This window comes from Bradyrhizobium cytisi (assembly GCF_008123515.1).
Lineage (GTDB): Bacteria > Pseudomonadota > Alphaproteobacteria > Rhizobiales > Xanthobacteraceae > Bradyrhizobium > Bradyrhizobium cytisi.
Genome location: NZ_VSSR01000025.1, coordinates 1 through 114,808, shown reverse-complemented (window position 1 = coordinate 114,808; position 114,808 = coordinate 1). Strand labels below are relative to the sequence as shown.

The following is a 114,808-nucleotide window of genomic DNA, read 5'->3' as shown; positions in this document are numbered from 1 at the left end:
AAGGCGACCAGGTCCGCATCTGGGTCGCGCGCGAGGACAAGTCGGTCGAGCTCCGCCAGATCAAGACCGGCCTCATCAACGGCAACCTCGTCGAGGTGACCAGCAACCTGAAGCCCGGCGAACAGATCGTCGTCAAAGGCAGCCTGTTCATCGACCGCGCGGCGTCCGGTAGCTGATCGACGAGCCCCAAGAAACTGCGAAAAACCTGAATGGACCGTCTCGTCGCCCTAGCCGTCAACCGGCGCTTCCTGATGGTCGGCATGTTTGTCGCCGTGCTCATCGGCGGCCTGATTGCGTTCAATCAGCTCAACATCGAGGCCTATCCCGATCCGACCCCGCCGATGGTCGACATCGTCACGCAGAGCCCGGGCCTGTCGGCGGAAGAGATCGAGCGCTACATCACGATCCCGATCGAGACCCAGGTCGCGGGCCTGAAGAACCTCACGACCATCCGCACCATCTCGCTCTACGGCCTTTCCGACGTCAAGCTGCAGTTCTCCTTCGCCTACACCTATGACGAGGCGTTGCAGCAGGTCTTGAACCGCCTGGCGCAGCTCGCGCCGCTGCCGGGCAACGTGCAGCCGCAGATCTCGCCGCTGAGCCCGATCGGCGAAATCTTCCGCTATCGGCTGGTCGGCCCGCCGAACTACAGCGTGCTCGACCTCAAGACCATTCAGGACTGGATCCTCCAGCGTCGCTTCCGCGCCGTGCCCGGCGTGATCGACGTCACCGGGTGGGGCGGCAAGAGCAAGACCTATGAGCTCCAGGTCGACAACAACAAGCTGGTCGCCAACGGCCTGACGCTGCCGCAGCTGCTCCAGGCGGTCAGCAATTCGAACGTCAATGTCGGCGGCAACACCGTCAATATCGGCCAGCAATCGGCCGTGGTCCGCGGCGTCGGCCTGATCCGCTCCATCGACGACCTCGCCAACACCATGATCGCCCAGACCAACGGCAATCCGGTGCTGGTGAAGGACGTCGCCACCGTCACCGTCGGCCAGAAGCCGCGTCTCGGCATCGCCGGCATCGACGATTCCGACGATATCGTGCAGGGCATCGTGCTGATGCGCCGCGGCGAGCAGAGCTCGCCAACCATCAAGCGGGTCCACCAGCTCGTTCAAACCATCAACGAGTCCAGTATCCTGCCGCCCGGCGTCCGCATCGAGCGCATCTATGACCGCGGCGACCTGATCGAGCTCACCACCCACACCGTGCTGCACAACATGGTGGTCGGCATCCTCCTGATCGTGCTGTTGCAGTGGATCTTCCTCGGCGATCTGCGAAGTGCGCTGATCGTCGGCGCCACGATTCCGTTCGCCTTGTTCTTCGCCGTGATCATCCTGGTGCTGCGCGGGGAATCGGCCAACCTGCTGTCGGTCGGTGCCATCGATTTCGGCCTGATCGTGGATGCCACCGTCATCATGGTGGAGGCGATCTTCCGCCGCCTGACGCAGACCACGCCGCCGGCGGAATCCGAGCAGATGTCGCCCGACACGCTGTTCGGCATGAAGAGCCACGCCATCCTCAGCGCCGCGGCCGACGTCTCGCGCTCGATCTTCTTTGCCGCTGCGATCATCATCGCGGCCTTCCTGCCGCTGTTCACGCTGTCAGGCGTCGAGGGCAACATATTCGGGCCGATGGCGCGCACCTATGCCTACGCGCTCGCCGGCGGCCTGCTGGCGACCTTCACCGTGACGCCTGCGCTGTCCGCGATCATCCTGCCGGCGCATGTCGAGGAAACCGAGACCAGGGTGATGCAGATCCTGCACCGGATCTACATGCCGGTTTTGAATTGGGCCGTCGCCAACCGCAGCATCATGCTCGGCGCCTCGGTCGGCCTCGTGCTGATGACGGTTGCGCTCGGCCGGCTGCTCGGCCTCGAATTCCTGCCCAAGCTCGAAGAGGGCAACCTCTGGATCCGCGCCACGCTGCCGCCGACCATCTCGCTGCAGGAAGGCAACTCCTACGTCAACGAGATGCGCAAGCTGATCCGCGCCCGGCCCGAGGTCGAATCCGTGGTGTCGCAGCACGGCCGTCCCGACGACGGCACCGACGCCGCGGGCTTCTTCAACGCCGAGTTCTTCGCGCCGCTGAAGCCTGTAGACCAGTGGCCCGGCACGCATGACAAGGAAGAGCTGACCGCGCAGCTGCTCAAGCAGCTCGACGACCGCTTCCCCGGCGTCGAGTTCAACTTCTCGCAATATCTCCAGGACAACGTCTCGGAAGCCGTTTCCGGCGTGAAGGGCGAGAACTCGATCAAGCTGTTCGGCAGCGATCTCCAGGCGCTGACCGACACCGCCAACAAGATCAAGTCGGTGCTGGCGACCGTGCAGGGCGTCACCGACCTCGCGGTCTTCACCTCGCTCGGGCAGCCGACCGTGCAGATCGACATCGACCGCGCCAAGGCCGCGCGCTACGGGCTCGCCCCCGGCGACATCAACGCTACCATCAAGGTCGCGATCGGCGGCGACACCGCGGGCGATATCTACGAGCCGGGCTCCGACCGTCACTTCCCGATCATCGTTCGCCTTGCGCCGGAGTACCGCCGCAGCGCCGAGGCGATCCAGAACATACGGATCGGCGCGCCCGGGCCGAACGGCTCCGTGACACAAATCCCTTTGAGCGAGGTCGCCAACATCAGCCTCGTCTCCGGCGCCGCCTACATCTATCGCGAGCAGCAGGAGCGCTATCTGCCGATCAAGTTCTCGGTGCGCGAGCGCGACCTTGGCAGCGCCATCCGCGAGGCGCAGCAGAAGATCGCTGACCAGGTTCAGCTGCCGCCTGCCTCGCACATGGAATGGGTCGGCGAGTTCGGCAATCTCCAGGACGCGATCCGGCGGCTGTCGATCGTGGTGCCGATCTCGCTGGCGCTGATCGGCATCCTGCTCTGGTTCAATTTCGGCTCGATGACCGATACCTTGCTCGCCATGAGCGTGATCCCGATGGCGATCTTCGGCGGCGTGCTCGGTCTGCTGATCACCGGCACCGCCTTCAGCGTCTCGGCGGCGATCGGGTTCATCGCCCTGTTCGGCATCGCGGTGATGGATGGCATCATTATCCTCTCGCAGTTCAACCAATTGATCGATGAAGGCATGGACCGCGTCAGCGCAGTGATCCGCACCGGCGAGCTCCAGCTCCGCCCGGTGTTGATGACCTGCGTGGTCGCCGGCGTCGGCCTGCTACCGGCTGCGCTGTCGGCGGGCATCGGCTCGCAGGTGCAGAAGCCGCTCGCGGTCGTGGTCGTCACCGGCATGATGCTGGCACCGGTCGTGATCCTGGTGACGCTGCCGGTGCTGATCTCCTTCTTCTCCCGTCGCGCGCGCTGACGCGCGAGCTAGCCCAACGCGCGCTGCGCGATCCGCAGCAGCATCGAGGTCCCGAGCCCGAGCAGCATCAGGCTGGCGAACCGGCTGCTCAATGACAGCATCCGCGGCGTCAGCCGCGAGCGCGCGGTTGCGACGATCGTGCTGAGGATCATCCACCAGACCGCCGAGCCGACGAAGACGCCCGCGATTAGCGGTGCGGCTGCGGCCTGCGTGGAGAATGCGTGCAACGCCGCGAGAAACAGGATGACCGTCAATGGATTGGTCAGCCCGAGCGCGATGGCGCTGAGATAGGCGCGAGCGAGATGCACTCTGTCGATCTCACCGGCGTCCTGGAGCACGATGGAGCACCGGTGCGTGCGGAGCGCGAACCACAGCAGCGTGAGTGCCGAGACGATGCCGAAGACAACAGCATTCGCCTCGACCCAGGGCTGTGCAAGCGCGCCTAATCCCAAAACTGCGAAGGCGCTGTAGGTGAGATGCACAGTCGCCGCGCCGAAGCCGGTGGCGAGGCCTGTGGCGATGCCCGACTCCAATGTGCGCTGAATGCACAGCATGCCCATTGGCCCGATGGGGGCGGCGACGGTGAAACCAATTCCGATGCCGGACAAAAGCGCGGCAAGATAATGCGATAAAAGCATGCACCCGCACGAACAAATGAAATCAGTGCGTGTGCGTACCCGGATGCGAGGGTCCGTGCCTCAACCGAAAGGGTGAAAAGCGAAAGGAACCACGAACACGTTCGTGTGAGTCCAATCTCGTTGCACTCGTGCGACAGAGTTTCGCCACTCGACATGGAGCTGCGTCGCACTTCATTGAACCTAATTGCGCGTGTCGCGACTCAGAATCCGTACAGCCGCGCCGGATTGTCGACCAGGATCTTCCTGCGCACATCCGCATCCGGTGCCCATACCGGAAGCTGGTTGAGCAGGCGGCCGTCGTCGATCTGGTGGAACGGTGCGAGGTCGCTAGTCTTGCGGCCCTCGACTTGTGCCGAATCCGGATGTGGCCAGTCGGTGCCCCAGACGATGCGGTCCGGGTTTGCGGCGATCAGTGCGTGCGCATAGGGCATCATGTCCTGATAGTCGGGCGCGAGGTTCGACGAGCGATAGGCGCCCGAAATCTTCACGTACGCCTTGCCCGATGTGACGAGTGCGACGAGGTCCGCAAATCCGGGCTGCTCCAGTCCGAGCGAGGCCTCGAGGCCGCCGAAGTGGTCGAACACCGCGGGCACCGGTGAGGCCAGCACGAGATCCCTGATCGCCGAGATCATCGCCAGCGTGGTGTAGAGCTGCACGTGCCAGCCGCGCGCTTTCATGCGCTCGATGGCGGCGGTGAGGCGGGTGCGGCCGACATCGGGATTGTTGACGCCGTCGGTGGCAAGATTGATGCGGATGCCGCGAAAGCCGTTCGCATGCATCGTGTCGAGCTGAGCTTCCGTGGTCTTGTCGTCGATCACGGCCACCCCGCGTGCGGTCGCGCCGCGCGCCTTGATTCCGAACAGGCTGGAGGAATTGTCGGTGCCGTAGACGCTCGGCGTGACGATCACGACGCGCTCGATATGGAGCGCCTTGTGCAGCGCTGCCATTTCTTCCGGGCTTGCTGGCCCTGGCGTATAGACGCGCCCGGCAAAGAAAGGAAACTTTTCGACATCGCCGTGGATATGGGTGTGACAATCGCAGGCATGCGCCGGCACTTCGAAGTTGATCGGCGTCGCGGGTTGCGCTGCGCGCGCGTACTTTTTGTCGGTCATGGCTGCTCCGGCGGCGAGGAAGGCGCTCGGAACGATATCACATCAGCCGGGCAGTCGAGCCACGTCGGCGCATAGCTGCTCGACCAGCTCCGCAATCGGCCGCGCACCGTCGACGCGGACCACAGGGGAGGTTAGACGCGCGAGCCACGCCTCATCTTTTGCGAGGTTGCGGCCGAAGCGCGCAACTGTGGCCAGCAGGTCGATGGGCGGTTTTGAGGTCATGGCTGCGAGTCCAACGACGTCCGATGCTATCACCTCTCTCGACAGGAAGTGATTAGGCTACGCCTACGTCGACGGGTTTCGCAACGGCGCTACAAATCCACACATTGCGAGGATGACATTGTGCCCCTGTTTTGCCCGACGCGTCAAATAAAATTCGTAAAATCAGCAATCCTCGCGCGCGACTTCATCGGCTACTGTGCATGGGTTGTTTTCGACATTTTTATAGGTGGCCGCCAAAGCGGCAGGCCGAAGCCGGCCACCGCCAGGATGCCCAGCGCGGTGCTCACCCGGAAAATGGATTACTGCCCTGACGGCGTGCGCAGTCCTTGCCAGGCGTCGCGGACCTGGTGGTAGTGCATCTCGGGCAGATAGTCGGGCGTGTTCAGGCTCAGCGTCTTGACGTCGAGATGGCCGACGGCGCTGAGCAGGGTATAGGACGCGATGACGCGGTCGCGCAGCGCACCGATCAGGCGGGCTCTGGCCTGGATCAGGTCGGCCTGCGAGTTCAGCACATCGACCGTGGTGCGCTGTCCGCCGGCGGCCTCGCGCTGCACGCCCTGGAGGGCGACGGTTGCGGCCTTCACCTCGGACTCCGAGGCCGAGACCGCGATCTTGGCGCCTTCATTGGTGACCCAGGCGCTGACGGCCGCCGTGCGCGCCTGGTTGCGCATCTGGTCGAGCACGAGCCGGCTCTGTGCCGTCACTTCCTTGGCCTGCCGGGTCTGCGAGGCCGCCTGGCCGCCGTCATAGATCGGGGCGGTGACGTTGGCGACGATCGAGGCCTGGTCGGTGGCGAAGGTGCCGAGCGTCGGGTCGCTGTCGCGGCTGCGGCTGACGCTGCCCTGCAGGCTGGCGCTCGGCAGCAGCGCGCCTTCGGCGACGCGGATATTGGTCGAGGCGACGTCGACGTCGAAGCCCGCGGCCATCACCGCCGGATGCTCGCGGATCGCCATCGCGATCGAATCCTCGCGGCTCTTCGGCAGATAGCGATCGACCACCTCGGCGGGGCGAAGCGCCGAAGGCGCATTGCCGATCACCTGGGAATAGGTCGCCTGGCTCACCGCGAGTGCGACCTCGGCGGCATTGAGATCGGCAAGGCCGCGATTGAGGCGCGCCTCGGCCTGGGCGCTGTCGGTCGGGGTGACGTCGCCGGCATTGAGGCGGCGCTGGGTGATGGAGAGCGTCTCGCGCAGGAAGGCGACGTTGGAGCGTTGCGCCTCGACCAGCGACTGGTTCGCCAACACGTTGGTGTAGGCGGTGACGGCGTCGAGCAGCACGCCCTGGCCGACATTGCGCAGCGCCTCGCGGCCGGACTGCACCTGAAGTTCCGCGACCCGCACGCTGTTGGCGGTGCGGAAGCCGTTGAACAGGGTCTGCGACACCGTGACCCCGATGGTCCAGGGTTTTAGCGTCGCGGTCTGGATGGTGTTGTCCGGAAGCAGGTTGCGTACGGCCTGCAGGCCGGCGCTGAGGCTCGCCACGATCTGCGGCCGATAGCCTGCCAGCGCCTGCGGCACGTTTTCGTCGGTGGCGCGCTGCCGTGCGCGCTCGGCGTTGAGTTGCGGATTGGTCTGGTAGGCCTTGACCAGCGCCTCCGGCAGGGCCTCCGCGCAGGCCGCGGCGGGCAGGGCGCAACAGAGCGCCACCGTGGTCCACGTCGCGAGGACAGGACCCACGCCCGATCGACGCCGCGTCATCACGCGACCAGCTCTGGCGGTACGCCCAATCATGTAATCCCGCAAAATCCTGGCTGTCCGCCCCCGCCGACGGCGGCTCTCTTAACTGTTTACCCAGCGCCGGTCTCGCAGGCAAACTGCCGCGGAGGAAACCCCCATGAAATCCGTGCTTGTTGCAGGTGCGTCACACAGCGATTCCGGCTCGAATGCGCTATAGGGGACTGGCGGCGCCTGCCAATTCCGTCGGGCGCCTTTGCAATGTGGTCCGGACCCACGGATGATGCCGAAATTCTTCTCCGATCCCGATGCGCTTGCAGAGGAGATCATTCGCGACGTCGGAATCGATCTGGTGGTCGGTCTGCCGCTCGGCCTCGGCAAGGCCAATCACGTCGTCAACGCACTCTACGCGCGGGCCAGTGCCGATCCTTACATCAAGCTGACATTGCTCTCGGCGCTGACACTGGAAAAGCCGAAGCCGCAGGCCCTGATCGAACGCCGGTTCATCACGCCCGTGATCGACCGCCTGTTCGGATTGTATCCCGATCTGGCCTATGCCGAGGCGCTGCGCGAAAATCGGCTGCCGCCCAACATCAACGTGGTCGAATTCTTCTTTCTTGCTGGACGCTGGCTGCACGTGCCGGCGGCGCAGCAGAATTACATCTCGGCCAACTACACCCATGCGGCGAGCTATCTGCTCGCGCGCGGGATGAACGTGGTGACACAGCTGGTGGCCAAGCGCGTCGTCGACGGCGTGCCGCGCTACAGCCTGTCCTGTAACACCGATACGACGCTGGATGTGCTGCGTGAGCGCCGCGCCGGACGTGCGTCGTTCAAGCTGATCGCGCAGGTGAATTCCGAGCTGCCGTTCATGCCGGGCCCTGGCGATCTTCCAGCCGACGAGTTCAGCGCCGTGCTGGACAGCACGGCTACCGATTTTCCCCTGTTTGCGCCGCCGTCGGAGCCGATCTCCGATACCAAATACGCCATCGGACTGAACGCGGCATCCCTCGTGCGCGACGGCGGTACGCTTCAGATCGGCATCGGGCAGATCGGCGATGCGCTCGCGCAAGGCCTGATCCTGCGCCATCGCAATAGCGTAGCGTTTCATGAGGTCGTCGCGCGGCTGTCTCCGGCGCGACCAGCCGTTGCGCAGGAAGCCGGCGCCTTCGAGGCCGGCCTCTACGGTGTCAGCGAGATGGTGACCGAGGCGTTCATCGGCCTGATCGACGCCGGCATTCTCAAGCGCGCCGTCGAAGGCGTGGTGCTGCACGGCGCTTTCTTTCTCGGTCCGAAATCCTTCTATCGCGCGTTGCGCGAAATGCCGCCGGACCAGATCGCGAGCATCCAGATGATGCCGGTGTCGTTCACGAACGAGCTCTATGGCGAGGAGGATCGGAAGCGCCGTGAACGCGTCGATGCACGCTTCATCAACAACACGATGATGGCGACGCTGCTGGGCGCGGCCGTATCCGACGGCCTCGACGACGGCCAGGTCGTGAGCGGCGTCGGCGGGCAATACAACTTCGTGGCGCAGGCCTTCGCGCTTCACGGTGCGCGATCGGTGCTGACGCTTGAAGCGACGCGGCAAGCGGGCCGTACGCTGAAATCCAACATTCTCTGGCGCTACGGACACGAGACGATTCCGCGCCACCTGCGCGATGTTTTCGTCACCGAATACGGCGTTGCCGATCTCAAGGGAAAGTCGGACGCCGACGTGATCGCGGCCATGCTCGAGATCGCTGACTCGCGCTTCCAGGACGAGCTGGCGCGGGTTGCAAAGGACGCCGGCAAACTGCCGCGGGGCTACGAGATTCCGGCGGCTCACCGCGAAAACCATCCCGAGCGGATCGCGGCTGCGCTCAAGCATGCGCGAGACGCCGGGCTCTTGCCGTCGTTCCCGTTCGGCTGCGATTTCACCGAGGTGGAGCAGCGCCTCATTCCGGCGCTGGAGATTCTCCAGGGCGCGCAACATTCATCGCGCGCGCTGGCAGGCCTGGTGTGGCAGGGATTGATGCGAAAGCCGGATACGGCCGACGAGGCGTGTCTCGGACGCCTCGGCCTCGATCAACCAAAGACGTGGGCCGAGCGCTTCTATCGCGCGCTCGTCAGCGCGGCCCTCGCACAGAGCCGCGCCACGTAGATCCTACCGGTTCTTGTTCACCGGCGTGCGCTTCTCGATGAACGCCGCCATACCCTCGGAGCGGTCTTCGAGCGCGAAGGTCGAGTGGAACAGATTCCGCTCGACGCTCATGCCTTCGGCGAGCGTGGTCTCGAAGGCGCGATTGACTGCTTCCTTGGCCATTGTGACGGCAGGGCGTGACATCGCGGCGATCTTCTCCGCCGCCGCCATGGTCTCGTCCATCAGCTTGTCGGCCGGCACGATGCGGCTGACGAGGCCGCTGCGTTCGGCTTCCGCCGCATCCATCATGCGGCCGGTGAGGCAGAGATCCATTGCCTTGGACTTGCCGATCGCGCGGGTGAGGCGCTGGGTGCCGCCGATGCCGGGGATGGTGCCGAGCGTGATCTCGGGCTGGCCGAATTTGGCAGTGTCGGCGGCGATGATGAAGTCGCACATCATGGCGAGCTCGCAGCCGCCGCCGAGCGCATAGCCGGCGACCGCTGCAATGGTCGGCTTGCGGCAGCGCGCGATGCGGTCGCCGCCGATCGCGGCGAAATCTTCGGAGAACATGTCGATGAAGCCCTTCGGCTGCATCTCCTTGATGTCGGCGCCGGCGGCGAAGGCCTTCTCGCTGCCGGTCACGACGATGCAGCCGATGGCGTCATCGGCTTCGAGATCGTCGACGGCGGCGGCAATCTCGCGAAAGACGCCGAAGGAGAGCGCGTTGAGCAACTTCGGCCGGTTCAGCTTGATGATGCCGACCGCGCCTTTGCTTTCGACGATGATGTGTTCGAACGTGCTCATGCTCCACCCACGCTTTTGATTGGGCGGGCAATGTGCCTGCTGGCGCGGATGCCTTCAAGGGGGCCAAAAGCCGCCGGGACGCGCGGGTAGCGCGCGCCCCGAAATGAGCCGTTAGGCCAAGACTTGGGCCAAGACCTAGGCCAAGAATTGGGCCAAGACCTAGGCCATGAACATGCGCGCGGCGGAGGCCAGCGTCAGCAGCGTGCCGACGCCGATGAAGATCTTCCCGATCAGGGAGCTCTGGTCCCAGGCCGAGCTCGGCTGGCTGCTTGCCATCACCGGCGCCGGGCGCGGCTGCGCGTCGGTTGCGGCGACCACGGCCTTCTGCACGGGCGGATTGTCCTGTTGCAGGGCGCGATCGAGGTCGTTGAGCTGGTCGGGCGCGACCACCTGGTTTTCGGCGCCCGGAGCGGCGGGACTGTCGGCCGCGGCCTGCACATTGTCATTGGCGCGGCCCGTCATCGCCGAGGCTGCGGCCGCGGGCGGCGTGTCGGCGGCGAGCTGCGCGTTCGCATTGGCGACTTCCGGGGGCATCTGGCTCGACGCCGGAACGTCGGTGCTGGCCTCTTTGCCAGCCTTGGCCTCGTCGGCCTGCGGCGTGGCATCCGCCTTGTCAGTCTTGTCGTCGGATTTCTGCGCCGTCTTGCTGTCGGTGTGGCGCGACGAATGGCGTCGCTGCTTACCCGGCTTGTCCGCTTCGGCCTGTTTGCTTGCGCCGTCCGGCTTCGTGCTCGCAGAGCTCGGCGCGGCCTGCACCGAAGCTCCAAACAGCAGCAATAGTCCGGCCAGAACGACCAATGCCGCGCGTCCGCTGGCTTTCATCATGTTGACGATCTCCCCAATTCGCCCGTCCCGGGGCGAACAGAGACCCCGGCCCATGACGACAGCGGGGCAAAAAATGGGAATCTTCGGGCCACACGGGGCAAAACCGGGGCAAACCGGTGGGGTACAGAGGCGGCCGGGTGCGGCAGAGACCGATCGGTGTTATGAGCCCCTGACAGAGTTTCTGCGGCTGCCTTGTGGTCGGGGCCCAGCGTCGATCACGACTTCGTGATCACGCAGGTCCCGACGTAACAAATTGAAAGAGCGGCCGAATTGCAATGGTGAGGGCGCGCGTGCGCGGACGTGAGGACGAGTGGACCGGCCTGATGCGGTCGGCCATGGCAGGGGATGATGCGGCATATCATCGCCTGTTGAGGGCGGTCACCCCGGTGCTGCGCGCTGCCGCGAGGCGCGGCCTGGCAAGGGCCGGGCAGCCTCCCGATCAGGCCGAGGATATCGTGCAGGAGATTTTGTTGGCGGTGCATCTGAAGCGGCACACCTGGGACAGCGAAGCGCCTTTCGCTCCCTGGCTGTTCGCGATCGGCCGCAACAAGCTGATCGATGCGCTCAGGCGCCGCGGCCGCCGCGTCTTCGTCAATATCGACGATTTCGCCGAGACGCTGCCCGGGGAGACGCCGCAGGAGACGGCCTCGGCAGGCGAGGTGACGGCGCAGCTCAACACCCTGCCGCAGCGCCAACGCGACGTGTTGCAGTCGATCGCGGTCGACAGCACCTCGATCAAGGATACGGCGGCGAAATTCTCGATGAGCGAAGGTGCCGTGCGGGTCGCACTGCATCGGGGGCTTTCGGCCCTGACTGCCAAACTACGGGACCACTAGTCATGGATACCGATCAACTCATTCGTAGCCTTGCGGCCGATAACACCCATCGCGCCCCGCGTGTCGGCGCGATGCTGACCATGGCACTTCTCGTGGCGGCGCCTTTGTCCATCCTGATCTTCGCGACGTTTCTCGGCGTGCGGCCGGACGTGATGAGCGCCATGCACAACCCGTTCTTCGACATGAAGTTCGCAGTCACGCTGTCGCTCGCGATTCCCGCGATCATCATCAGCCTGCATCTGTCGCGGCCCGAAGCCCTGATGCGCGGCTGGGGCTGGCTCCTGCTGCTCCCCGTCGGGCTGCTTGCAGTCGCGATTGGCAGCGAGGCGATGATGGCGCCGGCCATGCCGATGACGATGCGGCTCGTCGGCAAGAACTCGCGGTGGTGCATGCTGGCGATTCCCGCGATGTCGCTGCCGCTGCTCGCGGGCGCCCTGTTTGGTCTGCGCCACGGCGCGCCGTCGCGGCCGGCGTTGGCCGGTGCGCTTGCTGGCCTGCTGTCGGCCGGGCTCGCCGCCACGCTCTACGCCTCGCACTGCACCGACGACTCGCCGCTGTTCGTCGCGACCTGGTACACGATCGCGACGGCGGTCGTGACCGCGATCGGCGCGGCGGTTGGCTCCAAAGTGCTGCGCTACTAGGCAGCGTGGTTACTCTAAATTGTCTTCGGCCTGTGACCGTTCATCTCGACCGCTGCATCCTTGATTGGAGTTGACTGATATCCTAATACCGTTACGGGCGGGCGCGACACAGGTGCAGACTGGTGAGGACGATCATTGCCGACGATCACGCCATCATGCGGGAAGGCCTGAAACAGCTTCTGTCGACCGTGGACGAGCTTACTGTCAGTGGTGAAGCGGCGGACGCTGAAGCGGTTCATCGGCTGCTGAACGAAAACTCCGCCGATCTTCTCATCCTCGATCTCGGCATGCCGGGTGTGAGCGGATTTCAGTTCATAGCCCAACTGAGAACGGCATGGCCGGAGCTGCGGGTTCTGGTCCTCACCGCCAATGTCGAGCCACGTTCCGTTCGGGCAGCCTTTTCCGCGGGCGCCAATGGCTATTTGACCAAGGGCGGCGATCCATCCGAACTCATCGCTGCGATCGCGGCCATCAGAACAGGCAGCGCCTATGTGGCGGAGGAGGTTCGCTTTGCGGTGAACCAGCATGACGGCCCGAACGAAACCCCGGAGCCCACGGCAGCGATCATATCTCCGGTTACGTTGACGAGGCGTGAGCGGCAAATCCTCGGAATGATCCCTCATGGCGTCACCAATCGCGACATCGCCAGCCGTCTCGGCATCAGCCCGCTGACTGCCAGGAAACATCGCGAGAATCTTATGCGGAAGCTCGATCTGCACAGTGGTGCCGAATTGACAGCCTACGCGGTTCGTCTCGGCCTTCCAGCGGGTTAGCGCAACGGCAACTCGCAAACGAAGCCGCCGCACCTGCCGGCGCGCGGAGAGGTTTCGATGCAAGAGGACAAGATACGCGGGGCGCTCGTCGAGCTCTTGTATCGCAATTCCTATGGCGTGGTGGTCGCCAACATCCTGATCTCCCTGGCGGCAGCATATGTCCTGAGGAGTTCGCCCGCTAAGCGGCCGGCGTTGGGCTCGTCGCACCCCGCTGCATGCGGTGAAAGCGCAGCACCTGCTGCGCCGTCGAGCTGCGCAGGGCCTCGTAGGTATCGCGCAGCGTCAGTATGTCGGTCTGCGAGCCGCCGGACAGCTTTTCGCGCATGGCGATGATCGCGCGCACGCTCGACCATTGCATTCCGGCGACCTTGGCGAGGATCATCACGCCCTCGGTCCGGCTCTCGATCATCATGTTCTCGACGGTCTCCACTGCAACGCCGGCGAGCGCTGCGAGCCCCGCATTGGTCTCATCGAACTTGCCCTGTTCGGCGAAGGTCGTGACCTGGAATTCGTTGAGACGGCCGTCGTCGTGGAGTGACTTCACCAGCGCGCGTGCCATCTCGGTCTGCCGGCTCATGGCGGCGGCGCGGATCCGCTGCGCGGCTTCCTGGACCACGCTCGACACTTCGTCGGCGAGCTCCGGATGGGCCGCCTCCAGCTTCCTGCGCACGCTCAGGGAGGCCTTGGCGATCAGCTTCAGATAGTGATGGCGCGGCAGGTCGGGCCGCAGGCCGATGCAGGCGGCGAGGTCATCGTCGCGCGCGGCGCGGGTGACGAGGTCGGTGAGGCTGCCCTCGGAGAGCTGCGCGCCCGGATTGCTGACGGTCGACTGCACCACGTCTTCGTTGCCGCGCGCCACCAGCACGTCGGTCAGCGCCTCCGACAGCACCCGCCGCAGCGAGATCGCCTTGAGATGGGCCTGGCTCTTGCTGCGCGCGATCTCGATCAGGGTGGTCTCGTCCAGCCGCTCTGACTTCGTCAGTACGGGACCGGCGACCTCGATCACCTCATCGAGTGCGAGCGTACGTATGATTTTGGGCGGTGCGGCCGGGATCGGCGCGAGGCGGTCGGCGAGCAGCGCTTTCGCCGAGGTCTCGATCTGTTCGATCAGGCACTGGAAGACGTCGTCGAAGACGCGGACATGGTCGTCGGAATAATCCACCGCGTTGTTGATGAAGAGGTCGGTGACCCGGCGCAGCGTCTCGACCCGGCGCGCGACGGTGCCGTGCGAGAGTGCGGACTGCAATTCGTCGAGCAGGTTTTCGGATGATTTGGCGGTTTTGGTTCTCATGGCCCTGTCCTGGAGCGATTGGTCCGGCGGCGTCTTCTCACGCTCCGGCAAATGGATTGGTCAGCTCGTTGCAATGCGGTTGCGGCCTTGTGCCTTGGCGGAATAGAGCGCGCTGTCGGCGCGCGCGAGAAACGTGTCGGCAGTATCGTTGTTGCGTAGCGTCACGACGCCGGCGGAAATGGTCACGCTCATGCCGGGCGAGAATGCGCTCCAGTCGAGATCGGCGATGATGCCGCGCAGCCGCTCGAGCATGCGCGATGCGGCCTCGTTTGCGGTGCCGGGCAGCAGCAGCAGGAATTCCTCGCCGCCATAGCGGCCGAAACGGTCGTCGGGCCGGATGTTGGCGAAGATGGTGATGGCGAAGGTGCGCAGCACCTCGTCGCCGACGGGATGGCCGTAGGCGTCGTTGATGCGCTTGAACCAATCGAGGTCGATCAGTGCGATGGCGCAAGGTGCGGCCGCCTGCCGCGACTTTTCCATCTCGGCGTCGAGAAGTCGCATGATGCAGCGGCGGTTGTAGGAGCCGGTCAGCTCGTCGAGCTCGGCGAGCTCCTCGATGCGCCGATAAGCAGCTTTCAGCTCGATGCTGCGCCGGTACAGGATCTTGCGCAGCGTGGCGCCGAACAGGCCGAGGAAGGCGCACTGGCCGATCACCAGCATGAAGCACAGCATCGAGGCGGTCCGCTGCAACCGTGTCGCCACCGGCATGCCGATCGGCAGGTCCGAGCCGAGGAACACGGCCGCAAGCGCCGCGGAGGCGAGGGCCCAGGTCAGCATCGCCTGGGCCGAGGTCATGCGCAGCGTGCCGAATGCGAAGATCAGGAACAGCACGCTGATGAAGGCGATCCCGATCGTCGGCGCCGACACCAGGAATATGAATTGCAGCGCCATATGCGCCGAGATCTGGAACACCGTGAGATAATGGTCGGCGTGCTTGTCGCCGACGCCGGCCTCCGACATCACGACGAAGATGCCGATGATCAAGAGGCCGCCGACCCAGAACAGCGACGGAACGTTCATGTGGACGGTGCCGTCATAGGCGTAGAGCAACAGGACAAGGCCGCCGAGCGAATAGCTCGCGACCTGGCCGATATACATCTGCCGGCGCTGCCGGATCCGCCGCGCCAACATCTCCGGTGCGGCTGCTTCGGGTGCGAGGACGAGATCCGCGACCTCTGCGGCATTCCTCTCCGGAAAGGACGTCGCGGCCGTGCTCATGGTCCCGCCAATGGTGGATGTCAGCCGAAAAAATCTACGTGGCAAGCCTTTAGGTTTGGTATCCTTTTGCACCGAATCCGGGGAACGCGGCGCGGGTGAAGGGTTCGTGCCGCGTGGAATTTTGCAGCCGGTTAGGCATCGCAGGCGATATCGCGGACCAAAGCCGGCCCCGTGCGACATAAGGTGCACAGGGCCGTGTTATGGACGGGGCTCGGCCGGGCCGCATGGCCGGCTCACGGCAAGTCCGCAAGAGAGTGTTTCCGTATTATGTTACCGTTCTGGAGAGAAGCGGCCGACCGCCACGGGTGGGACAAGGAAATTGCGCTTATGTGGGGTAGATCACACAGATCCCCGTATCAGTGCGGTAGCCTGAAGAATTTTACCCCTCTCGTCGAACCGTCCCCTGCATCGACCCGACAAACCTTGCGAGACGGCCTTTGAGCGTGACACAGGCGGCTACGGACGAGGTCCTCATCGCCAGGATCGCCCAAGGTGACCGGCTCGCCATGCAGGTGCTGTACGGGCGGCACCATGTCAGGGTTTACAGGTTCGGGCTCAGGCTCGTGCGGGACGAGCAGACGGCGGAAGACCTCATCAGCGAGGTATTTCTCGACGTCTGGCGTCAAGCCGGCAAGTTCGAGGGCCGATCCGCCGTTTCCACCTGGCTGCTGGCAATCACCCGATTCAAGGCCCTGTCTGCGCTTCGGCGCCGAAAGGATTTTGAGCTGGACGACGAGGCCGCCAATGCAATCGAGGATTCGTCCGACAATCCAGAGACGGCGGTTCAGAAGAAGAACACCAGTGAAGCGTTGCGGGAGTGCCTGACGGGCCTCTCGCCGGACCATCGGGAAATCGTCGATCTCGTCTACTACCACGAGAAGTCCGTGGAAGAGGTGGCTGAGATCGTCGGGATCCCGGAGAACACTGTGAAGACGCGCTTGTTCTATGCGCGCAAGAAACTGGCCGAACTGCTGAAGGCAGCCGGCATTGAGCGAGGCTGGCCATGATGGCGTTGAGCAAGAAGATGCTGGAGCAAGAGCCCAGTGAAATTGAATTGCTGCTGCCGTGGCACGCTGCTGGCACGCTGAACGCGCGCGATGCCCGCCGCGTCGAGGAAGCGCTCGCCAGCGATCCTGCGCTCGCCAGGCAGTATGCGGCGATCCGTGGCGAATACGAAGAGACGATTCATTTGAACGAGAGCCTTGGCGCTCCGTCGGCGCGCGCGATGCAGAAGCTGTTCGCCGCGATTGACGCCGAGCCGGCGCGGGCGACCCGTTCGCTGCCGTTGTCGGCGCGCATTGCCACCTTCTTCGCCAGCCTGTCGCCGCGCGCGCTGGCCTGGTCGGCGAGCCTTGGCGCCATTGCGCTGCTGCTCCAGGCCGGCATCATCGGCGCCGTGCTGATGAAGACCCAGACCTCGACCTTCCAGACCGCATCGCTCTCGACCGGCGCACCGATCACGCGCGAGCTCGGGGCGGCAGCACCTTCGCGGGCGCTGGTGCGCTTCACGCCCGAGGCGCGCGTCGCCGACATCACCGCGCTGCTCGACAGCTACCAGGCCTCGATCATCGGCGATGCCAGGGGCGGCATGTTCCGTCTGCAGTTCGACAAGGCGATGAGCCAGGACGAGCTCACTGCGCTGCTCGGCAGGATGCAGCGCGAGAAGTTCGTCAACCTCGCCGTGGCGGCGCCTTAACCGCGCCGCTGCACCAATGACGCGCAAGTCCGAGAGTCAGTTGCGAGCCGGGGCCTACGCTTCGTCTGCCGGAGCCGCACTCCTGCTCGCCGCCTGCCTCGGCATCGAGGGGACGCACGCCCAGGCGATCATGCGCACGCCGGCCATCAGTGTTCCCTCGCGGACGCCGACGATCTCTCCGGGTGTCGCGGCCAGGGTGATGAGCGTCGACCGCGGTCCTCGGGTCACCCCCGCCATCCCGCATATCTCCACGGCACGGATCGGCTTGACGCCGGTGCTGCCCTATGCGCGCTACTCGCCGAACCTCTACCCGGCCTGCACGGCAGCCTATCGCGACGCCGACGGCGAGTGCCTGGCACAGCCGAACGGAGGCGGCGACGGCTCCGGCAAATCGGCCAGGAAGAGTGCCGGCAAGGGGCGGGGCAATAATACGCCGGTCGCCGTAAATCTGCGCAGCTTCGCCAACGAGTTCGTGGCCGAGATCGACAGTGCGTTGTCGCTGACCGAGGCCGATGAGCTCGCGCGGCGCCACGGCTTGACGCGCGTCTCTTCGGAAAGCTTTCCGCTGATCGGGGCCGCGGTCGGCCTGTTCCGCATCGCCGACGGCCGGCCGTATGAGACGGTGCGGCGCGAATTTGCCGCCGACGGCAGCGTGCGTTCGCTCCAGCCGAACTTCCGTTACGTGCTCCAGGACCAGAAGTCGGCGGTGCCGACCGAGGGCGATCCGGCGCAATATGCGCTGTCGAAGCTGCGCCTGCCGCAAGCCCATACGCTGGCGCACGGTGCCAATGTCACGGTCGCCGTGATCGATTCCGGCATCGATGCCAGGCACCCCGAACTCGCCAACTCCATCGCCGACAATTTCGACGCGCTCGGCAGCAGCGAAGGCCCCCATATCCACGGCACCGGCATTGCGGGGGCCATCGTGGCCCATGCGAAGCTGATGGGCAGCGCGCCGGAAGCGCGCATCATCGCCATTCGCGCCTTCGGCGGCACCAACGGCAGCGCCGAGAGCTCGTCCTACATCGTCCTGCGCTCGCTCAATTACGCAGCCGAGCACGGCGCCCAGATCGTCAATATGAGCTTTGCCGGTCCGAAGGACGCCGTGATCGAGCGTGCGATCGCGGCAACTGCCGCGCGTGGCCTGGTGCTGATCGCGGCCGCCGGCAACGCCGGCGCCAAATCGCCGCCGCTTTATCCCGCCGCCAATCCCAACGTGATCGCGGTCAGTGCGACCGACCAGCAGGACAAGCTGTTCACCGCGTCCAACCGCGGCAATTACATCGCGCTGGCGGCGCCGGGCGTCGACATCTTCCTGCCGGCGCCGGATGGCAAATACCAGATGACGTCGGGCACCTCGTTCTCGGCGGCCTATGTCTCCGGCGTCGCGGCGTTGCTGCTCGAGCGCAACTATGCCCTGAAGCCGGAAGCGTTGCGCATGACGCTGGCGAAGACCGCGCGTGATCTCGGTTCACCCGGGCGTGACGATCTCTTCGGCGACGGTGAGCCCGATGCGTTTGCCGCGGTCATGGCCGTTCCGGCCGGCAGCACGACGCCGGTCGCGGCTGCGTCCGGTACAACTAAACGTGAAGATGCCGAGAAGCGCCGTGACGACCCCGGCATACGCGCGATCGAGCAGCCCTCGCTGTCGAGCGCGGGCGATAAATCCACGGTTTCTCAGGTGGATAGGCCGGCGGCGCGATAGCACCTGCGACGACATTGCGCGTCGGCCAAAGGTTAAAAGATCGAACCCCGCTTTGAACGTTCAGCCGGCTGCCACGACCAATTTATGTGGGAGCGGTCATCCCTCCCCATCAGTCATATCAGGCGCGAGCGCCCATCCACCCCAAGCGCCCATATGGCTTGACCCGTCCGGTTGTCCCCCCGGACGGGTCTTCTCTTTTTGGAGCGTCCGATTTCTTGAAGCGTGATGCGAAATCAGCTTGCGATTGAGCCCGCGGGCACAATCGTCGTGACGACTCCGCAGCGGCACGTGGCAAGTCCGCTATGCTTGCGCGGAGCTTGACTCGAAAAGCCCTGAAAACTCCGCACGACTACGGAATTTCGTGACGACAGTCGTGTCGTTGCTGGACAAGTCAAAACTTTTCCACAAAATATTCATGTCGCTCTTAAATTGATTCGTGTGCGTTGCGTCGCGTCCGTATCTTCTCCTGACGGGCTGATTTATGACTCATCGCCACAGCGCGGCTGGAAGCCGCGAGCTTGCAGCACGCTGGTGCGCTCTCGCCGAACAGCGGCTGGAACATCTCTCCGAAATGTTCGAGACCGGACGCTGGCGCCGCTATCACTCCGAACTAGCATTCCTCGAAAACATCCAGGAAGCCAAGCGCGCGGTCCAGACCTGGCGCGCCCTTGCGAATGGCGGGGACGTCGCCGCGGCGGCCGCGAGCGTGACCTCCGCATTCGGCTGGTCACCCGCGACCATGCCGCGCGTGTTTCCGCGCGAGCAGGCCCAGACCTTGCAGCTCCAGACCTTGCAGCCCAAGGCCTTGCAGCCCAAGGCAGTGCACATCGCGCCCGAGACCGCCGTTCCGGTCAGGCTCGAGCCCGAGCTGGACGTGCTCGCCGAAATCGTCGAGGCACCGATCGCACCGGCCGCCCCAGCTGCACCGGTCGCCCCGACGGCGCCGGCCGCTCCGCCTGCGCCGGTCGTTCGGATGGCGCCAGCCGCGCCGGTGGCGTCGATCGCCTCGTTTCTGCAGACCTTCTCGCCACCCGCCGCCGAAATCGTCGCGGCCCCCGAGCGCGTGGTCGAATTCACCTTCAGCCTCGACGGCATCCAGGCGAAGTACCCGCTGCTGCGGAATACGTTCTAGGGGCGTCCCGTCTACTGCCGCACCGCATTGCCGCCGACCACCACCTGCGCAAAGCGTTGGGCGCCGTCCGCCGACAGGTCCGCCGTCACGGCCCGCGCATGATCGAGGCCGACCACGGCGCCGCGCGGGGTTTCCGAGATCATGTTGTTGTTGACGAGCGCGGTGCCCGCACCCGGCACCACGGAGACGCCGACGCCGGCCAGCGCCTTGCGGATCACGTTGCCCGCGATCACGACGTCACGCAGATATTTGCCCCAGCCGGCGACGATGCCGTAGGACGGCGCGTTCTCGATCACATTGCCTGTCACCGAGGCGTCGGCCTCGATATAGATGCCGACGCCGGCATCGTCGTCGGGCGCGGTCCCGATCGGCCGCTTCGGGATCAGGTTGCGGATGATGTTGCCCTGAACCACCGCGATGCGGCCACCTTCGTTGAAATTGCAGACGGAGACGCCGACGGCGGCGCCATCCACAATGTTGTTGGCGATCATCGCGGCCTCGAATGCGAACTCGGAATAAAGCGCGACCTCGCGCACGTCGCTGACGCTGTTGCCTGATATGTGGATGTTGGAGGCCGAGTTGCCGCGCACGGCGGAGTAGTCGCAGTTCCTGATGCGATTGCCGCGCACGATCACGTTGCCGGCGCGGAAGGCGTTGATGGCGTTGCCGTACTGACCGGAGCCGCCGGGGCCGGCCTTGATGTCCTCGATGCGGTTGTCCGCGACCAGCGTGCCGTCGTCACCGATGGCGGTGCGCAGGATCTCGATGCCGTTGTCGTTGGCACCGACAATGGTGTTGCGGGACACGCTGAGGCCCCTGGCGTCGAACGAGACCACTGCCGTCACGGCGATGTTGGTGAAGATATTGCCGGAGATGTCGCCGGACACCTGCTCGAGCCAGATGCCGCTGCCGCCGGAACCGGTGATCTCGCAATCGGCGATGCGGACGTCGCGGCCACCGAGGACGTGGATCAGGCCGCGCCGCGTCGGCAGCGGAATGCCGCTGCCGTCGAAGGTGAGGCCGGTCAGCCCGATCGAGTCCGATCCGTCGCTCTGGATCGCTGAGGCCCCGCCGGTGAAGATAAGCTTTGTCGCGCCGCGCACGCCGATCAGTTGCGCGCCATTCGGCAGCCGCAGCAGTCCGGTTCGGTAAATTCCGGGCGGCAGCGCCAGCGGCATCTGTGCGCGCGAGGCTTCGTCGATCGCGCGCTGGAGCGCGCGGGTCTGATCCTCGCTGCTGCCGGGCCGCACGCCGTATTGGGTCGCATCGCGGCCGAGCGTGGACGTCAGCGGCGCCGCGCGCGCGGCGTCAACAGGCATGGCGAGCGCACCGGCGATGCCGGCGGTCGATGCTCCAATGAGATGACGGCGATTGAGGTCCATGACGCGTCCTTCGGCGGACGCGGGAGGTGTCCGCGGAGATTAGGTAGCGCAGGGCGGGCGGGGCGGTGAGGATTGTTTGCGGTAGGGTTAAATGTTTACGCAACGGGCGGTGCGGTAGGGCGGGCAAAGCGTAGCGTGCCCACCATTGTCGCCGCGCATATCGTTGCATGGTGGGCACAGCGCAAGGGCGCCTTTGTCCACCCTACGAAACGCGTGCCTTCCTTGCGAGCTGCACCATCTCCATCAGCATCGCTTCCCCGGCATCCACCAATTCGTCCAGCGTAATCCGCGGCGCGCCCTTGCGCCGCATCGCGCCGCTGCGCGCAAGCAGGGGAATGTGGATGAACGCCGCGAGCCCCGGCCCGCCGCCCCTGACGTTCTCGATCGCGCGCCAGCTCAGATAATTGCAGAGATAGGCCCCCGCGTCGCGCGAGGGCCGCGCATCGATGCCGGTGAGGCGTGCGGCGCGCAAGAGCCTTGCCGTGTGCGGGCCGAACGTCATGGCGTCCGCATCACCGGCGATGCCGCGCTTGCTCGAGCGGGTGTTGGCGGCATCGGGCCACAGCATGGTGACGGCGTTGCGCGCGCGGCTCTCGATCCGCAGATACGGCGTGCGGGCAGCGAGGCCGAACATCAGCAGCGCATCCGGCTTCACTTTCGCGAGCACCTCGGGCAATTGCCGGTCGACCGCAGCATAGGTCACCGGAAAGATGTGGCGCGATAGCTCGACATCATCGAACGCGGGACGGCGCAGTTGCGCCAGCCGCGCCACCAGCGGCTGGGTCGGATTATGCGGCGCACCGGGAAAGGGCCCGAAGCCGGTGACGAGAACGCGGAGCTTATCGGACAATGGATATGATCCTCTCGATCCTGTCGGGGACGCTGGCATCCAGTAAACACCGGGACCAGCCGTCTTCCAAGCTCGCGGGTCGTCAGATCTCCGATGCGGCATCGTGCCTGTGGCGCTCGCGGTAGGTCCGCGTCTTTTCCCGGTTGCCACACAAGTTGGATTGGCACCAGCGCCGCGTGCCGGGCTTCGAGCGATCGAAAAACACCCGCTGGCACTCGTCGGCGGCGCACATCTTCAGCCGATCGAGCGTGCCGGCCGAGGCCGCGTCGTACAATTCGGCGACGATCGCCGACAGGCCCGCTTGCGCATCGCTCATCGCCGGCCTGAGTGCAAAACCATCCTTGCCGATGACGGCGACACGCAGTGCAAACGGCTCCATCGCGGCGTTGAGGGGGGCGGTGACGGCTGGCTTGCGATCGCGCTCCACCGGCTCGCATTTGAGGTAGTCGCGGATCGCGGCGCGCAGCCGCAAGGCCGCCTCGAAGGTCTTCTGCGATGGCGCAGCGGTACGTTCCATCAGCCCGTGCTCGCGCATCCACTCGCCGAGGGCGGTGAGATTTTGCAGCTCGTCCGCCTGCCGATGCTGAACACCGTGATGGGTGAAGTGCCGCAGATCCAGCGTGTTGGCGAAATCGTAGAGATTCGCCAATGCGTCGGGGACTTGGAACTTGCGCGATTCTTTCGACATCGAACACCATTTAATCGCTTTTGCTGGTTGACTCAAGACGCCAGTATTTCTATTTTACTGGTGTCCAACGAGAGAACGGAGTTTCATCATGTTGCACGTCAACCATCCCCCGATCTCGACCGAGGAAGCCTCCTACCGGAAATACGTCGAGGTGCTGGATACCCAGATGGCCTATGTCGATGTCGGCGCGGGCGATCCCATCGTGTTCCTGCACGGCGTTCCGACGCCGTCCTATCTCTGGCGGAACATCATTCCCCATCTCTTGCCCTATGGCCGCTGCCTTGCGCCCGACCTCGTCGGCATGGGCAATTCGGGCGCGGCGCCGAACGGCTCCTATCGCTTCGTCGATCACCAACGCTATCTCGACGCCTGGTTCGATGCGCTGGGCCTGACCGAGAATGTCATCCTCGTCGTGCACGACTGGGGCGCCGCGCTCGGCTTTCACTGGGCCCATCGCCACCCGGAGAGGGTCAAGGCGATCGTTTACATGGAAGGCATCGTCCGGCCGTTCCGCTCCTGGGACGAATGGCCCGACGCGACGCGCGCCTTCTTCCAGGGCCAACGGAGTCCGCAAGGGGAGGACCTGATCCTGCAGAAGAACCTGTTCATCGAATATCTGCTGCCGCTGCGCCACATCGCGCCGGAGGCGCTGGAGGTCTATCGCCGCTATTTCCGCAATCCCGGTCCGAGCCGCCAGCCGATGCTGACCTGGACGCGCGAATTGCCGATTGAGGGCGAGCCTGCCGATGTGGTCGCGATCGTCGAGACCTATGCGGATTGGATGTCGAAGAACCGGATCCCGAAACTGTTCATCGATGCCGAGCCGGCGGGCTTCCTGATCGGGGCACAGCGCGAGTTCTGCAGGGCCTGGCCCAATCAGGAGACCGTCCTGGTGAAGGGATCGCACTTCCTGCAGGAGGAGGCGCCTCAGGAGGTCGGCGAGGCGACCGCGCGCTTCGTCTCGAAGGTACTGGCCGGCCAGATCAGTTAGGCAATCGCGAGATTGCGTTGGGTCGCGAGCGCGGACTTCGCCTCATCCCTCCCGCGCTGGGGAGCGGTGAGGCGGCCTCAATGCAGCAGCTTCATGATCTCCTCGGCGGCGAGCGCCGGCGTGAGGTGGCCGTCGGCGACCTCGGATTCGATCTTCTTCACCCTCGCGCGGACGGCCGCCTCGCTGCGCAGCCGCGCCAGCATGCGCTGCTCGAGCATCGACCACATCCACTTCACCTGCTGCTCGCGGCGGCGTGCGCCGAACTCGCCGGACGTGTTCATCGCCTTGCGGTGATCCAAAACCTTCTGCCAGAGATCGGCGATGCCGGTGCCGGCCAGCGCCGAATAGGTGACGACCGGCGGATGCCAATGCGCGGACCTCGGCGCCAGGATGTGCAGCGCGCTGCGATAGTCGGCCGCGGTGATATTGGCGCGCTTGAGATTGTCGCCGTCGGCCTTGTTGATCGCGATCATGTCGGCGAGCTCGACGAGGCCCTTCTTGATGCCTTGCAGCTCGTCACCGCCGCCCGGCAGCATCAGCGCGAGGAAGAAATCGGTCATGTCGCAGACCGCGGTCTCGGACTGTCCGATGCCGACGGTCTCGACCAGCACGACGTCGAAACCGGCCGCCTCGCACAGCAGCATCGCCTCGCGCGTCTTGGCCGCGACGCCGCCGAGTGTGCCTGACGACGGCGAGGGGCGGATGAAGGCATCGTCGGAGGCCGCGAGCCGTGCCATCCGCGTCTTGTCGCCGAGGATCGAGCCGCCGCTGCGTGCCGAGGACGGATCGACCGCGAGCACCGCGACCTTGTTGTCCTGTTCGATCAGATAGGTCCCGAGCGCATCGATGGTGGTGGATTTGCCGACGCCGGGCGAGCCGGTAATGCCGACGCGAACCGCCTTGCCGGTATCGGGCAGGAGCATCTGCACCAGCTCGCGCGCCTGCGCCTGATGATCGCCACGCCGGCTCTCGACCAGCGTGATGGCCCGCGCCAGCGCCGCGCGATGGCCGGTGCGGAGCTCGCGGGCGAGGGCGGTGATGTTGATGGTCTTGCCATTGGTCATCATGGTCTTCGCATCCAGCCGCTAACGGCCCGACATGCGAATGTGTCTTTCAGCGCAAGATTTCATTGGTGGAAGGTGGATTTGAACGATGTCCCAAACGATCTCGGCCTTCGTCATGTGATAGGCATGACGAAGCAGATTTCCGAAGTCGATCATCTTGCGCCAGTCGATATGTGGCTCGGCCCGCTTAAGATCGTCGGGGATGAATCTCGACGCTTCGCAGATGATTTCGAGAAGACGTTCGATCGCCAGCCGGGTCGTTTTCTCGGCGACAAATTGATCGAAGGTAAAGCCCCTCACGGCATTTTCGATGTCAGTGATGGCTTCCAGAATATCCCGCAGCCGGTCTTCCACGGTCGGCGGCATTCAGAATACCTCGATCAGGTCATCCGCGATCCGCTCTGCCATACGCGGTTTCAGCAAATCTCGCATCGATATTTGCACCTGAAGTCCCAGATGTTCCTCAATCAAGTGGAGGGCTTTGAAATGGTCAAACCGCGGCGATTCCTCGCGCGACGTCGTCTCGATCAAAATATCCAGATCGCTATCGGGCCGTGCGTCGCCGCGCGCACGGGATCCAAACAGGTACAGGCGCGTAATGCCGGAAGCCCTCAAGGCGGGTGCAAGCTCCTTCAGCTTCTCAATGAGCGTCTGGGTTGAAATGTCTACGACATCAGTCATGGCCAAATATTAGCACAGGGTCGTCAACCAGCCCAGCGCCGTCGGAGCCCGTTAGGCGCTCCGGCGGGCAGGCAAGGCTCGGCTTAAAGAATGGTGCCGCGATTTCTGCGTTCGGCACGAAATCTCATGGCGCTTTCGCAAAACCGGCCGCTTTCATCGCCTGGCCCATCTGGCTATTCGCCTGGTCCATGAAGGTCTCGAACTGACCGGCATCGCACCAGACGGTGCCAAAACCGCGTCCGGTCATGAAGTCCTTGAAGGCGGGGGAATCGTACACCTTCTTCAAGGCCGCGGTCAGCGTGGTGGCGATATTTGGAGGCAAGCCCTTGGGGCCGCCGATCCCGCGCCATGAGCTGGTGGAATAATCGACGCCGAGCGTCTCCTTCAGCGTCGGGACGTCGGGGAAGATCGGATTGCGCGCGTGCGCCATGATCGCAAGGCTCCGGGCCTGGCCGGCCTCGATGGTGGCGCGCGCTTCGGGCACCGAGCAGGTGGTGAGATCGAGGCTGCCCGCGACCAGATCCTGCATGGCCGGTGCTGCGCCATTCGACGCTGACCAGGCGACCTGATTGGCCGGCAATCCCATCGCCTGCATCCAGCCGACAAGGGCGAGATGCCAGATGCCGCCTTGTCCGGTGCCTGAAGCCTTGAACCGTCCCGGAGGCGCCAGCTTGATGGCGTCCATGAGCTCCTTCACCGTCTTGTATGGCGAGGACGTCGATACCTGGACGCCAGGCGGATCTTCGTTCACCAGCGCCAGCGGCGTAAAATTCCATGGCGTCAGCTGCGTCAGGGCTTGCCAATGCAACATCGCGATTTCCACGGTCAGCGTGCCGATCGTGTAGCCGTCCGGCGCTGCGGCTGCGATCTCGGCATGGCCGACGGCGCCGGATCCGCCGATGCGGTTGACGACGTTGAACGGCTGGCCGAGCTCCTTCTCCAGCAGCGTCGCGACGATGCGCGCGGTCGCATCCGTGCCGCCGCCCGCACCCCACGGCACGATCAAGGTTACCGGCCGCGCCGGATAGGCTTGCGCGCGCGCAGGTGAGAGGAGGGCGGACGTGGCGGCAGCCACAGAAGAAGCCGCGAAAATGCGGCGCGTGATTCCTGGCATAAATGGTCCCGGCGGCGCCCTCGGGAATCGGGCTCGCGTCAATGCAATATGCTACGCGGCTTTGCATGGATGTCGCAAGCGGCCGCCCAACGGCGCCCTGAGCAAGTGTTCCGTCGGAACTTATTGCTGCTCGTCAGCGTCGCCTTTTGGCCGCGCACCGCCGAAGATGCGCGTGCCCTCCGGCGTGAGATAGGGCTTAAATGTCTCCCACGGAACGAATGCGACATATTGGCCCTCGGCGTAGGGGCCGACCGCATAGGGCGGATAATGGAAGGTGAGGCGGGAGCTCTTGCCTGTTTCGGTCGACGGCGCGAGCGTCGCGGCGCCGATCTTGAGCAGGCTCGGCTCGACGCCCTTGAACCATTCATTGGTCGCGGTCTCGCTGGAGTCGCGCTTCTTTTTCTCGATTCTGAGCGAGGCGATCACGGCCTTCGCGATCGTCTTCATGGCGGGGCTGCCATCGGCCGTCTCGGTGAAGAACGGGCGGATCGAGATGCGCTTGCTCTCGGACTTGTCCCACAGGACCGTGTTCACATCCGAATTGGGATGGGCGCCATGGGTGTCCATGTAGTCGTCACGCAGGATGCTCACATAGCGGTCGGCGACGACGGAGCGGATCGAATATTTGCGCTCGAAATCCCAACCGCCGTCCTTGAAGAATTGCGGATCCTGCTTTCGCGAGGTCGCAGCGTCAGCCGCGTTCTTGTCGAGCCATTTCTTGCCGTCAGCGAGGCAATCGGCCGCGAGTGGCGTGTCGGCCTTGATCCTGTCATCAAGGAACACACGCGCCTCGATGTTTCTGTTTTTGACGACGGCGTCGGGCTTGGGGGCGGCGGCGAGGGAGGGCGAGGCAAGGCCGATCGTCGCGACGGCAAAAAGGCTCGCGAGCAATCCTGCCCGCACATTTGCACGATGATATGTCACTTCAATATCCATCAATTCTGCGACGTTCGGACATCGGCGTGAGCGTAGCGATCGCAACATGAACCGGCGCAGAACGCGCGGCGCGAACGCTAGGACGTGAAGATTGGTCGCGGCAGCGCGCCCGCGGGTTTGATAGGAGGCCCCCACGGCGGCGGAATTACTCCGCCGCCTCGCTATGGCCGAGCCGGGCGTTCAGCTTGCGGATCAGCTCCTCGGCTGCGTCCGCGATCACCGTGCCGGGCGGGAAGATCGCTTCCGCGCCGGCGGCATAGAGTGCGTCGTAATCCTGTGGAGGCACCACGCCGCCGACGATGATCATGATGTCCTCGCGGCCCTGCTTCTTCAGCGCGGCCTTGAGCTCCGGTACGGCGGTGAGGTGGGCGGCGGCGAGCGAGGAGACGCCGAGGATGTGGACGTCGTTCTCGACCGCCTGTCTTGCGGCTTCGTCCGCGGTGGCGAACAGCGGCCCGATATCGACATCGAAGCCGATGTCGGCGAAAGCCGAGGCAATCACCTTCTGGCCGCGGTCGTGGCCGTCCTGGCCGATCTTGGCGACCAGGATACGCGGGCGGCGGCCTTCGGCCTCCTCGAACGCGTCGATTAGCGCCTGAACCTTCTCGACCTGATTGCCCATGCTGGACGCCTCCCGCTTGTAGACGCCGGTGATGGATTTGATCTCGGCGCGGTGCCGGCCGAACACTTTCTCCATTGCGTCAGAGATCTCGCCGACGGTCGCCTTGGCCCGTGCCGCGTCGATTGCGAGCGCGAGCAGATTGCCGTTGCCTTCGCCAGCCGAGCGCGTCAACGCGGCGAGCGCGGCCTCGACGTCCTTCTGGCTTCGCTCGGATTTCAGCCGCGCCAGCTTGTCGATCTGGAGCCGGCGAACGTTGGTGTTGTCGACCTTGAGGACGTCGATCGGCGCCTCGTCAGTCGGCTTGTACTTGTTGACGCCGATCACCGCCTGCTTGCCGGCATCGATGTGCGCCTGGGTCTTGGCCGAGGCCTCCTCGATGCGCAGCTTCGGCACGCCGGCCTCGATCGCCTTCGCCATGCCGCCGAGCTCCTCGACCTCCTGGATGTGGCTCCAGGCTTTTGCGGCGAGGTCGCGCGTGAGCCGCTCGACATAATAGGAGCCGCCCCAGGGATCGATGATACGGGTGGTGCCGCTCTCCTGCTGCAGGAACAGCTGGGTGTTGCGGGCGATGCGGGCCGAGAAATCGGTCGGCAGTGCCAAGGCTTCATCGAGCGCATTGGTGTGCAGCGACTGGGTATGACCTTGGGTGGCCGCCATTGCCTCCACCGTCGTGCGCATTACGTTGTTGAAGACATCCTGCGCGGTCAGCGACCAGCCGGAAGTCTGGCAATGCGTGCGCAGTGACAACGAGCGTGGGTCCTTCGGATTGAACGGCTTCAAGAGCTTCGCCCAGAGCAGCCGCGCAGCGCGCAGCTTGGCGACCTCCATGAAGAAGTTCATGCCGATCGCCCAGAAGAACGACAGCCGCGGCGCGAAGCGGTCGACATCCAGGCCTGCGGCAAGACCGGCGCGCAGATATTCGACGCCGTCGGCGAGCGTATAGGCCAGCTCGAGATCCTGCGTCGCACCGGCCTCCTGCATGTGATAGCCGGAAATGGAAATGGAGTTGTATTTCGGCATCTTCTGCGAGGTGTAGGCGAAGATGTCCGAGATGATCCGCATCGAGGGCGCGGGTGGATAGATATAGGTGTTGCGCACCATGAACTCTTTCAGAATGTCATTCTGAATAGTCCCCGAGAGCTTCTCTGGCGGAACGCCTTGTTCCTCGGCGGCGGCAACGTAGAGCGCGAGAATCGGCAGCACCGCGCCGTTCATGGTCATGGAGACGCTCATCTGGTCGAGCGGAATGCCCGCAAACAGCGTGCGCATGTCGTAGATGGAATCGATCGCCACGCCGGCCATGCCGACGTCGCCGCCGACGCGCGGATGATCGCTGTCATAGCCGCGATGGGTGGCGAGATCGAAGGCGACAGAGAGGCCCTTCTGTCCGGCCGCCAGGTTGCGGCGGTAGAACGCGTTGGAGTCCTCCGCCGTGGAGAAGCCGGCATACTGCCTGATAGTCCAGGGCTGGTTGACATACATGGTCGGGTAGGGGCCACGCAGGAACGGCGCGATGCCCGGATAGGTATCGAGGAAATCGAGCCCGGCCAGATCGGCCTCGCCATAGGCCGGCTTCACCAGAATGCCCTCGGGCGTCAGCCACGGCTCGGCGCTGCCGGTCGGGGCGGCGGTTGCGGTCCGCTCGAAGGCAATGTCTGCAAAGTTTGGAATGCGGCTCATGGCTTCAACTCACAGGTGGGCGCTTCGGGCGCTCAATCATGGTCCGGATGCTGATGGCTGACGATGGTCGCCATCTTCTCCGGTCCGTAATTCTGCTGCGTGGTCTGGCTCGGCAGGTTGGCGATACCGACGACCCAGCCGAGCCGGGATTCGGTTCCATATTGCCGTGTCGGTACGACGTGATCCGGGCGGTCGAAGGTTCCAGTCATGATCTCGATACGCGGGCCATCGATGCGGCGGAAGCTGAGCGGCGTGCCGCAGGCAGCGCAGAAATCGCGCATCGCGATCGAGGAGGATTGAAACGCCGACGGCGTGCCCTTGGTCCAGGCAAAGTCGGTTTTCTCGATGTCGGCATAGGAGGCGAATGGCGCGCCCGTCGCCTTCTGGCACATCCGGCAATGACAAATGCTGATCTTGGCGGGTGCCGCCGAGACCGCGAAGCGGATGGCACCGCATTGGCACCCGCCGCTCAGAACTGTCTTGGTTGCGTCGGTCATGCCTGTTCCATCCGTCGGTAGGCGTCGCCCAGCATGGCTTGCGCGTCGGCGCCAGCAAAGATGAAGTCCGTAACGCCCGCCTTGCGCAGGGCCGCCTCGGCCTCTGCCGGTCGGCCTGCCAGATAGATATGTTTGGCGCCCGCGGTTTGCAGGGCCTTGGCGGCGGCTTCGGCATGGTCCGCATAGACCTTGTCATGGGAACAGAGGCAGGCAAGCTCGGCACCCGACGCCTTGAAGGCGGCCGCCAGCTTGGCCGGATCGGCGAAGCCCTCGCTGTCGACGGCCAAAATGCCGCCAGTTTCGAAGAAGCTTTTGGCAAAGGTCGCGCGCGCGGTGAAATCGGCGGCCGTGCCGAGATTGGCCAAAAACACCTTTGGCCGCGCGCCGCGTGCCTTCAGCGCCGCGTCGGATTTGTCGCGCAGCGCCTCGAACGGTTCCGCCAGCCGGATCGGCGGCAGCGCGTCGAACTTGTGTTTCTGTTCGCCATAGGGTGCGAGCGCGACCGGCGTCGCCTTCAGCACCGCCGTCTCGCTCTCATGCAAGTTCGGAAACTCGCTGGCGCCGGTCAGCACCTCGCGGCGCTTTGCGATGTTGGCATCGCGCGCCTTTCGTGCGATTGCGACCTTGCTCTGGAACACGCCCTGCTGAAGCGCGGCAAAGGCGCCACCCGCTTTCTCGGTCTCCTGGAACAGCGCCCAGGCGGCCTCGCAGAGCTGCGCCGTCAGCGTCTCGATGCCGCCTGCGCCTGCCGCGGGATCGCTGACCTTGGCAAGGTTGCTTTCTTCCAGCAGCAGAAGCTGCGTATTGCGCGCCACGCGCCGCGCGAACGGATCGGGCAGCCCGAGTGCCAGCGTATGCGGCAGTACGGTGATGGCATTCGCGCCCGCAAGGCCCGCCGCGAACGTCGCCATGGTCGCGCGCAGCATGTTCACATAGGGGTCGCGCTGCGTCAGCATGCGCCAGGCCGTATCGGCGGCAATGAACAGCGGCTTTGGCATGAGCCCGCACGCCGTCTCGATGCGAGCCCAGAGCAGCCGCAGCGCACGGAACTTGGCCATGGTCAGGAACTGGTCGGCATCGGCTGAGAGCCGCGCATAGACCATGTCTTGCGCCTGCTCCAGCGGGACGCCTGCGCCTTCGATCGCGCGCAAATAGGCGGCGCCGCAGGCGAGCACGAAGGCGAGCTCCTGCACCTCCGATCCGCCGGCATCATGGATCACGCGACCATCGGCGGAAGCAAACGGTCCCTTGAAGCCAAGCGCGGCAAGGCCCTTGAGGCCGCCGGTGACGGCGGGAACGATCTCTTCCCATGTGTAGGGGCTGTGGCCCCACACCGCGCAGGCCGCGAGCGGATCGAGCCCGAAGCGGATGTCGCAGGCTGCAGGATCGATGCCGTTGCTCTTCACATATTCCGCGACATGGATCGCCGCCATCCGCGATTGCGGGCCGACCTGAAGCTCGATGCCGATGCCGGCATCGAGATGAATATCCTTCAGTGCTTTCGCGACCGCATCGGCCGTTGGTTCCAGGCCGAAACCATGGCTGCCATTGCTGCCGGCGAACACCAGCGAAAGCCCTGTCGCCCCGTTCTCCAGATCGGTCAGTGCCTGCGCGTTCGCGGCCACCGCGTCGGGATGATCAACCCGCTGCATGATCTGCCACGGCGCTGCCGCCGGCCGTCCTGCCACCAGCGCAGCGTCCTTGGCGCGCGGATACAGCGGCTCGATCCTCACGCCGTCATAGGTCTTGCCGACCAGCTTCTCGAACGGCGCGCCCTTGAGCACGCCGTCGACCAGCTTGCGCCAGTCCGCGTCCGTCGCCTTGGGAAAATCGGCCGCCAGCGGCAGATTGTCAGTCACGGAGGTCATACGGCCAAGGGCTCCCAAACGTCTCGTTATTCGCAGGCGAAATTGCCACGGCCGGCCGTCCCTGCAAACGGTTGTTTTTGGTTAACCGGTATCCGGAAGCCGCTCAATGCCTTGCGTCGAGACGCTGGCGAGGCCGTCACGCACGCGGATGCCCGAGATCACGCGGTCGGGCGCGATTTCGGCCAGCGGCACCAGCACGAAGGCGCGCTCGAACAGCCGCGGATGCGGCAGGGTCAGGTCGGGCTTCTGAAACGACACATCGTCATAGGCGATCATGTCGAGATCGAGCGTGCGCGGACCCCAGCGCCGATCCTTGTCGCGCGTGCGGCCGAACTTCTGCTCGACTTTCTGCATAACGAACAATAGCGCGTGCGGATCGAGGTCGGTCTCGATCTCGACGCAGGCATTGATGAAAGGATCCTGGTCCTCGTCGCCCCAGGGCGGCGTGGTGTAGTCCGACGAACGCGCGATCACCGTGGCTTGCGCCATGCCGCAGATATGGGCGATCGCCTTGCGGAATGTCGCGCGGACGTCGCCGACATTGCCGCCGAGTGCGATCAGCACGCTCGCCATGTCAGGGGTGCCGCGAGCGGGTCAGCATGATGCCGACGTCGTCGAAGATCGCGGCGATCGGCGCGTGCGGCTTGTGCACGGTGATCTTGACGGCACGGATGCGCGGGAAGTGCGACAGGATGGCGTCGGCGACAGCGCCCGCGGCACGCTCCAGCAGCTTGTAATTGGTGTTCTTGAACGCTGCCGTCGTGGTCGCCACCACATCGGCATAGGAGACGGTGTCGGCGAGGCGATCGCTGCGCGAGGGCTCCGACAGGTCGGTGTAGAGCTCGAGGTCGATGACAAAGCGCTGGCCGACTTCGGTTTCGTGATCCATCACGCCATGGCGTGCATGGATCGACAGGCCGGTCACGAAGATCGTATCGGTCATTGCTTGCTCTCGATTGCGTTTGCGACCCGCAGGGCCTGCAAGGTTTCGGCGACGTCATGGGTCCGGATGATTTTCGCGCCCTTCTGCGCGGCGATCAGATGCGCGGCGATCGATCCGGCGAGCCGCTCTTTCGGCTCTGACGGCGACACCGAGGCGATGAAGCGTTTTCGCGAGGCGCCGACCAGCACTGGCAGGCCGAACATGTCGAGTTCGCGTAGCCGCGCCAGCGCGATCATGCTCTGCTCGGCGGTCTTGCCGAAGCCGATGCCGGGATCCAGCACGATCTTTGCGCGTGCGATGCCGGCCTTGGCGGCGATGTCGAGCGAGCGCAGGAAGAACGCCTTCATGTCCGTGACGATGTCGATGGCGGAATCGACGCTGTCACGGTTGTGCATGACGATGACGGGGACGCCTCTTGCGGCGACCAGCGGCGCCATGCCGGCGTCGCGCTGCAATCCCCAGACGTCGTTGGCGATGGCCACGCCCTGGTCGAGCGCGAAGGCCACGACCTCCGCCTTCATGCTGTCGATCGATACGGGGACGCCGAGCGCGACGATTGCCGATAGCACCGGCCTCAGCCGGGCAAGCTCGTCCGCCACTGTCACCGGCTGGGCGCCCTTGTAGGGCCGGGTGGATTCGGCGCCGATATCGATGATATCGACGCCGGCCTCGATCATCGCCCGCGCCCGTGCCAGCGCCTGGTCCGGTGCGATGAAGTCGCCGCCGTCGGAGAAGGAATCCGGCGTCACGTTGAGCACGCCCATCACCGCCGGCAGAGGCCGTTCCAGCAGCGTCCGCAGCGCGTCAGGCCCGGCCGAGCCGGCCGGCGGGACGGATGGGGAGGGCGAGGCATTCATGCCGCCCGCTTTAGCGGTCGGGGAGGGGGAGTCAAGACCAACACCCTAGCTGTCATTGCCCGCGAAGAAGGCGGGCAATCCAGTATTCCGAGGCGGTGCGGTGATACGGAGGAGCCGCGGCGTACTGGATCCCCCGCCCCAGTGCGCAAGTGCGCACAAGGCGGGGCATGACATCGAGAGCTAACGCTGCAGGTCATCGCCCAAGAGAGGACGCCCTAATACGTAATCTTCGGCGACAGCTTCTTGGCCTTGGCGATGATGTCGCCGACCGACTTCTCGGAAGGAAGGATGCGGACGAGCTTCCTCCGATCGTTCGCTTCGCGCATGCTCTGCGCCAATCTCACCGGATTCCGATAGGCGAGCTCGCGCACCGTGGTGACGCCGGCGGCGCGGACCAGGCCGACCTTGGCCCGGCCCATGCCGGGAATGCGCATGTAGTCGGAGACGTTGGCCCACTCCAGCAGCAGCTGCTCGCTGATGCCGGTCTTGGCCGAGAGCGCCTTGCGGCCCTTGGCGGTGCTCGCGGCTTCCAGCAGCGCGTCGGTGGTGCGGATTCCCTGCGCCTTCAACTTGTTGGCGGCAAAGGCTGGCAGGCCCTCAATCTCGGAAATCGAATATGTCATGATACTCGATATAAAAAGCGTGGCTCTCAGGCGAACTGGCTGAGGCCCGGCGTCCCCGCAATGATCTTGCCCATCTGATCCGCTCCGATTTTGTCTCGGCCGTAGCGGAAAAGTTCACGGGCAATGGTCTGGATGTCGGACATGCCAAGCCCAAGGCCCATCAGGCGCGTGCCGACGGCCATCAGGCCGCCGCCCATCAGCCGCGACAGTCCGCCGCCGCTCGTGGACGCTTCGATCGCGCCTTCTGCGCCAGGGATCTGGTCGATCAGGGCCTGCACGCTGTCAGAAGGACCCTCGCTGCGGAGGAATCCCAGGATAATGCCGACGGTCTTTTCAGCGACAGCACTATCTATGCTGGCGTTTGTCGCCAGCCGTCCGATCAGCTCGTCCATATGGGCCGCCCCTCAGCCGGTTCACATGCCGGAGATTTATTTCGAAAACTGATCTTGAGCCGGTGTGATGTGAAATACAAGCTATGAACGGAGGCGAACATGCGATTCATCTTCGAACGCGCGTAAAGTGTTGCAGCGTTGCAAGACCGGGGAACGAATCCGTGAAAAATTGCCGCGATGCGAATGTATCACTCCGACTTTTGGCGCATGCCGCGCGCGTAGTCTCCGACGATGTCGCATGTCCGCGCCGCCTTGAACGGTTTCAATCGGCTTGCGACATGAGTTAAACTACGGAACTGGTGAGTTCGAGTTTCAATATGCGAAACCAACGATAGAGAGAGTAATGACGGCGCAGGACAACAAGCTCGGCGATACCGACGGCAAGATATTTGTCGGCAAGGGAGACGAGCAGGCCTGGTTGACGCTGGCGCTCGCCAATCGCCACGGCCTCGTCACCGGCGCGACCGGAACGGGCAAGACGGTCACGCTGCAGGTAATGGCGGAAGGATTTGCGCGGGCCGGCGTTCCGGTGTTCGCCGCCGACATCAAGGGCGACCTCTCCGGCATCTCCGAGGTCGGGGAGGCAAAAGATTTCATCGTCAAGCGTGCGACCGAGATGGGGCTGACGTTCCAGCCCGACCAGTTCTCGACGGTGTTCTGGGATGTGTTCGGTGAGCAGGGCCATCCGGTGCGAGCCACCATCACCGAGATGGGGCCGCTGTTGCTGGCGCGCATGCTCGATCTCAACGACGTGCAGGAGGGCGTGCTCAACGTTGCCTTCCGCGTCGCCGACGACAACGGTCTTGCTCTGATCGACATGAAGGATCTGCGGGCTTTGCTGGACGCCATCGTGCCCGACGGCGGCAAGAAGGAGCCGGACGCGGACGATGATCCGCTCGCGCCGATCCGGAAGGCGGCCCAGGGTTTTGGCAACGTCACCAAGGCCACAATCGGCACTATCCAGCGCCAGCTCCTGGTGTTGGAGAACCAGGGCGCCACAAAATTCTTCGGCGAGCCGGCGCTGACCTTGAAGGACTTCATGAAGACCGACCGCGACGGCCGCGGCACGGTCAACATCCTCGTCGCCGACAAGCTGATGCAGAGCCCGCGGCTTTACGCGACATTCCTGCTGTGGATGCTGTCGGAGCTGTTCGAGGAATTGCCCGAGGCCGGCGACCTTCCCAAGCCCAAGCTGGTGTTCTTCTTCGACGAGGCGCATCTGTTGTTCAACGACGCCCCGAAGGCGCTGATGGACAAGATCGAGCAGGTGGTCCGCCTGATCCGCTCCAAGGGGGTCGGCGTCTATTTCGTTACGCAAAACCCCATCGACGTGCCCGACCGCGTGCTCGGGCAAATGGGCAACCGGGTGCAGCATGCGTTGCGCGCCTTCACCCCGCGCGACCAGAAGGCGGTCGCCGCCGCGGCCCAGACCTTCCGGCCCAACCCGAAGCTCGACACCACCAAGGTGATCATGGAGCTCGGCAAGGGCGAGGCGCTGGTGTCGTTCCTCGAAGGCAACGGCACGCCGGCGATGGTCGAGCGGGTGATGATCCGTCCCCCATCGGCCCGCATTGGGCCGATCAGCCCGGAGGAGCGCAAGGCGATCATGGATGCGAGCCCGGTGAAGGGCAAATACGACACCGCGATCGATTCCGAGTCCGCCTATGAGATCCTTCAGAAGCGCATCGCCGGCACCGCGGCGCCGGCCGATGGCCAGGCGGGCGGAGGCGGTGGCGGCATCCTCGGCCAGATCGGCTCGATCGTCGGCACCATCTTCGGCACCCACACCGGACGTAACCGGCTGACGACGGGACAACGCATCGCGCGCGATGTCACGCGCACGGTCACCGGCAAGGTGGTCGGCGGCGTCGTGGCCGATCTCGGCAAATCGGTCGGCGGCCAGCTGGGCGGCTCGGTCGGCCGTGCGCTCGTCCGCGGCGCGCTCGGCGGATTGCTGCGAAGGTAGGCATAACGCGCCGGTTGCAGGCCAGTGGTCCGTAACGCCACTCAGGTGGCGGGGGAAAGAGCATCTTTGCCAGCTACAAATTCGGGTGAGGGGGGACTCTCCAAGCGTCCGTCGGTCTGCTACGTGCTATATGTTTCCGACGGGACATCATGTGACATCACCGAATTCATCAGACAAACCGGGCGCGCTTCGAACTCTCTCGCTGCGCAGGCCGCTCGACCTGCTCTTCTTGTTTTGCTGCTTGATCCTGACTGCGGATGTCCTCGGTCCGGAGATCTTCGGTCATGGCAAAACCAAGGACTATGCGCTGTGGTACTGGGCCGGGCAGCAGGTGCTGCATGGCGGCGCGCTCTATCCCAGCGAAATGGATCACCCGTTCGAGTTCATCTATCCGCCGCTGCCGGCGATCCTGCTGGCGATCCCGAGCTGGTTCGGCAAGATCCCGCTCTACATCGTGCTGTCGATCCTGAATGGGGTGGCATGGTGGTACACGAGCATTCTCTCCAATGCCATGACCGGCTCGGATCGCGAGCCGGGCCCGTGGCTCGAAGCACTGCCGGTGGTCGTCACCGTCTCCTTCGCGTTCGACATGTTCGATCTCGGTCAGCCGAACCTCGTTCTGCTGGTGATGATGCTCTACGGCTTCTGGAGCCTCCAGCATCGACGGTCCTGGCTCGCGGGCTTCATGTTCGCGCTCGCCGCCGCCATCAAGGTGTTTCCGATCGCCGTGCTGCCTTATCTGGTCTGGCGCCGGCAATGGGCGGCGGTCGTCAGCATGCTCGCCTTCATCGGCATCCTGCTCTATCTCGTGCCGGCGCCGATCCGCGGCTTCGAGCGCAACGCCGCCGAGCTCAACACCTGGTACCGGGGCATGGTTGGCTCGAGTTCGGAAAAGGGCTTTGGTCAGCGCGACGAGCAGAACTGGTCGTGGGTCAACCAGTCCGTCATCGCGGTGACGCACCGGCTGGTCAGGCCGATCAACTACAATCTGGACGATCCCGGCAAGCCGGCGCGCACGATGAATGTCATCGACGTCGACTACAAGACGGCGAACTGGATCGTGCTTGCGGTATCGGCGTTGCTCGGGCTCGGCTTCATCGCGGTCATTCCGCGGCAAGCGCGGCGAACGGCGCGATCGGACGCCGAGGAACTCGGCATCCTGTTCTGCCTGATGACGATCGCCTCGCCGCTGGCGCGACAATATTACTTCATGTGGCTGTTCCTGCCGCTGACGGTGCTGATACATCGGGCCGCCTTCGACCTGCGGCCGAATGTGCGGCTGGGAACCGTGCTCGCGCTTGGCGCTGCTGGCATCCTCATGCTGCTGTCGCTGCCGCCGTTTCCCAACGCCATCCAGGCCTGGGGTAACAACCTCATCGCGACGGCGATTCTCGCAGTTAGCCTTGCCTGGCACATCCGGCATCCGCCGGTTGCGGCTAGCTCCGACGCCGCGGCAGGGTTAAAACCACAACCATCTTGAGGTTAGAAAAGTGGGACATCCGGCCATGGCCAATGCGCAACTTCAATCCGTGCTCGACCACATCGACAAGGACTTTGATAACAGTCTCGAGCGCCTGTTCTCGCTGTTGCGGATCAAGTCGATTTCCGCAGATCCGGCCTATGCCGGGGATTGCAAGGCGGCGGCCGAGCATCTGGCCAAGGACATTGCGAGCCTCGGCGTCGCGACCGAAGTGAGGCCGACCGCCGGCCATCCTGCCGTCGTCGGCAAGGCCAAGGCGGACGACAAGGCGGGCGGACGGCCGCATGTGATCTTCTACGGCCATTACGACGTGCAGCCGGTCGATCCGCTCGAGCTCTGGCACCGTCCTCCGTTCGAGCCCGCCGTCGCCGATCATGCCGACGGCCGCAAGATCATCGTCGCGCGCGGCGCCGAGGACGACAAGGGTCAAGTGATGACCTTCGTCGAAGCCTGCCGCGCCTGGAAGAAAGTCACGGGCTCGCTGCCGATCGACATCACCTTCCTGATCGAAGGCGAGGAGGAGGTCGGCTCCAAGAACTTCGTGCCGTTCGTCGAGGCCAACAAGGACGAGTTCAAAGCCGATTACGTGCTGGTTTGCGACACCGGCATGTGGGACCCGGAAACGCCGGCGATTACGACGGCGCTGCGCGGCCTGCTGTATGAAGAGGTGAAGATCACCGCCGCCAGCCGCGATTTGCATTCCGGCGTATTCGGCGGCACGGCGATGAACCCGATCCGGGTGCTGACCAGGATTCTCGGCGGTTTGTTCGACGATGACAACCGCATCACCATTCCCGGCTTCTATGACGGCGTAAAGGACACGCCGCCGGAGATCCTGGAGCAGTGGAAGAAGCTCACCTTCACGCCGGAGTCGTTCCTCAAGCCGGTCGGCTTGTCGATCCCGGCTGGCGAGAAGGGGCGGCTGATGGTCGAGCAGGCCTCCACGCGTCCGACCTGCGACGTCAACGGCATCTGGGGCGGCTATATCGGCGAGGGCTCCAAGACGGTGATCCCGTCGCACGCCTCGGCAAAAGTCTCGTTCCGGCTGGTCCAGGGGCAGGACCCCCAGACCATCCGCAAGGCCTTCCGCGACTACGTGACCGCCCGGATTCCGGGCGACTGCAAGGTTGCGTTCGGCGACCATTCCGCCGCGCCCGCCGTGGCGCTCGACTGGAACATGAAGCCGCTTGCCGCCGCGAGGCAAGCGCTGACCGAGGAATGGGGCAAGGAGACTGTGCTGATGGGCTCCGGCGCCTCGATCCCGATCGTCGCCGATTTCAAGCGCGCGCTTGGGCTGGATTCGCTGCTCGTCGGCTTTGGCCTGGACGACGACAACATTCACTCGCCGAACGAGAAGTACGATCTGCGCAGCTTCCAGAAGGGCATCCGCTCCTGGGCACGGATCCTCGCGGCGCTCGCGGAGGTGAAGTAGGGCATGAAAACTCTATCCTCGTCATTGCGAGCGAAGCGAAGCAATCCAGAATCCCTCCGCGGGCGCAGTCTGGATTGCTTCGTCGCATCGGCGCAAAATTGCTTCGCAATTTTGTCGCGAGCTCCTCGCAATGACAGCGGGCCCAAATAAAAACGCCGCCCGGAATTGGGCGGCGTTTCATTCCGAAATGTGTAGAGGGTGTTGACGCCTAGTCTACACCAAACTCCGTAAATCTCAAGAGCGGTAGCCCGGGAGCTCGCGGTCGAGCTTGCGCAGCAGCGGCGGCCATACCAGGTTCGTCGCGCGCAGCTCGGCGCGGTCGCGGTTGGCGAGCAGCTCGGTGTTCTTCTCGATCGCGATGTCCTCCACCGGATAGACCGGCGTGCCCAGCGCGCGGGTGCGCACCTGCATCGAGCAGGCGCGCTCGAGGTGGTACATGCGCTCAAAGGCGGAAGCGACCGAGCGGCCGACGGTCAGCGTGCCGTGGTTGCGCAGCAGCATGTGGTTGTGGTCGCCGAGATCCTGCTGCAGCCGCGGCCGCTCGTCGTGATCGAGCGCGATGCCTTCATAGTCGTGATAGGCGAGGTCGTGGGTGACGAGCTGCGCGGTCTGGTTCAGCGGCAGCAGGCCTTCGGCGCTGCTCGACACCGCGGTGCCGTCCAGCGTGTGGAGATGCAGCACGCAGATCGCATCTTCTCGCACCTCGTGGATCGCCGAATGGATGGTGAAGCCGGCCGGGTTGATGCTGTATTCGCTCTCGCTGAGCTGGTTGCCGTGCAGATCGACCTTGACCAGGCTCGAGGCCGTGATCTCGTCGAACATCAGCCCGTAGGGGTTGATCAGGAAGTGATGGTCGGGGCCGGGCACGCGCGCGGAGATGTGGGTGTCGACCAGATCGTCCCAGCCGTACAGCGAGACCAGACGATAGCAGGCGGCGAGATTGACCCGTTGCTGCCACTCGGCCTCCGTCATGTTCGACGGCACTTCCTTCAGGCGCGCTTCCGCTGGTGACATGGCAAATCTCTCCGAACCTCGTTGTTGCGGGGAGGGAGCCTAGTCTCGCAAACGGCTGGCAGCAAGGTGCGCGCCAAGCGCGGCAGTTCAGCGTGGTCCGCATGGAGCGGGCTACGGCTTCCGGAGAAAATTATTACGGCGCCGGGATCGACAGCAGGCCGGAAATGCTGCGGCCGCGGATGTCGTAGACGCGGGCGAACACCACGTCGTCGCGCTTGATCTCGACCAGCACGGGCGCGGTGAGGCCCTTGCAGTAGAATTCGCCGAGCGTCATGGCGAAATCGGCCGCGTTGGAATCCCAGCCGATGGTGAAGTCGGGGCCGAGCGCGACCTGGGCGGGGCGTTGCGGACCGCACACCGCGACCTTCCATTTGCGATTGCGCGGCGGCACCTCCTGGCGCTCGACCAGCTGCTCGCGCAGTTCGTCGGAGGCCTGCTTCAGCGCGAGGCCCCAATAGTCCAGCATGAAGCGGTCGTCGGCGGCGCGCACCGTGCCGGCGATGTGGTTGAAGTGGGTGTATTGATAGGGATGCAGCCGGATCATCTCGGCGAGCGGCAGCGCCAGGCCGAAGCAGAACACGGCGAGCACGGCCGGCTGCCAGGCGCGGTGGCTGGCGCGCAGGCGTTCCATAGTCCGGGCGAAGGCAATGCCGCCGAGCACCGCCATCGGCGGGATCACGAAGACGAAATGGCGGATGCCGTTGTAGAGCGCAGGACGCTTCACCATCGCGATCGCGAGCGGCAGGGTGGCCGCCAGCGTCAGCATCAGCAGGATGGTCTTGCGACGCGCCGGAACCTCGCGACGCGGCAGCATCGCGAAGGTGCTGAACACGGCACCGGCCGTCAGCACCAGCATCACTTCGGGAAGCTGCAGCGCGAACAGCGTCGGCAGATAGGACCAGGGCATGTCGGGCACCGACACGATCGCGCCGTCGAACATCTCCTTCCAGGGCTTCTCGAAGAAGTGCGAGAAATAGGTCAGGGCCTCGAAGGGATTGCCGGGCTCCATGATCGACCACGGCCAGATCAGGCCCATCACGAGGTAGCCGAACGCGAGGCCGGGCAGGAGCACGTAGACGACATGGGCGAAACGGCGGACCGCCTCGCGCGCGCCCTCGGTGCGCAGCTCTTCCAGGAACAGCGGCATGAAGCCGACCATCGCATAGACCAGCGCGAGCCCGCCAAGGATGCGGCAGCCGATCGACAAGCCGGCACCGAGGCCGACGATCAGGATCGTGCGCGGCGAGGGTTTTGGATATTCCTCGGCAAGCCGGACCAGGCCGAGCATCAGGATGATCATCGCCACCGCGAAGGGCGCATCCTTCGGGTTCATGAACATGTGGCCGTAGAAGATCGGGCAGAGCGCCAGCAGCAAGAGTGCGGCAAGACCGGCAAGCGGTCCGGCGACGCGGCGGCCGAGCCGCCACGTCACCGCAAGCCCGATCACGCCGACGATCGCGCCGACCAGGCGTCGCGTCTCGAACAGCTCGAGCGGGAGAATCTTGTGCAGCAGGGCTGCGACCATGTCGAAGCCGCCGCCATACATATAGAGGTTGGCGAAGGAGAGGGCAGACGTGTCCCTGAAGCCGGAGCCGTACATGCGCAGCAGCAGGTCGGCATATTCGGCATGGGTGTAGTCGTCCCAGCCGAGCCCGTAATCGCGGAAAGTCAGGCCTGCGATGACGGCGACGGCAGCCAGCACCAGCATGGCGAGGTCGTCGCAAGTCCGCTCAACCGAGCGCCCGAGAGGCGTGTCGAGCGCCGAAGTCGTGATGGATGTCATGGCTATTGGTGACCCGGAATCCCCTCTCGGCCCTGCTGGCGCGCGCGGGCCTGTTCCCCGGAATCCCTATAGCGCAGTTCCATTACCAAGTAATTGGGCATTATGGCTAAATTCCTGATGCGACGCAGCAATTTCCAGAAGCGCGGGAAGCACATGAGAGCTACCGGACCGTTGCTGAAGGGAATGTGAATAAGTCCCTGATATCCTTCCCTTTAGGAACGGCGCCGGCAATTGGTCGTTGGCGAGGAACGCAGTATGACGGTATCGTGGCGTAACGGGTGCCGCGCGTGGATGCGCGGCCGGGGGTGTGTTCGATGAGCTTGGCTTTGTTGATCGCAGGGATTTTCGCCGTGGCGGCGGGCCTCCTTGCGGTCGCTTTTGGCTATTCGATCAGGGATTTCAGCCTCGGCAGCACGCTCATAACGAGCGGAACGATTGGCGTCTGCTCCGGAATGTTACTGGTCGGTCTCTACATCGTGCTGCTGGAGCTGCGAGGCATCGCCCGACGGCTGGCCGCGCCGTCGGACGTTCGCGTGCGGCCGGTGCTGCCGCCGGGCCTCGCTGCACCAGGCGCGGCTGCGTCCGAGCTGGCTCCGGCGATGCGAGTCGAGCCGCAGCCATCGCCCGCTGCGCCGCCTTGGCAGGCCGAAGCACCGGCGCGCGAGCGACCGCGGGCCGAGGCTCCGGCCGAGCCGGAAGCGCCGCCTACGCCCCCGCCCGCAGCTCAGGAGGCGCCGCGTCGGCGCAACCTGATGTTCGCCTCGAGCTCGCGCAAGGAGCGCGAGCGTGCCGAGGCAAAGGCCACGGAGGAGTCGCCGCCGCAACCACACGCCGAGCCCGCGGAGCCGGCCGTGCCTGAGGCCCCGCCCGCGAGCTTCGACGATGCCTGGCCGAAGGCCGACCGTGCGCGGCCGCCTGAACCGCCCGCGCCGCGTCGCCCATCGCCGCCGCGCCCGGCGTCGACCTTCGAGCCTGCTGCTCCTCAGCCCGCCGCACCTCCGCCCGCACCCGAGCCGCCGCCGGCCGAACAGGCGCCGGTCACGGTGCTCAAATCCGGTATCGTCGACGGCATGGCCTATTCGCTTTATTCGGACGGCTCGATCGAAGCGCAGATGCCGGAGGGCATGATGCGCTTCGCCTCAATCGACGAGCTGCGCGCCCATCTCGACCAGCGCGGCTGAAGCTTCGCCGGGTTCAAGTAAAGTCTCGCAACTGCTGTCGCGAGATCAGTAATCGGCTCATATTCTCCAGTCGTCGTATTTCGGCCAAAGGTATTGTTGACAGAGAATACTTCACCGCCGCCAATGAGGCCGCGACGGAATCGGATTGGAGAGGTCGAGCCCATGTCGGATGTTGGGGCTAAAAATTTCATCGAGCTGACGGCGAACATCGTCTCGGCCTATGTCAGCAACAACCCGACGCCGGCCGCCGAGATTCCGAGCCTGATCAGCCAGGTGCATGGCGCGTTGACGCGGGTGTCGTCGGGCCGTGTCGAGGCGCCGCTCGAGCCGGCAAAGCCTGCCGTCTCGCTGAAGAAGTCGATCGCCCCGGACTATCTGGTGTGTCTGGAAGACGGCAAGCGCTTCAAGTCGCTGAAGCGCCATCTGCGCACCCAGTACAACCTGACGCCCGAGCAATATCGCGAGAAATGGAGCCTGCCGGCCGATTATCCCATGGTCGCGCCGAACTACGCGGTGGCGCGTTCGCAACTGGCGAAGAAGATGGGTCTGGGACAGCAACAGCGGAAAAAAGGAAAGTAGAGCCGCTTGCCTGATTTCGTAGGGTGGGCAAAGGCGCGACAGCGCCGTGCCCACCAATTCTCGTTGGTCGCACTCAGATGGTGGGCACGCTGCGCTTTGCCCACCCTACGAAGCGCAAGTTAGCGCTTCACGAAGCGTCCGCGAGCGCCTCTTTCGCGTCGGTCTTGATCCGCTCGACCATCGAGCGCAGGCCGTTGGAGCGCTGCGGCGTCAGGTGGTCGCGGAAGCCGAACTCGTTGAACACGGAAATCGCATCGGTCTCGAGGATCTCCTGCGGCGTGCGGCCGGAATAGAGCGCGAGCACGATCGCCACCAGCCCGCGCACGATATGCGCGTCGCTGTCGCCGCGGTACTTCAGGATCGGCGCGCCATTGCCGCGATCGACCAGCTTCTGGAGCCAGACCTGGCTGACGCAGCCATTCACTTTGTTCTCGGCCGAGTGTTCCGCCTCGGGCATCGGTTCCAGGGTGCGGCCGAGCTCGATGACGTACCGGTAACGGTCGTCCCAGTCGTCCAGAAGCTCGAAATTGTCCCTGATCTCGTCAATCGCAGTCATTTGTGGCCCGTGATCCCCGTTCAGGCCAATATAGGGACGGGCGCTGCCGAAATCGATAGGATTGGGGCCCTAATTCGCCGTCTCCGGACCGCGCCAGTCCAGCGCGAGATCGTCCTGGGTCAGCGTGTCGCGCGGCGCTTCGGTCGCGGCGGCATCGCCTTCGCCGGCGACCGTGATCGAACCGGTGTGGTCGGCCGCCTTCTTGTCGGCTTTCTCATTCTTCTCGTTGGTGATCTGCTCCTTCTTGTCGTTGATGATCTGATAGATCTTCTTCGCGCCGTCCTGCGCCCGCTGACCGATGATGGTCGCGGCCTGTCCGCCGACCTCGCAGGCCGCCGGCTGGCGTTTGCAGAACTGGGTCATGTCGGAGACGGCCGCGGTCGCAGCCTGCACCGCGTCGGCAGCGCCGATCTGCGGCAGCTTGTCCGATCCGGGCGTCTTGTCCCGCGGCAGGAGCACCAGCACCAGCCCGAGCCAGAATGTGATGCGGAGCAGAAAGCGCATCTTGCGAACCTGTACGTTAGATCCCCGCCGCGGCGATTCCCGCAGAACGCACCGGACCTAGCAACTCTCGATAAATCGCAAGTGATTGCCTTCCGCTTAATTCGCAGAAAATTTACGCAAAAATCTTCGCGATTGCAGGTCTCGTAAATTTTCGATTGATGCCTGCGCCCGTGGTGTTCCGGACCGGCGCATCCACCAATTCGAAACCATGAAACGGACGGCGAAACCCTGTGTTCACCATCCCCGATGATGACATCGCCAAATCGCCTAAAAATGTCCGCGATGACGCGGTGTCAGGCCGCAGGCCGGATCGCCTTAGCACTCGTTTAAGGTCGCTCTGACACGTTGGCTCAACGATAAGGAGGCGTTCCGGCACGTCTTCAAGGACGATTGAGCCGAAGCGCGAGACCCGTGACAGTTTTGAGTATCATCCGCGATTGTCTCGATGCGCTGCTGCATCCCTCCGCGCGTTACGATGCGCTGACGCGTGCGCGCCATCGCGCTTTCATGGCGCCGCGGCTTCTCGGAAGCCTGGCCGCCTTCGCCGCATTTCCGGTCTACCTCGTCCTGCGTGGCGCGCCGAGCGCGATCGAGGTCGCGGCTTTCGCGTGGCTGATCGCGCCGATCCTGCTGTCCTGGTTCCTGTCGCGCACCGGCCGCTATGAAGGCGCCCACGTGCTGTCGTCGCTGGCGCTCGCCGGCCTGATCATGGCGATCGCCGCCACGACCGGCGGCATCGAATCGTTCGCCGCGGTCTGGCTGGTCGTGGTTCCGCTCGAAGCCGCGCTGTCGGCCTCGCGCCGCGTCGCGGCCTTTGCCTCGTTGCTCGCGCTGTCCTGCGCAGGCCTGCTGATCCTGCTCGGCCAGCTCGCCTGGCTGCCGCTCGAACATGCCGGTGCTACCGAGCGCGGCGTGATGATGGCGTTTGGCGTCGCCTCCGCAACGCTCTATGCCGCGGGCCTCGCCTTCGGCGCCGAATCGCTCGCGCGCACCAGCGTCGCCTTGCTGTCGCGTGAGGAGGAGCGCTATCGCCTGCTCGCGCGCAACATGAGCGACGTGATCTCGCGGCATCAGCGCAACGGCGCGGTGCAGTTCATCTCACAGGCCGCGGAAGCCATGCTCGGCATGCCGGTCGCGCAACTGCTCGGCCATGGCCTGTTCGACCGCGTCCATGTCGCCGATCGCCCGGCCTATCTCACCGCACTCTCGGATGCCGCGCGCGGCGACGTGCGCAGCGTCGAATTCCGGCTGCGGCGGGAGCCCACCGGTTCGGAGCGCAGCCAGATCGATTTCATCTGGGTCGAGATGCGCTGCCGGCCGCTCGATCGGGATCCGGGCCGTGATCTCACGCGAGAGGCCGAAGTCGTCGGCGTGATGCGCGACGTCACCGATCGCAAGCTGTCCGAGCAAGCGCTCGATCAGGCCCGCGACGCGGCGGAAGCCGCCGACGCCGCCAAGACGCGCTTCCTCGCCACCATGAGCCACGAGCTGCGCACGCCCCTCAACGCCATCATCGGCTTCTCCGAGATGATCGCGCAGGAGCAGACCCTGATGCTGGGCGCCCCCCAGCGCAAGGAATACGCAGAGCTGATAAACGCTTCCGGCCAGCACCTGCTGTCGGTCGTCAACGGCATCCTCGACATGTCGAAGATGGAATCGGGCAATTTCGAGATTGCGTCGGAGCCGTTCGCGCCGCGCGCGGCGCTGATGCATTGCTGCAACCTGCTCGCACTGAAGGCGCGGGAGAACGGCGTCGATCTCATCACCGATGCGCCGCAGGATCTGCCCGTCATGACCGGCGATCCGCGCGCCTTCAAGCAGATCGTGCTCAATCTCGTCGCCAATGCCGTCAAGTTCACGGAGCGCGGCGGCCAGGTCGCGGTGTCTGCGGCGGCATCCGCCTCGCAGCTCACGCTGTGCATCAGCGACACGGGGGTCGGCATCGCGCCCGACGATCTCAAGCGCGTCGGCGCGCCGTTCTTCCAATGCGGCAAGACCTATCAGCGCCGTCACGAGGGCACCGGTCTCGGCCTTTCCATCGTGAAGAGCCTCGTGGCGTTGCATCTCGGCGAATTGACGGTACAAAGCAGGCTCGGCGAGGGCACCGCCGTCACGGTCAAGCTGCCGCTGGTCTACACGCCGCCGCAATCAAAGGCTTCTGATAAAAGACCCTCGGAGAGCAAGATCGCGACGCTGACGCCGGTGCTGCGCCAGGAGACCCAAGACCGACCTCAGGACCAACCTGCTCGGGTGAAGAAAAGTGCCTAGAAAATCTGCTGCAAAGGACGAAGCCGCTCCGCGCCGCCGTGGCGCCAAGGCGGCTGTCGTGGATGTCGAGACCGAGCGCAATCTCGTGATGCGCGTGCTCTTGCACAGCCCCAAGGACACGCTGGCCGGCCTCGTCGCCGTCGCCACCATCAGCGCCATCGTTGCGAACGCTCTGTTTCTGCAGACCGGCCGGCATCCGGCGCCGATGTTCGGCACCGTGATCAATCTTCCCGCGCCGTCGTCCATGTCGCTGTCCAATCCCATGCCGCGTCCGCGTCCCGTCGGTGCGGATACATCGCCGCTCGAGCCCAAAGCGACCGAATTTCGCGTCGAGCCGCGGCCGGCAGAGAAGGCGCCCGAGAAGCCCGCCGAAACGACGGCCTCGATGCCGCGCGCGAGCGATCCCATGACCAATCTGGTCATCAAGGCCACGACACCTACGCCGGCACCGTCTGCGGTGGCCGTCGCGCGGCCACCGGCGCCGGTCCCGATGCAGCAAAGCCCGGCGGCACGTCGCCTCGCCGGCGTGCAGCGCGCGCTGTCCGAATACGGCTACGGGAATTTGAAGATCACGGGCACGATGAGCGGCGAGACCCAGTCGGCGATCCAGACGTTCGAGCGCCAGCACAAGATGCCCGTCACCGGCCAGGTGTCGGACCGCCTGCTGCGGGAGCTTGCCGCCGCAATCGGTCACCCCGTCGAATAATAGTCGTCGTTGTTTCGCGAAGCCTGAAGGCTGGTGCTGATTGCAGCACTGGCCTATCGTGCGTACATGCGTTTGAAATCGAATATCTGGGTCTCAGCCTACTTGCGCCGGTGCCAGACCGAGGGCGTGTTCGGCGCCGTGCGCCATCGTGGTGCGGAGGAAGCGGGGGCAGTGTTCGTCAAGGTGTCGCTGCTCGACGGCAATGCGATGCTCTACGTGCCGGCGCCGCAGACCTCTTATGACGACGGTCGACCGGTCGATCGCTTCTTCGTGCCCGCCGCGCCGCAGCCGATGCCGGAGCAGTCGGTCGAAGAGCGCCTGACCAAGGAACTCCGCTTCGATCCCGATGCCTGGATCGTCGAGACCGAAGACCGCGCGGGGCGGCATTTCCTGGAGCTGGCGAAGACCTGACCTCGGCCACCGTCATTGCGAGCGCAGCGAAGCAATCCAGAATCTTTCGGCGGAGGCAGTCTGGATTGCTTCGCTGCGCTCGCAATGACGAGCGTGGGGCGTGATCAGCGCTCCGACGACCCGCCATTGCCCGTGCGCACCGCCGGGCTCGAGCCGGGCTGCACGCCCGGCCTCGACTGGCTGGATGTGCCACGTGCGCGCTGCCGTTCGCTGTCGTGCAGTGACGGCCGATATTTGGCGCGCGTGACGGCGAGTGTCGAGCCGCGCCAGGCGGCGAGCATCACCAGCGCGGCGCGATCGCTGAGGCGATCGTAGAGCCGCGACAGCCGGTAGACGGCGTCGACCGAGTTGCCGATCTCCGGCTTGAAGAACAAGAGGATGCGCTGGAAGTTCGGGCTCGGCATGTCGAGCGCGCGCGCGGCGATTGCCAGCGCCTCGCCGCCGGCATCGTCGACGATCTCTACTGCGACGCGCGAGGGCAGGATCAGGCTGTCGCCGAGCTCCAAGGTGAAGTTCTCGACGTCGCCCGCGATCGCCGCCATCTCCAGGATCTGGATTGCGCGCTTGGCGCGCACGGTCGGAATTCGCGGCGCGGCCTTCAGCGGGGTCTGCGCCAGATTGTGCAGGATCAGCGCGCGCTGGCTCGCATCGGCGCCGAAGAACATGTCGTGGATCTCGGCGGCTTCCTTCGGCTGCATCGCCATGCTGGCGGCCATGCGCTGCTCGGCGTCGGTCGGCGTGCGGGCAGGCGAGGGGACGGGCGCAGCACGCGGGATTTCGCGCGCGAGCGGCACCCGGCGGCCTTCTTGCGCAGCGACCAGCCCGAGCTTCTGCAGCACCGGGACCGGCGTCTGCGGATAGATCGCAAGCCGCGCCTTGACGGCGGCGCGCGTCGCGTCGTCGACCTGATCGATCAGCCGCGTGGCGAGCTCGATGAATTGCCGCTGCTCGTCCTCGCTGTGGGTGGGCGCCTGGACATAGAGGTCGGTCAGCACTCGCAGCAACGTTGGACGAACATCGACGCCCTCGCGGCGGGAGAGTGTCATCAGCCCGTCGAATCCGGGAAACAGCGACTTGGTCATGGAGGGTACGCAACTTGGAAAAAACCGTTGCCTCAGCCTATCAGGGGGTCCTTTAAAGGCTCGTTAAGGAAAACGAGGCGTGAAGCAAACCCGCCCGTTTCAATGGTTCTCGTCTCGCAGCGGGACGATCTGGGCCGGTCCGTGCGGTTACGGTCCAGAGGCCATGTTTACATCCCGTTAACCATAAACTGATCCTAATGCCCCCATGTTGCATGGTCGCGTTCTGTCGCGCGGCAATCGAGAGAGCTGACATGGGGACCATCATCGAATTTCCGGCCGGTCGCCGGGTGGGCTCGTCGGGGGACGTCACACCGCGCGCGGACATGGGGACGATTCTGATCCTTCCCGTCGTCCGTATCGAGCGCGATGCGGACGCAACCAACGGCGATCGCGGGCCGGAAGCGGGCACAGCGCCGGGGCGCCGTCGTCGTCGCCGCTAAGGCCGGCCTTTGCCATGCCGGCATCCATCCGCCAGATCCGCACCATTGTAACGGCCATCCTGCTCTTATCTGTGGGCGCGACGCTCGCCGCCTGCAGCGGCGGCGATTTCGGCCGCACCCGTGCCGACATGCGCAGCGACGACATGCATCGCTGGCTCGGCACCGAGGTCACCTCCAGCCTCGGCCTGAAACCGTCGCAATTCCAGCTCACCGACGAGGAGCGCCAGCTTCGCGATCTCGCCTATCCCATGATCGAGCCGCCGCTCTCGCGGCCGGCCTGGAAAAGCGTGTTTGGCGACTACAAGGCGCTGCCGTCGCCGTGGCGGCAGAAGATCGTGTTCGACCGCACCATGTACGGCCGCACGCTGATCGACGAGCCGCATCGCTCGCATTCCTCGCGCTATGCGCAGCTGATCGAGGACGTGCGCAACGACATTACCCGCTTCGAGCCGTTCTTCGGCTGTGCCATCCGCGTCATCGATCTCGACAAGAAGCGTGAGGCCACCATGGCGCGGGTCTCGGCGCTTTCGCCGCAGGAAAAGGCCGACGCCGTCGAACGCATGCAGGAGAACTCGCTGATCATCCAGTGGGTGCAGCTGTCGCTCGAGCAGCGTGTCTCGTCTTATCGCTTTGCGCTGGAGCGGCTGGTGATCCAGGCCCCCGACGGCATGGCTGCGGATGCCGATCGCCTGATCGGCGAGCTCGCCGCCCAGACCACCAATCCGCCGGTTGCGGCACAGCCGGCTTACGGCCGCGCGGTCGTCTCGAAGGGCTGACGGCGGATCGCCGCGCCTACGGACGCATCCGGTTGCGTTCCCATCAGCACGAGCCGCGATCCCGGGCCGCCGCGACGGCGGCCAAATCATGCAACCACGGCGAGGATCACGTCCAGATGCCACCGGGACGGGGCGCCGGGACCTTGTGTCGGCCGCCGCCTACGCCGTTCAGCACATAGTCGGACCGCCCCGATTGGCGCTTGTTCTCCCAAGCCAGATCGATAGGATTGCGCAGTTATACCAAGTCATTTTGCACGAAGGTCTTTTGGGATGAGCACCAATTCCAGGATGCCGTTTGACGTCCGTCGAAATTCCAACCCTCTGCGAAAGTTGCTGGCCCTTGCCATCCTGCTCGGATCGACCGGCTCCGCCGCTGCCCTGACCAAGGAGGCGGCGCTCGAGAACTGCCGGATGACTGTCGGCAAGCCGATCGTGCATGCTTGCATGCAGGCCCAGGGAGGTCGCAAGGCCGGTGCCGATGTCGAGGGGTGCCGCGCCAAGGCTAAACCGCAGGTCCACGCCTGCGTGCTCGCCGCCCTTAATGCCGCGAACGGACGCGCCAATGTCGCCGTCGCGCTTCCGACGGAGGTCGCGCCGAAGCTTGCGCCGGGAACGGCCTTGCCGAGGGACTTTGTCGCGCCGCCGCGCAACATTTCCGACATCACGGCGATTCTCGACGGCGAGAAGCCAGACGAGAAGATGATTGCCGAATTAAAGTCGGATGCCGATGCCGCGCCGACGGGCAAGGAGTCCCGCGAAGACCTTGCGCAATTCTACTTCGATCGCGCCAATGCCCGCTCGCAGCTCGGCCGCCTCGCCGAGGCCACTGCCGATGCCAACAAGGCGGTGGAGACGGGACGCGGCGCCGTCAGCGCGAACATGCTTGGGCGGATGATGCAGCTACAGTCGCTCCAATATGCCCTGGCCGGCGATCCCAAGCGCGCGCTCGAAATCATCCAGCGGCTGCTGCGCGAGTCGGCCGGCGTGCCCGGCGCCAAGGGATTTCAGTTCAACGCCAACCGCTCGATTGCAGCCATCCTGATCCAGATGGGCGACATCCCGCAGGCCGAAGCCTATTTGCGCCGCAGCCTGACCGGGATCCAGGAAGCGCGCACCAGTGGATTGCCGGGCTGGCGCGCCTCCTATGCCAAGTTCGGCCAGAACTGGGAGGGCGAGATCGAGATTTCGCGCGGCCAGATCTTCGAGGCGCGGGGCCAGTTTGCCGAGGCCGAGGCCGCTTATCGCACCGCAGAGGTGCGCAAGCGTGCCGGCCACAAGGGGGTTCTGGACTCGGACAATCCACCTGCCGAGACCATTCTGTTGCAGGCGGTCGACACCACCATCCTGAATCAGGCGCGCATGAAGGCGCGGCAGGGCAGGCTCGCCGAAGCCGAGGTCGATGCGCGCCGGGCGCTGTTGTCGCGCCTGAAGGACACTGGCAAGTACAATCCGGTGACGCCGCGCTTCGTGATGGGACTTGCTGGAATCCTGGTCGACCAGGGACGTTACGACGAAGCCGAGCAGCTCGGCCGTGTCTCGCTTGAGATCAACAAGGCGGTGGGCGTGCCGGACGACTCGCAGTCGACCGTGCAGCTGCTGTTGCAGGTCGCCGGCATCCTGAATCTGCAGCGCAAGAATGCCGAGGCCAACGACATGTTTGCGCGGATCGACAAGGCGGTCGCCAATTGGGATCCGCAGCGCCGCCAGGTCATCGAGCTCAATCCGGCGCGCATTCTCGCGCTATACAATTCCGGCCAGCTCGACGCCGGCATCGCCGCCGCCGAGCAACTGGTCAAGAAGCAGATCGGGCGGGTCGGCGAGAACCATTTCGATGCGGCGTCGGCGCGCGGCACGCTGGCGATCGGATTGATGCGCGCGCGGCGCGATGCCGACGCGATTCGGGAGTTCAAGGCCGCCATTCCGATCATGATGGCGAACGCAAACGAGAACGCCGACGACGAGAACACGACCGTCGTGGCCGCGCGCGGCCAGCGGCTCCAGACCATCGTCGAGAGCTACCTCCTGCTGCTCGCGCGGGCCGAAGGCACCGGCAGCGGCGTCGGCGAGGAGACGTTCGGTCTGGCCGATGCGATCCGCGGCCGCTCCGTGCAGCAGGCGCTGGCCGCCTCCAGCGCGCGTGCGGCGGCGAAGGATCCGGCGCTGGCCGAGCTCGTGCGCAAGGAGCAGGACCTCACCAAGCAGGTCAACGCCCAGCTCGGCACGCTCACCAATATCCTCGCCATTCCTTCGGCGGAACGCGACGAGAAGGGCGCGCAGCAGATCCAGGCCTCGATCGTCGCCTTGCGCGGTGCACGCGACAAGGCGCGCCAGGAGATCAAGCAGAAGTTTCCGACCTATGCCGATCTGGTCTCGCCGAAGCCGCCGGCCGTCGCCGAAATCCGTGCGACGCTGGCCGACAACGAGGCCATGCTGTCGTTCTATTTCGGTCAGAACGGCAGCTTCGTCTGGGCCGTGCCGAAGGCGGGGCCGGTGGCGTTCGCGGCCGTCAAGGCCGGCATCGGCGACGTCGAGACCAAGATTCGCAAGCTGCGCGAGGCGCTCGAGCCGCAAGCCGCGATGATCTCGGATATTCCGCCGTTCGACCTCAAGCTCGGTTACGAGCTCTATGAGCTGCTGCTCAAGCCCGTTGAGAGTGGATGGAAGCCCGCGAAGAACCTGATCGTCGTCACCAATGGCGCCCTCGGCTTGTTGCCGCTCTCGCTGCTGCCGACGGCACCCGCCGAGGTGGCGCAAGACGAAGACCCGTTGTTCGTCGGCTACCGCAACGTGCCATGGTTGGCTCGTACCCACGCTGTGTCGACAGTGCCGTCGGCCGCGGCGTTGCGCACGCTGCGGCAGTTGCCGCCCGGCAAGCCCGGCCGCGGGGATCTCGTGGCGTTTGGCGATCCCTATTTCAACAAGGATCAGCAGGCCGAGGCGGAGAGCGATCAAACCAAAGTTCAGCTCGCCGACGCGGGTGGCAACGTCACGCGCGGCATGCCGCTGAAGCGTCGTAACAGCGCGAAGCTCGACGGTGTCGATAGTGCCGAGCTCGGATTGCTGCCCCGGCTGCCCGATACTGCCGACGAGCTGAAATCGATCGCGCTGGCCCTGCAGGCAGACCCCTCGAAGGTGCTGTTCCTCGGCAAGAATGCGACCGAGAGCGCCGTGAAGACGATGGACCTCTCCGGCTTCAGGATTCTCGCATTTGCCACCCACGGTCTTGTTCCGGGCGAGCTCAACGGCTTGACGCAGCCGGCGCTCGCATTGTCATCGCCAACGGTGACGGGCGAAAGCGGAGACGGCCTCCTGACCATGGAGGAGATTCTCGGCCTCAAGCTCGACGCCGACTGGGTCATCCTGTCGGCCTGCAACACCGGTGCCGGTGCCGGCGCCGGCGCGGAGGCCGCATCCGGACTTGGTCGCGCGTTCTTCTACGCGGGTACGCGCGCGCTGCTGGTGACGAACTGGTCGGTGCATTCGCAATCCGCGCGGCAACTCGTGACCGATCTGTTCAAGCGGCAGGCCGACGATCCCAAATTGTCGCGGAGCGAGGCGTTGCGTGAAGCGATGATGGCTCTCGTCGATGGACCCGGCTATCTCAACGGCGAAGGCAAGACCGAGTTCGCCTATGCGCATCCGCTGTTCTGGGCACCTTACACGATCATTGGCGATGGCGGCGTGCGCTGACGGCAAGTGAAGAGGGTTGGAACTGAGATGAAACGGAATATCTTGCCGGCGCTGATCGCCGCAGGTCTCCTGTTTTCGGGAGCGGCGAGAGCAGCGACACAATTGATCACCGAAGAGGAAGCGAAGCTGCCGCCCCCAAAGGGTGCAGTCGCGACCGACCGGCGCGGCATCTTGCGCGGGCCGAAGGTCGAATTTGTTTCGCCGAGCGATTCGGTCAGCTCGCCCGTGCACCTGGTCTTGAAGTTCGAGTCCTTTGGCGGAGCCAGGATCGATCCGGATTCGGTCAAGGTGATGTTTCTGCGGACGCCGAACGTCGATCTGACGGCGCGCGTCAAACCGTTTGTCGAGGCCAGCGGCATCAACATACAGGATGCCGAATTGCCGGCGGGCGAATACATGGTTCGCGTCGACATCAAGGACAGCGATGGACGGCCCGGCACGAGCATCTTCACCTTGAAGGTAGCGCCCAAATGAGGTGTCGTTGAGGTGAAATGTCCCTATTGCCAATCCGGAAATCTGGAGGGCGCCCTGATCTGCGCGTCGTGCGGGCGTGACGTCGCCGTTCCCGCGACGCTGATCGCCGAGCGCGACGATCTCTTGCGCAAGCGGGACGCCCTGCGTGCCGAATTGAGGCAGGCCAGAGAGGAGATGGAAGCGATCATGCAGCGCAGGAAGTCGCGCTAGCCATGGAATGTCCATTCTGCGCCGAGACGATCAAGGACGAGGCCATCGCGTGCAAGCACTGTTCGCGCGACCTGCGCGTCGTGCGGCCGACGCTTGTCGAGATCGAGGAGATCGTTGCCGAGCTCGACAAGCTCAGGCGCGATCTCGATCGGGTCAACATCCGGCTTGAACGACAGAGAAATCCGCTGCGATATTTCGGAACGCACGCGGTTCTCTACGTCGTTATTCCGTCGATGCTGCTGACGGTCACGCATTTTCTCGTGACGATCACGTTCAATCTCTCGCCGATCCCGCTCCGGATAGCGTCGATCATCGTCCCGCTTCTGTTCGGGCTCCTCGCATATCCCCTGCACAGGGTTTCCGCACTCGGCGCGTTCGTGCTGGCGTTCCTGGCTGCGACCATCAGCATCCTCGCGATGCTGACGGTCACCGGCATCCACGACGGCGTTCCGATCCTGCCGGCGGTGTGGGTCGAATGGCGCGAAGTGTTCGAATACGGTGCGAGCATCCTTCTCGCTTTCGTTTCCGGAAACATTCTGGGAGTCGTGATCTTCCAGGTCTTGCCGCGCGTGCTCAGCCAGGGAGGCAAACCGAACGCATTTGCCTTCAGGATGGCGCGTCTGCTCGGGCAGCATGTCGGTGAGGAGCAGCTCCGCCGCCGCGCCCGCCTGATTCAGGACCTGATGCAGACCGTCGGCCCGCTCGCAGGCGTCGCCGCAACGGCCGTCGGCTCGATCTATGCCGGTCTGAAGGGCTTGCTTGGATAGCTTGTTGCCAGTCGCCGAGGGCGGGATCCCCGCGCGATCAACGTCCGCGGCCGGCAGTCTTGCGCGCAGCGGGGCGAGGCTCGCTCCGATTGGGCTTGATCCGCTGCTTCCGAAGCTTCCCGACGAAATCCTTCAACGCATCCGCCAGCGGCACTGACGCGCGATAGGCGAGCCCGACCTCGCGCCTGACCTTCACCTCGATCTCCCGGATGGCGACGTCAGGATGGCCCTTGGCGACGCCCTCCGGGACGATGGCGATGCCGATGCCGGCCGCGACCAGCGCCATCGCCCAATCCTCCGATTGCGCGATCGCCGCGGAAGGGCGCCGTTGCGCGGTGCGACCGAAGAACGTGCTCTGCTCGCAATGGCAGCGGTCGATCATGGGGAATTCGGCGAGGTCGGCGGCGCGGAGCCGCTCCTTCAGCGTCAGCGGATGCGACGGCGGCAGCGCCGCGACATACCGCTCGCTCCACAGCGGGACGAAATGCTCGTCATCCCCAAGCATGCTCTTCGAGATGATCCTTGCATCCGCGCGCTCGTCGTGGCCGACGAGTCGGAGCGCGATGTCGCTGCGTGACGTCAGCGGCTTCAGCAGCGCGATGGTCCGGGGCACGTCGAGCGTGCGCATCAGGCCGAGCGTCAGATTGGTCCTGGTGCTGGGTTTGCGGAACAGGCTGCGCGCGGCCTCGGCCTCGTCGATGATGCGGCGGGCCAGCGCATGAAACTGCTCGGCCGAGGCGGTCGGCGCCACCCCCTTCTTGTGCCGAATGAAGAGCGTGGTGCCGAGCTCGGCCTCCAGATTGGTGATCGCGGTCGAGATCGACGGCTGCGACACGAAGCAGGTGCGCGCGGCGGCCGTCAGGTTGCGTTCACGGTAGACGGCGGCGAAGTAGCGGAGCTCGCGAATGTCCATAGTCCAAGCCTATATATAATATCAATATTCGATATTTTACCTATGGATAGGATAATGACAAGAACGCTCTGTTCACAACAGGCGAGCGTCACCCATGAAAATCCATCATCTCAACACCGGCACGATGTGTCCCATGGGCCGGCGGCTGGTGAACGGCACCGGCGGCCTGTTCCAGCGCGCCCGCATGGTCTGCCATTGCCTGCTGATCGAGACCCGTGACGGCCTCGCTCTGGTCGATACCGGCATCGGGGTCGGCGATATCGCCACGCCCGAAAGGCTCGGCAAACGTTGGCTGCGGCAGACCGCGCCAAAGCTCGATCCGGCGGAGACGGCCGTGCAGCAGGTGAAAGCGCTCGGCTATTCGCCTGCCGACGTTCGCCACGTGCTGCTGACGCATCTCGACCGCGACCACGCCGGCGGCGTGCCCGACTTTCCCCATGCCGCGATCCACGTTCATCGCGCCGAATACGACATGGCGGTGCTGCGAAAGCCCGCGCCGCCCGAAGGGCGCTATGTCACCGGGCAATGGAGCCACGGGCCGAGCTGGTCTTTCTACGGCGAGGCCGGCGAGGACTGGTTCGGCTTCAAGGGCGTGCGCGCGCTCGGCGACCGGGAAGCGGACATCCTGATGATTCCGCTCGCCGGCCACACGCTCGGCCATTGCGGCATCGCGGTTCGCAGCGGTGACAAATGGCTGCTGCATGCCGGCGACAGCTATTTCCATCACGCCCAGCTCGACGCCTCACCGCGCGCGCCTCTGGTGCTTCGCTATTTCCAGCGCCGCGTCGACATGGACCGCAACGCCCGCATCGCCAATCAGGCCCGGCTGCGCGAGCTGAAGCTCAGCCACGGCAGCCGCGTGACGATCTTCAACAGCCATGATCCGGTGGATTACGAGACCTGTCGGTGCGGCGCGCATTGAGCAGCGCAGTCTTCCAGAGGCGAACCTTGCAGTGCAGTGGCGCCAAGGTTTTGAAACGCAGATCGGACTTCGGACCGCCGGGCCGCAGCTATCGCGCTTCGACCACCTCGCCGTCCTCTTTCACGAAGCGGCCGACGGGATTGCTCAGAAGATCGATGACGGCCTCCGAAGGTCGGCACAAGCGCGTACCCTTTGGCGTCACCACGATCGGACGGTTGATCAGGATGGGATGCATGAGCATCTGATCGATCAGCTCGTCATCGGACCATTTGGGATCGGCGAGGCCGAGCTCCTTGTAGGGGGTTCCCTTTTCGCGCAGCAATGCGCGGACGGATATTCCCATCGCCGCGATCAGTTGCTTGAGCGTTTCGCGTGCCGGCGGCGTCTTCAGATATTCGATGACGACGGGCTCCACGCCGCTCTGCCGGATCATCGCCAGCGTGTTGCGCGAGGTGCCGCAATCGGGGTTGTGATAAATCGTGACGCTCATTGCAGGGGCTCCGTGATCGGGAGAGGGGCTGGCGCGCGCGAATGTCCGAGCAGCCAGTTCATCAACAGCAGGCCGGCGAACGCTCCGCAGAGTTCCGCGAGGATGAATCCGGGCAGGTCAGCGGGACGAATGCCCGAGAATGTGTTGGTCAGCGACCGCGCGATGGCCACCGCAGGATTGGCAAACGACGTGGAGGCCGTGAACCAATAGGCCGCGGTGATGTAAAGGCCGACCAGCCAGGGGACCGCCGTCCGCTGAAAGCGGATGCCGGCGAGGATCGTTGCGACCAGCCCGAACGCGGCGACGGCTTCGGCAAACCATTGCGGCCCTCCGGTTCGAACCTTGGTCGAGACATCGAGCAGGGGCAGTCCGAACATCAGATGCGCCGCCATCGTCCCCGCGATGCCGCCGGCGATCTGCGCAATCACGTAAAGAGCGGCCTCATTCACCGGCAGCTCGCGCTTACCGGCAAACACGAGCGTAACCGCCGGATTGAAATGCGCGCCGGAGATCGGACCGAGCACCGTGATGAGCACGACCAGAATGGCACCGGTCGGCAAGGTGTTGCAGAGAAGCGCAAGCGCGACGTCCTTGGTCAGCGTCTCCGCCATGATGCCGGAGCCGACCACCGTGGCGACGAGAATGCCGGTGCCGAGCGCTTCGGCCGCAAGGCGCCGCGAAAGATCGAAATTATCCATCAGCCGGCCTTCGGCGTCGGGTGCAGCACGCCTTCGAAGGCATCGATCAACCTCTGGTCAGGCACGGACTTTCCCCTTTCGCTTTGGAGAGCAGCAGGCTTGCAGGCTTTCGACGACCGGCTCGCAAACCTCCGGCCGTCCGCCGCAGCAATCACGCAGCAGGAAAACCGCGACATCGCGGAATTCGGCGAGGTTGGCGCGGTAGACGATCGACCGGCTGTGCCGCTCTGATGTCACGAGGCCGGCGCGCGTCAGGATCGAGAGATGGGCCGACAACGTGTTCGGCGGCACTTCGAGCAGGCGTGCGAGGTCGCCGGCCGCAAGGCCATCGGGCTCGTGCCCGACCAGCGCCCGGAACGCCTCCAGGCGGGTCGATTGCGCCAGCGCGGCGAGCGCGAGGACGGCTTCTTCTGATTCCATATATCCAGACTTATGGAATTATTGGCGAAGCGTCAATCCGGAAATCTCTTTGGTCGTGTCGAGGCGGGTTGCGGTTGTTCATGAAGCAGGTTCCTCCGGGCCAGGCGACCGGTTCGCTTGCTGTCGCTACTGGGCTCGGCACCACGCAAACCACGGCAAATCTGGCGCAATCGTGATGAATCGACGATTTGCACGGCTGCTGCTGACGTGCGAAAAGGGGAACATGGGTCCGCTGAAGACATTCAAGTGGCTGATCGCGCTCGCGGTGGCGGCGGGACTTATGGTCGCGCCCTTGTCGTTGCCCGCCGTCGCTGCACCGCAGGCGGCAGCCGCTTCCGACAACATGCAGTCGATGTCGGCCGACATGCCCTGCTGTCCCGACCAGCAGAAGAGCACAGGCTGTCAGGACTGCCCGCTCGTGGCGATGTGCATTCTGAAGACGGCGCAGGCTGGACCGTCCATAGTCGCCGCCCTCCCGCTGCGGTACGCCGTCCGTACCGCCCATTTCGTCACGGATGACGTGCTTGGTGACGGCCTCGACCGTCCGCCTCCCGAGCAGCCACCTCGAACCCAGGCCTGAGCGGCGCCTAGGCGCCGACTGCATCGGTGCGCTTGCGCGCGCTGATGACGCACGCCGCCTCGGCGGCGGATTCCAGGACATCGAGGACACAGAAAAAATGAAGACGTTTAGCTTCGCGCGCGCCGTCCGGGCGGCGTTGATCGCTGCCGCCATCGGCGGCACCAGCACGGCCGCATTGGCCGACATCAAGGACTACAAGTTCGAGCTCGTCGATCAGTCGGTTCAGGCCGGGCCCGACAAGGTCATCACCGTCAGGCTCGTGAACACCAAGACCGGCAAGCCGGTACCGGATGCCGTGATCTTCGCCAGCCGCTTGGACATGGCTCCGGACGGCATGCAGGAGATGGCGACCAAGGTCACGCCCATGCCGGGGACGGAGCCCGGCACCTACCGCTTCAAGGCGACGTTGGGCATGGCGGGACGCTGGCAGCTTTCTCTGGGCGCCAAGATCCAGGGCGAGACCGGCAGCGTCGAGAACAAGCTCGTCATCACGGCGCAGAAATGACCCGCGCCCTCACTGCAAGCCTGGCCGCCGCGTTGATCGCGGCGGCGGGCATCGCATTCGTCGTCGGCCCGCAGCGGCCGGCGGCGCGAGCGGTCGCCGTGATCGGCCCGGCTGCGGCCGAAGAGAGCGGCGCGCCGATCTATTACCAGGATCCGGACGGCAAGGCATCGTATTCGCTTGTGCCGAGAAAGACGCCGGACGGCCGGGACTACCGGCCTGTGCCGGCTGGCGCCGACATCAGCTTCGACGATGAGCAGGCGGCAGCCCCGCCGCCGGCGGCAACCGCCGGCGGCGAGCGCAAGATCAAGTACTACCGCAATCCCATGGGCCTGCCGGACACCTCGCCGACGCCGAAGAAGGATTCCATGGGGATGGATTACATCCCCGTCTATGAAGGCGAGGACAGCGAGGACGGCTCCGTCAGGCTGTCGCCCGGCAAGATCCAGCGGACCGGAGTCAAGTCGGAGCCCGCAGCGAGACGGGTGATCCGGACCATCGTGAGAGCGCCGGGCACCATCGCCCTCGACGAGCGGCGGATTTCCGTGATCGCCATGCGCTCGGAGAGCTTCATCCTCAAGGTCGCAGACGTGACGACCGGATCGCATGTGGTCAAGGGCCAGCCTTTGATGGAGGTCTACAGCCCGTCGGTTTCCTCGGCGGCGGCCGAGTACCTCGCGACGATCACCTCGAAGACGACGGCGGGCGACGTCCAGTACGGACGCGGCTCCCGGCAGCGGCTGATGAACCTGGACGTGCCGGAGAGCGCCATTGCCGCCATCGAGAACAGCCGAACTGTGCCGACCTCGATCGCGTGGACTTCGCCGCGCGACGGCATCGTGCTGGAGCGCAATGCGATCGAGGGCATGCGCGTGCAGCCTGGAGGGGTCCTGTTCCGGATCGCCGACCATTCGATGGTATGGGCCCTGATCGACGTCGCCGAACGCGATCTGGGCATGATCGCCAAGGGCCAGCCCGTCACGGTGAAGGCGCGGAGCTTTCCGGGCCGCGAGTTCACTGGAAAGGTCCAGGTGATCTATCCCGAGATCAACAAGGAGACCCGGACCGCGCGCGTGCGGATCGAGCTGCAAAATCCGGACCTGATCCTGCTGCACGACATGTACGTCGACGCCGAGATCGACACCGGCAGCGGTGAGGCCGCTCTCACAGTGCCCGAGAGCGCCGTGATGGACACGGGCAGCCGGCAGGCCGTTTTCGTCGATAGGGGGCAGGGTCGGCTGGAGCCGCGCGAGGTCAAGCTCGGCAATCGTGGCGGCGGCTTCGTGGAGGTCCGGGACGGCCTTGCGGAGGGCGACGCCGTGGTGGTCTCGGCGAACTTTCTGATCGATGCCGAAAGCAACCTGAAGGCCGCACTGAAGGGCTTCGCGGAGGGAGCGCAGCAATGATCGCCCGCCTCATCGGCTGGTCCGCCCGCAACCTGCTGCTGGTGCTGTTCGGGACCGGCTTCGCCGCCGCTGCAGGGCTCTATGCGCTTCTGCATCTGCCGCTCGATGCGATCCCGGATCTCTCGGACACCCAGGTCATCGTCTACACGGAGTACCCCGGCCAGGCGCCGCAGGTGATCGAGGACCAGGTCACCTATCCGCTGACGACGGCCATGCTGACCGTGCCCAAATCGAAAGTTGTCCGCGGCTTCTCGTTCTTCGGCGTCTCCTTTGTCTACGTCATCTTCGAGGACGGCACCGACATCTACTGGGCGCGCTCGCGCGTGCTGGAATTCCTCAACGGCGCGAGCGCACGCCTGCCGGCCGGCGTGACACCCACGATCGGTCCCGACGCGACCGGCGTCGGCTGGGTCTACCAGTACGCCGTCATGTCCAAGGAGCTGAACCTCGCCGACACGCGCACGATCCAGGACTGGAATCTGAAGTTCGCCCTCGCCAAGGCCGAGGGCGTCGCGGAAGTCGCCAGCGTCGGCGGCTTCGTCAAGCAGTACAACGTGATCCTCGATCCGCAGCGGATGCGCGACCGCGGCATCACCATGCAGAAGATGCGCGATGCCATCCGCGCCAGCAACGCCGACGTGGGCGGCCGGACGGTCGAATTGTCGGAGTTCGAGTACGTCATCCGCGGCAAGGGCTACATCAAGTCGATCAACGATCTCGGCGACATCGTGCTGAAGACGAGCAACGGCACGCCCGTGCTGCTGCGCGACGTCGCACGGGTCGAGCTCGGCCCCGACGAACGGCGAGGCATCGCCGAGCTGAACGGCGAGGGCGAGGTCGCCAGCGGCATCGTGCTGCAGCGCTTCGGTCTCAACGCGCTGGAGGTCATCCAGAACGTCAAGAAGCGCTTCCAGGAGATCGCCTCGAGCCTGCCGAAGTCCGTCGAGATCGTGCCGGTCTACGACCGCTCCAACCTGATCTACGCGGCCATCGATACCCTCAAGCACACGCTGTTCGAGGAAAGCGTCGTGGTCGCGCTGGTCTGCATCGTATTTCTGCTGCACGTCCGCAGCGCGTTGGTCGCCATCCTGATGCTGCCGGTCGGCGTCTTGATGGCGTTCGGCGCCATGAAGCTGCTGGGCCTCGGCTCCAACATCATGAGCCTCGGAGGGATCGCGATCGCGATCGGCGCCATGGTGGACGCGGCCATCGTCATGATCGAGAACGCGCACAAGCATCTCGAACGCGCCGAACCGGGCAAATCCCGGATCGACATCCTGATTGCTGCTGCTTCAGAGGTCGGCCCGGCGCTGTTCTTCAGCCTGCTGATCATCACCGTCTCGTTCATGCCGATCTTCACGCTGGAATCGCAGGAAGGCCGGCTGTTCAGCCCGCTGGCGTTCACCAAGACGTTCTCGATGGCGGCCGCCGCGCTGCTGTCGGTGACGCTGGTGCCGGCGCTGATGGTGATCTTCGTGCGCGGGCGGATCGTTCCGGAGCACAGCAACCCGATCAACCGGTTCCTGATCTGGATCTACCGACCAATCATCAAGGGCGTGATGCGGGCAAAGATTCTGGTGATCGTGCTCGCGCTGGCCGCCCTCGCGGCGAGCATCTGGCCCGCGCGCCAACTCGGCACGGAGTTCATGCCGAACCTCAACGAAGGCACGCTGCTCTACATGCCGACCACGCTGCCGGGCATCTCCGTGACGAAGGCGGGCGAGCTGATGCAGGCCCAGGACCGGATCATCCGGTCGTTTCCGGAAGTCGCCTCGATCTACGGCAAGGCGGGACGCGCCGCGACCGCCACCGATCCGGCCCCGTCCGAGATGTTCGAGACAATCGTCAACCTCAAGCCGAAGCAAGAGTGGCGCCCCGGCATGACCGTCGACGGTCTCATCGCCGAGATGGACAAGGCGCTGCAGTTTCCTGGTGTCTCGAACGCCTGGACCATGCCTATCAAGGCGCGCATCGACATGTTGTCGACCGGCATCAGGACTCCGATCGGCGTCAAGGTCATCGGCACCGACCTGGTCGAGATCGACAAGCTCGCAAAGCAGATCGAGCAGGTCCTCAAGGCGGTGCCGGGCACCTCTTCGGCGTATGCCGAGCGCGGCATCGGTGGCTACTATCTGGAGGTCACGCCGGACCGGACCGCGATGGCTCGCTACGGCATCATGATTCAAGACGTGCAGGATACGATCGCCACCGCGCTCGGCGGACAGACAGTGACGACGACGGTCGAAGGCCGGCAGCGCTTCACGGTCAACATGCGCTATCCGCGCGATCTGCGCGACAACCCACAGGCCATCGCCAACGACGTGCTGGTGCCGATGCCCGCCGGCGGTGCTGTGCCGCTAGGCGAGGTCGCGAAGGTCGCGCCGGCGCGCGGGCCGACCTCGATCCGGACCGAGAACGGCCAGCTCGCGACCTACATCTACGTCGACATCCGTGACCGCGACCTCGGCGGCTACGTCGCCGATGCGAAAGCTGCCGTGCAAGCCAGCATCCGCTTCCCAGCCGAATACTACGTCATGTGGAGCGGCCAGTACGAATATCTGGAGCGGGCCACCGCGCGGCTGAAGATCGTCGTCCCCGTGACCCTGCTCATCATCTTCCTACTGCTGTACCTGAACTTCCGATCTATGACCGAGACGATGATCGTCATGCTCTCGCTCCCGTTCGCGCTGGTCGGCGGGCTGTGGCTGATGTGGTGGCTGGGATTCAACTTGTCAGTGGCGGTTGCCGTGGGCTTCATCGCACTCGCCGGCGTCGCCGCCGAGACCGGCGTGGTCATGCTGATCTATCTCAATCAGGCGCTGGCGGAGATCAGGTTCAAGCGCGGCATGGAAGGCCGTGCGCTCACCCGCGGCGACCTCTACGATGCCGTCATGGAAGGCGCGGTGGAGCGCGTACGTCCCAAGATGATGACGGTGGTCGCGATCATGGCGGGGCTGCTGCCGATCATGTGGAGCACCGGGACAGGCTCGGAGATCATGCAGCGCATTGCGGTGCCGATGATCGGCGGCATGATCTCCTCCACGCTGCTGACATTGATCGTGATTCCGGCGATCTTCGGCCTGGTGAAGGGCTTCGGACTGCCGCGCGACGACGGCCGGGCTCCACCGCCGGTCCGCAACCCGATCAAACGTCTCAAACCTGTTCCGGAGCCAGCTGAATGAGGTGAACCATGATGCAGGACATGATGCCGGGGATGATGTGGGCAATGGGACTTCTGTGGCTGCTTGCGATCGTCGTCCTGGTCCTCGCAGCCGCTGCGCTGATCAAGTATCTCCGTTCCTGAACGTGCCGGTGTGACGCAACGGCACGCGGGTTAGCTTTCGGACGCGCGCGTCGCCGGTGCGGGCTGGCCCGATCTCGACGCTCGGATATGCCGGCGTTTTGGTTTCAGCCCGATCTCGGCGCTCGCCGATTGCGGTGACAGTGCACTAATTGCATGGATGAATAGAATGCACTGTCACCGAAATCGTTCGCTCGTGGGAATTCCTTCTATGGATTCACGACTTGTTTCTACAACGTCGGCGATCTCTCCGCCCAGGCCTTGGTGGCTTGGCAGATTTCCATCGCGCGGGCGTAGGCGGGGCGCGTCGTCGTGCGAGCGAGATAGGCCCGCTCGACCGGGCCCGGGGTATAGTTGCCGGTTCGCAGACCAAGCAGGAGAGCGTAGCTCACTGAAATGTCGGCCGCAGTGAACCGGTCTCCGGCGAGAAATGGACGATTTGAGAGACGCTGGATGACCAACCCCAGCCGGCTCTGAAAGGTCTCTAGTGCCCAGCTTGTCACCCGGGCGTTTCGCTCTGCTTCCGGCGCGAGTGCGCGACCGACGAAGACGGCGTTCATTGGCCCGGCGAGCCCAGCCTCTCCCAAATGGAGGAATTGCAGATAGGCGGCGAAAGCCGGATCATCCGGGGCGACGGCGAGCGGGCTCGGTCCGTGGCGGGCGAGCAGGTATTCGAGGATCGCGATCGATTCGACCATGATCGTCTCGCCGTCCTGTAGCGCCGGGATAAAGCCGGCGGGGTTGATCGCAAGAAAATCGGGATCGTTCTCGACGGCGAGCAGATCGACCGGGCGCAGCCGATAAGCCACTCCCAATTCCTCGAGCAGCCAAACGACACGGAACCCACGACCTTCACCATAGACAGTGAGCATAATTGAGTGTCCTCACGTTGGCTCAAACGCTTTCATTCGCACGAGCGAGATTACTACATGCTGCTATCGCTCGGACAGTGCGTAGGGCGGATTAGCGTCAGCGTAATCCGCCATTTCACTCTGAGACGATCAACCGACGCGACCGCGGGACGCGGCCCGCGGTGCCCCATCAACTGACATGTAGCTGCACCGCGTCTACGGAAGCGATGCGCCAAAATCAAAAGAGCTTCTATGGATTTGCGAGGTCGCAGAAGTTATGCTGTGCAACTCACAAGTTCCCTGCCTGGCGGTGAAGACGAAGGATGACCGACGACGACATTGAGATACGTCGCCTCGCCCGGGAGGATGCTGTCCTCTATCGAGACATTCGACTGGAGGCTCTCCAAGCCAACCCGGAAGCGTTCGGTCGCACCTTCGAGGTTGAAGATGCCCAGCCGCTGAGCTTGTTCTCGGACCGGCTCGGCAGCTCTATAGTGCTCGGCGCGTTCCGCGATGCAGAACTCCTCGGCATTGTCGGCTTTGCTGTCCAACAGGGCCAGAAGGAAGCTCACAAAGGCACGCTTTGGGGAATGTACGTTCGACCATCCGCAAGGAATGCCAAAGTCGGTCGACGTTTGGTCGAAGCGATATGCAATCTTGCCCGTCAGCAGGTTGAGCTGATCCAGCTCAGCGTTGTGGTGGACAATCAACATGCGCGGAGTCTTTACGCGAGATTGGGCTTCCTCGAGTACGGCGTGGAGGAGAACGCGTTGAAGCAAGCTGGCCGCTACTACGACTCAGTTCTTATGGCGAAGGATCTCTCGCGGCCCTGAGTTATTTTGCGACGCAGACATCGAAGTTACGGTGGAAGTTACGGTGACAGTGCACTAAATTGTGCGGTTGATTGAATGCTGCCGTAATGCCGTAATACCCAAGCATTTTGCGGGGTTTGAAGCCCGGGGATAAAATTCGCGGTCGAGTGGACCCGCGCTGGCTGCTCGGCTATTTAGCATCCTGGAGATTATTGGATGTCAGCCAACACTTGGACGAGCATAGTTGAAGCCAACGTCCGTTCTTACGGAAACATTGTGCTCGGCATTGATCCCTATCTGCCGGATGTTCCAGCGGCCTTCGAGCAGAACAATGACGGGATTGATTGGCTACCCCGCTATCTTGATTTCATCCTGGAAACCGCTGTCGGAAAAATAGGCTTTGTCAAATTTCAGTCGGCCTATTTCGAGGCATACGGCCTTGCCGGCTTAAGTGCATTGTCGTTTGCGATGAAGCGGGCGCGAGCGGCGGGCGTCGGTGTCATTCTTGATGCCAAGCGCGGAGACATTGGGTCGACAGCGGCCGCCTATGCACGTGCCTATCTGACGCCAACCCATGCAGGGGGCAGCGGCGATTTTGAAGCTGATTGCTTGACCGTCAACCCGATGATGGGCCCGGATACTTTGGAGCCCTTCCTCGAGTGTGTTCGCAGATATGGCAAGGGCCTGTTCGTTCTTTGCCGCACATCCAATCCTAGCGCAGGTTGGCTGCAAGACCGCATGACGGGCAACCGCTTCGTTTCTGACCGGCTGGCCGATTTGATTACGACGATCGGCAGGGATCATGCGTTGGACTCGGGTCTCAGTCCTGTGGGCGCGGTTATCGGAACGACCGCCCCCCAAGAGGGAAAGCGGCTCCGTGACCTTCTGCCGAACGCCATTATCCTCGCTCCGGGGCTTGGACCGCAAGGAGGAAACCCCACGGCGCTGAACGCGCTACGCGGCTCGCGGCCGGAAGATCTTCTCGTGCCAGTTTCTCGTGGCCTCTTACGGACCGAGGATCGGGCTATTTCCCTCAGTGATTATGAGATGCTCATCAAGGAGCGCCTCGAACAACTCAAAGCGACGCTCGCCGTGCAGCCAATCCTGAGTGCGGCAGGCTGAGCCGCGTCGGAATATCGATCCTCTCATCACGGCAATCTCTGTTCCGGCATGAAAAAACCCGCGGCGGATTTCTCCGCGCGGGTGTTTACGAATTTTCGATGATGCCATTCTGCCAGTGTTTTGCCCGACGTGTCAAAGCGAAGTTTTAGCTGACACGTTCGGTCCATCCGCGGATGAGCGCTCGAGCATGAACCGGAAACGTGCGGAGCGGTTTTCCGGAAAGATCATGCTCCAAACAATAAGGCTCAATGATTTCAATGCCCACGCTACTGTGCATGGGGTTGTTTTCGCGTGTTTGGCTTGGAAGGCGTTTCAACGCCCGCGCTTACCGCCGGCCGCGCGGCGCTTCGGCCTTGGCGGGCGCTTCGGTCTGCGGGGCGCAGGTGGCGGCGTTAAGCGTTGCCTGCGCCTGCGGCATCAGGCCGGGCTCGGCGGCCAGCGCCTTCATCACGATCAGGCCGGTGGTCGCAGGGGAATCGATGATCAGGCGGTCGGCCGCGGTGATCTCCTCGTCCTCGGGCAGGGCGTCGTGCTGCGCCTCCGTCATCAGGTCGAGCTCGATCACCTTCTTGCCGGCCGAGCGGTCGTTGATGGCGTAATAGGCGATCTCGTTGCGGGTGTAGAACGACACCGACGTGTAGGACTGGCTCACCGGCACGGTGAGCTTGAGCGGCCCGCCCGAGAGATCATAGCGGCAGATCGCCAGCGCGAAGGCCGGGTCCATGAACGGCATCGGCGAGGTGTTGGGATCCGCGAGCGGAAGCTGCGTGACGCTGTTGAGCCTGGTCATCGGCGTCAGCCGCGAATAGGCGTCCTGGGTCGCAATGCGCGGCAGCGCCAGCACGCTGACGAGATGGACCACGAGGCCCAGCACCACGCCGGCAACGATGGTGAACAGCAGCCGGATCATGAGCAGCCCACCGTCGAGATCGTCGGCATCGGCGCATCGCGCTGGGTGCGCGTCGCCACCCCGACAGGGGTGTCGTAGAGGCGGAACATCAGCGCGTAGCGCTCGATGCCGCCGGTCGGCAGCCAGTTGCCGGCGCGCGAACGCGAGGCGATGTGGATCTCGAACGAGCCGTCGGACTGGCGCACGATCTCCTGGCTGGTGAAGCCGTAGCGCTGCAGCGAGTTGGCGACGAGATGACCCTTGCGGTCGTACAGCGTCAGCGTCCAGAACCGCGCCGGCGGCGTCACACCGGAGACGACAACGTCGCAGCGGCCGTCGAGCGCCTTCTTCTTGTCGTCGGCGGTCGCGGTAAAGGCGACGCCGTCACCGGTGCCGATCGGCAGCTCGCCGTTGCGCACGATGGTGGCGCGCGAATACGGATCGACGTCGGCGGTGCCGGTGCGGGGGCGGGCGGTCCAGGGGCCGATGGTCAGCGCGCCGATCTCGGTGCCGCGTGTCGTCGTCATCCAGGTCGCGCCCAGGCCGACCACGGTCGCGAGCAGGAGGGCCGTCAATGTGCTCAGGATCAGCCGCACGGGATCAGATCAGTTCTTGCGCGGGGTGGTGGATGCGTTCGCGTTCTCCTCCGCCGCATAGTTCTGCGGGAAGGCGAGCGCGCTGTTCGACGATGCCGGCTTGGCCTGCTGGCTGTCGTTGGCCGTCGATTTGGTCGCGGTCCTGGCGGCGTCGTCGAGCAGCTTCTCGACCCGCACCAGGACGTCGGCGCCCCGCTTGGTCAGCACCGGCGGCGGACCGGGCTTGGTCTCCAGCACCTTTGGCGCCGCATTGGCCTGCGCATTGGCAACTCGTTCCGGCGGCAGCTTCTGGCCCATGCCGATGCCGGGAATTTCCCGGACCTCGACGCCCTGATGCGCTGCGACCATGATGTCGTGCCAGGTCTGCGCCGGCAGCGAGCCGCCGGTCATGCGGTTGGTCGGTGAATAGTCGTCATTGCCGTACCAGACCGCGCAGGTGAAATTGCCGGTATAGCCGACGAACCAGGCGTCGCGATAAGCATTGGTCGTGCCGGTCTTGCCGGCGGTCGGAATGCCGTCGAGCGCTGCGCGGCGCGCGGTGCCTTCACTGACGACGTGGCTCATCATGCCGGCCATGTCGGCGGCGATGTTCGGCGGAATGGCCTGCTTCGGCTTCGGGCCGTCGCGGTCCCAGCGCCAGACCAGATCGCCAGCGCCGGTGCGCACTTCGAGCACCGAATGCGGCGTCACCGACTTGCCGCGGTTCGGGAAGGTCGCATAGGCCACGGCATGCTCGAGCACGGTGACCTCGTCCGAGCCGATCGGCAGCGACGGCGTATCGGGCAGGGGGGCCTTGAGGCCGAACCGGCGCGCGACCTCGACGATCTTGGCGCGGCCGATCTTGGCCGGGTTCGGCGCCTTCGGCTGCTCCTTCTGGCCGATCGCGATCGACAGTTTTACGGGCACGACGTTGATCGAGCGCGTGATCGCCTGCGTCAGCGTCACCGCGCCGGAATAGGAATGGCCATAGTTCTGCGGACACCAATTACCGATGCAGACCGGGCCGTCGACCACGATCGAGTTCGGCGTGAAGCCGTTCAAGAGCGCCGTGGTGTAGACGTAAGGCTTGAACGACGAGCCGGGCTGGCGATAGGCATCGACGGCGCGGTTGAACTGGCTCGCGCCGTAATCGCGGCCGCCGACCATGGCGCGGATGCCGCCGTCGAGATCGGACACGACGGTCGCGGCCTGCGTCGCGTGATAGTCGCGGCCGAACTGGCGCAGCTGGTTCTCGATCGCGTCCTCGGCGGCCTTCTGCACGTTGGCGTCGATCGCGAGGCGAACGACGAACACGCGCTCGGTGTAGGACTTCGGGAAGGTGTCGACCAGCTTGCGCATCTCGTCGAAGGCGTAGTCGAGATAGTAGTTCGGCGACGCCTCGTCGCGGCGGTCGACCGCGAAGGCCGGATTGCGACGGGCGCCGAACACCTGGCCCTCGGTCATGAAGCCGGCATCGACGAGATTGTCGAGCACGACGTTGGCGCGGGCACGCGCGGCGGGCAGGTTGATGTGCGGCGCGTATTTCGTCGGCGCCTTGAACAGGCCGGCGAGCATCGCAGCTTCCGCCAGCGTCACGTCGCGCGCCGACTTGTTGAAGTAGAAATGCGCCGCACCGTCGACGCCGAACGTGCCGCCGCCCATATAGGCGCGATCGAGATAGAGCTTGAGGATCTCGTTCTTGCTCAGGCGCCATTCCAGCCAGACCGCGAGGAAGGCCTCGTTGATCTTGCGCTCGATGGTGCGCTCGTTGCTCAGGAACAGGTTCTTGGCGAGCTGCTGCGTGATCGAGGAGCCGCCCTGGCGGACGCCGCCGGCCTGGGCGTTGGTGACCAGCGCGCGCGCGGTGCCGGCGATGTCGATGCCGAAATGCTCGTAGAAGCGGCGGTCTTCGGTCGCCAGCGTCGCCTTGATCAGGACGTCAGGAAAATCTTCCAGCGGAATCGAGTCGTTGTGCTTGATGCCGCGGCTGCCGATCGGATTGCCGTAGCGGTCGAGGAACGTCACCGCCAGATCGGACTTCTTCAGCCAGTCCTCGTCCGCGGTCTCGCGAAAGGCGGGGATGGCGAGGATCAGCATCAGCACCATGCCGCCGAGGCCGAGCGTTGCGGCCTCCGACAGCGGCTCGACGAACACCCAGCGTTTCCACCGCCCGACATAGAAGCGGTCCATGAAGGTCGAGTAGCGCTCGTAGAGCTCGCGGATGCCCTTGGCCGAGGAGAACAGCGAGGAGTCGATGCGCGCATCGAGGTCCAGGAAGAAGTTCCTGATACGGCTCTTCCAGTTGGATGGTGTGTTCTGGACCACCTAGAACCCTTGAGGCTCGCTTCGAAAGCGTTCAAGCACCCGGCCGGGGCGGCATCGAGACGTCTTGCGGGATTGTTGCGGCAAACCCAAGGCGCCCGTTTCGCGTCCGAGGGGACTTGCTGTTCTTCTAGCCGAGCGGGGCCTATAAACCAATGGTCAGGCTCGCAATTTTGAACAACAGGCCTAATTGAACCCCGGTTCATTACGGGCCTTATGGGGCGTTGCTTGCGGCTTTAGGGCCGCGCGCCCTAGATGGCACTGGCCGCAGCTTTTTGGAATCGTATCAGACGCATGACCGCAGCTCGCAAACGACCTTCAGACCAGGATGGATTCTTCTGGAAAACCAAGAAGATGGAGGACATGTCGCCGGCCGAATGGGAGAGCCTGTGCGACGGCTGCGGCCGCTGCTGCCTGAGCAAGCTCGAAGATGAGGATACCGGCGAGATCTATTTCACCGACGTCAGCTGCAAGATGCTCGATTCCTGCACCAGCGGCTGCAAGGACTACGCGAATCGCTTCGACTTCGTCCCGGACTGCGTTGTCATGACCCCCGAGAAGGTCCGCACGCTGCCTTGGCTGCCGCCGACCTGCGGCTACAGGCTCGTCGCCCAGGGTCGCGATCTCTATTGGTGGCACCCGCTGATATCAGGGGATCCCAATACGGTGCACGAGGCCGGCGTCTCCGTGCGCGGCCGGGTCTCGGGCACCGAGGAAGGGGTCCCGGACGACAAGCTCGAAAACTATATCGTGCAATGGCCGGGGCAGATCCCGAAACGAGCACGCCTGAAGCGACGCCCCAAGGCCTGATCACGGACCGGTCCGGTCTGCCATCTCAGTCAATTGTTCGGGATGACCGTGGTGCGGGACGCACCCATGCGCCGCGGTGCCTGCCTGAGAAGAACTTTGCTGTCTAGATTGGGTTCATAGAACGAATCCTTCGCGGCTTTGCACCGCAACACGCTCGATCTGATACGCCCGAAATGAACAAGTTCGCACGGCAGAGCAGCCAATCTGCCGACATCCAGACATTGCCCGACGAGATCGCCGAGGAACTGACCCGCCTTCCGGGCGAGGTCATCAGCGTGAGTGACGCTCCTTCCCTCGCGCCGCCGGTCCCGCTGTCGCAGGACGAGGTCCGGACCATCGTACTCAGCCTGATGCTGACGATGTTCCTGGCTGCCCTCGACCAGACCATCGTCGCCACTGCGCTGCCGACCATCGGCCGTCAGTTCCAGGATGTCTCGAATCTTTCCTGGGTCATCACCGCCTATCTGCTCGCCTCGACCGCGGTCGCGCCGGTGTTCGGGACGCTGAGCGACATCTACGGCCGCAAGGCCATGATCATCGTGTCGCTGAGCCTGTTCATCGCGGGATCGGTGTTGTGCGCGATCGCGCCGAACATGCCGATGCTGATTTTGGCGCGCGGCCTGCAGGGGCTGGGCGGCGGCGGCATCATGCCTGTCGTGCAGACCGTGATCTCCGACGTGGTGTCCCCGCGCGAGCGCGGCCAGTACCAGGCTTATTTCTCCAGCGTCTGGATGGTCGGCGGCATTCTCGGCCCCGTCATCGGCGGCGTGTTCGCCGAGCATCTGCACTGGTCGATGATCTTCTGGATCAACCTGCCGCTCGCAGCCGCAGCGCTCGCGCTGCTGCTGCCGAAGATGAAGAAGATCCCGGTGTTCCACCGCAAGCGCAAGGTCGACTGGCTCGGCGGCGTGCTGCTGATGGCCTCTGCCGTCGTCTTCATGCTGGTGCTGACCTGGGGCGGCACGCGCTATCCCTGGCTCTCGCCGACCGTGCTGTCGATGGTGGGCGGCGCCGTCGCGCTTGCGGTCACCTTCGTATGGCACGCGCGTCGCGCCGACGAGCCGTTCCTGCCGTTGCCGTTGCTCTCGGGATCGGTCGCGCCGTTCGCGCTTACCGCCGGCGGCTGCGGCTTAGGGGCCATCACCGGCCTCACCGTGCAGCTGCCGCTCTATTACGAGTCGGTCTACCACCTCAGTGCCAGCGAGGCGGGCCTTGCACTGATTCCGCTCGCGGCGGTCTCGACCTGTGGTGCGGCGATCGCGGGCCGCACCATGGCGCGCGCCAAGCATTACAAGCGCGTCGCCATCATCGGCACGTCCTGGGCTGCGATCTGCGCGCTCGGCCTCACGGTCACCACGCTGCCGCTATGGGGACTGCTGACGCTGATGGCCGCCTTTGCGCTCGGCCTCGGCACGACCTTCCCGGTCTGCGTGGTCTCGCTGCAGAATTCAGTGGCCCGCCCGCAGGTCGGCACCATCACCGGGGCCATGAACTTCTTCCGTTCGCTGATGTCCTCGTTCACGGTCGCCGCGTTCGCGGCCATCCTGCTGATCGCGCTCGGCGCCGATATTCCGCTGGCCGGCGAGCATCACGCCGCAGGCTCCATCCCGGCGATCCCCACCGAGGACATGCGGCACGCCTTCCGCTACGTCTTTGCGGCCGCGACCGCGCTGATGACCACCGCCTCGCTCTGCCTGATCATGATGGAGGAGCGGCCGCTGGCTGGTCCCACCACCACGCAGCCCGTCGAGATGGCGGAATAGCGATCTCTATCCGCCGCGATCAGGATCGTCGTCGAGATTGCCGACGCTCGTCTTCCGCGCTTTTGCCGCAAGCTGCTCCTTAAGCTTCGCCAGCGCATCAGCCGACCAATCATTGACATCGGTGACCGCGATCCAGGCATCGACATAATGCTCGGGCGCGTAGACATGGCCAAAGCCCATCGGCGTGTTGGTCGCGACCGCCATGTCGAGGGCGAGTTGAAGCATGGTGACGATCGGATACCACCTAAGCTCCGGTGACACGTCGGGGCCGCGCGGCGCATTCATCCAGGCCGGGGGGTGGTAGGCGTCGCGGTAGGCGAAGAACGTGATCGCGTCGCTGGCATATTGCAGATAGACGACGCGCATCGGGCCCCATGGCGCATCTGCGGGCACCGTCGGCCCGTTCTGGTTCATGAAGCGCACGAAGCGGCCGTCGCGGAATTCAGGCAGCCACGCCGGCGAGCCCGGATTGCGGTTGTCGGTGATCGAGCGCCAGATGCGGCTCTCGAACGGCGCACCGCTCCACAGCGCGCCGGCAATGGGATCGCCGATCGTCTCGAACAGCTCGGCCGACTTTTCCGAGTTGAGGGCACCGAGGCTGAGCCCGTGCAGATACAGCTTCGGCCGCTTGTCCTTCGGCAGCGTCGTCCAGTAGCCGTAGATCTCCGCGAACAGCGCCCGCGCGGCTTCCGCGCCGTATTCGGGCTGAAACAGCAGCGACAGCGGGCTGTTGAGATAGGAATACTGCATCGCGACGCTGGCGACGTCGCCGTGGTGGAGATATTCGACCGTATCCATCGCGGACGGATCGATCCAGCCGGTGCCGGTCGGCGTGATGACGATCAGAACCTTTCGCTCGAAACCGTGCTGGCGTTTGAGCTCGTCAAGCGCGAGCCTGGCCCGCGCCTGCGCCGTGTCGCCGGCAGCGAGCCCCACATAGACGCGCACAGGTTCCTGCGCGGGCCGTTCCGTCACGGCACTGATCCCGCCTGCGGTCGGGCCCGAGGCAATGAAGCGGCGCCCCATGCGCCCGAGCTCCTTCCACTTCACGAGGGATGCCGGGCTTCCGGTCCGATTCGAGGCGGTCGGCTGCGGGCGTTCGGGCTCGAACAGGACATCGAGCTCGCGGAACGAAGAATCGAGCGCGTTGAACGCCGTGCGGATCAGGACATTGCTGGCGATTGACCAGAACAGCAGTGCTGCCACCAGCGCACCAATGACGTTCGCAACTTTTCGCGGAATGACACGCCCCGTGCGCGTGGCGAGGACGCGGGCGACAAGTGCGAACAGCCGCCCCAGCACCAGCAGCACCACGAACGTGATCAGGGCGATGATGCAGACCTTCACCGGATGCGCGGTCTCGACCGGCGCCATCTTCATGACACTGCGGATCGCATTCTGCCATGCGGTCGTGCGCCAGAGGGCGGCGATGACGACGAGCAGACAGCCGATTGCGACCAGCGCATTCGCAACAGATCTCGCGCGCGCTGACGGCTCGGGCAGCTCGAGATAGTGCCATAGCCGGCGCCACAGGACACCACTGAGGTAGCCGATCGCAAAGCAGCCGCCGGCCAGCGCCCCTTGCGTGAGATAGCTGCGCGGGATCAGCGTCGGCGTCAGCGCGGCTGCGAAGAACAGCGCGCCCAGCATCAGGCCGACGCCGGACAGCGAGAGCAATTGCCGCCGAAAGAACCGCGCGAGACCAGTCAACCCATCCCCCGACTGACGCTATCCCTTGTTGTCCGCAAAACCGCCCTTCCGCGGCAGCACAATCGTGAACTCCGTGAACCGACCCGGCTCCGTCGCGACGTCGATCGTGCCGCCGTGCTGCTTGACCACGATGTCGTGGCTCATCGACAATCCGAGGCCGGTGCCTTCGCCGGCCGGCTTGGTCGTGAAGAACGGATTGAACATTTTCGCCTTCACGTCGTCGGGAATGCCGGTGCCGTTGTCGCGGATGCGGATCTCGATGCTGTCGCCGCGGTCGCGGGTGGTGGCGGTCACGACCGGCTCGAAAGTGCCGCCGCCGCTCTCCGCCTGACGCTTTGTCACCGCATAAAACCCGTTCGAGATCAGGTTCAGCAGCACCCGCGAGATCTCCTGCGGAAACAAATTTGCGGAGCCTGCGGCCGGATCGAGCTCGCGCTTCAGCGTCACGTCGAACTGCGGCTTCTCGGCACGCGCGCCATGATAGGCAAGGTTGAGGCTCTCCTCGACCAGCGCATTGATGTCGCTCAAGCCGTACTCGCCGCCGCCTTCGCGCGAATGCAGCAGCATGTTCTTGACGATGGAATCGGCGCGCTTGCCGTGCTGCACGACCTTTTGCAGATTGTCCTTCAGCATCCCGGTCAGCTCGTCGACGTCGTTGCGGACATCGTCGCCGAGCGGCGCGGGCGCGAGCACCTCGTTCAGCTCGTCCGTCAGTTCGGCCGAGAGCGCGGCGAAATTGTTGACGAAGTTGAGCGGGTTCTTGATCTCGTGCGCGATGCCGGCGGTGAGCTGGCCGAGCGAGGCGAGCTTCTCGGTCTGGATCAGCCGGTCCTGCGCGGCGCGCAAATCGTCGAGCGATTTCGCAAGGTCGCGCGTGCGGTCCTGCACCTCGTTGAACAGCCGCGTGTTCTCGATTGCAATCACGGCCTGGTCGGCGAAGGTCTTGAGCAGGCTGATAGCCTTGTCGGGGAAGGGGCCGGCTTCGGGGCGCGTCACGCCGATGGTGCCGATCGCAACGCCGTCGCGTAGCATCGGGATCACGAGGATGCTGCGATAGCCGCGCGTCCGCGCCAGCTCCCGCATCGCCTCCGTCAGGTCTGCCTCGTTCTGCATGTCGCTGCGGAATGCGTACGCACCGCTGGTCGCCACCCGGCTGTGAATGCCTGATGACGACAGCGGCGCCGGGAACGTGCTGAGCAGCTCGGCGTTGCCGGCCTCGTTGTCGGTGGTGAAGGCCGCCAGATGCAGCACGCCGTCGATGACGCGGGTGACGGTGGAGGAATGCCCGCCGACCAGCGCCTTGGCGCTGTCGGAGATCGCCTGGAACACCGGCGTGACGTCGGCGGGCGAGGCCGCGATCACCTTGAGGATATCGGCTGTTGCAGTCTGCCGTTCCAGCGCTTCCCTGGTGGCGTTGAACAGGCTGACATTCTTGACCGCGATCACGGCCTGGTCGGCGAAGGTCTGCAACAGCCGCACATGATGCTCGGCGAACGCGCCGGTCGTCCGCCGCGTCGCGATGATGACGCCTTTGGCCTCACCCTCGCTCATCAAAGGCGTGAACAGCATGCTGCGAAAGCCGCGGGCGCGGGCGATGTCGCGTGCGGCCGGCTCGAGCTCGGTGTCGGGCAGCTGAGTCGATTCGCCACTGGCCGTGAGCTGGTGGGCCGGAAACTGCGCCAACGGCACCGGGAACGATTCCTGCAGCACGCGATCGCCGGCCGGATCGCCCGGCGTGAAGGCGGCAAGGTGCGCGGCGCCGTCGATGTAGCGCAGCACGGCGGTGGAGAAGCCGCCGATCAGCCGGTTGGCGTTGGTGGCGATGGCGTCGAACACCGGCTGCACGTCGGAGGGCGAAGCCGCCATCACCCTCAAGATGTCGGCCGTGGCGGTCTGGCGTTCCAGCGTCTCGCGCGTGGCGTTGAACAGCCGCGCATTCTCGATCGCGATCACCGCCTGGTCGGCGAAGGTCTGGAGCAGCTCCACGAGATCGGGCGCGAATGCACCGGTCTCGGTCCGCGTGACGCTGATCATGCCGACGGCTTCGCCGCGGTTCATCAGCGGCATGAACAGCACGCTGCGGAAGCCACGCAGCCGCGCGAGATCGCGGTTGAGCTCCGGGACCTCGTCGGCTTCGCTGTCGGGAAACTGGATCGTCTCTCCGCCGCGAACCAGCGCAAAGGTCGGAAAATCCTCGATCCGCCGCGGGAACGACGCCTTCAGCCCTTCGTCGCCTTCCGGGCTGGTCGGCGTAAACGCCACGAGGTGCAGCTCATCGCCGATGAACTGGAGCACGGTGGCGGAGAAGCCGCCGAGCAGGCGCTTTGAGCTGGACGCGATCGCCGCAAAGACGGGGCGGGCATCGGAGGGAGAGGCGGCGATGGTGCGCAAGATCTCGGCGCTGGCGTTTTGCCGATCGCGCAGCCGCGCGGTCTCGGCCGCGGCGGACTGCAATTGCCGCTTGAGCTCGTCGATCCCGGCAGCATCGTTGGAAAGGCTGGTCATTCGCATTCCGGCTGAAGGCCGCGACATGCGCGGCACCAGGCCGGATTATCACATCTTCTGCGGCCGGAGCCAGCGCCCGCGGAGCTGCGGTTGCCTCACGTGCCCGGCCGCGACACCTCGGTCTCCTTGCTGGTGATGAACTCCAGCAGCACCGGCACGCCTTCCTGCGTCTTCTGGATGCCGCGCTTGATCGCGGGGATGATATCCTCCGGCCTCGTCACCCGCTCGCCGTAGCCGCCAAAGGCGCGCGCCATCGCGGCATAGTCGCCGGAAATGTCGGTCGAGCGATATTTCTCGGTCGAGATCGGCATCACCTTCAGTTCGATCGCCATCGAGAAGTTGTTGAGCAGGATCGACATGATCGGGATCCGCTCGCGCACCGCGGTCTCGAAATCCATGCCCGTGAAGCCAATGGCCGCATCGCCCCAGACATTGATGCAGAGCTTGTCGGGTTTTGCGAGCTTGGCGCCCATCGCGAGACCAAGGCCGTAGCCAAGCTGCGTCGTCTTGCCCCAGCCGAGATAGGACAGGGGCGTGACCGCCTTCCAGAACGGCGAGAGCTGGTCGCGCGGGCTGCCGGCGTCATGGGTGATGATGGTGTTGTCGATGTCGACGGTGTGTTGCAGGTCCCACAGCACGCGATAGGGGTTGAGCGGCGCATCGTTGCTGGTGAGTTTCGGCATCCATTTTGCGAGCCACTCCTTGTGCGAAGCCGCGATCTCTGCGGCGACTGCCGAGGCATCGCGATTCGACGTGACGGACTTGCCGATCTCCTCCAGCAGCGCATCGAGCACGAGACCCGCGTCGCCGACGAGGCCGATCTTCGCCTCCATATCCTTGTTGAGATGGTTCGGATCGAGCGTCGAATGGATGATGGTCTTGCCCTTCGGCATCGCGATGCCAAAACTGGTCTCGGTGAAGGAGCAGCCGATGCCGAAGACGACGTCGGCTTCAGCGAGGAATTTTGGCACCGCGCGCGGCACCGCGAGGCCGCCCGAGCCGAGCGACAGCGGATGCGTCTCGGGGAAAGAGGATTTGCCGCCGAGACTGGTGGTGACGGGAATGGCGAGCCGCTCGGCAAGGCGTTTCAGTTGCGGCCAGGCCTGCGCGTAATGCACGCCCTGGCCGGCATAGATCACCGGCCGCCTGGCGTTGACGAGCAGGCCGGCCGCTTCCCTGACATGCACGGGGTCGGCGCCATAGCGGGTGCGCAGCACCGGCGTGTAGTTCAGGGGCTCCGGCACATCCTCGTTCCACATGTCGGCGGGGATCTCGACGATGACAGGCCCGCCGCGCCCGTTCTTGAGCCTGGTGAAGGCGCGCCGGAAAATATTGGCGACCTCGGCGGCGAGGATGATCGGCTCGGATGATTTCGAGAACGATTTCATCGCCTCGCTGGAATTGAAGTTCGGCTCGATATGCGCAAGCCTGCGCTGATAGCCCATCGGCAGCACCAGCACCGGAACGGATTCGCCAAAACACTGCGCGACGCCACCCATCGCATTCTCGGCGCCGGGCCCGTGCTGCATGCAGAACGCGCCGATCGTGCGTCCCGACGTGACGCGGGAGATCGCATCCGCCATGTGCAAACCGACGCGCTCCTGGCGCACCATCACGGGGCGGATCTCGGCCTTCGCCGCGTGCTCGATCAGATGGTTGACGGGATAGCCGCAGAGGATCTCGATCCCCTCGCGCCGCATGATTTCCGCAATGGCGGTGCCGAGCTTCATGGCGTCTCTCTCCCTGTGGCGGGCCGGTTGGTCCGGCCGATTAGGGAGAGAGGATCAGGAAATGCCGGGAGGGTAAAGCGGCGCTTCGCACGCAGAAGGCTGCTATGCAGCGCGAGCGGGCCGCCGGACGTGGCGGGCGAGCGGCCTATCCTACCAAGGCCAGTGCGAGCAGACCTGATCCCAGTAACGCGACCCCGGCCACGGTTACGGCCAGAAAAGCGAGCGATGTGAATTCTTCGCGCATGGACTTTTAACCTGACTTCACCACGCTCCGACCATCACCAGAGTGGCGATGCTCAACAGCGAGCAACAGAGGATGATTGCCGGAGCGACGAAAGCCTGATGTGACTGCATTGTTGTCTCTCCCAATCAGAACAGTCGAGACAGTAGCTCGGCGACGTATTGCCGTGACTTCGTGATCGCTCGAAAGCGACTTCAATCCGGAGGCGGATTATTTCGTTCCGCGCGGCTGACGAAGTCTCTTCACGGTTTCGCGAGCGGAAAATTCCGAGGGAACCGCCTATTTGCAGCTTTGGCAGATCATCAGCTTGCGTTTCAACGCCGCATCTTCCCGGTCGATCGGGTCCTGTCCCGCGACGCCTTTTGTATCCGGATTGGTCTTGGAGTCCCTTGCTGCGCGTGGCTTCGTGGGGCGCGTCGCCTGATGCGGGGTGTTGTCCTCGACGGTGCCGACGCTGAAGCCATCGTAGTCGACGGCTGGATTTGGCGACAATGAAGGTCCGTTCGTCGCCGGTGTCGAGGACCGATTGTCAGACGCTGCCGGCGAAATCCCGGCGCTTGCCCGCGGCGGCGATGCTTTGGGCGGAGCAAGCGAAACCGGCGGCGCGACTGACGTCTGCCCTGTCGCGCTGTCCTGCGACCAGACGCCAACAAACACGAAGCCAAGAACCAGCAGCGTCGCGCTTTTCATCCGTATCCTTCAAGTGGCTTTGGTGCAGCGATTGATAGCATGACTCGGAGCCACGCCGTGTTGAAAATATGCCCGTAGGACGGGTAGAGCGGAAGCGAAACCTTCCCTGCGCCCTTAAAAGTCGACGCGAGGATGCGGAGGTGTGTCGGGTTGTCAGAGCTGTGCCGCCTCTCCGCACGCCGTCATTGCGAGCGGAGCGAAGCAATCCAGAATCTTTCCGCGGAGGATTCTGGATTGCTTCGTCGCATCAGCGCAAAATTGCTGCGCAATTTTGTCGCGAGCTCCACGCAATGACGGTGGAGAGAGCTGTCGCTCCACGCAGGTGGCTGTCAACGGCGTTTACGCCGTCCCCACTCCACGCTGCGCTCGCAATCACGAAACTACTTCGTGGCTGCGCTGATCGAGTTGAACTTGTTGCTGAGGAGGACGCTGCCCGTGTTGGTCACGATGGTCACGATCGCAAGCGCGACGCCGGCGGCGATCAGGCCATACTCGATCGCGGTGGCGCCATTTTCATCGGCAAGAAAAGACCTAAGCAAAACCATCGCGAACTCCTCTTGATCCGATCCAATGTAGGCGCGCGGCGTTATCAAACCGGTAAAGTGGTCGGCGGGCATTTGCGCGCGTCAAATAGGCCGGGCTCGAAATAGGCAAGGCTCGGCCGAAGCTTGCCTGCTGTGTCTTAACGTAACAGCCGTTAAACGAAGGTTTCATTATCCAATTCAAATGAGGGGAAGCCGGCCCGCCTCAACTCGTGGTGGTGCGTTCCAGCGCGCCCTTGCGAGCGCGTCCCAGCGCAGCCGCGAGACGACCGACCAGATAGCCCACCACATGCGGCTGCAAGCGCGCGGCAGTGTCGGCGATGCGCTCTTCCTCGGTCGTGTCACTCACGATGCCGATGTAGTTCTTTCTGGCGTCCTGCTGCGGCACGAAGGTGCGAACCCTGGCTCAATCGAACGCCGGACCATGGGGCGAGCAAGGGGAATCGGAGGTTAATTTTGGTTCCCGTAGGAATACTCGGTGCGACACGATGACATGATCGTGCGGAAGGGAAGCGCGCCGCTTAACGGATTATTGAGGCTGTTCGTCAACCGATCGTCAAGCATGCCGGTCGCGGCTTATCCACGGCGGCCGTCCGTGTTCAACGCCCGCAGCATCCCAACGCGCGCGAACATCAGCCAGCCGCCGCCGGTTTCCGCCGCGTTGATCAGCATCTCGATCGCAGTCTGCCAGCGCGGCTCCTGCTGCTCGGCTGCGGGCAGCTGCATGATGAAGTCGGCGGCCTCTTGCAGCGTGCGGAGCCGGCGTCCGCCGCGCAAGTTGATCGGATCGTCGAACGGCGTCGACCAGGGCATGTCAGGCAGCCCGGTCGGTGAGGGGAGACGTCACGGCGCGATCGGTGATGCGAGGTCGTCAGCCGGCCTTCTTCGTCCGTGTGGTCGCGCGCACCGGCTTGTCGGCCTTCTTCGATATAGCTTCCTTTGCCGCGGCCTCCTTGCCGCCCTTGCCCGAGATCGGCAGCAGCATCTCGCGCTGGCCTTCGACGCGCTTCTTCGGCTTCCTGGCCTTGGCGGTATCCTTGGCGGTTTCCTTGACCGTCTCCCTGGCGACTTTCGCTGCGGGGGCTACATCCTTCTCGCTGGCGAGACTCTTCTTCAGCGCGTCCATCAGGTTGATGACGTTGCCGCCGCTCTTCGGTGTGGACTTGGCCGCGATCGGCGCGCCCGCGCGCTTCTTGTTGATGAGATCGATCAGCGCGCTCTCGTAATGGTCCTCGAACAGCTCGGGTTCGAACGCGCCGGACTTCTTCTCGACGATGTGCTTGGCGAGGTCGAGCATGTCCTTCGTCAGCTTCACGTCCTGGATGTCGTCGAAATATTCGCCTTCGCTGCGCACCTCGTAGGGATAGCGCAGCAGCGTTCCCATCAGCCCGGCCTCGAGCGGCTCGAGCGCGATGATGTGCTCGCGATTGGTCAGCACCACGCGGCCGATCGCGACCTTGTCCATGCTGCGAATGGTCTCGCGGATCACCGCATAGGCATCGTGGCCGACCTTGCCGTCCGGCACGAGATAATAGGGGCGGATCAGATAGCGGTTGTCGATATCGGTCTTCGGCACGAACTCGTCGATGTCGATCGTGTGCGTCGAGTCTAGTGCGATGTCGTCGAGCTCGTCCTTGGTGACCTCGATGTAGGTGTCGGTGTCGACCTTGTAGCCCTTGACGATGTCCTCGGAGGTCACCTCGTCACCGGTCTCGGCGTCGACCTTGAGATATTTGATCCGGTGGCCGGTCTTGCGGTTGATCTGGTTGAACGAGACCTTCTCGGTATCCGACGTGGCCGGATACAGCGCGACCGGGCAGGTCACGAGCGAGAGGCGCAAAAAACCCTTCCAGTTGGCACGGGGGGCCATGGGTTACTCCAAACGCAACAGGGACAGGCTTATGACGATACCATCGGGGAACACCGAATCCTACATGGGTCAGTGCGGAATCTTGCAACTGCGTTAACCAGCCGCTGACCGTGCGGTTCGGCCCGATCGACTGGCAAAAGACCGGAACATCGTATCGGATCGGGCGTTGGCCCCGGACACAGGGCCGTGATGAGTTCGCGGTCAGCGGAGGCGACGTTCAGAGATTGAGGCCACCATGGCACGCACGCGCGAGGACCGTCAGATCGTTGAAACTGCAACCGAGGCGCGCCAGGGCGAGCCGGGGCCGTCGGTGGCGGCGCTGCTCGCCATCTCAACCGGGCTTGCGATCCTGATCCTCGCCGTCATCTGGTTCGTGTTCTTCCGGACCTGACGGACAATTCAGCGGGAAGGGCGGACCTTCCGACTCAGCCGCTAACGCGGCACACTGCGCCCGCCATGCCACAGGTCTCGCCCGGTGGCCTGGCGGGCGCAGTCGCGTCTGGTGCGAACACATCGTATATGACCAAGTATATGACCAAAAAATAACGCGGCCGGTTCCCCGCGTTCATATTCAGTTCACGCCGGGATTGATCATCTGTGGCGTAGTTGATGCAGTCATTTCGGAGAGAAGCGTGCGCCTGCTCGTTGTTGAGGACGACCCCGATCTCAATCGTCAGCTCACCAAGGCGCTGACGGACGCCGGCTATGTCGTCGACCGCGCCTTTGACGGAGAGGAGGGGCATTATCTCGGCGACAACGAGCCGTATGACGCCGTGGTGCTCGATATCGGCCTGCCGAAGAAGGACGGCATCTCGGTGCTGGAAGCCTGGCGCCGCAACGGCCGCACCATGCCGGTCCTGATCCTCACCGCGCGCGACCGCTGGAGCGACAAGGTCCAGGGTTTTGATGCCGGCGCCGACGACTACGTCGCAAAACCGTTCCACCTGGAGGAGGTGCTGGCGCGGATCCGTGCGCTGCTGCGCCGTTCCACCGGCCATGCCCAGAGCGAGCTCAGCTGCGGCCCAGTCACGCTCGACACCCGCACCGGCCGGGTCAGCGTCTCCGGCAATCCCGTCAAGATGACCTCGCACGAATATCGGCTTCTGGCCTATCTGATGCACCATTCGGGGCGGGTGGTGTCGCGCACCGAGCTGGTCGAGCATCTCTACGACCAGGATTTTGACCGCGACTCCAACACGATTGAAGTCTTCGTCGGTCGCATCCGCAAGAAGCTCGATGTCGACATCATCCAGACGGTCCGCGGCCTCGGCTATCTCCTGACCCCGCCGCCGGCGCCGGGCGCTTAAGGGGGCTTTCGAAGGATCTTGGCTTGACGGCCGCGCCTACACGGGCCTTGGTCCGGTCATGACCGCCGACGCCATGCCGCCACCTCGCGCCTCCGGGATCGTTCCGATGCCCGCCAGCTCGCTTGCGAACCGCCTGTTCCTGTCGGCGACCGCCTGGCTCGTGGTGATCCTGGCCATCACGGGTGTTGTGCTGTCGTCGGTCTACAAGAACGCGACCGAGCGCGCCTTCGACCGCCGGCTCAACCTCTATCTCCGTACCCTGATCGCCGAGGTCGCGACGCCGGACGAGCCGCCGGATCGCCAGTTCCAATCGCTTGGCGAGCCCCTGTTCGAGCTGCCGCTGTCCGGCTGGTACTGGCAGATCACGCGCACCGACACCGAGAAGCCGGAGGTGCGGTCCTCGCGCTCGCTCTGGGACAAGAAGCTGCCGAAGCTGGAAGAGCAGGGCACCGAGCTCACCGCGGCCGGCATTCGCCTCGCTTATGTCGACGGGCCGGAAGGGCAGAATCTGCGCATGGTCGAGCGTCCCGTCGATCTCGGCGCCGACGGCAAATACCTGGTCAGCGTCGCCGGCGACGATACCGAGATCTTCGACGAGACGCGCAGCTTCGACTACTATCTCGGCGGCACCTTCACGGCGCTCGGCATCGTGCTGCTGCTGACCACCGTGTTCCAGGTTCGCTTCGGCCTTGCCCCGCTCAAGCGCATCTCGGAATCCATTGCCGACATCCGCTCCGGACGGGCGGAGCGGCTCGAGGGCGAATTCCCGGTCGAGATCGCGCCGCTCGCGCGCGAGACCAACGCGCTGATCGACGCCAATCGCGAGATCGTGGAGCGAGCGCGAACCCATGTCGGTAATCTCGCCCATGCGATCAAGACGCCGCTGTCGGTGATCGTCAACGAGGCCGGAACGCATGCGGCCGATCCGTTCGCGGCCAAGGTGATGGAGCAGGCGGATGTGATGCGCAACCAGCTCGCCCATCATCTGGAGCGCGCCCGCATCGCGGCCCGCGTCTCGATCGTCGGCACCGTGACCGAGGTTGCCCCCGCTATCGAGGCGTTGCGGCGGACCATGGAGAAGATCCACCGCGGCCGCGGCATTGCCATCGAGGCCGAGGCCGATCCATCGGCGAAATTCCGCGGCGAGCGGCAGGATCTGGAGGAGATGGTCGGCAATCTCGTCGACAATGCCTGCAAATGGGCGGCCTCGCGCGTCTTCATCGAGGTGCTGGTGGAGGCCTCGCAGCAGGCCGGCGCAGGCCCCAGGCTCCGGCTCATTGTCGATGACGACGGGCGCGGCCTCTCGGAGGCCGAGCGTGCCCAGGTCTCCCGGCGCGGCCAGCGGCTCGACGAGTCCAAGCCGGGCTCCGGGCTGGGGCTGTCGATCGTGACCGATCTTGCCGCGCTCTATGGCGGCAGCCTGTCGCTCGGCAGCGCCCCGATCGGGGGTCTACGGGCCGAGCTGGTGCTGCCGGGAGTATAATCCTCTGATCTCAAACGATTATTTGGGCTTCCGAACGAAACCGGAGGTATTCGGAGCGACTTCCTCAACGGCTTCTTAAGGCGCACCCGGCTATGATCGGAGAGGACGCATCCTCGTCCGCCACTTACCGTGCATTACCCGGGCGCATGAGCCAGACATCGATCGAGCGGCTGAGGGAATATCTCGCGCAGCTCCCGCCGCAAGCGCAGGCGCTGCTGATGCGGGAGTTCGAGCGCGCGCTTGAGCGCGGCCAGGACACCGCGGTCGCAACCCTCGTGCTCGAGCAGCTGCGCAAGATCGTGCGCAAGACCGAGGCCGACGAAGTTGCGCCGCCGCGCGCCGACGATCTGTCGCGGCTGCTGTTCCAGATCCTGGAACCGTTCCTGGTCGAGGCTGGCGCCCCGACCCGGGTCGGACAGATCCGCCGCTCCGCACTCCATCCGATCTGGCAATGGCTCGGCCGCGACGGCGCCCCGGACAAGATCAACGAATTTGAGGCGGCGCTGGCGCGCATGCCGGCGTCGGACAGTGCGGGGCAGGTCGAGGCGCTGGCGCTCAAGCTCCAGGCCGTGGCTGCGCACGCCATCTTCGAGCTGACGGGGCCCGGCGGCGGCGACAAGTCGCGCGCGCTCGCCCGTGTCGGTCCGCCCAGCGTGATCGAGGACCTCTATTCGATCGGCGCGGTGCTCGCCGTTCGCGAGGCCATTGGCACGCTCAATGAAAAGCTGCCGCGCTTCCTGCGGACATTCGGCGATCCACAGATCGCCTCGGTGACCGCTGCGCTCAACGTTCCCGTGCTCCAGACCCCGCAGATGCTGCCATTTGCGCTGTCGGTGGTGGTCCAGCGCATGACCGCGCCGTGGCAGATCATTCGCCTCGCCATCAAGATCGCCGCGTCCGACGACGAGATCCGCGTCGCGGCGACGCCGTACGGCGTGGCCGTCACGATAGCCCTGCACGATCTGGCCCGGGTCGCCGCCAATTTGCGCATGGACATCAAGCGCGGCCATTTCGAGACGGTGGCCGACAATCTGAAAGCGCTGCACGACGGCGTCCGCGGCCTGCGCACCGAGCTCGACCTGCGCAACGATTCCGCCTGGGGCAAGCAGCTGACCTCGATTCGGGCCGACATCTCCAACGCGCTGCAGTCGGAGATCGACAACGTTCCCGGCCGCGTCCGCCGCATCCTGCGCCAGCGCCCCGAGAAGGACATTCCGCCGGGCGCGCGGATCGACAGCACCGAGGTCGAGGAAACCGTGGCGCTGATCGATTTCGTCGCAACCTGCCGCAATTATGCCAGTGAGCTCGCGATCAACGAGGTGACGCTGCGCACCTATTCCGACCTGCAGCAATATGTGGAACGGTCGACTGAGCAGCTGGTGCAGTCGCTGCGCGCTGCCGATCACAAGGTCCGTACCTACCGGCAGCAGCAGGTGCAGGCCGCGATCCGCTTCTGCCAGGTGCTGTTTGGCAACGATTACGCCTCGCTGATGAGCCGCGCGGCAGAGAACGCGGCGACGGGCGAGCGCAAATCGACCCGCGCAAGCTGATCCAAGCGCATTTTTCCGTAATCACAATTTGTAGTTGACGCTGCCGGTCGCGGGCCCTACGGTCCCCGTGCAAGCTTCTGGAATTTCTATCTGTGGGCGCATGAAACCCGTTATCAGCTCCATCGAAATCGAAAACCGCGTCATTGTTGCCAAATATCAAAGGCTGATGGTCGGCGCGAAGGTGGTGCTGGTCGAGAAGACAAGCGGTCGGCAACTGTCAGAAACCGTCACCAGGGTTGCATCGCCCGTTCCGGTCGGGGCGTTGCGCATCAGATTGCCTGAGGCAATCGAGCCGGGAACATATTTCCTGAGGGCCTTCAACGGGCATGGCGAGGACGCCGCTCGAAGCGTGGACTTCGAGATCAGCTAAGCCGTTGGATTTTCACCATTTCGGGACTATGTGCGCTCGCACCAAATTGACAATTGTCAATTGCCGCATCGTCCGGCCGTGGTGTAAAGCCACCTACAGGCGCGGCTCGCGCGCTGCCGGAAGCTTGCCAGATGACGCTATGGTTCGTGTTCGCGCTGATGACGGTCGCGGCGATATTCGCCGTGCTCTGGCCACTTGGCCGCGGCGCGCGTCCTGACAATCAAGGCAGCGAGGTCGCGGTCTACAAGGATCAGCTGGCCGAGATCGAGCGTGATCTCGCGGCAGGACTGATCGCGCTACCTGAAGCCGAGGCAGCGCGCGTCGAGATCAGCCGCAGGCTGCTCGCCGCCGCCGGCAGCGAGTCTGGGCTCGTGCTGACATCCAGTCTGAAATGGCGCCGCGCGGCCGCCGTGCTGGCGCTGGTCGGCCTGCCTCTGGTGGCGGCCGCAATTTACGTTCCGCTCGGCTCGCCCGCGCTTCGCGACTTCCCGCTAGCGCAGCGGGAGCGTGGGGCGGGGTCCGGCATGGCGCAGTCGCTCGAGAACCTCGTCGTGCAGGTCCAGCAACATCTGGAAAAAAATCCGACCGATGGCCGCGGCTGGAACGTGCTCGCGCCGGTGCTGGAGCGGCTTGGCCGCTTCGACGAGGCCGTGCGCGCCTATCGCAGCTCGATCACCTATAACGGCGAGAGCGCGGAGCGCCGCTCCGATCTCGGCGAGGCGATTACGGCCGCTGCCAGCGGCGTGGTGACGGCGGAGGCCAAGACCGAGTTCGAGCGTGCGCATGCGCTCAACGCCGACGATCCCAAGGCGAATTACTTCCTCGGGCTCGCAGCCGAGCAGGACGGCCGCAAGGATGACGCGGCCAATATCTGGCGCGCGCTGCTGGCGAAAGCGCCTGCGGATGCGCCGTGGCGGCCGCTGGTTCAGACTTCGCTCGCGCGGGTCGGCGGCGGCGTGACGATGCCGGCGCTGTCCGACGAGACGATCGCAGCGTCCAAGGAGATGAACGACGGCGATCGCAACGCGATGGTCCGCGGCATGGTCGAGCGTCTCGCCACGCGCCTCAAGCAGAACGGCGACGATGTCGAGGGTTGGCTGCGTCTGGTGCGCGCCTATCTGGTGATGGGCGATCGCGACAAGGCGCAGGCCGCCTCGACCGACGCCCGCCAGGCGATCGCCAAAGATTCCGAGCGGTTGCGCCGGCTCAACGAAGGCCTCAAGACTCTCGGGCTCGACGGATGACAGGCGCAGCACCAGACGAGCGGAGAACGGATACGCCATGACGCGCAAGCAGCGACGTATGACCATCATCGGCGGCTCCCTCGCCGTGCTCGCGCTCGCAGCCGCGCTGGTGCTCAACGCACTTCGCGACTCCATCGTGTTCTTCTCGACCCCGACTATGGTGGCCGAAAACCACGTCCAGCCCGGCAAGCGTTTTCGCCTCGGCGGCCTGGTGCAGCCGGGCTCGCTGCAGCGTGGCGACAATCTCGCGGTGACGTTTGAAGTGGCCGACGGCGGTGCCAAGCTGCCCGTCGCCTACAAGGGCATCCTGCCCGATCTGTTCCGCGAAGGGCAGGGCGTCGTTGCCGAAGGCGCGCTTGATGCCAACGGCGTGTTCAAGGCCGACACCGTGCTGGCCAAGCACGACGAGACCTACATGCCCAAGGACGTGGCCGATGCCCTGAAGAAGCAAGGGCACTGGAAGGACGATTACGGCGCCCAGGCTGCTGGTGGTGCCAAGCCTGCCGCCACGACGGCGCAGGGCAATTCGCAAGGAGCGGTGCGGTGATCGCGGAAGCCGGGCATTACGCGCTGGTGCTGGCGCTCGCGCTGGCGCTGATCCAGTCCTTCGTGCCGATGATCGGCGCCCGCTTGCGCGATTCCGCGCTGATGAACGTGGCGCGTTCCACCGCGCTGGCGCAGCTCGTGTTCGTCGGCGCCTCGTTCATCGCGCTCGTGACGTTGCACGTGAATTCGGATTTCTCCGTCGCCAACGTCTACGAGAATTCCCACTCCATGAAGCCGCTGATCTACAAGATCACCGGCGTGTGGGGAAACCATGAAGGCTCGATGCTGTTGTGGGTGTCGATCCTGGCGCTGTTCGGCGGGCTGGTCGCGGCGTTCGGCAACAATCTGCCGCTGTCGCTGCGCGCCCATGTGCTGGCGGTCCAGGCCTGGATCGCGAGCGCCTTCTATCTCTTTATCCTGATCACCTCGAATCCGTTCCTGCGCATCGTCAATCCGCCGATCGAGGGGCGCGATCTCAATCCGGTGCTTCAGGACATCGGTCTCGCCGTGCATCCGCCGATGCTCTATCTCGGCTATGTCGGCTTCTCGATCTCGTTCTCGTTTGCGATCGCGGCGCTGATCGAGGGGCGAATCGATGCGGCCTGGGCGCGCTGGGTGCGGCCGTGGACGCTGGTCGCCTGGATCTTCCTGACGCTCGGTATCGCGATGGGCTCCTACTGGGCCTATTACGAGCTCGGCTGGGGTGGCTGGTGGTTCTGGGACCCGGTCGAGAACGCCTCGCTGATGCCTTGGCTCGCCGGCACGGCGCTGCTGCACTCGGCGCTGGTGATGGAGAAGCGCAACGCGCTGAAGGTCTGGACCATCCTGCTTTCGATCCTGACCTTCTCGCTGTCGCTGCTCGGCACCTTCCTGGTGCGCTCGGGCGTCATCACCTCCGTCCACGCCTTCGCCAATGATCCGACCCGCGGCGTGTTCATCCTGCTGATCCTCTGCCTGTTCATCGGCGGCAGCCTGTCGCTGTTCGCGGGACGCGCGACCTCGTTGAAGCAGGGCGGCCTGTTCGCGCCGATCTCGCGCGAGGGCGCGCTGGTGCTGAACAATCTGCTGCTGACGGTGGCCTGCGCGGTCGTGCTGTTCGGCACGCTCTATCCCTTGGCGATGGAAGTGCTCGCCGACTTCAAGATGTCCGTGGGCGCACCGTTCTACAATCTCAGCTTCGTGCCGCTGTTCGTTCTGTTGCTGCTGGCCGTGCCGTTCGGGCCCATGCTGGCGTGGAAGCGCGGCGATCTGCTCGGCGTCACCCAGCGGCTGCTTGCGGCCGGCGTGGCGGGTCTTGTGGTGATCGCGATCGTCTGGGCCTGGACGCGTGGCGGCAGCGCACTGGCGCCATTGGCCATCGGGCTCGGGGTTTTCGTCATCGCCGGGGCCGCGACGGATCTGGCTGAACGAACCGGCCTGTTTCGTCTGCCGTTCGCGACGACGTTGCGCCGGGCTCGCGGCCTGCCGCGCTCGGCCTGGGGAACTGTGTTCGCGCATGCCGGTCTCGGCGTCGCGCTGATCGGGATCGTCTGCGAGACCACCTGGAACACAGAATATATCGCGACCATGAAGCCGAACGACGTCGCGCAGGTCGCCGGATATGACCTGAAGCTCGACGGTCTGCTCGAGCGCCAAGGGCCGAACTACCGCGAGATGATTGCCCAGTTCAACGTCAGTCGGGATGGCGAAGCGCTCAGCGTCATGACGCCGTCGAAGCGCAGCTTCACCACGCGTGGCTCCTCCACCACGGAAGCTGCGCTTTTGACTCGTGGCGCGAGCCAGCTCTACATCTCGCTCGGCGACGTCACCGCCGAGGGCGCAATCGCGGTGCGCATCTATCACAAGCCGCTGGTGCTCATGATCTGGTGGGGGCCGGTGCTGATGGCGTTCGGCGGCGTGCTGTCGCTATCCGACCGACGCCTGCGGGTCGGCGCGCCCAAGCCGGCGCGGGCCAAGCAGCGCCTGCAACCCGCGGAGTGACGCGATGCGCCGGATGATGTCCGCGATCGTCGCGCTCATGCTGCTGGCTATGCCGGCGGTGCATGCGGTGCAGCCCGACGAGATCATGTCGGATCCCGTCAAGGAGGCCCGCGCGCGCGACTTGTCGCGCGAGCTGCGCTGCATGGTCTGCCAGAACCAGTCGATCGACGATTCCGATGCGCCGCTCGCGCGAGATCTGCGTCTTCTCGTGCGCGAGCGGATCGCGGCCGGCGACAGCAACTCTCAGGTGCTGGATTTCCTGGTCGCCCGTTACGGCGAGTTCGTACTGCTCAAGCCGCGCTTCGAACGGCAGACCATGCTGTTGTGGCTGCTCGCGCCGCTGTTGCTGGCCGGCGGTGGGTTTGCGCTGTGGCGGCAAATTAGGCGTCGCTCGCGGAACGGCACAGACGTCATGGCGCCGCTGACGCCCGAGGAAGAGGCGCGGCTTGCCGCCCTGATGTCGGACGATGCGACATCGCGCTAGGGTCGCGCGGCGCCGTCGCCGGAACCCGTTAAGTTCCTGCAAGATCGCGACTTTTGGTCTGCGCTAAACTGCCGCACGCCAGCGCGGTCTTCATTACAAAAGTTTAACCCCGCAGCCAGCGCGCGGTAAGGCGCAAATCCCCATCTTCAGGTCCGTAAGGTGCCGCTACCGGGCACCAGATGGATTTCAAGGCCCTGGAGACCTGCATGACCGATCGTCCCGACCTCACCAACCTTCCGTCCTACCGGCAGCCTCGCCGTTCCGTGTTTTCCGCCCGCAGAATCGCGCTGATGGCTTCGGTCGTCGCCGGTCTCGGTGTCGCCGTCCACGGCTTCAGCCCGACGACGTCGCCCGCCGACCTGTTCTCCAGCCCGGCGCACGCGCAGGTCAACAACGAGGTCAAGAAGGTCGAGCGTCCGATCGGCTTCGCTGACATCGTCGAGCGCGTGAAGCCCTCGGTGATCTCGGTGAAGGTCAACATCAAGGAGAAGACCGCGAGCAACGACGACGGCGATGATTCCGCCTCGCCGTTCCAGCCGGGCTCGCCGATGGAGCGCTTCTTCCGCCGCTTCGGCGGTCCCGATGGTTTCCCGGGCCAGAAGGGTGGCCGTGGCCGCGTCGTGCAGGGCCAGGGCTCCGGCTTCTTCATCTCGGCTGACGGCTACGCCGTGACCAACAACCACGTGGTCGACGGCGCCGACAAGGTCGAGGTCACCACCGACGACGGCAAGACCTTCAGCGCCAAGGTGATCGGCACCGACCAGCGCACCGACATCGCCCTGATCAAGGTCGAGGGTAGCTCTAACTTCCCCTTCGCCAAGCTTGCCGACGGCAAGCCGCGGATCGGCGACTGGGTGCTGGCGGTCGGCAACCCCTTCGGTCTCGGCGGCACCGTGACCGCGGGCATCGTCTCGGCCAGCGGCCGCGACATCGGCAACGGCCCGTATGACGATTTCATCCAGATCGATGCGCCCGTCAACAAGGGCAATTCCGGCGGTCCGGCCTTCAACACTGAGGGTGAAGTGATGGGCGTCAATACCGCGATCTATTCGCCCTCCGGCGGCAGCGTCGGTATCGCGTTCTCGATCCCCGCCAACACCGTGAAGAGCGTGGTCGCCCAGCTCAAGGATAAGGGCTCGGTCAGCCGCGGCTGGATCGGCGTGCAGATCCAGCCTGTCACCTCGGACATCGCCGACAGCCTCGGCATGAAGAAGGCCGAAGGCGCGCTGGTGGCGGAGCCGCAGAAGGATGGCCCGGCGGCCAAGGCCGGCATCGAGTCCGGCGACGTGATCACGACGGTCAACGGCGAACCCGTCAAGGACGCCCGCGAGCTCGCCCGCACCATCGGCGGCATGGCGCCCGGCGCGTCCGTGAAGCTCAACGTGCTGCACAAGGGCCAGGACAAGGTCGTGAACCTCACCCTCGGCCAGCTGCCGAACACGGTCGAGGCCAAGGCCGACAACGACAACGACAACGACAGCGGCAAGGGCGCCAGCAAGGGCACCGACGTGCCGAAGCTCGGCATGACGGTTGCGCCCGCCAACTCCGTGGCTGGCGCCGGCAAGGACGGCGTCGTGGTTACCGAAGTCGATCCGAAGAGCGCGGCCGCCGAGCGCGGCTTCAAGGAAGGCGACGTGATTCTCGAAGTCGGCGGCAAGAGCGTGAGCACCGCCGGCGAGGTCCGCGATGCCATCAACACGGCGCGGACCGACAACAAGAACAGCGTCCTGATGCGCGTGAAGAGCGGCGGCCAGTCGCGCTTCGTCGCGGTGCCCATTGCCAAGGGCTGACAAGGGCTGAGCCGCAGGAGGCTTGCGAGATGAAGGGTGTCGCCGGCATCAGTCGCCCCCGCCGGCGGCACTCTTCCGGGGAGCAGCGCAACGCCTGCTCCCCATGCCTACCTTCCGGTGGAATTACGCCCCCCTCCGTCGGAAGGCATAGGGCGGTGAGGTCCCCCCAGCTTCACCGCCCGCCTTTTTGCCTACCCAAGTCCTGTTTGCCTAAGAAGTCCCGTTCGCTTGGCTTGCATGCGATTGCCGCTCGCGCCATGTTCAGAGAAGGTTGATCTCCTTGACCGCCGCCGAACGCACAATGCGCCTCCTCATCATCGAAGACGACCGCGAATCCGCCGACTATCTCGTGAAGGCGTTCCGCGAGGTCGGACACATTGCCGACCACGCCGGTGACGGCGAGGAGGGCCTCGTCATGGCCGAGAACGGCGATTACGACGTGCTGGTGATCGACCGCATGCTGCCCAAGCGCGACGGGCTGTCGCTGATCGGCTCGCTGCGCGACAAGGGCGATACGACGCCGGTGTTGATTCTCTCTGCGCTCGGGCAGGTCGACGATCGCATCAAGGGCCTGCGCGCCGGCGGCGACGACTATCTGCCAAAGCCGTATTCCTTTGCCGAGCTGCTGGCCCGCGTCGAGGTGCTGTCGCGCCGCCGCGGCGGTCCCGCCGAGGACACGCTCTACCGTGTCGGCGACCTCGAGCTCGACCGGCTCTCTCACCGCGTCGCCCGCGGCAAGGACGAGCTGACGCTGCAGCCGCGCGAATTCCGCCTGCTCGAGTATTTGATGAAGCATGCCGGCCAGGTGGTGACGCGCACCATGCTGCTGGAGAACGTCTGGGATTATCATTTCGATCCGCAGACCAACGTGATCGACGTGCACATTTCGCGGCTGCGCTCCAAGATCGACAAGGGTTTTGAGCGCCCGCTGCTGCACACGATCCGCGGCGCCGGGTACATGATCCGCGACGGGATACGCTGAAGTTTCCGTAAGGAATTCATGTGTGCCGGCTCCAGACAGAGCAGGACCGGACTCCAGCTAGGCCTGGATTGCTCTTCTGACCCGTTCTCGCCTTAGCGGCAGATCCCGCAGGCGCTTGCCGGTGGCATTTGCAATCGCATTCGCGATCGAAGCCGCTGCTGGTCCCTGGCCGACCTCGCCGCTGCCCAGAAACGGCTGGCCGGGCCGGCCGGTTTCATCCACCACGTCTCGCATCACCGGATGTTGAAGGTTTCGAGGCTGATGTGGTCAGTAGGAACCGAGGCTGTCGAGGCGTGTTGTCGCCGGAATTCGAACAGGGAGCCGCTCCGTGCAGTTGTTCGCGGTTGCGCGCCGTCTTGTGCTGGCAGCGGCGGCGGTCGGCATTGCTATCGACCCTGCTTGCGCGGCCGGCGACCCGGTGAAAGGCGCCGTGATCTTCAGTCGCGAATGCGCGCTGTGTCACACCATCGGCAAAGGCGAGCCAAATCGTTTTGGGCCGAATCTGTTTGGGATCGCGGGGCGCAAGGCCGGGACCGCACCAGGATACAAATATTCGCCGGAATTTCTCGCTGCGGCGAGCTGGACCTGGGGGGCCGATGAGATTGCCTCCTTCGTCATTGCGCCGAACCTCATGATTCCCGGCAACAGGATGTCGGTGTTTCAGGGGATCGCGGACTCGCAGCTGGACGATCTCATTGCCTACGTGGCGAGTCAGAAATAGAGGCGTCCATGGCACCACGGATTGGCCCGATCGCGGCATTGGCGCTGGTATTTGCGTTTGCGCGCCTGCCAATTGCATCTGCACAGCAGACGTTGTCGGTCGATATCGGTGCTCACGACATCGGCGGCACTGTCCGAAGCGCGGACGGACCGGAAGGCGGGGTCTGGGTGATCGCCGAGACCCAGGATCTCGGCACGCGTTTCGCGAAGGTCGTTGTGACAGATGATGCGGGACGCTTCGTCATTCCCGATCTTCCGGCCGCGCACTACCAGGTCTGGAGCCGCGGCTATGGTCTTGTCGACTCGCCGAAGGTCGGCGGCGAGCGAGGCCAACGGTTGAAGCTGGATGCGGTGATTGCGCCGGATCGTGCAGCGGCGGCACAATACTATCCCGCGATCTATTGGTTCTCGCTGCTCAAGCCGCCCGGCCCGGACAAATTTCCCGGCACCGGCGCCAATGGCAACGGCATTCCCAGTGAATTCAAGACTCGCGATCAATGGCTCGACGTCATCAAGACCAACGGTTGCGGCAATTGTCATCAGATCGGGAATTATGCCACACGCACCGTCCCGCCCGAGTTCGATCATCTTCCGAGTGTCGCGGCGTGGGCGCGACGACTGCAATCGGGGCCCGGCGGGACAACCATGGTGCGCACGATGGGCCGCCTGTTGACGCCGGATGGCGGTCACCTCGCCGCGCTTGCGGACTGGACCGATCGCATCAAGGCCGGCGAGCTTCCAAGGACTGCACCGTCGCGGCCGATGGGCATCGAGCGCAATCTCGTCGTCACGATACGCGACTGGCTCGATCCGAAGCACTACCTGCATGACCTCGCGGCAACCGACAAGCGGCAGCCGACCGTGAATGCGAACGGCCCGCTTTATGGTGCGACCGAGCTCAGCAGCAATACGATGCCGGTGCTCGATCCCGTGCACGACGTCAAGAGCGTCGTCGACGTGCCGGTCCGCGAGCCCGAGAGCACTCCGAGCTCGGCATTGGCCAACCCGGTATTTGCATCTTCGCCCTACTTCGGGCGCGAGCAAGTATGGGACAGCCAGGTCAATGCCCATTCGCCAGCGATGGACCGGGATGGCCGGATCTATTTCACGGCCCAAACGCGATCGCCGGCGGAAGTGCCCGTCTATTGCGGCAAAGACTCGCCGCTTCGTTCAGCCCAGCTCTATCCGCTCACGGCGAGGCCGGAGGGATTCAGCCAGAACTCGCGGCAAGTGACGGTCTACGATCCTCGCACCGGGAAGTTCACATTCATCGATACCTGTTTCGGCACCCAGCATCTCAATTTTGCCGAGGATGAAGCGAATACGCTTTGGTTCAGCAACAACACGCAAGGAAGGAACGCAGTCGTCGGATGGGTGAATACCAGGAGGTTTTGGTCGGATGGCGACGCGGCGGCCGCGCAGGGCTGGACGGCGCTCGTTGTCGACACCAACGGCAATGGCAGGCGCGACGAAGGCTACAACGAGCCCGGCCAGCCGATCGATGCAAGCAAGGATACGCGCATTCCGCTCGGTCTGTACGGCATCTCGGCAAGCCCGCTGGACGGTTCGATCTGGGGCTCGAGCCTCCCGCATCCTGGCTACATCATTCGCGTCGATCCTGGGTCAAATCCGCCCGACACCGCATTATCCGAGGTCTACAGAGTGCCACTACCCGGCTATGGCATCCGCGGCATGGATGTTGATCGTGACGGCGTCGTGTGGGTCCCGCTCGACAGCGGCCATATCGGCAGCTTCGATCGCCGCAAATGCAAAGGCCCGCTGAACGGTCCCGGAGCGGAGCAGGGTGACAGATGCCCCGAAGGCTGGAGCTTCTATCCGTTGCCGGGACCGCCGCTACAGGGCGATACGGCTGCGGCAGAGAACCCGTATTATCTTTGGGTCGATCAGCATGACATCCTCGGGCTAGGTGCCAATACCCCGATCGCAACCGGCAACCAGTCCGATTCACTGCATGCGCTGGTGAATGGCCGCTTCGTCGAGCTGCGCGTTCCCTATCCGATGGGGTTCTTTGCCAAGCAGATCGACGGGCGGATCGATGATCCCACCGCGGGCTGGAAAGGCCGTGGGTTGTGGGTGACGTCCGGCAACCGCACCCCAGTTCATATTGAGGGGACTGACGCACCCCATCCCGGCGCGCCAGGCGCGACGGAGGCCACGCGATCCAGTCCGTTGGTCGTCCAGTTTCAGCTGCGTCCGGATCCCGTAGCTCACTAGGATCGGCCCCGGCGAAACCCACCTTGATAGCGGTAGCTGTGGTGCGTAGGCGCTCGACCGCGAGGTTGTGGCGCGGCCGCCGCTGGACGGGTGCCGCCGTGCCCGACAACCGGCAGCAAGAAGCCACGGTCCATCGTTGTGGTCGCCACATGGCCAAGATTTAAGTTTTGCGGGATTTAACAAAGCCTTAGGCTTTCATGTCAGCGTACCCATCTGCCAGCCCGGGCAATTGTCCAGAATGTGAGCTCGCGCCGCGACGATAGGCGGTGATAAAGGACGATGCAGAATGGAGAGAAGGCATTGGGTGTACTCGATGGTCTCGATAGCGGACGATAGGCCGTGACATCCCACACCCACCTCGAAATCGGTACATGATCCGTGACGGCATTCGGTAAACTTATCCGCACCACGGCATTCCGGCTAACGCTGGTCTACCTGTTCCTGTTTGCGATTTTTGCGGCCTCGCTGCTCGGCTATTTTGCCTGGAACACGCGGCGTTTGATCACCGAAGAGATCACGCAGACGGTGAATGCCGAGACCTCGGAAATCAACGAGATCTACGGGCGCCGCGGCCTGTTCGGTCTCGTGCGCGCGATCGAATATCGCGCGCTGCGGCCGGGCGCCAATCTCTACCTCGTGACCACGCCGACCGGGCAGGCGGTTGCCGGCAATGTCGGCTCGCTGGCGCCGGGCGTGATGGCAACGCGCGGCTGGTCGGAGACGGCCTACAGGCGGATCGAGGACGCCAACGAACACGATCATCGCGCGCTGGTGCGCGTTACCGAGTTGGAGAACGGCTTCCGCCTCCTGATCGGCCGGGATCTCGACGAGCGACGGCGGCTGTTCGGCATCGTCGCCAAGGCGGCGCAATGGTCGGTGCTGATCGTGGTGGTGCTTGGCCTCGGCGGCGGCGTTTTCGTCGCGCGCAGGGTGCTGACGCGCATCGACGCGATGTCCGGCACGGCCCATCGCATCATGATCGGCGATCTCAGCGAGCGCCTGCCCGTCGGGCGCAGTGGCGATGAGCTCGACCGCCTCGCCGAAAACCTCAATGCCATGCTGGAGCGGATCGAGGCGCTGATGGCGGGGCTGAAAGAAGTCTCCGACAACATTGCCCATGACCTCAAGACGCCGCTGACGCGGCTGCGCAACCGTGCCGAGGAGGCGCTGGCGAAATCGGGGAGCGAGGCCGACTATCGGGCCGCGCTGGAGCGGACGATCGAGGAATCCGACGGCTTGATCCGCACCTTCAACGCGCTGCTGATGATCGCGCGCGCCGAGTCCGGTCAGGCCCGCGGCAATATGGATGATTTCGACGCCGCCGATGTCGCTAACGGCATCCACGAGCTGTACGAGCCACTGGCCGAGGACGGCGGCATGACCTTGAAGGTCAAGGCGCAGGCCGCGACCATTCACGGCAATCGCGAATTGATCAGCCAGGCGCTCGCCAATCTCGTCGAGAACGCGATCAAATACGGCAAGCCGGCGGCGCAGGCGGCCGGACCCGTGGTCAGCATGGACGCCCGTCAGATCACGATCGAGGCGAAGCGCGAGGGCGACCAGGTGCTGCTCAGCGTCACCGACCGCGGCCCGGGAATTCCCGAGGCCGACCGCAAGCACGTCGTCGAGCGATTCGTGCGGCTGGAGGCGAGCCGCACCGTGCCGGGCTCCGGCCTCGGCCTCAGCCTCGCGTCCGCCGTTGCCACATTGCATGGCGGCGAATTGCGGCTGGGCGATGCCCAGCCTGGCCTCATTGCCACGCTGGTGCTTCCGGCGCGTGCGGGCGCCAGCGACAGGGTTGCCCCTCCAATACCGGATGTGCCACAGAAGGTGGCATGAACCACTCCGCGCCGGGAAACGCGGACAAGCATGGTGAGAGCCTGGCCGCGCGCTTCGCGGAGGCTCCCCATATTGCCGCTTCCACAACCGACGAACGTCGTTTTGAAGATTGGCTGGCCGCGCTCGAGCCGGCGCAATCGACCCGTGTTGAAGCGCTGCTGGTCCATCCCTTTGCCCGGACTATCCTCGCCGGTGTCGCGGAATTCTCGCCTTATCTGTTCGATCTGGTCCGCGCCGATCCGCTCCGCCTGATCCGGCTGCTCGAATGCGAACCGGATGCGCATTTCGCTGCGCTGATCGCCGAGGCGAGAGGCGCGGTGCTCGCCGCCCCGGACGAAGCCGAGGTGATGCGGCTGCTTCGTCGCATGAAGGCGGAGGCAGCGCTCCTGATCGCGTTGTGCGACATCGGCGGAGTCTGGCCGGTGATGCGGGTGACGGCCGCGCTGACCGAAGTCGCGGTGTCCTCGGTGCAGGCGGCGCTGCAGTATTTGCTGCGACAGGAAGCCGCACGCGGCAAGCTCGTGCCGTCCGATCCCGAGGCGCCGGAGGTCGGCTGCGGCCTGATCGTGCTCGCGATGGGCAAGATGGGCGCGGGCGAACTGAACTATTCCAGCGACATCGATCTCATCGTGTTCTTCGATCCGGATGCGACGACACTTGCGCCGGATATCGAGCCACAGCCGTTCTTCGTCCGGGTGACGCAGGGCATGGCGCGCATTCTCCAGCAGCGCACCTATGACGGCTACGTCTTCCGTGTCGATCTGCGGCTGCGGCCCGATCCCTCCTCGACGCAAGTTGCGATCTCACGCGACGCCGCGTTGCATTACTATGAGCGGGAAGGGCGCACCTGGGAGCGCGCCGCAATGATCAAGGCTCATGCCTGCGCCGGCGACGCGAGGGCGGGCGAAGCGCTGCTCGCCGAGATATCCCCCTTTGTGTGGCGCAAGCATCTCGATTTCGCAGCACTTGCCGACGTGCACGACATGAAGCGGCAGATGCAGACCTATCGCGGCCAGAGCGAGATCGCGGTCGAGGGGCACAACGTCAAGGTGGGCCGTGGCGGCATCCGCGAGATCGAATTCTTCGCGCAGACCCAGCAGCTGATCGCAGGCGGCCGCCATCCGGAATTGCGGGTGCGGCCGACGCTCGCCGCGCTCAATGTGCTCGCTGATAGAAATTGGATCACCTTCGATGCACGCGACGAGCTGACCACGGCCTACGAATTCCTGCGCCGGGTCGAGCATCGTCTCCAGATGATCGCGGACGAGCAGACCCATGCACTGCCCGAGGACAGGGAGGCGGTGCAACGCTTCGCCTGGTTCTTCGGCTATGACAGCCGCGAGACCTTCGCGCGCGACCTGCTGCGCCAGCTCGAGATCGTCCAGGGACATTACGAAAAACTGTTCGAGGGCGACGACCCGACCGGCACGGCAAGCCTGCCCGCGATCGATTATCGCGCCGGTCCCGACGATCCGCGCCTGCTTCAGCACCTGACGACGCTCGGATTCAAGAAGCCCGCTGCCGTGGCGCAGACCGTCTGCGACTGGCTCACCGGCGACTACCGCGTCTTCCGTAACGAGCAGACGCGAAACGCCTTCGTCGAGTTCGTGCCGGCTCTGATCGACGGCCTCGCGCATGCCGAGGGGCCGGATCGCGCCGTCGTCGCGTTCGACCAGTTCCTCCAGGCGCTCCAGCGCGGCGGCCGTCTGATCACGCTGCTCGGCCAGAACCGCGATCTCGTTGCGCTCGTGGCACTCGTGCTTGGCGCGGCGCCCCGGCTTGGCGAGATGCTGGCGCGGCAGCCGCAGCTGATGGACGGCCTGATCGATCCGCGTTTCTTCGGCGCGATGCCGGACAAGCAGGAATTGTCGGCGCGGCTTGCGACCACGGTGCAGGACGCGGGCTCCTACGAGGAGTTTCTGGACCGCCTGCGCCTGTTCGGGCAGGAGAGCCTGTTCCTGATCGGCACGCGCATCCTCTCCGGGACCGTCTCGGCACAGCAGGCGAGCACTGCCTTCGCCGACGTTGCCGAGGGCATCGTCGACACCGTGCATGGCCTTGTCGCCGAGCGCTTCGCCGACCAGCATGGGCGCATCGAAGGGCAGGAGACAGCGATCATCGCCATGGGCCGGCTCGGCAGCCGCGAGATGACGGCGTCTTCGGATCTCGACCTGATCCTGCTCTACGATTTCGACAGCGACAATCCGGACTCCGACGGCCGGAAGTCGCTGCAGGGCGCGCATTACTTCGCCCGCTTCACCCAGCGCCTGATCAGCGCCTTCACCACCCGCACCAATTACGGCGTGCTCTACGAGATCGACATGCGGCTGCGGCCGTCGGGACGCGCCGGCCCGGTCGCATCAAGTCTCGTCTCCTTCGCGGACTATCAGGCCAACGAGGCCTGGACCTGGGAGCACATGGCGTTGACGCGTGCGCGCGTGGTCTCGGCATCGCCCGAATTCACCGTGCGGATCGAGAGCATCATTCGCGACGTCCTGACCCGCCGCCGCGATTCCGCAATCATCGCCAACGACGTCGCCGACATGCGCCGCGCGATCGCGCAGGAAAAGGGCGAGACCGATTATTGGGACCTGAAATATGCCGCCGGCGGCATGGTCGATATCGACTTCATCGCGCAATATCTCCAGCTCGTTCATGCCCACGACAAGCCGGACATTCTCGACGTCAGCACGGTACAGGTGCTGGAGAACGCCGCCAGGCTCGGCGTGCTGCCGCAATCGGAAGCTGAGATCCTGCGCGCCGCGGCGCGGCTCTATCACGATCTGACGCAGATTCTGCGGCTTTGCGTCAGTGATCGCTTCAAGCCGGAAACGGCGGGCACCGACCTGCAGCGCGTGATGGCGCGCGCCGGCGATGCGCCGGATTTCTCGTCGCTGGAGGCGCGCGTCAAGGAGACGCAGGGCGAGGTGCGGCGGGTGTTCAGCGCGCTGTTGGAAGCAACCAGGCCGTAGGATCGTAGGGGCATGGTCACGCTCCTCGCCTACCGGATCTTGACGACGACCTTGCCTCTGGAGCGTCCCGTCTCGACGTAAGCCAAGGCCTCGCTGGTCGCTTCGAACGGGAAGATCCGGTCAACGACCGGGCGAATGATCCCGGCTTCGATCAGCGAAGCGATCTGGCCCAGCTGATCGCCGTTCGCGCGCATGAACAGGAACGAATAGCTGACGCCACGGCGCTTGGCCTTGCTTCGGATGCCGAAACTCAGAAGGCGCGTGACTTGTTGCAGGAACCAGTTCAGTCCTTGTTCCCTGGCGAAATTGGGGTCCGGGGGGCCGGAGATGGAAATCAATTTGCCGCCCGGCCCCAACACGCTCAGCGACTTTTGCAGCGTGTCGCCGCCCAGGCTGTTCAGTGCCACGTCGTAGCCGGACAGGACCTTCTCGAACTCCTGCTTCGTGTAATCGATGGCGACGTCGGCGCCGAGGCTCCTGACCAGTTCGAGGTTCGCCGTGCTCGTCGTCGTCGCGACGGTTGCGCCGAGATGCTTCGCCAGCTGGATGGCGAGGGTGCCTACGCCGCCCGAGCCGGCATGAATCAGAACCTTCTGCCCCTTCTTCAATCCGGCCCGCTCGACCAGCGCCTGCCAGGCGGTCAGACCTACAAGGGGGATGGAAGCCGCTTCCTCCATGCTGAGGTTTTTCGGTTTCAGAGCCGCATCGATTTCATTGACGGCGATGTACTCCGCGAACGTCCCGATCCGGCCATCACGCGGCCGGGCGTAGACCTCGTCGCCTGGCTTGAAGCGCCGAACTTTCGATCCGACCCGAACCACGGTTCCGGCCACGTCGTGTCCCAGGGCGAAGGGCGGGCGATAGGGCAGGATGAGCTTGAATTCCCCATCCCGGATCTTGGAGTCCAGAACGTTGAGCCCGGCCGCGTGGATCTCGATCAGAACGTCGTCGTCCTGCAACGTCGGCTCTGGCATGTCGCCGAAGCGCAGGGCACCGCGCTTCTTGTATTTATCGAGGATGAAGGCCTTCATGATGGTCCGTTCTCCGAGCTCTCACGACCGCCATGCGTTGGCGGGAGAACCATTGTCGCACATAACAGGATCGGGCCGCTGCCGCGCGCGGCCCCTCAGGGGTCAGGGGCGGCTTGCGGCTGCGAGGGTGGGATAGTCGGTATAGCCGGCCGAGCCACCGCCATAGAGCGTCGCCGGATTGAACTCCGCCAGCGTCGCGCTGGTCTTCAGTCTGTCCACGAGGTCGGGATTGGCTATGAAGGGTCGGCCGAAGGCGAACAGGTCCGCCTTGCTCTCGGAGAGGCGCGAAGCTGCGAGTTCGAGGTTGTAACCGTTGTTTGCAACATATGTATTCTTGAACCGCCGACGCAGCGATCCGAAGTCGAACGGTGCGACATCGCGCGATCCGCCTGTGGCGCCCTCGACGACATGGATGTAGACGATGCCCAAGGCGTTGAGTTGATCGACGATGTAGTCGAACTGGGCCTGAGGATCACTGCTCGAAACGCCATTGGCGGGCGATACGGGCGAGATCCGGATTCCGGTGCGTCCGGCGCCGATCTCCTCGACGACCGCAGCCGTAACCTCCAGCATCAGCCGGGCGCGGTTCTCGACCGATCCGCCATAGGCATCGGTGCGGACATTGGCACCGTCCTTGGCGAACTGGTCGAGCAAATAGCCATTGGCGCCGTGAATTTCGACGCCGTCGAAGCCGGCCGCAATGGCGTTCGCTGCCGCTTGCCGGAAATCGCTCACGATCCCCGGAAGCTCCTCGAGCGTCAGCGCACGAGGCTCTGAGACGTCAACGAAGGCGTTGTGGACGAACGTCTTGGTGCGCGCGCGGATCGGCGAGGGGGCCACGGGCGCGGCACCGTTGTCTTGCAGGTCGACGTGCGATACGCGGCCGACATGCCAGAGCTGGAGGAAAATCCGCCCTCCCTTGGCGTGAACGGCGGTCGTGACCTTGCGCCAGCCGTCGATCTGAGCCTGGGAGTAGATGCCGGGCGTGTCCTGGTAGCCCTGTCCCTGCTGCGAGACCTGCGTGGCCTCGGAAATCAGCAGGCCCGCCGACGCGCGCTGGCCGTAATACTCGGCGGCGAGAGTGCCCGGAACGAAGCCCGGCCCAGCGCGATTGCGCGTCAGCGGCGCCATGACGATCCGATTGGAAAGGGTCAGCGAGCCGAGAAGATAAGGCTCAAATAGCGTTTTGCTCGTCATCGATCACTTTCGTTTGTCGCCGCCGCGGCGGGGTTGTTATCGAAATGTTTCGCTGTGCTCAGGCGAGCGTGCGGTACCGCTCGGCGGGACGTTCGTTCCGATAGTTCGGGAGCATTGCCTGACGTGCGGCCTGAAGCGCGTCCCACTGCCCGGCATCCGGAAGCGGCGGGATCGTCACCGGTTCGCGGCGGTCGAACCCGACCAGCGCCGCATCAACCAGATCGTTCACCTCCATGACGTTGGAAAGCGTGTTGACGTCGGCGCCGACGTGGCCCCAGATCTCGGTCCGCGTCGTGGCGGGAAGCACGGCTTGGACGTACACACCCTTCGGCGCGAGCTCGAGGCTTAGCCCCTGCGAGAGAAACAGCACGAAGGCTTTGGTTGCGCCGTAGACCGTCATGCCGAACTCCGGCGCCAGGCCGACCACGGAGCCGATGTTGACGATCGCTCCTTCGCCTGCCTTCGCAAGACGCGGGGCCATGGCGCTGGCAAGCCGCAGAAGTGCGGTCGTGTTGAGCGCAACGAGCCGCGCCACGTCATCCGTGCTCTGCTCGATAAAGCTTCCGCCGATCGCCGTTCCGGCATTGTTGATGAGGATTCCGATGCGGGCGTCATTGCGCAGCCTCGCCTCGACCGTGGCGAGCTCGGCAGGCTGTGTAAGATCGGCCTGGATGATGTCGATCGCCACGCCATTTTCCTGACGCAGACGGGCCGCCAGAGCCTCCATTCGCGCCCTGTCACGGGCAACCAGCACGAGGTCGTGCCCGCGGCGCGCGAAGCGTTCGGCATAGGCGGCTCCGATGCCGGTGGAGGCGCCGGTGACGAGAACGGACGGAACGACGGTCATGGCATTGCTCTTTTCTCGAATGGAATATATTCATGACGACCGTCATGATTGCAGCTAAATATGATAACCATCATGTAAATGTCAACGGGGCCGTCGGAGAATTTTGAAATGAAGGTCAGTCGAGAACAGATGTCGGAGAATCGTCGCCGGATTCTGGAGGTTGCCAGCCGACTATTTCGCGATAAGGGCTTCGACGCGGTCAGCGTGGCGGAGGTGATGAAAGCCGCCGGGCTCACCCACGGCGGCTTCTATGGCCATTTCGCCTCAAAGGACGACCTGATCGCGCAGACTCTTGCCCATGTTCTCGCCCTCGACGCGGACGGAGGGGGCGATTTTCGCGCTTATGTGGACGATTATCTTGCGCCCCGTCATCGCGACAACGCCGCCGGTGGTTGCCCGACCGCGGGCCTTGCTGCCGCCATTCGCCATCAGAGTCCGGCTACACGCGCGGCCATGACGCAAGGCCTTCGATCGCAGATCGACCGTATCGGCGAGGCGCTCCCGAAGGTTGATGCGGCAGACAAACGCCGCGTGGCGATCGGAAGCTGGGCGGCGATGGTGGGCGCGGTGATCCTCGCCCGGGCGATCGACGATCCCGCGCTTTCGGATGAGGTGCTGGAGCAGACACGTGCCTGGGTTGATGCCGGGATCGACCAGGCGTCCGCTACATGATTGCTATGGCGCCGAGCGACTCGTCCCTTCCGATCGCAAACCGGGCCGGCCGCTGTTCACCCGATCTCGGTCGGCCTGGCCTGCTTGAGTGAGGTGAGGGCCTCGAGCACGTGCGGCTCGAGGCCTGCGCCGCCGGCGTCGAGATGCGCGAAGATCGCGCGCTTCATCCGGGGATCCCAGAACTTCTTGATGTGGTCGGCGATCCCCGGCACGGCCTTGTCGTGGCCCTGGCTGCGGAAGAACGTGCCGATCTGGTTGGCCATGTAGACGAGACGATCAGGCGACGACATCGATAATCTCCGGAGCACGATGAGCCGTGACGCGGCCCTGGTGCGTAAACACTTCAAACCCGTCGTTGCGGGCAATTGCAATCAGCGTGATGCCAGCGGCCGCGGCGGTGCGCACCGCAAGCGCGGTCGGTGCGGAGACCGCGACCATCACCGGCGCGCCGATGGCGGCTGTCTTCTGCACCATCTCGACCGATACGCGGCTCGTCAGCAGCACCATGCCGGCGCTTGCGCCCGTGCGGCTGCGCGCCAGCGAACCGGCGAGCTTGTCGAGGGCGTTGTGCCGGCCGACGTCTTCGCGCAGCGCCACGATGCCGTTCGATGGCGACCAGAAGGCCGCGGCGTGGACCGCCCGGGTCTGCATGTTGATCGATTGCAGGGGGGCGATCGCCTGCATCGCCGTCATGATCTGCTGCGGCGTAAAGGTCTGTCCCTGCGGCACCACAGCGGCCGGGCGCACGGCCTCGGCGATCGAATCGATGCCGCAGATGCCGCAGCCGGTCGGACCTGCGATGTGTCGCCGGCGCTCGCTGATGCGCGCGGCGTTGTCCTGCTCGAGCCACATGCGCAGCTCGATACCGTCGTCGAGGCGGACTACATCGAGCGACTTGATGTCGTCGACCGATTTGATGATGCCTTCGTCCAGGCTGAAGCCGACGGCAAAATCCTCGAGGTTCTGCGGCGTCCCCATCATGACGGCATAGGTGCCGCCATTATAGCTCAGCGCCAGCGGCGTCTCCTCGGGGATCAGCCGCGCCCCTTCGGACGCGGTGCCATCGCGCCAGATCTCGCGGTCAATGGCCTGGACCGGCACGTGCATGCGGTTACTCCGCGGCCTCGGCCGGCGCGATGCGGCGGGAATGCCGCGCCTGCTCGTCGTAGGACTTCTGCCAGTCGGACGGGCCGTTCGACGGCGAGATCTGCACCGCCGTGACCTTGTATTCGGGGCAGTTGGTGGCCCAGTCCGAATACTCGGTCGTGATCACGTTGGCCTGCGTGTCCGGGTGGTGGAACGTGGTGTAGACGACGCCGGGCGCGACGCGGTCGGTGAGCTCCGCGCGCAGCGTGGTCTCGCCGGCGCGGCTCTGCAACCGCACCCAGTCGCCGTCGCGCACGCCGCGCTGCTCGGCGTCGTGCGGATGGATCTCCAGCCGGTCTTCGGCATGCCAGACCACGTTCTCGGTGCGCCTTGTCTGCGCGCCGACATTGTACTGGCTGAGGATGCGGCCCGTCGTGAGCAGCAGCGGGAAGCGCGGACCGGTGCGCTCGTCGGTCGCGACATACTCGGTGACGACGAACTTGCCCTTGCCACGGACGAAGCCGCCGATATGCATCACCGGCGTACCCTCCGGCGCCTTCTCGTTGCAGGGCCACTGCACCGAGCCGAGCTCGTCCAGCTTGGCGTAGGAGACGCCGGCAAAGGTCGGCGTCAGCGCGGCGATCTCATCCATGATCTCCGAAGGATGGCTATAGTTCATCTCGAATCCCATCGCCTTGGCGAGCGCGATGGTGACCTCCCAGTCGGCCATGCCGTTCTTCGGCGACATCACCTTGCGAACGCGCTGGATGCGGCGTTCGGCATTGGTGAAGGTACCGTCCTTCTCGAGGAAGCTCGAGCCGGGGAGGAAGACGTGGGCGTAGTTCGCGGTCTCGTTGAGGAAGAGGTCGTGGACGATGACGCATTCCATCGCGGACAGCGCCGCCACCACATGCTTGGTGTTGGGATCGGATTGCAGGATGTCTTCGCCCTGCACGTAGAGCCCCATGAACGTGCCTTCGATGGCGGCGTCGAACATGTTCGGGATGCGCAGGCCCGGCTCCGGATTGAGCTTGACGTTCCAGAGCGCCTCGAACTGGTCGCGCACGGCATCACCGGAGATGTGACGGTAGCCGGGCAGCTCGTGCGGGAACGAGCCCATGTCGCAGGAGCCCTGCACGTTGTTCTGGCCGCGCAACGGGTTTACCCCGACGCCGGGACGGCCGATATTGCCGGTCGCCATCGCTAGATTGGCAATGGCGATCACCGTGGTCGAACCCTGGCTGTGCTCGGTGACGCCGAGCCCGTAATAGATCGCGCCATTGCCGCCGGTGGCGTAGATGCGAGCTGCTTCGCGCAAGGTCTTCGGATCGACGCCGGTGAGAATGGCGGTCGCTTCCGGGCTGTGCTTGGGCTGGGCCACGAAGGCGGCCCATTCCTCGAACTCGGCCCAGTCGCAGCGCTCGCGCACGAAGGCTTCGTTGGCGAGGCCCTCGGTGACGATGACATGCGCCAGCGCCGTCACGACGGCGACGTTGGTGCCGGGCATCAGCGGCAGATGCAGCGCCTTCACATGCGGCGATTCCACCATCTCGGTGCGGCGCGGATCGATCACGATCAGCCTCGCGCCCTGGCGCAGCCGCTTCTTCAGGCGGGAGGCGAAGACGGGGTGAGCCGAGGCCGGGTTGGCGCCGATGATCATGGCGACGTCGGTATTCTCGACCGAGTCGAAATCCTGCGTGCCGGCGGAGGTGCCGAACGTGACCGACAGACCATAGCCGGTCGGGGAGTGACAGACGCGCGCGCAGGTGTCGACATTGTTGTTGCCGAAGCCAGCGCGGATCAGCTTCTGCACCAGATAGGTTTCTTCGTTGGTGCAGCGGGACGAGGTGATGCCGCCGATGGCGTCGCGGCCGTATTTCGTCTGGATGCCGCGCATCCTGGCTGCGGCGAACGAGAACGCTTCATCCCAGGACACTTCACGCCAGGGATCCTCGATCCGCTCGCGGATCATCGGATTGAGGATGCGCTCCTTGTGATTGGTATAGCCCCAGGCGAAGCGGCCCTTGACGCAGGAATGGCCACGATTGGCCTTGCCGTCCTTGTAGGGCACCATGCGCACGACTTCCTCGCCGCGCATCTCGGCCTTGAAGGTGCAGCCGACGCCGCAATAGGCGCAGGTGGTGACGACGGAGTGCTCGGGCTGGCCGATCTCGATCACGGACTTTTCGGTCAGCGTCGCGGTCGGGCAGGCCTGCACGCAGGCGCCGCAGGAGACGCATTCGGAGCCGAGAAAACTCTCGCTCATGCCGGGCGAGACGCGGCTGTCGAAGCCGCGGCCGGAGATCGTCAGAGCGAAGGTGCCTTGCACTTCCTCGCAGGCGCGGACGCAGCGCGAGCAGACGATGCACTTGGAAGGATCGTAGGTGAAATAGGGATTGGACTCGTCCTTCGGCATCCAGGCGGCGTTGATCTCACCATGGGATTTGGCGAAGACGTGGTTCTCGCCCTCATAGCCGTAGCGGACGTCGCGCAAGCCCACGGCGCCGGCCATGTCCTGCAACTCGCAATCGCCGTTGGCGCCGCATGTGAGGCAGTCGAGCGGATGATCGGAGATATAGAGCTCCATCACGCCCTTGCGGAGCTTTTTCAGCCGCTGGCTTTGGGTGTGGACGACCAGGCCGGGCATCACCGGCGTGGTGCAGGACGCCGGCGTGCCGGCGCGGCCCTCGATCTCGACGACGCAGAGACGGCAGGAGCCGAACGCATCGACCATGTCGGTCGCGCAAAGTTTTGGGATCTGGTGGCCGGCATCCATCGCGGCCCGCATGATCGAGGTGCCCTCGGGCACCGTGACCTGGTTGCCGTCGATGGTCAGCGTGACCATCGTTTCCGATTTGGAGCGCGGTGTGCCGTAGTCGATTTCTTCGATCAGAGACATCGTCGTTCTCCTATTCCGCGGCCTGAAGCGTGGTCGGGGCCGGGATGAAATCCTCCCGGAAATGCTTCAATGCACTGAGCACGGGGTAGGGCGTGAAGCCGCCGAGTGCGCAGAGCGAGCCGAATTTCATGGTGTTGCAGAGGTCTTCGACGAGCGCGAGGTTTTCGCCTACCCGCTCGCCGTTGATGATCTTCTCGATCGTCTCGACGCCGCGGGTCGAGCCGATCCGGCACGGCGTGCACTTGCCACAGGATTCAATGGCGCAGAACTCCATGGCGAAACGGGCCTGCTTGCGCATGTCGACGCTGTCGTCGAACACGACGATGCCGCCATGGCCGATCAGGCCGTCGCGCGCGGCGAAGGCTTCGTAGTCGAACGGGGTGTCGAACAGGGCGCGGGGGAAATAGGCGCCGAGTGGACCGCCGACCTGCACGGCGCGAACCGGGCGGCCGGTGAACGTGCCGCCGCCGATGTCGTCGACGAGCTCGCCGAGCGTCACGCCGAACGCCGTCTCGAACAGCCCGCCCTGGCGGATGTTGCCGGCAAGCTGGATCGGCATCGTGCCGCGCGAGCGGCCCATGCCGAAATCGGCGTACGCCTTGGCGCCCTCGGCGAGGATGAAGGGGATGGCCGCGAACGAAAGCACGTTGTTGATGACGGTCGGCTTGCCGAACAGGCCGTGATGCGCCGGCAGCGGCGGTTTTGCGCGCACCAGGCCGCGGCGGCCTTCGAGGCTCTCAAGCAGCGAGGTTTCCTCGCCGCAAACGTAGGCGCCGGCGCCGACGCGCACCTCCATATCGAAGCTGTGGGTCGAGCCGCCAATCCTGTCGCCGAGATAGCCGCCGCGCCTCGCCGCGACGATGGCAGCATTCATTGCCTCGACCGCGTGCGGATATTCGCTGCGGATGTAGATGTAGCCCTTGGTCGCGCCGACGGTGATGCCGGCGGTGGCCATGCCCTCGATGACGAGGAAAGGATCGCCTTCCATGATCATGCGGTCGGCGAAAGTGCCGCTGTCGCCTTCGTCGGCGTTGCAGACGATGAATTTGCGGTTCGCGCTGGCTTGCGCGACCGTCTTCCACTTGATGCCGGTGGGGAAGCCGGCGCCGCCGCGGCCGCGCAGGCCGCATGCGGTGACTTCGGCCAGGATCGCATCCGAGCCGAGCGAGAGCGCGCGCTCCAGCCCCTTGTAACCGCCATGGGCGCGATAGTCCTCGAGCGAGCGCGGATCGATCACGCCGCAGCGAGCGAAGGTGAGGCGGGTCTGGCGCTTGAGCCAGGGAATTTCGTCTGCGACGCCGAGCCGCAGCGCGTGCGGTCCGTTGCTCGCCATCGACTCGAACACGGAGGCGACGTCCTCCGCGCTGACCGGGCCATATGCGACCCTGCCTTTGGCGGTCGCCACCTCGACCATCGGCTCCAGCCAGCAGAGCCCGCGGGAGCCGGTCCTGGTGATCTCGACCGGCAGGCCGTGCTTGGCCGCGACCTGCTCGAAGGCGACCGCAATTTCATCGGCGCCGACGGCAACCGCGGCGGCATCGCGAGGAATGAAGATCCGCATGTTCATCGCTGCGCCTCCGCGACCAGCGCGTCGATGCGCTTCTCGTCGAGCCGGCCGACGAGGCGGCCATCGAGCATCGCGGACGGCGCGGTCGCGCACAATCCGAGGCAATAGATCGGCTCCAGCGTGACGCGATCATCCGCAGTCGTGCTGCCGAGCGAGACGCCAAGCTTTGCTTCGGCGCGCGCAGCCAGCGCATCGCCACCGGCGGCCTGGCAGGCCTCGGCGCGGCACAGCTTCAGCACACGGCGGCCGGCCGGCTTGTGGCGGAAGTCATGGTAGAAGGTGAAGACGCCATGCACTTCGGCGCGCGAGAGGTTCAGCGCCTGCGCCACCATGGGAATCGCCGCCTCCGGCACATAGCCAAACGCCTCCTGAAGCGCGTGCAGAATCACGAGCGTCGCGCCTTCCTGCCCGGCGTGTTCGGCGATGATTTCGGCGCCGCGCGTCTCGTTCCAAGGCTCGTAAGAAGGCTCGTAAGAAGGCTCAAAAACCGCTGTCATTTTTCGTTCTCAACCAGAGCGTCCCTGGGTCGCAAACTATTTGGAATCGTTCGAAGATCAATAAAGCTGTCTCATGCTGCGATTGCGAATTCAGATCGATTGACGAGCCCAATCGACCGATATGAAAATGCGATCGCGGCCGCTCCGCCGGCGGGTTTTTACGTGTTGGCAAGGGTGGGGCGTGCTAGCTTGTATGCCACGACAGAATCCGAGGGGGCGACCGGTTGCTCGACAAGCTTGAACTGCTGCTGGCGCTGGCGAAGGAGCGGCATTTCGGACGCGCTGCGGAGGCCTGCGGCGTGACCCAGCCGACCATGTCGACCGGGCTGAAGCAGCTCGAGGAAATTCTCGGCGTCATGCTGGTCCAGCGCGGCTCCCGGTTCCAGGGTTTCACTCCCGAAGGCGAGCGGGCGCTGGACTGGGCGCGGCGGATCGTGGGCGATGCCCGTGCGATGCGCCAGGAGATCAACTCGCTGAAGGACAAGCTCTCCGGTGAGATCCGCATCGCGGCGATCCCGACCGTGCTTGGCATGGTCGCCGCGCTGACCACGCCGTTCCGCGCCAAGCATCCCGAGGTGCGCTTCCGCATTCAGTCCACCACCTCGTCCGAGGTGCTGGGATTGCTCGAAAATCTCGAGGTCGATGCGGGGCTGACCTATATCGAGAACGAGCCGATCGGAAAGGTGCGCACCATTCCGCTGTTTAACGAGAGCTATCGGCTCCTGACCGCGCCGGATGCGATGTTCGGCGACCGGGAGTCGGTGACCTGGACCGAGGTCGGCCAGGTGCCGCTGTGCCTGCTGACGCCCGACATGCAGAACCGCCGCATCATCGACCGCGCGCTGCGCTCGGTCGGCGCGGAGGCGACGCCGACACTGACATCGAACTCGCTGCTGGTGCTGTACACGCACGTCAAGACCGGGCGCTGGGCGAGCGTGATGCCGGCCAAGCTCGCCGAGACGCTCGGCCTCTCCGACAAGGTCCGCTCGATCCCGATCACCGATCCCGAGGTCAATTACAGCATCGGTCTCGTGATCCCGCAGCGCGATCCGATGACGCCGCTGATCGCGGCGCTGGTCAATGTCGCGCGCGAGGTGGCGCCGACGCTGCAAGCGTAAGGACAAAAGCGGACGGGGCTGAGCAAGCGCCTCGTCCTTCGAGACGACCGCTTCGCGGTCTCCTCAGGATGAGGCTCCGTTGTATCGGTATTCGTTCAAGCTGCTGCCGCGTACTCTGCCCTCATCCTGAGGGCCCGCCAAAGGCGGGCGTCTCGAAGGATAGCCGCAGGCGAGCTTCCCGCCATGCGCTAGAGCGTTAGCCGATCA

At 64.7% G+C, this 114,808-nt stretch carries 103 protein-coding genes and 1 pseudogene (1 of these 104 cut by a window edge); 51 read left to right on the top strand and 53 right to left on the bottom strand.

The window, feature by feature from the left end; translation table 11 throughout:
* On the top strand, positions 1-176 hold the end of the coding sequence (locus FXB38_RS17290) for an efflux RND transporter periplasmic adaptor subunit (protein ID WP_148752067.1). Its footprint begins 1,069 nt before the window's first position; 176 of the gene's 1,245 nt are visible here — the last part of the coding sequence; the start codon falls outside the window, past its left edge; it ends in the stop codon at positions 174-176.
* Between the two features lie 33 nt (positions 177-209).
* Complete coding sequence (locus FXB38_RS17285; RefSeq protein ID WP_148752066.1) at positions 210-3,326, top strand: efflux RND transporter permease subunit; 3,117 nt, start codon at positions 210-212, stop codon at positions 3,324-3,326.
* Positions 3,327-3,334: 8 nt separating this feature from the next.
* Here FXB38_RS17285 and FXB38_RS17280 read toward each other — a convergent pair whose 3' ends face one another.
* The 4 genes from FXB38_RS17280 to FXB38_RS17265 all read right to left on the bottom strand — a co-directional run bounded on the left by FXB38_RS17280 (position 3,335) and on the right by FXB38_RS17265 (position 6,995).
* Entirely contained in the window at positions 3,335-3,964 is a 630-nt protein-coding gene (locus FXB38_RS17280; RefSeq protein WP_148752065.1) for a LysE family translocator, read from the bottom strand.
* A 200-nt stretch (positions 3,965-4,164) separates the two neighbouring features.
* Positions 4,165-5,076 (bottom strand): amidohydrolase family protein, encoded by a 912-nt coding sequence (locus FXB38_RS17275; RefSeq protein WP_148752064.1) that lies wholly within the window; start codon positions 5,074-5,076, stop codon positions 4,165-4,167.
* 42 nt (positions 5,077-5,118) lie between these two features.
* Positions 5,119-5,298: a P-loop NTPase family protein gene (locus FXB38_RS17270; protein WP_148752063.1), complete on the bottom strand. Its 180-nt coding sequence runs from the start codon at positions 5,296-5,298 to the stop codon at positions 5,119-5,121.
* Between the two features lie 299 nt (positions 5,299-5,597).
* Positions 5,598-6,995 (bottom strand): TolC family outer membrane protein, encoded by a 1,398-nt coding sequence (locus tag FXB38_RS17265; RefSeq protein ID WP_187434950.1) that lies wholly within the window; start codon positions 6,993-6,995, stop codon positions 5,598-5,600.
* Positions 6,996-7,254: 259 nt separating this feature from the next.
* On the opposite strand from FXB38_RS17265, the gene FXB38_RS17260 reads away from it, so the two are divergent.
* The gene (locus FXB38_RS17260; RefSeq protein WP_148752134.1) at positions 7,255-9,114 is read left to right on the top strand and encodes an acetyl-CoA hydrolase/transferase C-terminal domain-containing protein; all 1,860 of its coding nucleotides are present in this window, start codon (positions 7,255-7,257) and stop codon (positions 9,112-9,114) included.
* A 3-nt stretch (positions 9,115-9,117) separates the two neighbouring features.
* Here the strand turns inward: FXB38_RS17260 and FXB38_RS17255 are convergent, their stop codons facing one another.
* Positions 9,118-9,897 (bottom strand): enoyl-CoA hydratase, encoded by a 780-nt coding sequence (locus FXB38_RS17255; protein WP_148752061.1) that lies wholly within the window; start codon positions 9,895-9,897, stop codon positions 9,118-9,120.
* A 159-nt stretch (positions 9,898-10,056) separates the two neighbouring features.
* The gene (locus tag FXB38_RS17250) at positions 10,057-10,722 is read right to left on the bottom strand and encodes a hypothetical protein (RefSeq protein WP_148752060.1); all 666 of its coding nucleotides are present in this window, start codon (positions 10,720-10,722) and stop codon (positions 10,057-10,059) included.
* 290 nt (positions 10,723-11,012) lie between these two features.
* On the opposite strand from FXB38_RS17250, the gene FXB38_RS17245 reads away from it, so the two are divergent.
* From FXB38_RS17245 to FXB38_RS17235, 3 genes are all read left to right on the top strand, one after another.
* Positions 11,013-11,558 carry a sigma-70 family RNA polymerase sigma factor gene (locus FXB38_RS17245; RefSeq protein ID WP_187434940.1) on the top strand — a complete coding sequence of 182 codons (546 nt, stop codon included), beginning with the start codon at positions 11,013-11,015 and terminating at the stop codon, positions 11,556-11,558.
* A 2-nt stretch (positions 11,559-11,560) separates the two neighbouring features.
* Positions 11,561-12,199: an NrsF family protein gene (locus FXB38_RS17240; protein WP_148752058.1), complete on the top strand. Its 639-nt coding sequence runs from the start codon at positions 11,561-11,563 to the stop codon at positions 12,197-12,199.
* Positions 12,200-12,321: 122 nt separating this feature from the next.
* Positions 12,322-12,972 (top strand): response regulator, encoded by a 651-nt coding sequence (locus FXB38_RS17235; RefSeq protein ID WP_246229944.1) that lies wholly within the window; start codon positions 12,322-12,324, stop codon positions 12,970-12,972.
* Between the two features lie 178 nt (positions 12,973-13,150).
* Here the strand turns inward: FXB38_RS17235 and FXB38_RS17230 are convergent, their stop codons facing one another.
* Together FXB38_RS17230 and FXB38_RS17225 are read right to left on the bottom strand one after the other, a co-directional pair.
* Entirely contained in the window at positions 13,151-14,263 is a 1,113-nt protein-coding gene (locus FXB38_RS17230; protein WP_148752057.1) for a DUF2336 domain-containing protein, read from the bottom strand.
* Between the two features lie 60 nt (positions 14,264-14,323).
* Positions 14,324-15,481, bottom strand: a complete 1,158-nt coding sequence (locus tag FXB38_RS17225) for a GGDEF domain-containing protein (protein ID WP_148752056.1) — start codon at positions 15,479-15,481, stop codon at positions 14,324-14,326.
* 437 nt (positions 15,482-15,918) lie between these two features.
* Between FXB38_RS17225 and FXB38_RS17220 the strand changes: the two genes are divergently transcribed.
* The 4 genes from FXB38_RS17220 (at position 15,919) to FXB38_RS17205 (ending at position 20,014) form a co-directional block, all read left to right on the top strand.
* Complete coding sequence (locus FXB38_RS17220; RefSeq protein WP_027533902.1) at positions 15,919-16,488, top strand: sigma-70 family RNA polymerase sigma factor; 570 nt, start codon at positions 15,919-15,921, stop codon at positions 16,486-16,488.
* Entirely contained in the window at positions 16,485-17,177 is a 693-nt protein-coding gene (locus FXB38_RS17215; protein WP_148752055.1) for a hypothetical protein, read from the top strand. The genes FXB38_RS17220 and FXB38_RS17215 overlap by 4 nt, the downstream gene beginning before the upstream one ends.
* A 16-nt stretch (positions 17,178-17,193) precedes the next feature.
* Entirely contained in the window at positions 17,194-18,882 is a 1,689-nt protein-coding gene (locus FXB38_RS17210; protein WP_148752054.1) for a S8 family serine peptidase, read from the top strand.
* 481 nt (positions 18,883-19,363) lie between these two features.
* Positions 19,364-20,014, top strand: coding sequence for a TIGR03809 family protein (locus FXB38_RS17205; protein ID WP_148752053.1), 651 nt, complete (start codon positions 19,364-19,366; stop codon positions 20,012-20,014).
* 11 nt (positions 20,015-20,025) lie between these two features.
* Here FXB38_RS17205 and FXB38_RS17200 read toward each other — a convergent pair whose 3' ends face one another.
* From FXB38_RS17200 to FXB38_RS17190, 3 genes are all read right to left on the bottom strand, one after another.
* Entirely contained in the window at positions 20,026-21,396 is a 1,371-nt protein-coding gene (locus tag FXB38_RS17200) for a TIGR03808 family TAT-translocated repetitive protein (protein ID WP_148752052.1), read from the bottom strand.
* A gap of 202 nt (positions 21,397-21,598) precedes the next feature.
* Positions 21,599-22,246 (bottom strand): pyroglutamyl-peptidase I, encoded by a 648-nt coding sequence (locus tag FXB38_RS17195; protein ID WP_148752051.1) that lies wholly within the window; start codon positions 22,244-22,246, stop codon positions 21,599-21,601.
* A gap of 82 nt (positions 22,247-22,328) precedes the next feature.
* On the bottom strand, positions 22,329-22,934 hold the full coding sequence (locus FXB38_RS17190; RefSeq protein WP_148752050.1) for a CGNR zinc finger domain-containing protein: 606 nt from the start codon (positions 22,932-22,934) through the stop codon (positions 22,329-22,331).
* An 88-nt stretch (positions 22,935-23,022) separates the two neighbouring features.
* Between FXB38_RS17190 and FXB38_RS17185 the strand changes: the two genes are divergently transcribed.
* Complete coding sequence (locus tag FXB38_RS17185; RefSeq protein ID WP_148752049.1) at positions 23,023-23,925, top strand: haloalkane dehalogenase; 903 nt, start codon at positions 23,023-23,025, stop codon at positions 23,923-23,925.
* Positions 23,926-24,002: 77 nt separating this feature from the next.
* Here the strand turns inward: FXB38_RS17185 and meaB are convergent, their stop codons facing one another.
* The 13 genes from meaB to FXB38_RS17120 form a co-directional block, all read right to left on the bottom strand.
* Positions 24,003-24,989 carry a methylmalonyl Co-A mutase-associated GTPase MeaB gene (gene meaB / locus FXB38_RS17180; protein ID WP_148752132.1) on the bottom strand — a complete coding sequence of 329 codons (987 nt, stop codon included), beginning with the start codon at positions 24,987-24,989 and terminating at the stop codon, positions 24,003-24,005.
* 21 nt (positions 24,990-25,010) lie between these two features.
* A complete protein-coding gene (locus tag FXB38_RS17175; protein WP_148752048.1) occupies positions 25,011-25,355 on the bottom strand; it encodes a HepT-like ribonuclease domain-containing protein in 345 nt (114 codons plus the stop codon).
* Positions 25,356-25,670 (bottom strand): nucleotidyltransferase family protein, encoded by a 315-nt coding sequence (locus FXB38_RS17170; RefSeq protein WP_148752047.1) that lies wholly within the window; start codon positions 25,668-25,670, stop codon positions 25,356-25,358.
* Between the two features lie 124 nt (positions 25,671-25,794).
* On the bottom strand, positions 25,795-26,784 hold the full coding sequence (locus FXB38_RS17165; protein WP_148752046.1) for a tripartite tricarboxylate transporter substrate binding protein: 990 nt from the start codon (positions 26,782-26,784) through the stop codon (positions 25,795-25,797).
* A gap of 120 nt (positions 26,785-26,904) precedes the next feature.
* On the bottom strand, positions 26,905-27,708 hold the full coding sequence (locus FXB38_RS17160) for an RsiV family protein (RefSeq protein ID WP_430640176.1): 804 nt from the start codon (positions 27,706-27,708) through the stop codon (positions 26,905-26,907).
* 157 nt (positions 27,709-27,865) lie between these two features.
* Entirely contained in the window at positions 27,866-30,022 is a 2,157-nt protein-coding gene (gene scpA, locus FXB38_RS17155) for a methylmalonyl-CoA mutase (RefSeq protein ID WP_148752044.1), read from the bottom strand.
* A 32-nt stretch (positions 30,023-30,054) separates the two neighbouring features.
* The gene (locus FXB38_RS17150) at positions 30,055-30,519 is read right to left on the bottom strand and encodes a GFA family protein (protein ID WP_148752043.1); all 465 of its coding nucleotides are present in this window, start codon (positions 30,517-30,519) and stop codon (positions 30,055-30,057) included.
* Positions 30,516-32,387 (bottom strand): methylmalonyl-CoA mutase family protein, encoded by a 1,872-nt coding sequence (locus tag FXB38_RS17145; RefSeq protein ID WP_148752042.1) that lies wholly within the window; start codon positions 32,385-32,387, stop codon positions 30,516-30,518. Before FXB38_RS17145 ends, FXB38_RS17150 begins: the two co-directional genes overlap by 4 nt.
* Positions 32,388-32,468: 81 nt before the next feature.
* Positions 32,469-32,960, bottom strand: a complete 492-nt coding sequence (gene folK / locus FXB38_RS17140; protein ID WP_148752041.1) for a 2-amino-4-hydroxy-6-hydroxymethyldihydropteridine diphosphokinase — start codon at positions 32,958-32,960, stop codon at positions 32,469-32,471.
* A 1-nt stretch (position 32,961) separates the two neighbouring features.
* Positions 32,962-33,330 (bottom strand): dihydroneopterin aldolase, encoded by a 369-nt coding sequence (gene folB, locus FXB38_RS17135; RefSeq protein WP_027533885.1) that lies wholly within the window; start codon positions 33,328-33,330, stop codon positions 32,962-32,964.
* Positions 33,327-34,187, bottom strand: a complete 861-nt coding sequence (gene folP, locus FXB38_RS17130) for a dihydropteroate synthase (protein ID WP_148752040.1) — start codon at positions 34,185-34,187, stop codon at positions 33,327-33,329. Before folP ends, folB begins: the two co-directional genes overlap by 4 nt.
* A 215-nt stretch (positions 34,188-34,402) precedes the next feature.
* The gene (locus tag FXB38_RS17125; RefSeq protein ID WP_148752039.1) at positions 34,403-34,810 is read right to left on the bottom strand and encodes a DUF4332 domain-containing protein; all 408 of its coding nucleotides are present in this window, start codon (positions 34,808-34,810) and stop codon (positions 34,403-34,405) included.
* Between the two features lie 26 nt (positions 34,811-34,836).
* Complete coding sequence (locus FXB38_RS17120) at positions 34,837-35,202, bottom strand: DUF2267 domain-containing protein (RefSeq protein WP_148752038.1); 366 nt, start codon at positions 35,200-35,202, stop codon at positions 34,837-34,839.
* A 343-nt stretch (positions 35,203-35,545) separates the two neighbouring features.
* On the opposite strand from FXB38_RS17120, the gene FXB38_RS17115 reads away from it, so the two are divergent.
* The 3 genes from FXB38_RS17115 (at position 35,546) to FXB38_RS17105 (ending at position 40,080) form a co-directional block, all read left to right on the top strand.
* Positions 35,546-37,168 carry a helicase HerA-like domain-containing protein gene (locus FXB38_RS17115; protein ID WP_148752037.1) on the top strand — a complete coding sequence of 541 codons (1,623 nt, stop codon included), beginning with the start codon at positions 35,546-35,548 and terminating at the stop codon, positions 37,166-37,168.
* Positions 37,169-37,319: 151 nt separating this feature from the next.
* Positions 37,320-38,648, top strand: a complete 1,329-nt coding sequence (locus FXB38_RS17110) for a glycosyltransferase family 87 protein (protein WP_246229943.1) — start codon at positions 37,320-37,322, stop codon at positions 38,646-38,648.
* A gap of 25 nt (positions 38,649-38,673) precedes the next feature.
* Entirely contained in the window at positions 38,674-40,080 is a 1,407-nt protein-coding gene (locus FXB38_RS17105; RefSeq protein ID WP_148752035.1) for a M20/M25/M40 family metallo-hydrolase, read from the top strand.
* Positions 40,081-40,314: 234 nt separating this feature from the next.
* Here FXB38_RS17105 and FXB38_RS17100 read toward each other — a convergent pair whose 3' ends face one another.
* Both FXB38_RS17100 and FXB38_RS17095 read right to left on the bottom strand, forming a co-directional pair.
* Positions 40,315-41,094, bottom strand: a complete 780-nt coding sequence (locus tag FXB38_RS17100; RefSeq protein WP_148752034.1) for a class II aldolase/adducin family protein — start codon at positions 41,092-41,094, stop codon at positions 40,315-40,317.
* A 133-nt stretch (positions 41,095-41,227) separates the two neighbouring features.
* Complete coding sequence (locus FXB38_RS17095; protein WP_148752033.1) at positions 41,228-42,877, bottom strand: glycosyltransferase family 39 protein; 1,650 nt, start codon at positions 42,875-42,877, stop codon at positions 41,228-41,230.
* A 314-nt stretch (positions 42,878-43,191) separates the two neighbouring features.
* Here FXB38_RS17095 and FXB38_RS17090 point away from each other — a divergent pair, with 314 nt between their 5' ends.
* Positions 43,192-44,058 carry a DUF308 domain-containing protein gene (locus tag FXB38_RS17090; protein ID WP_187434939.1) on the top strand — a complete coding sequence of 289 codons (867 nt, stop codon included), beginning with the start codon at positions 43,192-43,194 and terminating at the stop codon, positions 44,056-44,058.
* Between the two features lie 162 nt (positions 44,059-44,220).
* Positions 44,221-44,637 carry a Ros/MucR family transcriptional regulator gene (locus FXB38_RS17085; RefSeq protein WP_148752031.1) on the top strand — a complete coding sequence of 139 codons (417 nt, stop codon included), beginning with the start codon at positions 44,221-44,223 and terminating at the stop codon, positions 44,635-44,637.
* Positions 44,638-44,764: 127 nt separating this feature from the next.
* Here the strand turns inward: FXB38_RS17085 and FXB38_RS17075 are convergent, their stop codons facing one another.
* Both FXB38_RS17075 and FXB38_RS17070 read right to left on the bottom strand, forming a co-directional pair.
* Positions 44,765-45,193, bottom strand: a complete 429-nt coding sequence (locus FXB38_RS17075) for a SufE family protein (protein WP_148752030.1) — start codon at positions 45,191-45,193, stop codon at positions 44,765-44,767.
* Between the two features lie 69 nt (positions 45,194-45,262).
* Positions 45,263-45,697, bottom strand: a complete 435-nt coding sequence (locus FXB38_RS17070) for a DUF5330 domain-containing protein (RefSeq protein WP_148752029.1) — start codon at positions 45,695-45,697, stop codon at positions 45,263-45,265.
* A 411-nt stretch (positions 45,698-46,108) separates the two neighbouring features.
* Here FXB38_RS17070 and FXB38_RS17065 point away from each other — a divergent pair, with 411 nt between their 5' ends.
* The 3 genes from FXB38_RS17065 (at position 46,109) to FXB38_RS17055 (ending at position 49,082) form a co-directional block, all read left to right on the top strand.
* Positions 46,109-47,965, top strand: a complete 1,857-nt coding sequence (locus FXB38_RS17065; RefSeq protein ID WP_187434938.1) for a PAS domain-containing sensor histidine kinase — start codon at positions 46,109-46,111, stop codon at positions 47,963-47,965.
* Positions 47,958-48,671, top strand: a complete 714-nt coding sequence (locus tag FXB38_RS17060) for a peptidoglycan-binding domain-containing protein (RefSeq protein ID WP_148752027.1) — start codon at positions 47,958-47,960, stop codon at positions 48,669-48,671. The genes FXB38_RS17065 and FXB38_RS17060 overlap by 8 nt, the downstream gene beginning before the upstream one ends.
* A 66-nt stretch (positions 48,672-48,737) precedes the next feature.
* Positions 48,738-49,082: a DUF1491 family protein gene (locus tag FXB38_RS17055; protein WP_148752026.1), complete on the top strand. Its 345-nt coding sequence runs from the start codon at positions 48,738-48,740 to the stop codon at positions 49,080-49,082.
* 104 nt (positions 49,083-49,186) lie between these two features.
* Here the strand turns inward: FXB38_RS17055 and FXB38_RS17050 are convergent, their stop codons facing one another.
* Entirely contained in the window at positions 49,187-50,164 is a 978-nt protein-coding gene (locus FXB38_RS17050) for a DUF2336 domain-containing protein (RefSeq protein ID WP_148752025.1), read from the bottom strand.
* A gap of 251 nt (positions 50,165-50,415) precedes the next feature.
* On the opposite strand from FXB38_RS17050, the gene FXB38_RS17045 reads away from it, so the two are divergent.
* From FXB38_RS17045 to FXB38_RS17020, 6 genes are all read left to right on the top strand, one after another.
* Positions 50,416-50,604, top strand: a complete 189-nt coding sequence (locus FXB38_RS17045; protein ID WP_148752024.1) for a hypothetical protein — start codon at positions 50,416-50,418, stop codon at positions 50,602-50,604.
* Between the two features lie 14 nt (positions 50,605-50,618).
* Positions 50,619-51,380, top strand: a complete 762-nt coding sequence (locus FXB38_RS17040) for a hypothetical protein (RefSeq protein ID WP_148752023.1) — start codon at positions 50,619-50,621, stop codon at positions 51,378-51,380.
* Between the two features lie 288 nt (positions 51,381-51,668).
* Complete coding sequence (locus tag FXB38_RS17035; RefSeq protein ID WP_430640177.1) at positions 51,669-55,070, top strand: CHAT domain-containing protein; 3,402 nt, start codon at positions 51,669-51,671, stop codon at positions 55,068-55,070.
* 27 nt (positions 55,071-55,097) lie between these two features.
* Positions 55,098-55,544 carry a hypothetical protein gene (locus tag FXB38_RS17030; RefSeq protein WP_148752021.1) on the top strand — a complete coding sequence of 149 codons (447 nt, stop codon included), beginning with the start codon at positions 55,098-55,100 and terminating at the stop codon, positions 55,542-55,544.
* A gap of 12 nt (positions 55,545-55,556) precedes the next feature.
* Positions 55,557-55,754, top strand: coding sequence for a hypothetical protein (locus FXB38_RS17025; protein WP_148752020.1), 198 nt, complete (start codon positions 55,557-55,559; stop codon positions 55,752-55,754).
* 2 nt (positions 55,755-55,756) lie between these two features.
* On the top strand, positions 55,757-56,521 hold the full coding sequence (locus FXB38_RS17020; protein ID WP_148752019.1) for a hypothetical protein: 765 nt from the start codon (positions 55,757-55,759) through the stop codon (positions 56,519-56,521).
* Between the two features lie 37 nt (positions 56,522-56,558).
* Here FXB38_RS17020 and FXB38_RS17015 read toward each other — a convergent pair whose 3' ends face one another.
* Entirely contained in the window at positions 56,559-57,434 is an 876-nt protein-coding gene (locus FXB38_RS17015; RefSeq protein WP_148752018.1) for a LysR family transcriptional regulator, read from the bottom strand.
* Positions 57,435-57,528: 94 nt separating this feature from the next.
* On the opposite strand from FXB38_RS17015, the gene FXB38_RS17010 reads away from it, so the two are divergent.
* Positions 57,529-58,356 (top strand): MBL fold metallo-hydrolase, encoded by an 828-nt coding sequence (locus FXB38_RS17010; protein WP_148752017.1) that lies wholly within the window; start codon positions 57,529-57,531, stop codon positions 58,354-58,356.
* Between the two features lie 88 nt (positions 58,357-58,444).
* Here the strand turns inward: FXB38_RS17010 and arsC are convergent, their stop codons facing one another.
* The 3 genes from arsC to FXB38_RS16995 are packed head-to-tail and all read right to left on the bottom strand — an operon-like array spanning position 58,445 to position 59,964.
* Positions 58,445-58,846 carry an arsenate reductase (glutaredoxin) gene (arsC, locus tag FXB38_RS17005; RefSeq protein ID WP_148752016.1) on the bottom strand — a complete coding sequence of 134 codons (402 nt, stop codon included), beginning with the start codon at positions 58,844-58,846 and terminating at the stop codon, positions 58,445-58,447.
* The gene (locus FXB38_RS17000) at positions 58,843-59,544 is read right to left on the bottom strand and encodes an aquaporin (RefSeq protein ID WP_148752015.1); all 702 of its coding nucleotides are present in this window, start codon (positions 59,542-59,544) and stop codon (positions 58,843-58,845) included. The genes arsC and FXB38_RS17000 overlap by 4 nt, the downstream gene beginning before the upstream one ends.
* A 57-nt stretch (positions 59,545-59,601) precedes the next feature.
* The gene (locus FXB38_RS16995; RefSeq protein ID WP_148752014.1) at positions 59,602-59,964 is read right to left on the bottom strand and encodes an ArsR/SmtB family transcription factor; all 363 of its coding nucleotides are present in this window, start codon (positions 59,962-59,964) and stop codon (positions 59,602-59,604) included.
* A gap of 175 nt (positions 59,965-60,139) precedes the next feature.
* Between FXB38_RS16995 and FXB38_RS16990 the strand changes: the two genes are divergently transcribed.
* The 4 genes from FXB38_RS16990 (at position 60,140) to FXB38_RS16975 (ending at position 65,634) form a co-directional block, all read left to right on the top strand.
* Positions 60,140-60,544: a hypothetical protein gene (locus FXB38_RS16990; protein ID WP_347340227.1), complete on the top strand. Its 405-nt coding sequence runs from the start codon at positions 60,140-60,142 to the stop codon at positions 60,542-60,544.
* Between the two features lie 97 nt (positions 60,545-60,641).
* Positions 60,642-61,049, top strand: a complete 408-nt coding sequence (locus tag FXB38_RS16985) for a FixH family protein (RefSeq protein ID WP_148752130.1) — start codon at positions 60,642-60,644, stop codon at positions 61,047-61,049.
* Positions 61,046-62,452 (top strand): efflux RND transporter periplasmic adaptor subunit, encoded by a 1,407-nt coding sequence (locus tag FXB38_RS16980; RefSeq protein WP_148752013.1) that lies wholly within the window; start codon positions 61,046-61,048, stop codon positions 62,450-62,452. The genes FXB38_RS16985 and FXB38_RS16980 overlap by 4 nt, the downstream gene beginning before the upstream one ends.
* Positions 62,449-65,634: an efflux RND transporter permease subunit gene (locus FXB38_RS16975; RefSeq protein ID WP_148752012.1), complete on the top strand. Its 3,186-nt coding sequence runs from the start codon at positions 62,449-62,451 to the stop codon at positions 65,632-65,634. Before FXB38_RS16980 ends, FXB38_RS16975 begins: the two co-directional genes overlap by 4 nt.
* 349 nt (positions 65,635-65,983) lie before the next feature.
* Here the strand turns inward: FXB38_RS16975 and FXB38_RS16970 are convergent, their stop codons facing one another.
* Positions 65,984-66,625, bottom strand: coding sequence for a glutathione S-transferase family protein (locus tag FXB38_RS16970; protein WP_148752011.1), 642 nt, complete (start codon positions 66,623-66,625; stop codon positions 65,984-65,986).
* A 302-nt stretch (positions 66,626-66,927) separates the two neighbouring features.
* Between FXB38_RS16970 and FXB38_RS16965 the strand changes: the two genes are divergently transcribed.
* Complete coding sequence (locus tag FXB38_RS16965; protein ID WP_148752010.1) at positions 66,928-67,437, top strand: GNAT family N-acetyltransferase; 510 nt, start codon at positions 66,928-66,930, stop codon at positions 67,435-67,437.
* A 195-nt stretch (positions 67,438-67,632) separates the two neighbouring features.
* Positions 67,633-68,538 (top strand): orotidine-5'-phosphate decarboxylase, encoded by a 906-nt coding sequence (gene pyrF / locus FXB38_RS16960; protein WP_148752009.1) that lies wholly within the window; start codon positions 67,633-67,635, stop codon positions 68,536-68,538.
* A 325-nt stretch (positions 68,539-68,863) separates the two neighbouring features.
* Here pyrF and FXB38_RS16955 read toward each other — a convergent pair whose 3' ends face one another.
* From FXB38_RS16955 to FXB38_RS16945, 3 genes are read right to left on the bottom strand one after another with little or no spacing between them, the layout of a single operon-like run.
* Entirely contained in the window at positions 68,864-69,448 is a 585-nt protein-coding gene (locus FXB38_RS16955; RefSeq protein ID WP_148752008.1) for a DUF1254 domain-containing protein, read from the bottom strand.
* The gene (locus FXB38_RS16950; protein WP_148752007.1) at positions 69,445-70,023 is read right to left on the bottom strand and encodes a DUF1214 domain-containing protein; all 579 of its coding nucleotides are present in this window, start codon (positions 70,021-70,023) and stop codon (positions 69,445-69,447) included. Before FXB38_RS16950 ends, FXB38_RS16955 begins: the two co-directional genes overlap by 4 nt.
* Positions 70,024-70,032: 9 nt before the next feature.
* A complete protein-coding gene (locus FXB38_RS16945) occupies positions 70,033-72,327 on the bottom strand; it encodes a transglycosylase domain-containing protein (protein WP_148752006.1) in 2,295 nt (764 codons plus the stop codon).
* Positions 72,328-72,618: 291 nt separating this feature from the next.
* On the opposite strand from FXB38_RS16945, the gene FXB38_RS16940 reads away from it, so the two are divergent.
* Entirely contained in the window at positions 72,619-73,134 is a 516-nt protein-coding gene (locus tag FXB38_RS16940) for a YcgN family cysteine cluster protein (protein ID WP_148752005.1), read from the top strand.
* 173 nt (positions 73,135-73,307) lie between these two features.
* Entirely contained in the window at positions 73,308-74,897 is a 1,590-nt protein-coding gene (locus tag FXB38_RS16935) for an MDR family MFS transporter (protein WP_148752004.1), read from the top strand.
* Between the two features lie 6 nt (positions 74,898-74,903).
* Here FXB38_RS16935 and FXB38_RS16930 read toward each other — a convergent pair whose 3' ends face one another.
* The 8 genes and pseudogenes from FXB38_RS16930 to ku form a co-directional block, all read right to left on the bottom strand.
* Complete coding sequence (locus FXB38_RS16930) at positions 74,904-76,547, bottom strand: alpha/beta hydrolase (RefSeq protein WP_148752129.1); 1,644 nt, start codon at positions 76,545-76,547, stop codon at positions 74,904-74,906.
* A gap of 78 nt (positions 76,548-76,625) precedes the next feature.
* Positions 76,626-79,112, bottom strand: coding sequence for a GAF domain-containing sensor histidine kinase (locus FXB38_RS16925; RefSeq protein WP_187434937.1), 2,487 nt, complete (start codon positions 79,110-79,112; stop codon positions 76,626-76,628).
* 95 nt (positions 79,113-79,207) lie between these two features.
* A pseudogene (locus tag FXB38_RS16920) lies at positions 79,208-80,845 on the bottom strand (thiamine pyrophosphate-requiring protein); the annotation flags it as partial.
* 517 nt (positions 80,846-81,362) lie between these two features.
* Positions 81,363-81,773 carry a hypothetical protein gene (locus FXB38_RS16915; RefSeq protein ID WP_187434936.1) on the bottom strand — a complete coding sequence of 137 codons (411 nt, stop codon included), beginning with the start codon at positions 81,771-81,773 and terminating at the stop codon, positions 81,363-81,365.
* Between the two features lie 380 nt (positions 81,774-82,153).
* Positions 82,154-82,318, bottom strand: coding sequence for a Flp family type IVb pilin (locus FXB38_RS16910; RefSeq protein ID WP_148752128.1), 165 nt, complete (start codon positions 82,316-82,318; stop codon positions 82,154-82,156).
* 202 nt (positions 82,319-82,520) lie between these two features.
* Positions 82,521-82,703 carry a hypothetical protein gene (locus FXB38_RS16905; protein ID WP_148752000.1) on the bottom strand — a complete coding sequence of 61 codons (183 nt, stop codon included), beginning with the start codon at positions 82,701-82,703 and terminating at the stop codon, positions 82,521-82,523.
* Positions 82,704-82,891: 188 nt separating this feature from the next.
* A complete protein-coding gene (locus FXB38_RS16900) occupies positions 82,892-83,128 on the bottom strand; it encodes a hypothetical protein (RefSeq protein WP_148751999.1) in 237 nt (78 codons plus the stop codon).
* A gap of 58 nt (positions 83,129-83,186) precedes the next feature.
* Positions 83,187-84,185, bottom strand: coding sequence for a non-homologous end joining protein Ku (gene ku, locus FXB38_RS16895; protein WP_148751998.1), 999 nt, complete (start codon positions 84,183-84,185; stop codon positions 83,187-83,189).
* 235 nt (positions 84,186-84,420) lie between these two features.
* Between ku and FXB38_RS42770 the strand changes: the two genes are divergently transcribed.
* The 15 genes from FXB38_RS42770 to FXB38_RS16825 all read left to right on the top strand — a co-directional run bounded on the left by FXB38_RS42770 (position 84,421) and on the right by FXB38_RS16825 (position 103,687).
* Complete coding sequence (locus FXB38_RS42770) at positions 84,421-84,576, top strand: hypothetical protein (protein WP_187434935.1); 156 nt, start codon at positions 84,421-84,423, stop codon at positions 84,574-84,576.
* 241 nt (positions 84,577-84,817) lie between these two features.
* Positions 84,818-85,492: a response regulator transcription factor gene (locus tag FXB38_RS16890; protein ID WP_011085905.1), complete on the top strand. Its 675-nt coding sequence runs from the start codon at positions 84,818-84,820 to the stop codon at positions 85,490-85,492.
* Between the two features lie 106 nt (positions 85,493-85,598).
* Entirely contained in the window at positions 85,599-86,975 is a 1,377-nt protein-coding gene (locus tag FXB38_RS16885; protein WP_148751997.1) for a sensor histidine kinase, read from the top strand.
* Positions 86,976-87,121: 146 nt separating this feature from the next.
* On the top strand, positions 87,122-88,525 hold the full coding sequence (locus FXB38_RS16880; protein ID WP_148751996.1) for a hypothetical protein: 1,404 nt from the start codon (positions 87,122-87,124) through the stop codon (positions 88,523-88,525).
* Between the two features lie 100 nt (positions 88,526-88,625).
* Positions 88,626-88,895, top strand: a complete 270-nt coding sequence (locus tag FXB38_RS16875; RefSeq protein ID WP_148751995.1) for a hypothetical protein — start codon at positions 88,626-88,628, stop codon at positions 88,893-88,895.
* Between the two features lie 131 nt (positions 88,896-89,026).
* Positions 89,027-90,139, top strand: coding sequence for a c-type cytochrome biogenesis protein CcmI (gene ccmI / locus FXB38_RS16870; RefSeq protein WP_148751994.1), 1,113 nt, complete (start codon positions 89,027-89,029; stop codon positions 90,137-90,139).
* Positions 90,140-90,176: 37 nt separating this feature from the next.
* Entirely contained in the window at positions 90,177-90,686 is a 510-nt protein-coding gene (gene ccmE, locus FXB38_RS16865) for a cytochrome c maturation protein CcmE (RefSeq protein ID WP_148751993.1), read from the top strand.
* Positions 90,683-92,665, top strand: a complete 1,983-nt coding sequence (locus FXB38_RS16860) for a heme lyase CcmF/NrfE family subunit (RefSeq protein WP_148751992.1) — start codon at positions 90,683-90,685, stop codon at positions 92,663-92,665. The genes ccmE and FXB38_RS16860 overlap by 4 nt, the downstream gene beginning before the upstream one ends.
* A gap of 4 nt (positions 92,666-92,669) precedes the next feature.
* Positions 92,670-93,149, top strand: a complete 480-nt coding sequence (locus FXB38_RS16855; protein ID WP_148751991.1) for a cytochrome c-type biogenesis protein — start codon at positions 92,670-92,672, stop codon at positions 93,147-93,149.
* A gap of 206 nt (positions 93,150-93,355) precedes the next feature.
* Positions 93,356-94,939 (top strand): Do family serine endopeptidase, encoded by a 1,584-nt coding sequence (locus FXB38_RS16850; protein WP_148751990.1) that lies wholly within the window; start codon positions 93,356-93,358, stop codon positions 94,937-94,939.
* A gap of 301 nt (positions 94,940-95,240) precedes the next feature.
* Positions 95,241-95,921: a response regulator transcription factor gene (locus FXB38_RS16845; protein WP_148751989.1), complete on the top strand. Its 681-nt coding sequence runs from the start codon at positions 95,241-95,243 to the stop codon at positions 95,919-95,921.
* Positions 95,922-96,249: 328 nt separating this feature from the next.
* A complete protein-coding gene (locus FXB38_RS16840; protein ID WP_187434934.1) occupies positions 96,250-96,642 on the top strand; it encodes a c-type cytochrome in 393 nt (130 codons plus the stop codon).
* Positions 96,643-96,650: 8 nt separating this feature from the next.
* Positions 96,651-98,876, top strand: a complete 2,226-nt coding sequence (locus FXB38_RS16835) for a carboxypeptidase-like regulatory domain-containing protein (RefSeq protein WP_148751987.1) — start codon at positions 96,651-96,653, stop codon at positions 98,874-98,876.
* Positions 98,877-99,254: 378 nt separating this feature from the next.
* Entirely contained in the window at positions 99,255-100,715 is a 1,461-nt protein-coding gene (locus tag FXB38_RS16830) for a sensor histidine kinase (RefSeq protein WP_148751986.1), read from the top strand.
* A complete protein-coding gene (locus FXB38_RS16825) occupies positions 100,712-103,687 on the top strand; it encodes a bifunctional [glutamine synthetase] adenylyltransferase/[glutamine synthetase]-adenylyl-L-tyrosine phosphorylase (RefSeq protein WP_148751985.1) in 2,976 nt (991 codons plus the stop codon). The genes FXB38_RS16830 and FXB38_RS16825 overlap by 4 nt, the downstream gene beginning before the upstream one ends.
* 29 nt (positions 103,688-103,716) lie before the next feature.
* Here FXB38_RS16825 and FXB38_RS16820 read toward each other — a convergent pair whose 3' ends face one another.
* The 3 genes from FXB38_RS16820 to FXB38_RS16810 form a co-directional block, all read right to left on the bottom strand.
* The gene (locus FXB38_RS16820) at positions 103,717-104,718 is read right to left on the bottom strand and encodes an NADP-dependent oxidoreductase (protein ID WP_148751984.1); all 1,002 of its coding nucleotides are present in this window, start codon (positions 104,716-104,718) and stop codon (positions 103,717-103,719) included.
* Between the two features lie 102 nt (positions 104,719-104,820).
* A complete protein-coding gene (locus FXB38_RS16815) occupies positions 104,821-105,915 on the bottom strand; it encodes an alkene reductase (protein ID WP_148751983.1) in 1,095 nt (364 codons plus the stop codon).
* A 58-nt stretch (positions 105,916-105,973) separates the two neighbouring features.
* Entirely contained in the window at positions 105,974-106,762 is a 789-nt protein-coding gene (locus FXB38_RS16810) for an SDR family NAD(P)-dependent oxidoreductase (RefSeq protein ID WP_148751982.1), read from the bottom strand.
* Between the two features lie 108 nt (positions 106,763-106,870).
* On the opposite strand from FXB38_RS16810, the gene FXB38_RS16805 reads away from it, so the two are divergent.
* Entirely contained in the window at positions 106,871-107,434 is a 564-nt protein-coding gene (locus FXB38_RS16805) for a TetR/AcrR family transcriptional regulator (protein WP_148751981.1), read from the top strand.
* A gap of 56 nt (positions 107,435-107,490) precedes the next feature.
* On the opposite strand, the gene FXB38_RS16800 is transcribed toward FXB38_RS16805, so the two are convergent.
* Genes FXB38_RS16800 through FXB38_RS16780 form a run of 5 tightly spaced genes read right to left on the bottom strand, consistent with a single transcriptional unit; the run spans position 107,491 to position 113,483 of the window.
* Positions 107,491-107,724, bottom strand: a complete 234-nt coding sequence (locus FXB38_RS16800; RefSeq protein WP_187434933.1) for a formate dehydrogenase subunit delta — start codon at positions 107,722-107,724, stop codon at positions 107,491-107,493.
* Positions 107,711-108,541, bottom strand: coding sequence for a formate dehydrogenase accessory sulfurtransferase FdhD (gene fdhD, locus FXB38_RS16795; RefSeq protein WP_148751979.1), 831 nt, complete (start codon positions 108,539-108,541; stop codon positions 107,711-107,713). The genes FXB38_RS16800 and fdhD overlap by 14 nt, the downstream gene beginning before the upstream one ends.
* Before the next feature lie 4 nt (positions 108,542-108,545).
* Complete coding sequence (gene fdhF, locus FXB38_RS16790) at positions 108,546-111,419, bottom strand: formate dehydrogenase subunit alpha (protein WP_148751978.1); 2,874 nt, start codon at positions 111,417-111,419, stop codon at positions 108,546-108,548.
* Between the two features lie 10 nt (positions 111,420-111,429).
* Positions 111,430-112,986, bottom strand: a complete 1,557-nt coding sequence (locus FXB38_RS16785) for a formate dehydrogenase beta subunit (protein ID WP_148751977.1) — start codon at positions 112,984-112,986, stop codon at positions 111,430-111,432.
* Positions 112,983-113,483: a formate dehydrogenase subunit gamma gene (locus FXB38_RS16780; protein WP_148751976.1), complete on the bottom strand. Its 501-nt coding sequence runs from the start codon at positions 113,481-113,483 to the stop codon at positions 112,983-112,985. The genes FXB38_RS16785 and FXB38_RS16780 overlap by 4 nt, the downstream gene beginning before the upstream one ends.
* Before the next feature lie 224 nt (positions 113,484-113,707).
* Here FXB38_RS16780 and FXB38_RS16775 point away from each other — a divergent pair, with 224 nt between their 5' ends.
* Positions 113,708-114,601: a LysR family transcriptional regulator gene (locus tag FXB38_RS16775; RefSeq protein WP_148751975.1), complete on the top strand. Its 894-nt coding sequence runs from the start codon at positions 113,708-113,710 to the stop codon at positions 114,599-114,601.
* The last annotated feature ends 207 nt before the right edge of the window (positions 114,602-114,808 follow it).

Excerpts from the sequence above, each read along its gene's own strand:
- FXB38_RS17285 (WP_148752066.1), top strand. The coding sequence starts at position 210 with ATGGACCGTCTCGTCGCCCTAGCCGTCAACCGGCGCTTCCTGATGGTC.
- FXB38_RS17280 (WP_148752065.1), bottom strand. The coding sequence starts at position 3,964 with ATGCTTTTATCGCATTATCTTGCCGCGCTTTTGTCCGGCATCGGAATT.
- FXB38_RS17275 (WP_148752064.1), bottom strand. The coding sequence starts at position 5,076 with ATGACCGACAAAAAGTACGCGCGCGCAGCGCAACCCGCGACGCCGATC.
- FXB38_RS17270 (WP_148752063.1), bottom strand. The coding sequence starts at position 5,298 with ATGACCTCAAAACCGCCCATCGACCTGCTGGCCACAGTTGCGCGCTTC.
- FXB38_RS17265 (WP_187434950.1), bottom strand. The coding sequence starts at position 6,995 with ATGACGCGGCGTCGATCGGGCGTGGGTCCTGTCCTCGCGACGTGGACC.
- FXB38_RS17260 (WP_148752134.1), top strand. The coding sequence starts at position 7,255 with ATGCCGAAATTCTTCTCCGATCCCGATGCGCTTGCAGAGGAGATCATT.
- FXB38_RS17255 (WP_148752061.1), bottom strand. The coding sequence starts at position 9,897 with ATGAGCACGTTCGAACACATCATCGTCGAAAGCAAAGGCGCGGTCGGC.
- FXB38_RS17250 (WP_148752060.1), bottom strand. The coding sequence starts at position 10,722 with ATGATGAAAGCCAGCGGACGCGCGGCATTGGTCGTTCTGGCCGGACTA.
- FXB38_RS17240 (WP_148752058.1), top strand. The coding sequence starts at position 11,561 with ATGGATACCGATCAACTCATTCGTAGCCTTGCGGCCGATAACACCCAT.
- FXB38_RS17230 (WP_148752057.1), bottom strand. The coding sequence starts at position 14,263 with ATGAGAACCAAAACCGCCAAATCATCCGAAAACCTGCTCGACGAATTG.
- FXB38_RS17225 (WP_148752056.1), bottom strand. The coding sequence starts at position 15,481 with ATGAGCACGGCCGCGACGTCCTTTCCGGAGAGGAATGCCGCAGAGGTC.
- FXB38_RS17215 (WP_148752055.1), top strand. The coding sequence starts at position 16,485 with ATGATGGCGTTGAGCAAGAAGATGCTGGAGCAAGAGCCCAGTGAAATT.
- FXB38_RS17210 (WP_148752054.1), top strand. The coding sequence starts at position 17,194 with ATGACGCGCAAGTCCGAGAGTCAGTTGCGAGCCGGGGCCTACGCTTCG.
- FXB38_RS17205 (WP_148752053.1), top strand. The coding sequence starts at position 19,364 with ATGACTCATCGCCACAGCGCGGCTGGAAGCCGCGAGCTTGCAGCACGC.
- FXB38_RS17200 (WP_148752052.1), bottom strand. The coding sequence starts at position 21,396 with ATGGACCTCAATCGCCGTCATCTCATTGGAGCATCGACCGCCGGCATC.
- FXB38_RS17190 (WP_148752050.1), bottom strand. The coding sequence starts at position 22,934 with ATGTCGAAAGAATCGCGCAAGTTCCAAGTCCCCGACGCATTGGCGAAT.
- FXB38_RS17185 (WP_148752049.1), top strand. The coding sequence starts at position 23,023 with ATGTTGCACGTCAACCATCCCCCGATCTCGACCGAGGAAGCCTCCTAC.
- meaB (WP_148752132.1), bottom strand. The coding sequence starts at position 24,989 with ATGACCAATGGCAAGACCATCAACATCACCGCCCTCGCCCGCGAGCTC.
- FXB38_RS17175 (WP_148752048.1), bottom strand. The coding sequence starts at position 25,355 with ATGCCGCCGACCGTGGAAGACCGGCTGCGGGATATTCTGGAAGCCATC.
- FXB38_RS17170 (WP_148752047.1), bottom strand. The coding sequence starts at position 25,670 with ATGACTGATGTCGTAGACATTTCAACCCAGACGCTCATTGAGAAGCTG.
- FXB38_RS17165 (WP_148752046.1), bottom strand. The coding sequence starts at position 26,784 with ATGCCAGGAATCACGCGCCGCATTTTCGCGGCTTCTTCTGTGGCTGCC.
- scpA (WP_148752044.1), bottom strand. The coding sequence starts at position 30,022 with ATGAGCCGCATTCCAAACTTTGCAGACATTGCCTTCGAGCGGACCGCA.
- FXB38_RS17150 (WP_148752043.1), bottom strand. The coding sequence starts at position 30,519 with ATGACCGACGCAACCAAGACAGTTCTGAGCGGCGGGTGCCAATGCGGT.
- FXB38_RS17145 (WP_148752042.1), bottom strand. The coding sequence starts at position 32,387 with ATGACCTCCGTGACTGACAATCTGCCGCTGGCGGCCGATTTTCCCAAG.
- folK (WP_148752041.1), bottom strand. The coding sequence starts at position 32,960 with ATGGCGAGCGTGCTGATCGCACTCGGCGGCAATGTCGGCGACGTCCGC.
- folB (WP_027533885.1), bottom strand. The coding sequence starts at position 33,330 with ATGACCGATACGATCTTCGTGACCGGCCTGTCGATCCATGCACGCCAT.
- folP (WP_148752040.1), bottom strand. The coding sequence starts at position 34,187 with ATGAATGCCTCGCCCTCCCCATCCGTCCCGCCGGCCGGCTCGGCCGGG.
- FXB38_RS17125 (WP_148752039.1), bottom strand. The coding sequence starts at position 34,810 with ATGACATATTCGATTTCCGAGATTGAGGGCCTGCCAGCCTTTGCCGCC.
- FXB38_RS17120 (WP_148752038.1), bottom strand. The coding sequence starts at position 35,202 with ATGGACGAGCTGATCGGACGGCTGGCGACAAACGCCAGCATAGATAGT.
- FXB38_RS17115 (WP_148752037.1), top strand. The coding sequence starts at position 35,546 with ATGACGGCGCAGGACAACAAGCTCGGCGATACCGACGGCAAGATATTT.
- FXB38_RS17105 (WP_148752035.1), top strand. The coding sequence starts at position 38,674 with ATGGCCAATGCGCAACTTCAATCCGTGCTCGACCACATCGACAAGGAC.
- FXB38_RS17100 (WP_148752034.1), bottom strand. The coding sequence starts at position 41,094 with ATGTCACCAGCGGAAGCGCGCCTGAAGGAAGTGCCGTCGAACATGACG.
- FXB38_RS17095 (WP_148752033.1), bottom strand. The coding sequence starts at position 42,877 with ATGACATCCATCACGACTTCGGCGCTCGACACGCCTCTCGGGCGCTCG.
- FXB38_RS17090 (WP_187434939.1), top strand. The coding sequence starts at position 43,192 with ATGAGCTTGGCTTTGTTGATCGCAGGGATTTTCGCCGTGGCGGCGGGC.
- FXB38_RS17085 (WP_148752031.1), top strand. The coding sequence starts at position 44,221 with ATGTCGGATGTTGGGGCTAAAAATTTCATCGAGCTGACGGCGAACATC.
- FXB38_RS17075 (WP_148752030.1), bottom strand. The coding sequence starts at position 45,193 with ATGACTGCGATTGACGAGATCAGGGACAATTTCGAGCTTCTGGACGAC.
- FXB38_RS17070 (WP_148752029.1), bottom strand. The coding sequence starts at position 45,697 with ATGCGCTTTCTGCTCCGCATCACATTCTGGCTCGGGCTGGTGCTGGTG.
- FXB38_RS17055 (WP_148752026.1), top strand. The coding sequence starts at position 48,738 with ATGCGTTTGAAATCGAATATCTGGGTCTCAGCCTACTTGCGCCGGTGC.
- FXB38_RS17050 (WP_148752025.1), bottom strand. The coding sequence starts at position 50,164 with ATGACCAAGTCGCTGTTTCCCGGATTCGACGGGCTGATGACACTCTCC.
- FXB38_RS17045 (WP_148752024.1), top strand. The coding sequence starts at position 50,416 with ATGGGGACCATCATCGAATTTCCGGCCGGTCGCCGGGTGGGCTCGTCG.
- FXB38_RS17040 (WP_148752023.1), top strand. The coding sequence starts at position 50,619 with ATGCCGGCATCCATCCGCCAGATCCGCACCATTGTAACGGCCATCCTG.
- FXB38_RS17035 (WP_430640177.1), top strand. The coding sequence starts at position 51,669 with ATGCCGTTTGACGTCCGTCGAAATTCCAACCCTCTGCGAAAGTTGCTG.
- FXB38_RS17030 (WP_148752021.1), top strand. The coding sequence starts at position 55,098 with ATGAAACGGAATATCTTGCCGGCGCTGATCGCCGCAGGTCTCCTGTTT.
- FXB38_RS17020 (WP_148752019.1), top strand. The coding sequence starts at position 55,757 with ATGGAATGTCCATTCTGCGCCGAGACGATCAAGGACGAGGCCATCGCG.
- FXB38_RS17015 (WP_148752018.1), bottom strand. The coding sequence starts at position 57,434 with ATGGACATTCGCGAGCTCCGCTACTTCGCCGCCGTCTACCGTGAACGC.
- FXB38_RS17010 (WP_148752017.1), top strand. The coding sequence starts at position 57,529 with ATGAAAATCCATCATCTCAACACCGGCACGATGTGTCCCATGGGCCGG.
- arsC (WP_148752016.1), bottom strand. The coding sequence starts at position 58,846 with ATGAGCGTCACGATTTATCACAACCCCGATTGCGGCACCTCGCGCAAC.
- FXB38_RS17000 (WP_148752015.1), bottom strand. The coding sequence starts at position 59,544 with ATGGATAATTTCGATCTTTCGCGGCGCCTTGCGGCCGAAGCGCTCGGC.
- FXB38_RS16995 (WP_148752014.1), bottom strand. The coding sequence starts at position 59,964 with ATGGAATCAGAAGAAGCCGTCCTCGCGCTCGCCGCGCTGGCGCAATCG.
- FXB38_RS16990 (WP_347340227.1), top strand. The coding sequence starts at position 60,140 with ATGAATCGACGATTTGCACGGCTGCTGCTGACGTGCGAAAAGGGGAAC.
- FXB38_RS16985 (WP_148752130.1), top strand. The coding sequence starts at position 60,642 with ATGAAGACGTTTAGCTTCGCGCGCGCCGTCCGGGCGGCGTTGATCGCT.
- FXB38_RS16980 (WP_148752013.1), top strand. The coding sequence starts at position 61,046 with ATGACCCGCGCCCTCACTGCAAGCCTGGCCGCCGCGTTGATCGCGGCG.
- FXB38_RS16975 (WP_148752012.1), top strand. The coding sequence starts at position 62,449 with ATGATCGCCCGCCTCATCGGCTGGTCCGCCCGCAACCTGCTGCTGGTG.
- FXB38_RS16970 (WP_148752011.1), bottom strand. The coding sequence starts at position 66,625 with ATGCTCACTGTCTATGGTGAAGGTCGTGGGTTCCGTGTCGTTTGGCTG.
- FXB38_RS16965 (WP_148752010.1), top strand. The coding sequence starts at position 66,928 with ATGACCGACGACGACATTGAGATACGTCGCCTCGCCCGGGAGGATGCT.
- pyrF (WP_148752009.1), top strand. The coding sequence starts at position 67,633 with ATGTCAGCCAACACTTGGACGAGCATAGTTGAAGCCAACGTCCGTTCT.
- FXB38_RS16955 (WP_148752008.1), bottom strand. The coding sequence starts at position 69,448 with ATGATCCGGCTGCTGTTCACCATCGTTGCCGGCGTGGTGCTGGGCCTC.
- FXB38_RS16940 (WP_148752005.1), top strand. The coding sequence starts at position 72,619 with ATGACCGCAGCTCGCAAACGACCTTCAGACCAGGATGGATTCTTCTGG.
- FXB38_RS16935 (WP_148752004.1), top strand. The coding sequence starts at position 73,308 with ATGAACAAGTTCGCACGGCAGAGCAGCCAATCTGCCGACATCCAGACA.
- FXB38_RS16930 (WP_148752129.1), bottom strand. The coding sequence starts at position 76,547 with ATGCTGGGCGCGCTGTTCTTCGCAGCCGCGCTGACGCCGACGCTGATC.
- FXB38_RS16925 (WP_187434937.1), bottom strand. The coding sequence starts at position 79,112 with ATGACCAGCCTTTCCAACGATGCTGCCGGGATCGACGAGCTCAAGCGG.
- FXB38_RS16915 (WP_187434936.1), bottom strand. The coding sequence starts at position 81,773 with ATGAAAAGCGCGACGCTGCTGGTTCTTGGCTTCGTGTTTGTTGGCGTC.
- FXB38_RS16910 (WP_148752128.1), bottom strand. The coding sequence starts at position 82,318 with ATGGTTTTGCTTAGGTCTTTTCTTGCCGATGAAAATGGCGCCACCGCG.
- FXB38_RS16900 (WP_148751999.1), bottom strand. The coding sequence starts at position 83,128 with ATGCCCTGGTCGACGCCGTTCGACGATCCGATCAACTTGCGCGGCGGA.
- ku (WP_148751998.1), bottom strand. The coding sequence starts at position 84,185 with ATGGCCCCCCGTGCCAACTGGAAGGGTTTTTTGCGCCTCTCGCTCGTG.
- FXB38_RS42770 (WP_187434935.1), top strand. The coding sequence starts at position 84,421 with ATGGCACGCACGCGCGAGGACCGTCAGATCGTTGAAACTGCAACCGAG.
- FXB38_RS16885 (WP_148751997.1), top strand. The coding sequence starts at position 85,599 with ATGCCCGCCAGCTCGCTTGCGAACCGCCTGTTCCTGTCGGCGACCGCC.
- FXB38_RS16880 (WP_148751996.1), top strand. The coding sequence starts at position 87,122 with ATGAGCCAGACATCGATCGAGCGGCTGAGGGAATATCTCGCGCAGCTC.
- FXB38_RS16875 (WP_148751995.1), top strand. The coding sequence starts at position 88,626 with ATGAAACCCGTTATCAGCTCCATCGAAATCGAAAACCGCGTCATTGTT.
- ccmI (WP_148751994.1), top strand. The coding sequence starts at position 89,027 with ATGACGCTATGGTTCGTGTTCGCGCTGATGACGGTCGCGGCGATATTC.
- ccmE (WP_148751993.1), top strand. The coding sequence starts at position 90,177 with ATGACGCGCAAGCAGCGACGTATGACCATCATCGGCGGCTCCCTCGCC.
- FXB38_RS16855 (WP_148751991.1), top strand. The coding sequence starts at position 92,670 with ATGCGCCGGATGATGTCCGCGATCGTCGCGCTCATGCTGCTGGCTATG.
- FXB38_RS16850 (WP_148751990.1), top strand. The coding sequence starts at position 93,356 with ATGACCGATCGTCCCGACCTCACCAACCTTCCGTCCTACCGGCAGCCT.
- FXB38_RS16845 (WP_148751989.1), top strand. The coding sequence starts at position 95,241 with ATGCGCCTCCTCATCATCGAAGACGACCGCGAATCCGCCGACTATCTC.
- FXB38_RS16835 (WP_148751987.1), top strand. The coding sequence starts at position 96,651 with ATGGCACCACGGATTGGCCCGATCGCGGCATTGGCGCTGGTATTTGCG.
- FXB38_RS16825 (WP_148751985.1), top strand. The coding sequence starts at position 100,712 with ATGAACCACTCCGCGCCGGGAAACGCGGACAAGCATGGTGAGAGCCTG.
- FXB38_RS16820 (WP_148751984.1), bottom strand. The coding sequence starts at position 104,718 with ATGAAGGCCTTCATCCTCGATAAATACAAGAAGCGCGGTGCCCTGCGC.
- FXB38_RS16815 (WP_148751983.1), bottom strand. The coding sequence starts at position 105,915 with ATGACGAGCAAAACGCTATTTGAGCCTTATCTTCTCGGCTCGCTGACC.
- FXB38_RS16810 (WP_148751982.1), bottom strand. The coding sequence starts at position 106,762 with ATGACCGTCGTTCCGTCCGTTCTCGTCACCGGCGCCTCCACCGGCATC.
- FXB38_RS16805 (WP_148751981.1), top strand. The coding sequence starts at position 106,871 with ATGAAGGTCAGTCGAGAACAGATGTCGGAGAATCGTCGCCGGATTCTG.
- FXB38_RS16800 (WP_187434933.1), bottom strand. The coding sequence starts at position 107,724 with ATGTCGTCGCCTGATCGTCTCGTCTACATGGCCAACCAGATCGGCACG.
- fdhD (WP_148751979.1), bottom strand. The coding sequence starts at position 108,541 with ATGCACGTGCCGGTCCAGGCCATTGACCGCGAGATCTGGCGCGATGGC.
- fdhF (WP_148751978.1), bottom strand. The coding sequence starts at position 111,419 with ATGTCTCTGATCGAAGAAATCGACTACGGCACACCGCGCTCCAAATCG.
- FXB38_RS16785 (WP_148751977.1), bottom strand. The coding sequence starts at position 112,986 with ATGAACATGCGGATCTTCATTCCTCGCGATGCCGCCGCGGTTGCCGTC.
- FXB38_RS16780 (WP_148751976.1), bottom strand. The coding sequence starts at position 113,483 with ATGACAGCGGTTTTTGAGCCTTCTTACGAGCCTTCTTACGAGCCTTGG.